Genomic DNA, 93,147 nt, shown 5'->3' with positions numbered 1-93,147 from the left:
TCACAGCTCACAGCTCACAGCTCACAGCTCACAGCTCACAGCTCACAGCTCACAGCTCACAGCTCACAGCTCACAGCTCACAGCTCACAGCTCACGCTGATTATGTAATCAAGCGTATTTTTTGTCAAGCCCTAAAACAGACTTTTTCACATTTTTGTGAGAAGGTCTTTTCTGTTGTGTATGAAAGTGAGGGACTTGTATGAATCAGGCATTCGAAACAGCGATTCAACAAGCCCTACGAGAGGTGGTAGAAAGCTTTGATGAACAGTATGTAGCTGAGGGACTATTAAAAAAAGATGCTATTATAGTAGATTTAGATAATTATAAACCTGAGTTGGTTGAAAAGATTTTGACAAATACAATTCTAAATGAAGCATTTACCGAGGATATTGCTGGTGCGACAATTTTGAAAATCAATGATATCATTCAAATGCTTGAAGTTGATGAATATTGGTCAAACTCTTACACGCGTTACACCAACAAAATCGGATTAGCAGCAGATAATCGCTATCTAGATGAAACAACAGATGTTGTCCTAAATTTCCCCTACAAAGATGGTATCTTAAAAGCTGGTATGACTAAAGATGATGTTTCAAGGGAAGATGCTGAAGAATCCTTTTTAAATGAGATAGTTGCTAGAGAAGAGATTGATGTCCTCCTTGATGAAAAGATTTTTAAAAATGCTAAGAAATATGACAAAAATGGCTCTTCTCCTGTATCAGAAATCAAGGATACGGATAACCTGATTATCAAGGGAAACAACCTGTTAGCACTCCACAGTTTGAAAAAACGATTTGCAGAGAAGGTGAAATTGATTTATATCGATCCACCGTATTATTTTGAGGGGACAAAAGACGCCGATACCTTTTCTTATAATTCGAATTTTAAGTTATCCACTTGGTTAACGTTTATGAAGAATAGACTAGAAGTTGCAAGAGACTTATTGGATGACGGTGGAGTGTTGCTTGTTTCTATGGCAGAAGATGGTCAAGCCTATTTAAAAGTGTTGATGGATGATGTTTTTGCGAAGAATGATTTTGTTGAAACTTTTATTTGGCGGAATACTGATAACGCTGACTCACTTGGGAAAAAAAGTCGTAGCGGTGTAGAATATATCCATGCTTATGAAAAGAAGAAAGACCCAAGTGTTCGTTGGATTGGTAAGGATGCAGAAAATGGAGACGCACCATTATTAAATTCAAGTAATTCTATTGGAACACTTAACTTCAGAGCAGGAGTTATTCGATTTAATATTCCAGATGGACATTATTTTGCCGGGCAAAAATCGTCAGTAGTTCTTGAGGACGATTTAATAATTGAAAATGGTAAAAATAAAAATGCTATTCGGTTGACGGGTAAGTTTAAATGGGGACAAGACTATCTTGATAACGAAGTTTCAAAAGGAGGAGACTTTGTTATTAAATCAGATAAGTTTTCTATTCGATATCAAAAAGCAGAAGCAGGCAATGTTGCCCCAGAAAAATTTATTGATGAACGCTATCTATCAAAAATTTTTGGAGTGGGCACAAATGAAGATGCTAAAACTCATTTGAAAGAATTAGGTTTTGACTTTTCATACTCTAAACCAGAAAGTCTGTTAGCATTTTTTATTAGAGCGGTAACTTCTGAAAACGATATTGTCCTTGACTTCTTTATGGGTTCGGGAACTACTGCAGCAGTTGCTCACAAGATGAATCGTCAGTACATCGGTATTGAACAAATGGATTATATTGAAACCGTAGCGGTAGAGAGATTAAAGAAAGTTATTGATGGAGAACAAGGTGGCATTTCTCAAGATGTTGCTTGGTCTGGCGGTGGTTCATTCATTTATGCTGAATTAATGGACAAAAATGCAACCTTTATTGATGCTGTTCTTAACTCTAAACATTCTGATGAATTAAAGGCTATCTTTGACGACATGAAAGCCACACTTGATTTTGATTTCAGAGTGGATTTACAAGAAGTTGACCAATCTATCTGGGATGAAGATTTTGAAATGCAGAAAAAAATTCTTGTGAAGATTATTGACAAAAACCAGCTCTATCACAACTACTCTGAAATTGATGATGAAACCATTAAATTGCAATTATCCCAATCAGATTATGATTTCAATAAGAGTTTTTATGGAGAGAACTGATGGTTAGAAAAGCAAAGAAAAAAGAACTGATCTTTGAACTCTTCGATGAATTGAAACAGCTGGATATGGATATTTTGAACGAACAGCATGGTTGGGAATTACCACAGTATATTGTAGAAAATCTCAAGCATGAAGCACGTTCTTATCAAAGTGAAGCTATTCGCTATTTTCATTACACTCAAGCATCAGATACTTTCAAGTTTCGAAAACCAAGACAGCTGATGTTCAATATGGCAACTGGTTCGGGAAAGACTGATTTGATGGCTGGTTTAATCCTCTATCTTTATAAAGAAAAAGGGTATCAAAATTTTCTGTTTACAGTGAATACAAATGGTGTTCTGAGTAAGACCATTGATAATCTAACGGGTGCTCAATCTACGAAGTTTCTTTTCAATTCCAACTTAGAAATTGATGGGGAACATATCTTTATCAACCAGATTTCAGGAAGATTTCCAGATTTTCCTAATAAAAATGTAATTAATATTAAGTTTGTTTCAATTCAAACATTGACAAATGACCTCTTCACACAGGCAGAAAATATCATGTCATTAAAAGATTACCAGAAGACAAAAATGGTTATTCTGGCGGATGAAGCCCATCACTATTCTGCTTCTACGAAAAAGAAAAATAAAGCAGAATTGGAAAAAATCTCATGGGAAAAATGCCTACTTTCTCTTCTTCACGCACATGCTGATAATCTCTTGCTAGAATTTACCGCAACACTTGATTTTGACGATGAGACCATTTATCAAAAATATCGAGATAAGATTATTTACCGTTATACCTTGGATTCATACATCAAAGAGCGATATTCAAAAAATGTAAGACGCATTCAGACGGGGAATTCCAACGAAGATAACATGCTTAGCACCGTTCTTCTGAGTGAATATCGTCGCAAATTTGCTCTAGAAAAATTTGGGATTGAGATAAAACCAGTCATTCTTTTCAAATCACATAAAATTGATGCTTCCTATGAAGCAAATAAGCTATTCAATGAGATGATTGATAGTCTGACTGTGGAAAGTTTAAGGTCGTTCCTTATTTCGCAACTGAGAAGTGTATCAGAAGAGCAAAGCCATACCCTACAGCTAGCTTATCAGTATTATCTCAAGAAGGATGACCTTTCAACTGTTGTTCGAGAAATTAAGCGTGGTTTTTCACCAGCTAGAATTCTAAATGCAAATGATTCAGATAGTGGCTCAAAAGGGTTGCTAGAAACAGGACAGTATCAAGCCCTCAATTCGCTTGAATCGCCCAATAATCTGTATCGTGTAGTCTTTGCCGTAGCAAAATTAACAGAAGGTTGGGATGTCCTCAATCTTTACGATATCGTTCGTATTAGCAACTTGGGAAAAATGAATGATAAAAGAGATGCTAAATCAACCAATTCTGAGGCTCAGTTGATCGGACGTGGGGCGCGATACAATCCTTTCTCCTTAAATCAAAAGATTTCTTACCAAAGACGATTTGATGAATCAGATGAAACAGCAAGTCTTTTGTTGGAAACACTACACTACCATACCCTTAATGAGCCACAATACATTAAGAATTTGATGGCATCACTTGACAAGATGAATCTTGCGACTGGGACTGATGAAAAAAATCCTCCAATTGAAATCAAACTGAAACCCTCTTTCAAGAAAACCCAAATCTTTAAAGCAGGTAAACTTTACTATAATGAAACTGAGGAAATTCCTGACAGTCACTATGTGAATTTACGTGCATATGGTATTGAAATTTCTAAGCTAGCCAATGTAACCTATTTTAAATCCACCTATGAGACAACTTACCTTTCAGCTGAAGCAATAGAGTTAAAAACGTCCCAATTGAGGGGAGTTGATATTCGTTATTTTAAAAAATCAATTAGCCGCTCTAACTTTTTCCGATTTGAAAATCTGAAAAGATATCTTCCAAATCTCAAGTCCATTGAAGATTTTTGGGGCGAAAATTGGCTAGATTTGCAAAATCTTACACTCTCTGTCACAACAGAAAAAGAAACCATTGTAGAAGATTTTTCCGCTATGGAAAAGCTGAAAATTGTTGATAACTTTTTTAACCTACTGGCTGCCAAAATAAAGGCAGGTTATCGCAAAGCAAGAGGTACGAACCGCTTTATCGGATATCCAATTACAGAATATCTCGTTGATTATCGCAAACGAATACCTAATTATGATACAGCTAAACATAGTGGCTCCTTCATCGAACAAAAAGTAGCTAATATTAGTTTTGAAAAATTTGACTTTTTTGCTTATCAATCAGCTATAATCAATAGAAATGAAGAAAATCTAGTTAATGCTATTGCCAACCATATTGATGAACTAAGAGAACAATACGGTGATGTTTTCCTCATTCGAATGGACGAAAACATGCTAAAGGGGACAGATAAAGTTGAACGATTGAAATTGCACCAATTTGAAGAGAATCCACGGGAAATCAATTTTTCAGGATTTCAACCAGACTTTATCCTACTTCTTCAAAATAAGGATTACTATCTTCAAATCTTCATTGAACCCAAAGGTGAACAATTGGCAGAAAAAGATAGATGGAAGGAGGAACTCCTTTCATACATCAACGACCATCAAGAAGATTTGATTTTCGAGGATGAAGTTGATGGAGTTATCATCAAAGGACTTAAATTCTATAATCAAGAAAATAGTAAGCAAACACTCAATCAATTAGCACAGATAGCTCTTGAAAAACCACATTTTGGTGGAAATATTAGGCTGGACTTATTCTAAATATCAAAAAGACGATTTCCGCTTGGATAATCGCCTTTTTGCTATTTTATCTTGTAGTTGGTATAAGCTGGTATATATTCCCTAGAAAGTATGCTCTATCCCTTGTACCAAAACTGTAGTCCCCATTAATCGGTGTGTAGCTGTCATAGTCTTTCATCTGAATGGAAGTTCTATCTGCACTATCAAAAATCGTTCTCTCTGTTCTTTTGATTCCCTCCGAGTTTGGGACTGATCCAGACTAGCATAGCAATAATACTTGATTTCTTTTCAGGATAAATAACTTAGTCATTAATACAGTGCCTCCTTACCCAAGGATACCAAGACAGAGCAAAAAAGCCTAGATCAACTAGACTTTCTTTGTTTATTCTACTGTTACTGACTTAGCAAGGTTACGTGGTTTGTCCACATCAAGGCCACGGTGAAGTGTTGCAAAGTAAGCGACTAATTGCGTTGGTACGACCATTGAGATTGGTGAGAGGTAAGGGTGAACGGTCGTAAGGACGATATCGTCTGTCTCTTTAGCAACATTTTCTTCTGCGATAGTGAGAACCTTAGCACCACGGGCTGCAACCTCTTGGATATTTCCACGAGTATGGTTGGCAAGGACTGGATCTGACAAGAGGGCCAAGACAGGCGTTCCCTCTTCAATCAAGGCAATGGTTCCATGCTTGAGTTCTCCTGCCGCAAAGCCTTCACACTGGATGTAAGAAATCTCTTTGAGTTTGAGACTTGCTTCCATGGCTACATAGTAGTCTTGACCACGTCCAATGTAAAAAGCATTACGAGTTGTTTCAAGAAGCTCTCGAACCTTGGCATCAATGGTTTCTTTCTCAGAAAGAGTTGATTCGATAGACTGAGCTACGATTGACAACTCATGAACCAGGTCAAAGGCTTGGGCTTTGGCATTGCCGTTTGCTTCTCCGACTGCTTTTGCAAGAAAGGCAAGAGCTGCAATTTGTGCGGTGTAGGCCTTGGTTGATGCCACGGCAATTTCAGGACCCGCGTGAAGAAGCATAGTATGGTTGGCTTCACGAGAAAGAGTTGAACCTGGCACGTTTGTCACTGTCAAGCTTGGAATGCCCATTTCATTAGCTTTAACCAAAACTTGACGGCTGTCAGCTGTTTCACCAGACTGGCTGATAAAGATAAAGAGTGGTTTCTTGCTGAGAAGTGGCATCCCATAGCCCCACTCAGATGAGATACCAAGTTCAACTGGTGTATCTGTCAATTCTTCTAGCATCTTTTTAGAAGCAAATCCTGCGTGGTAAGATGTCCCAGCTGCAAGGATGTAGATACGGTCTGCCTCTTGAACAGCCTTGATGATAGACGGGTCTACGACTACTTGACCAGCCTCATCTGTGTAAGCTTGGATCAACTTACGCATAACTGTCGGTTGCTCATCGATTTCCTTGAGCATGTAGTAAGGATAAGTTCCCTTACCGATATCAGACAAGTCAAGCTCAGCAGTATAGCTAGCACGCTCACGGCGATTGCCATCATAGTCTTGCACTTCAACGCTATTAGCCTTGACGATTACCAACTCTTGGTCATGGATTTCCATGTATTGGTTGGTTTCACGAATCATAGCCATGGCATCTGAGCAGACCATGTTATAGCCATCTCCAAGACCAATCAAAAGTGGTGATTTATTCTTAGCCACGTAGATGACTTCAGGATCTTGTGAATCAACCAAGGCAAAGGCATAAGAACCACAGATGATGTGAAGAGCTTTTTTGAAGGCTTCAAGAACTGAGAGACCATCTTCTTCAGCAAATTTTCCAATCAAGTGAACGGCGATTTCCGTATCTGTTTGCCCCTTGAAGTGGTGACCTGCAAGGTATTCTTCCTTTATTTCAAGGTAGTTCTCAATCACCCCATTGTGCACCAAGACAAAACGTCCAGTCTCAGAGCGGTGTGGGTGAGCATTGTACTCCGTTGGTTTTCCGTGAGTCGCCCAACGCGTATGTCCGATACCAGTTGTACCCTCAACACCAGCTGTTTTAGCAGACAATTCTGCGATACGACCAACAGCCTTGACTAGATGATTTTCAGCACCACCTAGGACAAAAATCCCCGCAGAATCATAACCACGGTATTCGAGCTTTTCAAGCCCCTGAATCAAAATATCAGTTGCATTTGTGTTTCCAACAACACCGACAATTCCACACATAGTATATACGACACAGACCAGCTGTGCTTTCTCCTTAAATTGGTATAGTCTGATTTCCCTTTTACAGAATCAGCAAAGACAGTATATACTTGTTTTTCTCACTTGTCAAGAATAAAAATTGGTATAGTTTTTCTATCTGATATTTTATCAAGATTTCACTTGATACCTGACAAGTCGGCATCAATTACTTATAATAAGGGGAGGAGGTATTTGCCATGTGGTTTTTCTTCGCACTTTTATCAGCTATCTTTGCAGCCTTAACGTCAATTTTAGCCAAGATTGGGATTGAGGGAGTTCCATCCAATCTAGCAACCGCTATTCGTACGGTCGTTGTCATTCTTATGGCTTGGGCCATGGTTTTCTTGACCAATAGTCAGACCGAAATTGTCAACATCAGTAGAAAAAGTTGGCTCTTTCTCATCTTATCTGGTTTAGCCACTGGCGCTTCTTGGCTCTGCTACTACAAGGCCCTACAGATGGGCAATGCGACTGAGGTATCTGCTGTCGATAAATTCAGTCTCGTCATTACCCTTGTTCTAGCCTTTTTCTTTCTACAGGATATCCTGACGTTTAAAACAATTATTGGCTGTATCCTGATTACGATCGGAACCTTGGTGATGATATTGTAATAAAAAGTGAGATGAACACCATCTCACTCTTTTTATTCTTAAAATCCATTATTTTCACTGAGCTCTTTGAACCAGTGACCTGATTTCTTCAGGCGACGTTCCTGCGTTTCCAAATCAAGCTCAACCAAACCATAGCGGTTCTTGTAGCTATTGAGCCATGACCAGCAATCGATAAAGGTCCAAATTAAGTAACCTTTACAGTTAGCACCGTCTTCAATGGCGCGATGAAGCTCAGCAAGATGCCCTTTGACAAAGTCGATACGATAGTCGTCCTGAATCATGCCATTCTCACGGAATTTATCTTCGCCTTCAACACCCATGCCGTTTTCGGTCAACATCCACTCGATATTGCCATAGTTTTCCTTGATATTTTGAGCGATATGGTAAATCCCTTGCTCATAAATTTCCCAACCACGGTGTGGATTAATTTTACGGCCTGGCATGACATAAGGCTCATAGAAATGTTCAGGCAAGAGCGGACTGTCTGGATGCTTGGCAAAACGAGGTGCCATAACACGCAAAGGTTGGTAATAGTTAACTCCAAGGAAGTCCACTGTATGCTCGCGAATGAGTTCTAACTCTTCAACAGTGTACTCCGGCAGCAAATCATGCTCAGACAAAATTTCTACCAACTCCTGTGGATAAGTCCCCAAAACAGATGGATCTAGGAAAGATTGAGCTTGGAAGAGGTCCGCAATGCGAGCAGCCTTGACATCCGCAGGATGCTGACTACGTGGATAGGCTGGTGTCAAGTTTAAGACAATCCCAATCTTAGAATCAGGCAAAATCTCATGACAGGCCTTAACCGCAAGACTACTAGCCAATTGTGTGTGATAGGCAACCTTAACCGCTGCTTGGGCATCTACCTTATGTGGATAATGAGCATCGTAAAAATAGCCAAATTCTACAGGAACGATAGGCTCATTAAAGGTAATCCATTGGTCCACCAAGTCACCGTAAGTCTCAAAACAAAAACGAGCATAGTCTTCATAAGCTGAGACGGTTGCCTTATTTTCCCAGCCATCACCAGCTTCTTGAAGAACAAAAGGCAAATCAAAGTGATAGAGATTGACTAAAAGACGAATCCCCTTGGCCTTAATAGCTTCAAAGACCTGACGGTAGAAAGCCACCCCTTGCGGATTGACCTCTCCACGCCCCTGTGGGAAAATACGAGACCACTGGATAGAAGTTCGGAAGGCTGTATGCCCAGTCTCTACCAAAAGCTCAATGTCCTTTTCCCAGTTTTCATAGAAAGTCGATGTTTTATCAGGTCCAATTCCATTGTAGTAGCGATTGGGTTCCACCTGATACCAATAATCCCAGAGATTATCTCCTTTACCATCACCAAGCACTCGTCCTTCTGTCTGTGGTCCAGAAGTAGAGGAACCCCAAACAAAATCCTTTGGAAATTTTAACATTATTATACCTCTTAACTTGATTATGTATTTATTCACTCCAATTATACAGAAAAAACAAGGTAAAAACTAGTTACATTTTTGCCTTGTTTTTCTTCTGATTATAGTTTTTATTTCTTGCTTAGGATTTCAAGGGTTTCGAGCAAGTTGTCTGCGTGAACTTCAATTGTGTCACCAGTTGCCTTGATCTTAACTTCTACGATACCATCAGCTGCTTTCTTCCCAACAGTGATGCGGATTGGAAGACCAATCAAGTCGCTATCGCTAAACTTCACTCCGACACGTTCGTTACGGTCATCTGTCAAGACTTCGTAACCAGCTTCCATCAAGCTTGCTTCAAGTTTTTCTGTTAAGGCTTGCGCTTCTTCATCTTTGACATTGACAGTGATCAAATGCACATCAAATGGTGCCAATTCTTTAGGGAAGTTAACTCCCCAAGCATAACGGTATTCACCTTTTGGCGTTTTGTTAACAAAGAGGCGAGCGTGTTGCTCTATAACGGCTGAGAGGAGGCGGCTAACACCGATACCATAACAGCCCATGATGATTGGCACAGCACGGCCATTCTCGTTCAAAACATCTGCACCCATGCTTGCTGAGTAGCGAGTTCCGAGTTTAAAGATGTGACCGATCTCGATACCACGCGCAAAGTTTAGGACACCTTGTCCGTCTGGAGAAATTTCACCCTCACGAACTTCGCGGATGTCCACATATTCTGCAGTGAAATCACGACCTGGGTTCACACCCGTCAAGTGGTAGCCATCTTCGTTAGCCCCTACAACAGCGTTGCGAACATCTTGCACCTTACGGTCTGCAATGATTTTCACATTTTCTGGTAAAGCAACTGGGCCAAGCGAACCAAAGCCTGCTGGGACGGCACTTGCGACTTCTTCCTCGCTAGCCACATCAAAGAAATCTGCTCCCAAATGGTTCTTCAACTTGACTTCGTTGAGTTGGTCATTTCCAACTAGAAGGGCTGCAACAAGCTCACCATCTGCCATGTAGAAGAGGGTTTTAATCGTTTGCTCTTCTGGCACGTTAAGAAAGGCTGCCACTTCATCGATGGATTTAACACCTGGAGTTTCCACTCGAGTCACTTCTTCTTCGGTAACAACACGGTTGCTTGGTTTGTACTCGTTTGTTGCCATTTCCAAGTTAGCTGCATAGCTAGACTCACTTGAGTAGGCAATGGTGTCTTCACCAGAAACCATCCATTTAAGCAATTCTACCTTGATTTCTTCTTGTACTTCTGCAGGAATTTCATCAAATGAGGCAACTGACTTGTCCAAGACAACCCAGCGGTCAAGGTCTGTACGAGCAGGAGTGATGGCCATAAATTCTTGGCTATCCTTACCACCCATGGCACCACCGTCACCGATGATAGCCTTGAAATCCAAACCACTACGAGTGAAAATTCGTTCGTAGGCCGCCTTGTACTCGTCATAAGTCACATCCAAACTATCGTAATTAGCATGGAAACTATAGCCGTCTTTCATGATAAATTCACGCGTACGGAGAAGTCCGTTACGTGGACGTTTTTCATCACGGTACTTAGGCTGAATTTGGTAAAGGTTAAGTGGCAATTGCTTGTAAGACTTGACAGAGTCACGAACAATGGCTGTGAAGGTTTCTTCGTGTGTTGGACCTAGGATAAAGTCCGACTTTTCACGGTTTTTCAGTTTATAAAGGTCTTCACCATAGGTTTCATAACGACCTGATTCACGCCAAAGATCGGCACTGAGAAGGGCAGGAGCCAACATCTCCACCGCACCAATCTTATCAAACTCTTGGCGCATAATGTTCTTAGCCTTTTCAATCACACGGTTAGCAAGTGGTAGGTAAGAATAAACACCGGCAGAAACTTGACGAACATAGCCAGCACGCAACATAAGGGCATGGCTGATAACTTGAGCATCACTTGGCATTTCGCGAAGCGTTGGGATTAGCATTTTACTTTGTTTCATAATATTCCTCGATTATCTAAAAGAAGAGTCGCATAATGTCATTCCAGGTCACAGCTAGCATCAAGGCAACCATGATAACTACACCAGCCATGGTGACATAGGTTTCAATTTCTTGTTTAAGGGGTTTCCGGCGGATAGCCTCTAGGATATTGAGCACAATCTTTCCACCATCCAAAGCTGGGATAGGGATCAAGTTAAAAATCCCGATATTGATGGAAATCATAGCTAAGAAGTAAAGGACATTCTCAATTCCATTTTTAGCAGCATCGCTACTTGCCTTAAAAATAGCAACGGGACCACCGAGTTTGTTCAAATCTGGATGGAAAATCAAGTTTTTCAGAGCCGAAAGGATACGGAGCCCTGAGTCAGCAGCAGTTGTAAATCCACCAACAAACATGGATAGAAAGTCTGACTTGACTTCCGGTTGAACCCCGAGAATATAACGTCCTTGATTCTCTTCTGAAGTCACCGTGACTTGTTTTTCGCTACCATTTTCAGAAATGGTCACATCTAAGGTCGGGGCGGTCTTGTCCTTGGTATCTGCTTCCACAGCCTGGGTCAAGTCTTGCCAATTCTTAACCTCATGCGAGCCGATCTTGGTAATTTGGGCGGTCTCAGCTACACCTACCTTAGCCAAAGCTCCCTCTGGCATGACATGAAAGAGATTGGTTTGAGTATCTCTAACACCGCCTTGCAAAAAGATCAGGATCCAAAAAACAACAACACCTAAGATAAAGTTATTCATAGGACCTGCAAAGTTGGTGATAAGCTTACCCCAGATAGAAGCATTTTGATACTGTACATCCAGAGGAGCGATGCGTACTTCGGTTCCGTCTTCTTCAACAACCGTCGCATCATGATCCACTGCAAAAGTCTTTTCTTCTTCCAAGACCAAACCCTTGATAAAGAGCTTGTCTTCAAAGTCAAACTGAGTTACCTGCATAGGAAGAGCCGTTTGATCCAGTTTCTTCCCTGAGAGGTTGATCCGTTTGACCTTACCATCGTCGGCAAGTGTTAAACTGACTGGAGTTCCTGTCTTGATTTCTGTCGCATCATCACCCCAGCCTGCCATACGAACATAGCCTCCTAGAGGAAGGATCCGAATGGTATAAGCAGTGCCATCCTTACCGATATGGGAAAAAATCTTGGGCCCCATACCAATAGCAAATTCACGAACTAGAATGCCTGATTTCTTGGCAAAGTAAAAATGTCCAAACTCATGCACCACCACTATAATCCCAAAAACGAAGATAAAGGTTAGCAATCCAATCATTCAATCTTCCTTTCTTTAAAACAGGCCAAATAAGTGCATCATTGGAAACACAACCAACATGCTGTCAAAACGATCCAACACTCCACCATGCCCCGGGATAAATTTCCCAGAATCCTTGACACCGAAATGGCGTTTCATGGCACTCTCAATCAAGTCACCAAACTGGCCTGCCACACTGAAGAAGGCAGCAAAAAGACTCATCCTATAAATTCCATAGGGAAGAGCAACTGTACTGTCCACTAGCATGAAGAGTACTGTTATCAGTACCGCACCTAGAATCCCCCCAACAAAGCCCTCAATACTCTTATTAGGAGAAACTCTCGGGGCTAACTTATGCTTGCCAAAATTCACCCCCGTCAGATAAGCTGCACTATCTGTCGCCCAAACGATAAAGAGAGCCAGAAGAACCTTATCAAATCCAGCTATACGAGCATCTAGTAAGGCATTGAAGCCAAAACCAACGTAAAAACTCACAGCAATCGGAAAGGAAGCATCTTCAATCGTATAGCTTTTACTGAAAACTGTCGTCCCTAACATAATTGTAATCAAAACACTGTAGGCAACTACATTGCCATCAACCGGCAAAAAAGTTAGGTAATTTTCTAAGGGGATTGTAAGCGCAAAGGTTGCAAGGAGGGTCAAGGTGCCCTCAATGGTCATGGTCTTTAGTCCCTTCATGTGAAGGAGCTCATGGACACCTAGCATTGCTAACAAGCCAATCCCTATCTGCAACAGGAGCCCGCCAACAAACAAGACGGGAAGGAAGATAAGCAGAGCCAGTCCAGCAAATAGTGTTCTCTCTTGTAAATCCTTGGTCATATTTTCTCCTAAACTCCTCCAAATCGGCGATGACGACGATTATAGGCAAGAATTGCTTCCTGTAAAGCTTCCTCGTCAAAATCAGGCCACAAGGTATCCGTAAAATAGAGCTCACTATACGCCCCCTGCCATGGAAGGAAATTGCTCAAGCGTAATTCTCCACTGGTACGAATAATCAAATCTGGATCTCGCACATCCTTAGGCAAATGTTGGGTGAAGAGATAGTTGCCAATCAATTCCTCTGTGATATCACCTGGATTGATTTTCGCATCTAATACATCCTGAGAAATCAGCTTAACAGCCTGTGTAATCTCAGCACGTCCACCATAGTTAAGGGCAAAATTAAGAATCAAACCCGTATTATTCTTAGTCAATTCCTCTGCTCTTGTCAAAGCTTCAAAAGTCGGCCTAGGCAAACGGTCCGTCTCCCCAATCATTTGAATTTTAACATTATTTGCATGCAATTCAGGAACATAGTTATCATAAAACTCGACTGGTAAGTTCATGATAAACTTGACTTCCTGATCTGGACGTGTCCAATTCTCCGTTGAAAAAGCATAGACCGTAATAACCTTAACGCCCAGTTTGTTGGCTGCCTTGGTCACCTTTTGAAGAGATTCCATCCCTGCCTTGTGTCCGAAAACCCGTGGTTGCATGCGTCTCTTAGCCCAGCGGCCATTCCCATCCATGATGATGCCAATATGATTAGGAACCTGTCTTGGAACCTCTACTTCTGCAGTTTTATCTTTCTTAAAAAATCCAAACATGATCTTATTCCTATTCAAAAATCTATCGTTTTATTATACCATACTTCCCTATTTTCTTCTATTGCTAAGTTACTATCATTACTTGTAAGTAACAAAAAATAAGCCGCCTGATTGGGCGACTTTATTTTATAGGGAGATTATTATGAAAAAGTTTTAGGAGTTTAAGTTAAGTTTCTCTTAACTTATGAACTTAGTATACCGCCCCTAACTTAAATTTTTCTTAAGTTTTTGAGAAAGTAAGATTTTTCCATTTTTCTTGCCAATTTTTCTTGAGCAACCGCTCTTGATAGAGCTTCATCCGGTCCTCATTCTCTAAGAAATGAGGAGTTTGGGAAACCTGAAAATTCAAAATATCCTCTAAACCATAGGGGGCAAAGAGCTCTAATGTGGAATCTTCATTCAAGCGAAGGCCTACCGCCGTACAGCGTTCGGGATATTTACTCATAGCATCACGAGAACTGGTATAGGGTGAAGTGTGAGGACTGTGCTGGTGCATATAGACCTGATTTTTCAACTCCCACTGATACTGGGGAAAGTCCTCTTTCAGCTTGCACTCTATACACAACGTATCTTCGTAAGAGATAGCTGGATTAAAGAAAATCACATCCACATCTGTTTCACGGTCAAAAGGCGATTGGTCTGACAAGAGATTCCAGATAAAATTTCTGACAGAACCCGCTGCCAACCAAGAGTCTTTCAATCCAAGGTTACGGATGATGATCAGAATAGCCATCATATCAGGATTTTTTCTAACACTATCTAGGATTTCTTGCTTATTTTTCATTGTATTCATACCCTAAATGTTCATATGCCTTAGCTGTTGCAACCCGTCCAGAACGAGTTCGCATGATAAAGCCTTTCTGGATGAGGTAGGGTTCGTACATATCTTCGACCGTCTCACGCTCCTCGGCAATATTAACAGAAAGAGTTCCTAATCCGACAGGACCACCACCGTACATCTCAATCATGGTACGAAGAATTTTTTGGTCCACATAGTCCAATCCTTCATGGTCTACGTCCAGCATCGTCAAGGCCTTATCCGTAATCACATCATCGATTAAACCATCTCCCATAATCTGGGCAAAGTCGCGCACGCGCTTAAGGAGACGATTGGCAATACGAGGAGTTCCACGACTACGTAAAGCCAACTCCGAAGCTGCCTCATGAGTGATTTCCATTTCAAAAATATCTGCCGTCCGCTCAACAATTTCCGTCAAGTCAGCGTGGGCATAGTATTCCATATGACCTGTAATACCAAAACGTGCTCGTAGAGGATTTGAGAGCATCCCCGCACGTGTCGTTGCACCAATCAAGGTAAAAGGTGGCAAGTCTAAATGGACACTGCGACTGCCCTCACCAGCCCCAATCATGATGTCAATGTAGAAGTCCTCCATGGCACTATAAAGCACCTCTTCCACCGACATGGGCAGACGATGAATCTCGTCAATAAAGAGAACGTCTCCAGGCTCCAAATCATTCAAAATCGCTACCAGATCACCCGCTTTTTCAATGACAGGACCAGACGTTTGCTTGAGATTGACTCCCAGTTCATTGGCAATAACAAAGGCCATGGTCGTTTTCCCCAAACCTGGAGGCCCAAATAAGAGTACATGGTCCAGTGCTTCATCCCGCATTTTGGCAGCTTCGATAAAGATTTGCAGCTGGTCCTTGACCTTGTCCTGCCCAATATATTCACGTAAATACTGAGGACGGAGGGTACGTTCTACCAACTCCTCATCCCCCATGATTTCATTATCTAAAATTCTACTCATGGCTCTATTATATCAAAAATCCAAACCACAAACAAAAAAGCCACCTGATTGGGTGGCTTCTTTAGGGAGATTATTATGAAAAAGAAAAGTTTAGGATTTCATTAAATAAAGGGTACTCAATGAAAATCGAAATCAGACTAGGCAGATAGACGCAAGCATAACTATGGTTAGCTAAGTCGACTCTAACGAAGGTTGATGAGATTTTCGAAGAGTATTAGGAGGTCTTTATTTAATGATTATATAATACACAAGGAGACTTAAAATTCCCTTAATTTTTAAATCCATTACTAACAATTTTCTTGAACAGCTGTTTGACCTGCAATACGTCCAAAAGTAAAGATATCCGTAAGCGAATTTCCTCCTAGACGGTTACCTGCATGGAGTCCACCTGCGACTTCTCCGGCAGCATACAAACCAGGAATAATCTGACCTTTTTCGTTCAAAACGTGTGTTGAAGTATCAATCTTGAGTCCACCCATTGTATGGTGAACGGCCGGTTTTCTCGGTGTTGCGTAAAATGGCGCAACCTCACACTTGAGATCAAAACTACCTTTATTAAATTCAGGATCAAAACCTGCATCTACATAAGAATTGTAATTCTTAATCGTTTCCACTAGAACTTGTGGATCCATACCAATCTGAACCGCCAACTCTTCTATCGTATCTGCACGATAGAGAGTTCCTGCCTTGACTTGGGCATCGATTTTTTCTTGGCTAGTGTTGTAGGCAGTTTCCTTGATGCGGTCATCCGCAATCAAGTAGAACAAGCCACCATTATCAATCGCCGCTTGAGATAGCTTGTCTCGGCTACCGTACTCATCTACAAATCGCTTCCCTTGAGTATTTACCATGATGAAGTTAGCTGGAGGAACTTGAAGTCCTGAGAAGAGAGCTCCTGTCACTGGATCGGATACTGGCATCATTTGACTAAAGCCCATACCCACCAAATCTGCACCTACACTTTGACCTAAAAGAATACCATCCCCTGTTACAGCTGGTGTATTAGATGTGGCAATATCATCTGCAATTTCAGTCCAGTAGGTATTGTATTTTTGTAGCATCTTGGTATTGGCACCAAATCCTCCAGAAGCTAGAACAACGGCATCTGCATTGACAATGATGGTTTGACCGTTTCGACCTTCTGCTCTGACACCCTTGACAGCCCCATCTTTTACAAGCAATTCTTTAACTGGAGAATCTGTCAAAATCTTGCCACCATGTTCTAGAACATATTTTTGTAGGACTGATATAAAGGCATACCCCATTGGTTGAACCGGCTTATGGCCACGACGCCAAAGGGCTCCAACTGGCATTGTCACTTCACTACGAACAAATTCAACACCGATGTCTTCCAACCAACGAACAGACTCTAGGGCTCGTTCGGTTAAAACAGATACTAAATCGTATTGACCATGAATTTCATTTCCTTGCAAATCTTTTCGTTTTCCACCGATATAGGTTTGGATACGATAGAGCAAGGTAGAGTCAAACAAATAGCTTGGGTCCTGCAAATACTGTTCAACCTCAACTTTCAAGGCTCTAAAGTCCTCTAAATATTCTGGGTCAATCGTTGATTCATCTGTCGCAATCAATTCTTGAAGCGTATGTGCCTCACCTGGATGAGCTGCGAAGGTTCCTTGCCATGCTGGATCTGGTGCATTCATTGGACCACCTGCACGAACAGTATTTCCTCCAATTGCTGGGAATTTCTCTATCACAATTGGTTTCTTACCCGCTTGTAAGACTGCAGCAGCCGCAGCTAAACCAGCTCCTCCACCTCCGACGATGACAACGTCTGCCTGATAGGTCTTATCTTCTTTATCTAAGGCGGATGGCGCTTTGGAACGTTTGCGTAAAACATCTGGATTTGCACCAGCTTGTTTGACTGCGCGAGCAACCCCGTCCAAGACACCATTTGAAGTCACAGAAGCTCCTGACACCGCATCAACGTTTAAGGTTTGTCCCTCAATGATTTCTGCTGGAATACGGGTAAAGACGACATCTGCGATTCCTGAAGATTCTCCAGAAGAATCGATTTCAATTTTTTCAATACGGTCCTCAGAAACCGTTACATCCATCGGCAATTTACCATTATGGCCTTCAGTTGTAACATGGTAAGTCCCCGGTTCAAAGCGGACTTCTTCAGGAAGGTTTAGTTGGTTTGCAACAGATACAAAGCGAAGGAAGCGATAAAAACAACTATCTAGGAAATCAACGGTTCGCTCCTCAATCAAATCTCCATTATCATCAAATGCTCGATGAGCTCGACCAAGTAAAAACTCACTACCTGGCATAACTGTTGCATTTACCCCAGGAGCATCCAAAATCTGGCGAAGATGAAGTTGGGCACGTGAAGAACCTTGAATATCGTAGGAAGCTCCTACAATCATTGTCGGCTTTCCGTCTAGTGGATGAATGTTAAAAGACAACCACTCGAGCAAGCTATTCAAACTTGATGGAATCGTATGATTGTGCTCGGGTGTCGAGATAATGACACCATCAGCTTCTGAAATAGCTTGATTAAATTTCTGAATAATAGGTGTATCTGTTTGATCATCTGTTTCATTGAACATTGGTACATCTGTTATCTCTAAAATCTCAATATCCGCTTTCTGAGCAAAATGTCTTTTCATAAATTGCAAGAGGTTGCGATTATAGGATTTTTTTGCATTAGTCCCAACAATAGCTACTAATTTCATGGATTGTTCTCCTTTCTTGAAATACTTATGCTTTCAACCATTCTTCCCAAATGAAAGATTTCTTACGATTTGTATCTTCTGGTTTTACTAAAGCTTTTGTTAGTTCAACAAAATTTTGAAACTCTGAAAAATGATCTTCTAGTTCTGCAACCTTTTCAGGATTGTTCAAATGACACTCATCATCTAGGACTTGCTCAGAATGACCTAGAAAGAACTCTGTACCAGGCATAACTCTTGCTTTAAGCTCCGGCGCATCTAAAATCTGACGTAAATGTGCCTGCGCTCTAGATGTTCCTAGCAAACCGAGAGAAGCACCGACAATCATCGTTGGTTTATTGATTAAGGCACGACTGGTATAAGCAATCCACTCCAAAGCAGAGGCCAAAGGTGCTGGTATCGTGTGGTCGTACTCAGGGGTTGAAATAATCACACCATCTGCGGCAAGAATTTTTTCTGAAAAAGCTTGAACTTCAGCTGGCGCTTGCTTGTCCTCAGGTTCGTTAAATGCTGGCAATTGTTTGATTTCCAATACCTCAATGTCGGCCTTATCCGAAAAGTGCTTTTGCATAAATTTCAAGAGTTTCCGATTGGTTGAGCGATCTGAATTGGTTCCAACGATAGCAACTAGTTTCATCTTGGTACCCCTTTCATTTATTTAATCTACTTTCATTATACTACTTTAGAAAATCTTGTAAATCCTTGATAATAAAGACCGTGTTATTCTATCAGATTATCGTACTTTAGTACAAGTTCGTGAAAAAATTAACAAAATATCTTCATAAACTATTGACCGGCTTCCTTAACTATGATATAGTCTTGGTGAAAAAATATACATTTAAGGAGGATGTTTTTATGAAAGAGACATTCAATCGTTGGAGGATTTTAGTCGCGTCTACAGCCATTCTTCTTTGCACAGGTGCCGTCTATTCCTTTTCTGTTTTTGCCGGACCACTTAGCAGTTCAACAGGCTGGTCCATGTCTGATATTATGTTAGCATTTGCTATCAACTCTGCAATCGGCCCTATCCCCATGATTCTTGGAGGTTATTTAGTTGACAAAGGTTATGTAAAATGGACCATCGCCCTCGGCGCTCTCCTATTTGCTAGCGGATTTTACTTAACCGGCTATGCCAATTCACCAGCCATGCTCTATTTGACCTATGGATTAATGGCCGGGCTTGGTCAAGGTTTTGCCTATTCAGGTGCCCTCTCCAATTCACTTCGTCTCTTCCCTGATAAACGTGGCTTAGCCTCTGGAATTCTGACAGGTGGCATGGGATTTGCCGCAGTCATCGCTTCTCCAGTCGCAAGCAATCTCATTCAAAAACAAGATGCCTTCTTTGCTTTTCGTACAATTGGGCTAGTCTATATTGTTGTTATCATCTGTGCAATTTTCTTTATCAAGGCAGCTCCAAGTGGCTACCAACCAGCAGGCTGGAAAGCTCCAGTACAAACTAAGCAAGGACCTACTAATAAAAACTGGAAACAAATGCTACAAAGTCCTCTGTTTTACATTATCATTAGCATGTTCTTTGTTGGCGCCTTTTCTGGTTTGATGATTGCCTCTCAAGCATCACCAATCGGTCAATCAATGTTTGGACTCTCTGCAGGCACTGCAGCTCTCTATGTCTCTCTTTATTCAATCGCAAACTCTAGTGGCCGTTTTATCTGGGGGTCACTTTCTGATAAAATTGGCCGTTCAAAGACCCTATTGATTATCTATTCTGTCATTGTCCTAGCTTTATTCTCCCTAACTATCGTTCCTGGTCAATTCGGGTTTACCTTAGGAATTATTGGGCTTGGTATCTGCTTTGGTGGTGTTATGGGGGTCTTCCCATCTATCGTCATGGAAAATTACGGTCCTGCAAATCAAGGAGTCAACTACGGTATCGTCTTCACTGGATATTCTTTAGCAGCATTTTTCGCTCCCAAAGTCGCTGTTCAAATGGCAATGGCTAATGATGGAAATTATAGTGTAGCTTTTTATGTGGCTATTGCTCTCTCAGCTGTTGGGCTTCTCCTGAACCTCCTCTATATGAAGAAAAAAGGCTAAAAAAAGAGAACTTCCTATATAAGGAAGTTTTTTTGGTATAATAAAAGTAGTAATAGTATATTGGGAGGATTTACCATGGCAGACCGTTCACATTTCTTACGAGATAACCCATCTGACTTCCCATATGATTTTGAAAAACAAATCCTGTCCAAGCAATCTTCTAATACAATTTACCATTGGCATCCTGAACTCGAGATAATCTATGTCAAAAAAGGAACTGCTACCTTCTATATCAACTCTGAGCGTTTTGAAAGTCATGAAGGTGATATTTTCCTAATTCAGCCAACGTCTCCTCACGCTATCTACCCTATTGAAAATCAAGAACAAATTTCAGCAGTTTTTCGTATCCATTTAGATTTCCTAGGTAGAAGTCAAATTGACAGCTTTAGCCAACGCTATATCCAACCCCTCCACTCTGGTCACTTTTGCCTCACTCCTCAAATATCACCAGGCGATAAAGCCTATGATCAAATTCAATCCTGCCTTCTTTCCCTCTTTTCTATACTTGAAGAAAAAGGCGTATACTACGACCTACTCATAAAATCTAAACTATACGAATTGCTTCATCTTCTCTTTAAGTATCGATATGTCAATCGACACTATACAGATGATACCTACCAAAAATACCAAAAACTAAAAGAAGTGATTTGCTACCTTGAACAGCACTACTCAGAACCCATTCATATCGAGCAACTAGCTGCAACATTTGGATATAGTAAAAATCACTTTATGAGTATTTTCAAGCAACATACTGGAGCCAGTTGTATGGACTACCTGCTCCAGTTACGTCTTGAAAAATCCTGTGAGAAACTCGTCCAAACCAACCTCAGCATTCAAGAAATTGCAAGCCAAGTCGGTTTCACCAACCTTTCAAACTTCAACCGTCAATTTAAGCAGCACTATCACTTAACACCTAGACAGTATCGAAATCAACAACTTAAAAAGAAAACATGATTCTTTCTCCTTAGTCTTTTCTAAGGAGTTTTTTCAAACAAAAAAGCCACCTGATTGGGTGGCCTCTTTAGGGAGATTATTATGAAAAAGGTAAAATAAAATCTTATTAAATCAATGCTTTTGGAGGGTGTCCCCTCCAACTCCCCGACCTCTGGACAAGGTCTATTTTTTTTGAAGAAATTTAAAAAAACTTCATCAAAACGCTTGACTTTCTCGGTGTACCGTGATATAATATAATCAAGATAAGGAAAGGAGGTGAGGGAGTTGAACAAAGAAGATTGGCTTAGGTTACTTGAAAAGGCGATAGATAATATCCCTGAAACGGTAACTGCTATAGCAAGTCTGGTGACTGCAATAACAGTCGCAAGGCAAAACAAAAAGCGTAAACCCGAATCCCGCAAAAGAAAAAGGTAAACGCTAAGAGGTGGGGGCGAAAGCCCCTCACACCTCTATTTTATCAAATGAAAAGAGGAAAAGCAATGGTTAGTGCAATAGCTATTTTTATAATTGTAGTCAATGTATATATTTATCTAAAAAATAAAAAGGACAAATAAGTATGAGAAAAATTATTCAAGAATTATTAGACAGCCCGATGTCTACATCTGCTATTTCGCAAGGCGCTGGAGTTCCTTGGACTACTGTTTCTGACCTCAGAAAAGGAAAAACAAGCATGGACAAAATGGCGCTTCTAACGGCAGAAAAGCTCTATGAATTTGCTATAGCTGATAAGCAGTGATTTCGGTCACTGCTTTTATTATTGCAAACAAAAAACCGCAAGCTATTGCCTGCGGTTGGTGTAATCTAATTTGAAAGTCCTTTCTGTTTTTATTTTTCTTCTTTTGGTTTATCAACTATAGTGATAAGCCCATCTGGTTCGGTTTTGAAGGCTGGGTCTGTGTGAAGTTCACCGTTCGCCTTCAAATAGTACCAGCCATCGCCTGACTTAATGAACTGTTTAGATAGCATATAACCATCTTTTTCTTCCATAAAATACCAAGTTTCTCGGTATTTTACCCAGCCAGTAGCCATACGCCCGTCCGACTTGAAGAAATACCAACGATTGTTAAGAAACATCCAGCCTGTAACCATTGCCCCACGTTTATCAAGATAGAACCAATCTTTTCCATCATTGAACCAACGGTTAATTAAGCAATAGCCGCGGTCATCAAAGTAGAACCATTCGTTGTTGATTTGTTTCCAGCGGTTTGTAGGATAAGAGCCATCTGACTCCTCCCACCACCAGCCAGTGCCATTTTGTTTCCAACCAGATTCAGAAAGACCGCCTTCAATGTCTTTCTTGAATTGCTCACGACTAATACCCCATTTGGCCAGATAAGGATACGGATCCACATGGTCAGAGTAGTTTCGAGGCTGGTTATAAGTACAGTATTGGTGCGTCTTAATCCCAGCTAGACTGTCAGAGTCAAGTGTTTTCGGAATTCCAGCTTCGTCTGCAAGGTTCCGCAGAAGCTCAACATAGAGCTTGTAATCACGCATGAATTCTTCCTTTGTTTCATGACTTTCAATAAGCTCAACTTGGCCGTATCCTTCAACGTTCCAGCCACCTCCTACGTCGTAAGCCCCCATACCTGTATACCAGGTCTGCATCACACGGCCGTTACCGACAACGTGCGAGAAAAAACCTGAATCTACAGGGCGGCGCATGTGGTAGTCTGCTTCATTTTGAGCAGTTGAACTTGGATTTCCTGTTGAATGTGCATGAATTTGTCTGTATGGTTGTTCTCCAACCTGTGGAAGGTCGGTTCTTAATCTACTTGTATCAATATCCATGATTAGTCCTCGCTTGGTTCGTAGTATTCAAGAGCACGTTTGCTATCAGAGATCCCTGAGGTTGTTGGGTCATTGATAACACCAATCAAGACAAGAATGTAAACGAATGTGTTCACACCGTCCTGGATATTTTTGGGGATTTCAAGGCCGAATTGTTGGGCCATAAGGAAGATTGCTCCAAGAAGAGCAATGAGTGTTGTTTTGTTTTGCAATCGCAATTTCCAGTTAATCATTTTATTTCTCCTTTTTATTGTTGTTTGTTTTGAATCAAGCTTTTAAGTTCTCTTACATCCTCACCAAGCGATTTTACCTGCTCGGCCAGGACCAAGATAGCCTTATTCTGTTCGTCGTGGTTATCGAGCCTTTTATTGGCCAATGTCTTGAATTCATGCAAATTCTCGATGTCTTTCTCCAAAATCGTGAGACGATTCTCCTGCTTCGTTGCTTTATCTTTCATCGAAAAATAAAGACCGATAACAGGAATTAGAGAGAGAAAGATTTGCAAGATTAGTCGTTCATATCCTGGCATAAGCACCCCTATTCTTTCCCTTCAAATTTCCAAGCGACACCAGTTCCGTTTTGTTCCAGGGTGCCGTTCGTCACAAATGCGCTGACAGGTTCGCCGTTGTATGTGAATTCTTTGTTAAGCTGCACTAGGATGCGCTTGCCTTCGCCGTTAACCTCCACATGTTCAGGATCTTCAATGGTAATCAGGTCATGTGGTAAGTAGGTCTTCCCAATCTCGGCCGGTTGAATTAACTCAACCAACTCTTTGTAGGTCGTTCCGTATTCGATGTTCTTGCTCATGACAGAGTTTAACACAAGAACATGAATGACCTTCTGGTTCACCTTGGCATTCTCTTCAGTTTGCTTGATGACTTGAGCAAGTCTGTCCTGTTCGCTCTTGTTGTGCGCAATCTGCTGTTCAGCTTGTTCAAGCTGCGCCTGTGTTTTGACAATGGCACTTCCTGGATCTAGCTCAGCTTTTAAGATATCCAGCACAGCTTGAATCAAGACGTCTTCTGGTTCGTTTGTACGATCTCCAGTGAATGATCGTGAGTTAGTGCTGTAGCGATTTCCTTCTGATAATTGAATTTCTACCACGGTCTCAACATTAGAACCAGAAATTCTTAAGTACGGTTTTGTTGATAGATTATACCCATTGATTGCCATGTTTATTCTCCTTCTGCTGGTTTAGTTTGTTCATCAATCAGAGCTTCCAGCTCATCCACTCGTTCTTGAAGTCTTTTATTCTCTGCCCTTTGCTCTTTCAACTGAATGCTCAAGAGATTACTTGTAATCATCGAATTTGTTGAAGCTGTTGACATTTCACTAATTGTCATTTGTAAAGCTTGGTTAAGCTGTTCTGCGTTCATTTTCTAAGTTCTCCAATCTTTGTGTAAGTTTTTTATTTTCAAGAGCAAGTTCCTGAATTGCTTTGAGTGCGATATTAGTTAATCTGAGATTGTCCAGATTCAACGTATCTCCGTTTTCGTAAACAAGTGTAGGATCTACCTCTTGAACTTCCTGCGCAATCAAACCAATCTTTGTGTGTGCTTGTTGTGGTCTATCCTCTTGCTTCTTCCAGTCATATTCCTTAAACTGGAATTGATGGATATAATCAAGAGCCTTATGCTTGCAATCAACGATATTGTCTTTCAGACGTCTGTCTGAGAAATGCTTATTAATAACTGACCACAGGCTATATGCTGTGCTGTTATAACTATAATAAATGTCATTACTTGAACCACCAAAACTCAAATATACATTGTCAGAGTTCCATAACCCAATAGTACCGGTTGTTCCACCGTCAATCCTTCCGTTTCCTGTCTTGAGCCAGCCGATTCCTTTTGCTTTAATGTATCCTCTCACTGTCAGTAGGAATTCATCACTATCACTTGCGTAACCGCCAGTAGTAAAATCGGAGTCCTTGTAAATGAAAAGGCCATAAGGAACATCTTCGCCGCGACCGTAAGAACCAATGAACTGCACTCCTAACCCATCTTTAGTATTATGGCTTCGTGGTACATTAATCTGTAAACCGCCATTTGTAGTATCGAATGAGCCATAAGAACCTAGTTGGATTTTAGTGTGTCCTGTTAAGGTTCCACCATAGATGTTTGAACCTGTAATGGTCCCACCGTAAATCCTATCACCACTCAAAACACCTGACTGAACCTGACTTGCATCTATCGTGATACTTTTAACTCTGTTAATGAAGGCTTGCTTGGCAAATAGCTGACTTAAGTAGGCTTCATTTGCCACCAGTTTGTTAAAGAAAGCCTGGTCAACTCTCAACTTGTCAGCGGTTACTGCTTCAGCATCTAAAATCGTAGTCGTGACTGATCCTGCTTCAAAATTAGCGGTTTTAAGCTTGTCTATCATAGCAGATTTAATGACTGCATTATCAATCAAGGTTTCTCCAGTGATATGAGTAGCTTTACCAGAGATACGATTTTGACCATTTGAACCAAGATTGATTCCAGAAATGATATCCCCAGCTGAATTGATGTTCTGAACGGCCCAGGAGCCAGCGAGCTGAGTCATTTTTGTTTGAGTCGCTTCAAGAGTCTTGTCTGTCTCTAGAGTCGCATCTTCGGGAGCCGGTTGCCAGCGACGGTCAGTCGTGCCTTCATAGAAATCAAGCTCTGTCATGAACAGACCGCCCCATTTATTAGGATTGTTGCGGTCGTATTCAAATTGCAGATAACATTCATCGAATTCACCGACATTAAATGTAATGGATTTTTTGACCGCTTTCATGTTGTCAAAAACTGGACCATCAACCCATTGAGGCTGACCATTGAATATCAGCAACCTCTGTTGAAAGTCTGAGACATAACCTTTTACGCGTTTACTAATATAAACCCTAAAATATTTTGAGTTATTATCGAACCCTAAAATATTTAGAGTATAATCAGTATTTCGCTTAACAATGAACCGTGGACTTTTAACGACAGCTCCAGGTCGCAATTCAAACATGCGTTTTTGACCATTGAAGTAGTAACTATGAGCCGTAAAACTCAAACGACCATTCGCTTCTGTCCAATATTTCAGACCGTCGTCCGCTCTCGAATTTCGGAGCATATTCGGACCGCCTACCGTCGAATACTTGGCCACCTCGACTTGAAAAAGTTGATTAGTCAGAGCCATGCGAGCAACCTTATTCGAAATGTCATTCTCGTTGCTACCGATAATCCTCTCATAGAGTTTGCTTGTTTCTTGTACACGCTGAAAATCTACAAGATTCGCTTTGCCATCAAGTTGAGAAGATAAGCTTGTGAATCGACCATCTACAGATTGTTTGTAGTCAGCGATTTGAGTAGCAATTTGGCCATTCGTTGATGTCTTCACTTCCTCAATCCGTCGCTCAATCCCACGAATTCCTTCTTGGTAAGTATTCTTGCCGACATATCCATCAACGACCTCGTTTTTTAATTTGGTTATATCAGCGGTTGCCTGCTCACTGATTTGTTTCGCTTCTTGAGCAAGAGATGAGCTCGCACCAGCATTTCGCAACGCTTCTTCAGATCTACGCTTGACTTCTTGTAATGGACCATTGTCAAAGTTACTGAAGCGCTGGTCGATTGTCTCTGTCAGGCTTTTCTTGACCTCTTCGGCTTTTGCTTTGGCCAGTTCAATACCGTCAGAAATTTCCTGTCTAAGTAGTCCTGCCTTATGATCAAAGTCTAAGTCAGCATTTTGAAGAGCTTTTTCAAGGGCAATTTCTTGTGCGGTTCCTGTAACACCAAGAATTGCATCCGCTGCGCTAGATAGGCCACCAGAAGCTCTAGAACCACCAGTTCTTGCCTTATTATCAAAAGTTAGAGAGATGTACTCTTCTTTCAAGGCATCAAACTCATAAGCAATAGCTTTCTTGAATGCATCGACATTGTGTTTCCAGCTCTTGAGATTGACTGTATCCCCCATGTGAACCACTTGCCCATCAAGTTCATAGGCTTCAATTTTGATAGCATCAGATACCTTATCAATGCCCTCATTTGAAAACTTAGCTTGTGCCCACTTCTGCAACTCTTCAACAGTTTTAGCATTGTTGTTCTCATACTCTTTTTCATTGATATAAGGGTATGAGTTGATAAGAGGACTATCAACAGTCGCTCTGATAGTCGTTTCTGTTTTAGCACCTTCAGGTTTAAAAGTCGACTTTGCATGAATTCTTGTGACAACATTCTGACTGTTCCTTGTGCGTTGGTAATCCTTCAGATTCTTGTGTGTCGTGATAACAACACCACGATTCTCACCACGGCTTTTCTTGACAGTCATTGCAAAGTTATCACGAACCAGCTCACCTTCCCATGTACCAACTATACTGTGCTTACCGTCCAGCAATACAGAGTACAGAGTTTCTGTTTCAGTCGTGTTGAAGGTCCTACGATCCTGGATATCGCTATTGAAAGAAAAATCCCCCAAAGCAGTTTTGGTGTTTTGAACCATGCGAGAAAGAGCCATACTACAGCTCTGATTAGTCACGCTCACTGGTGTGATAGAACGTTGCATCACATCGTCTGAGATGTGATAGGCTGTGATTTCCAGATGGTCATTGTGTTCAACGGGTTTCTTAATACGAAATAGCTGCGCACCAAGAACAGGAGTCGGAGCCTTTATCAGCATATCTTCTTTGATGAGCTGATAAAAACCTGAGTCAGAAATAGGATATTTCACAGTTAAGGTGAAATCGCCATTCATGGTCTCTTTGACAATCGCCGAAGTCGCTTCATGAAGTGGCTCCCCGTTCCATCGAACAGTCCTCACATCTTTATCAAGTAAATAAAGCAATTATGCCCACCCCCAAACTGTCTCGATTTCAAGTGATTGAATACCTGTACCTAGAACAACCCCAATATTCTTCACTTTTGCTGGATCGACTGTGATAAAATCCCCTGACCATTTCACTGGTTTTCCTGTTGTTGTCTTAAAACTAGGATTATCAGGATTGTTGACCATCACAAGCGACTCAGCAAGCCTTTCAAGCCTAATGACCTGGCCAGCAATTGTAAATGAAGTTTCAGAAGCGCTCTGGCCAACGATTGTGATTTTAGGAAATGCAAGAGCAGAACCTTGAACGGTCAAGGTCCCACTTCTTGTCAACCTCTGTGTGTCAGTGGTTTTGAAGTATTTGGTAGGGTGGCAAGTGAAGGTTGCCTTGGTCATGTAAAGACCAGGTTTCACTTCTTCAAGGTCACTTACATTGACCTTATAACACCAAAGACGAGTTGTTTTGACTCGCTCACTCTCTAGCCAAAACTTCTCACGGATGAACAGACTCATAAATTGGTTCATCTGTTCTTCAGTAGGTTTGACCAAGTAAATCGTATAAGTTTTCTTGATCGGTTCCCTATGCTTGTTTGTCTGAACAATTGCACCACTGATACCACCATGCTCCAAAAGAGCTGTCTTGCTGTCTCCTAGAGCGATTGAGGGAGAATCATGGACAATGACCTTAAAAGGAAAAGACGATGTCCTCACACCGTCAATCACAAGCTCATTATGTTTTATCATGCAAATCCTCCTCTCAATTGTGTCTTCCGTTGCAACTCGTCAGCAATGCGCTGAGCCACCTCATCAGCAATCCGACTGATGTCAGATTCTTCTCTTACAGTGTTACCAGTAATGGTAATGTTGATGGTGGGTGAAGTTTCACCCATTGTCTGAGCGATACCTCGACCAATGGCACCAAGTGTTTTGTCATTGAGTGGTAATACCGCTTCATTCCCAGCTTCACCACCAACCATTAAGCTATTGCCATTCATTCCAAAGATAGTTGGTTTCGTCATGATACCGCCTTTGGCATACCATTCGATGCTGACGCTTGGCACACCTTGACTTATCCAGTCTAGTGGATTTGCTGAACCACTAACAGAAAAGTGAGGTAGTGGGATATGTGGCCAACTAATGCTGAAGTTAAACAATCCTTTGATGGCGTTGATAGCCGTGCTGACAAGATCCTTCGCTCCATTGATAGCACTACCGATGGAATTTTTAATCCCATTCCAAACGCTCGAGACTGTGCTTGAAATGCCATTTAGTACGCTTGATACTGTTCCTGAAATACCATTCCATACACTTGAAATTGTGCTTGAAATAGCATTCAAAGTATTTGATATAAATGACTGTATCGCTGAAAAGATGGTTTGAGCCACGCTCTGTATTCCTTGCCATACACTTGAAAATACTCCCTTTATAGTTTCCCAAGCGCCTGACCAATCACCAGTGATGATCTGCATAACTGCTTGTATAATCCCAAGCACAACGTTTATTGCGGTTTCGACAACGGTCTTAATGATTTCCCAAGCTGTCGTGATGACAAGTTGAATATTATCCCAAGTGGCTTGAATGAGTGGGCCTAGATAGGTCATGACTGTATCTATAACTGCTGAAATAGCATTCCAAACAGTCTCGGCACTTGTCCTGATAAGTTCCTGGTTCTCCGTCCACCAAGTGACGACTGTCCCAAAGATGCTCATGACAAAACTAGAAATCTCTGATACGACTGCATTGATAACTTCAAGAATCGCATTCCAAACGATTGTAACGGCTTCACGGAAACCTTCGTTTGTATCCCAGAGATATTTTAAAGCAATTACTACTCCTGCAACAGCAGCAGCAATCGCTAAAGCTGTCCCAATAATTGGGAGAGCAGCTGTAATCATTGCACCAATCGAAATTTCCAAAGCAGTTGCAGCCGCTTGTAGTGTTAAAAATATAGGGGCAATTATACCTACAATAGTCACGACAGTACCCATAACCACTACAAACTCTTTAATTGGTCCAGGTAAACTGCTAAACCATTCAGCAAGCCCCTTTACGATATTTCCTAACATTTCAAAAACAGGAGCTAAGACTTCTGCAATTGCAGCACCTAGTTCAGACATGGCCAAAGTAGCTGAATTTTGAGCTGTCTTAAATTTGTCAATAGGATCAAGCGTAGATTCGTATGTTGAAGATACTAGCCCTGCTGATACTTGGGATGTATAGCCTAATTCTTCAAAACTTAGTGCTCCACGTTTGATTGCGTCAACCATTTGAGGAGCTTTTTTTGCTCCAAAAATTTCCATCGCAGTGCTAAGAGCTTCTGTCTCGCTCTTACTATTTTTGATAGAATCAATGGTTTCTTTCAACCCCTCTGTCATAGATTTGCCTTTTTTGGCATAAGCTCCCGCAGCCTTTGTCAAGCCTGATAATGCGGCAGATGAATCAACACCATGTTGTTCCAATTGGCCAATAAGAGTTACTGCTTCTTCAAAACTTAGACCTAGTAACTTAATTTGAGGTGCACCGTCAGTTGCCTTCTTCATCAGGTCATCTACCGAAACACCTGTAGCTTGAGCCACGAAGGTAGTCGAATCTAAAACAGCAGATAAATTTTCGACAGACAATCCATAAGCTTCCAATGCTTGTTTTGATTGTATGGTCGCATTAGTTACATCAGAACCATTTATTTCTGAAAATTTGATAATGTCCTCTGAAGCATTTTTCAATGCTTCCCCGGTCAATTGAAATTGTGTGTTGACTTCTCCCACGGCATTTCCGACAGTTGAGAAGTCCGTTGGTAACTCTGTCGCAATATCATTTGCGATTTTTTGCATGCCTTCAAGCGCTTCACCACCAGCACCAGTTTTTGTGACGATGGTATCCATACCTTCATCTACTTGACGAAAGGCTTCAAGGGCACTCTTACCGAAATCAACCAATTTTTGACTGATATCTGATAGTTTTTCAGAAAATTGATTGAGCAATTCAGCTTTTAAGAGATTGTTTGTTTCGCTTAAGGTTCCGCTCGCTTGTTTGCCAGCGTTCCCAAGGTTACTCATCTCTTGAGAAAGATTCGAGTAAGCTGTTTTAGCTTGATTCAACTGCGTTTCCATCTTATTGGCTTCAGCTGAATTTTCACCATACTCTTGCTTTGTAAGAGCCAATTGCTTTTCTAGATTTTCAATCTGCCGAGCAACAATATCAGATTGAGCTCCAATTCTTTTCTCAGCAAGCGCCAACTTGTCAGCTTCACTTGCATTAGCTCCTAGCTGACTTTCTTGCAATTTGAATGAACTGACTACTCTTTCATTCTCGCTAGCCAGTTGCTTCTGCTCATTTTGCAACTCTTTTAATTGGTTCTTATTGTTCTGAGTAGCACTCCCATTCTCAGCAATTGCCTGGTTCACACTTGCAAGCTTACCCTCATATCCTTTTAGGACATTTTGAGTAACTTCGACTTCACGTTGAAAAGCACGGTACTGATCAGCACCGATATTCCCATTTTTGAACTGCTGTTCTACCTGAGACTGAGCTTGTCTCAAAGTTTCTAGTTTCTCTTTTGTCGTCGAAACTTGCTTTTGCAAGACTTCTTGCTTCTGAGTCAGGAGCGTTACGTTACCAGTGTCAAACTTCAAGGCCTTGTCAATCTGTCTCAACTCCTGACTTGCATCAGTAGCAGCCTTATTGACATTTTTCAGGGCCTTTTGTAAGGGCTGCGTATCACCATCAATTTCAATTTTGATACCTTTGATATTTCCTGCCATATTTCCTCCTTTCATAAAAAATAGAAAAGCGCTGAGAGAATTTCTACGACTGATAATGCAGTCAGACCAATGAACTTGGTCTCAGAATCGCTCTCTCAGCACTCATTTTTTCTTTAAAAACTGTCAAAATCAGCTTGCGTGGCCTTCCGTTCGCCACCCTTATCCTCACTCCTTAAATTCACATAATCCGTCTGATAATCCAGAGCCATTCCGATTGAGATGTGCTTTAGATCATCAATAGACAGACCAGTTTCTTTACAGCAAGATAAGTATGACTCTACTGTGAAGATTTCTTCGCTAGCTGATTCTGAGTCATCTGGTGCTTTTTTGTCGTCATGCTCGCATTCAGCATTTCCATCAGAACGGGCCCAACTTCCTGAATCGGAAAGACTTCCATTTCCATGAAGAATTGTTCATAAGGCTTGATGTGAGGATTTGCAGATTTAGCAAAGGTCCAAAAAAGACGGTTGAAGAAGGTCATATCAAACTCTTCTAGCATTGAAATGTCAATGTCAGTCGCTGTCAATTCTTTTTCAGCTTCCAGCTTGTTCAATTCATTCATGAATGATTGATTTTTCAACATTGAGAACAAATCTTGGAAATAATCTTTCCCAAATTGTTGCTTGTAGGCGATAGGAGTATAGCCATTAGTGCCCAACTCATACTCCTGATCACCAACCAAAACGATTTTACGCATAGATCTTCTCCTTAAGCTGCAACGGCAGTAGGTTCATACACTTTCTTGAACCAGTTGTCATAAATTTCTTTATTATCAGCTGATGTGATAGAACGTTTAACAACTGAATCCAGAGGACGAGGACTTGCCTTAAAGCCAAGTTCACGCTCGTTGACGTTTGTACCATTTTTGGTTTTTGATCCATTGCCTGGACGGCTTGCTGAACAGTAGTAAAGGACGTGACGTGTTTTATTCTTGTCCCCTGAAAATTCAAACATCAAGGCAAATGATGTGAATTCTGCATCAGCTTTTTCAGTCAAAACACCCGTCTGAGCATCTTTGATTTCACCCAAAATCTTAGTCGCAAACATTTCAATAATGTGAGAGATTTTGAATTTCCCTTCATACCCTTCATTTGAGTTCATGAAGTGATAATCGATGTCATCTGCTTTGATTGGTGTTGATTCACCCTTTGGATCCAATGTCAATTCCATTGCCCCAGGGAAGCGGAAAATCTCATCGTAAGCAATCACTCCATCTGCACCAATTGATTTGATTGGCGCAACGTGAACATTTTTTAAACCAAAGGTTACTTTATTTTCTTGAGTCATGTCATTCCTCCTTAGTATAGATAGACTGTATAAGACTTGACATAGAGTCTTTCAGTCTCGATAAATGTTTCTTCTTGAACTTCAAAAAAGAGCTCGTGGGTTGCCCACAGCTCTTCCAGACGTTCTTCCAAATCTTCATCCTTATTCTCAAAAGCCAGCTCAACTGTCACGCTCTTAATCTGATGATTAACCGTGTTGTCAGCTGCATTGATGGCTGGACTCGATTCATAATAGATCAGGTAAGGTAAGTCAGGAGCGTTCCCAGTTTTAAACGCTCGATAAGTGACAGGCAAGTTTGTCTGTTCCAAAATAGCAGCAAAGTCTGATAGCTTCATTTCCCAATCTCCTTGATACGCTTCTCAAAGTTCTGAATTGCTTTTTCTTCAGCTGGCTTGATGTGGACGATACCAGCGACACGACCACCATTTCTTGAAAGGTGTCCGTTCTCAAGTATGTGAGTAAGACTTGCAACTGCGTTGAAAACGACAAAAGAGCCATTGGCCAGCTTCTTCTTTTTCCAACTTCTACGATACTTTCCGTACCGTTTCGGACTTGTATCTTTCAACTCATCCACAGTCTCATCAGCAACTTGTTCTGCAATCTTATCCACTTCTTCAGTAACCTCATCAGAGTAAGCTGCAAGCTCTTTCGCTATCAAATCAGCAAGGTCATTACTCATTTCAATACCTCTGATAAAGTCAACTCTAAAATTTCAGAATCGATAGGATAGGTTTTCAAGATACGATATTGCTTGCCTTCAAATTTCGCAAACTCCTGATTCTCATACTCAAAATTTCGAACCTCAACGACCAAGCTCGGTTTTAGACCTGCCTGATTTGCTTGATAAAATTCAGAGCGAGTAACCTTCTTTTTCCGACATAATAGAGTAACTTCAATTTCTTCAGAGATTGGTTGTAGTAGCTTATCCTTACCCGTAACTTTCTTAGAGATCAGCGTGATTTCATGATTCCACATTCTTGACCTCTTTCTTTGATGTTATCTGTAAATTATGCAGTCGCCACTGAAGGTGACGTGGCATATCCACCCCACCCTCATAGCGATAAGCAGCATAGTCAACGATAAACATTTCATGGTCAGCACGCTCACCGACAAGCTCAATACCGAGATTATCGGTCAATTCAGTGATGACACTTGAAATGATTTTTTTTAACGGCTTGTCTCTCAAGTCGGTTGAAATACCCAACTTAAGCTTCAGCAATTCTAAAAGCTGACCTTCGTCCATGCTTACTCCTCAACTTCCTTAGCAGGCTCTTCAGCAGCTTTCTCAACTGTTTCTTCCTGCTCAACTGCGGTCTCTTCCTTCACTTCTGTTGCTTCAGGAGCTGGTTTCTTAGGCACATCCTCTCCCGAAACCTCAAGGAAGATAGAACCAGCAGTGTTGGCACCAGTCAAAAGGCCGTTTGTAAAACTATCTGTTGGCTCATATCCCTCACGAGGAAAGATGTCGCCAACAGCGTAGTCATGTTTTTCAGGATCAGACAAGTCCTTGAAAGGACGAATTACTTTATAGCTCATACGCTACCTCCTTAAGCTACAACATCAGTGTATGTTCCGAAGAATCCAGCTTCTTCATTTACTTTCTTAATATCCAAACGGATAAAAAGCCCAAGCAATTGTCCGTAAATGTCATTGTTCACCCATTTAACGGATACTTGAGCACGGTCAAACTCTTTGACGAACTCGGTGACATCTCCGATGAAGAATTTCATGTCTCCTTCGTTTCCGAACACTGTGTCATCTACTTTGTAGATTGTTTTCCCGCCAAATGAATAGCCAGTAGGTGAAGCCACATCAGTTTGAAGCATGTAGCGCCCGTCTTTGTCCTTCACCTTGTCAAGCGCAGCAAACATTGACTTAGTTACAACGATACTTGCTTTATAAATTGATTTAAGCTTCTTGTTGTAGATATCTTTAATACCATCAAATCCAGATGCATCTGCTTGGGTAGCTGTTTTGAGGACAGCTGTAACTAATGACAATTCAGTGTTTTCACCTTGATTGAACACTTCGTCTTCAACAATGGACATGATGTCATAGTCTGCGTCGTCAATCATTTCTTGTGACACAGGGATATATCCACGGTAAGTCTTGATTGAATAATCAATCTCGCTGATTGCTGGTTTTCCGAGTTCTGGATTTGATTTCAATTCATCTGTTGAAACCATTACACCATCCGTTTTCTTGATAACTGGATATTTACCAGATCCACTGTTAACTTTCACACGTTCCACAAGATCCAAAAGTGGATTACGTGTTTTGTTAACAAAATGAGGTTTCAAAACTTCAGTAGGGATTAAAGCTGCGCTTCCTGAATCAGTAGTTTTCAAGCCTACGATGTCACGAGTTTGACCAGTACGAATATATTTAGCGATTGCATCACGTTGTTCCAATTTCTGTCCTCCACGTTTTTCTTGACTTGGGTAAGTCGGGGCTTTGCGATTCAATTCTTCAACTTGATTTTGCAAATCTTCGATTTCTTTTTCAAGTTGCTCTTTTTCTGCCAATTTTTCATCCAATTCTTTTTGGATGTTTTCCAGGCTCTTTTCAACTGCTGAAACTTCTTCATCATTTCCAGCTTGATCCAATTTCTTCGCTTCAAGTTCAGAACGCTTGTTCAATTCTTTGATTGATTCTTCAAGTTCTACCACTTTGTCTGCTTTGTTGCGCATACGAGCGCCTAAAATCAATGATTTGTGCATAGGTTAAATTTCTCCTTAATTTCTTTTTTGCGCTTATCTAGCGCTTCACGATTGGCACGCTGTTGACTTTCAAAGTCTTTCTGTCGTGCAGCAATTTCCGTTTGTGGATAGGCTGGGAAAGTACATGGACTGACTTCAAAGATTTCTAATTCTAAGATAGTGTCCAGGTACGAACCATCTGCTTGCTCTTCCGTATTGATTTTTATTGGGATGAAACCAAAGCTACATCCAATCACATCGCCACGCTGAACACGAGCATAGGCCCCAACAGCTTGCGGATCATCCTTGTTGATGATGATATCACCGTAAAGTCCGATTTCATCAACTCCTAAAATGACCGTCCCGTTACCAGTACGACCAAGCACTAAACTATCATCATGGTTAAATAATGCCCTGATGTCAGCTCCTTTGATAGCTTTTTCAACGCCCTCACGTTTGATTACCTCAAAGTAACCCGGCCATAATTCAGTAACTTCATCGAACTTGATAAAGTACCCGCTCAAAATCAAATCACCAGTGTCACTTTCTTCTCGTGTCTTGAACTGAGCAGTACGATAACTATTCCGTTTGTTCATTCTCTTCCTCACCTCCTTTCAACTTCTTCTGGTCCCCAAGTCTGTCTTGTGGTAGATAATTTTCAAGAGCGAGGAGCTCATCCATATCAGGATCAGGTGGCATCCCAAGCCAATCCCTCCACTCGTTTCGACGCATTGCCATACTTTTAGTCATCTGTTCAGCAACTGATGACAATTCTGTAATGTCATACGAATAAAGCGAGCGAGCATTAAATTTGAAATACCGATTATTTGAAACGAGTAAGTCTCTCGTTAAAGTTTGAGTGATTGTCGTGGCGATGCTCATGACTGTTGTATTGACAAAGTTGTTGTATTCTTCTTTGTCAAAATTACCAACTCCAAGAATAAAAGCTGGAACTCCCAAAAGCCCAGCAACTGTTTTCTTATCAATTTCAACAGATTCATTGATAGCAATATCTTTTAAACTTAGTGGCTTGACCTGTTCGACATTCAACAAAGCGTCTGGAATAATCCACGGCTCACCTGCCTGACTTGTTGCTAAGTATTTCTTAGCAACCTTGTCTCGTCCATCTTGCGTGGCCAATTCTGCACTCGAAGAATCAACTTTAACAATTAAGCTAGGAACGTTCTTGCCATTCATAAAGCCTTTTTTGGTCTGAGTAGCAAGGTTTAAATTCCTAACAATATCCCTCAGAGCCAACCTGTATCCAGTCCCTACAAATGGATTGTCTGGATCTGGGTTGATTACAAAGTGCACGATTTCGCTTGGGTTGTAGTCAATACCACGATAATTCACGATATAACCAACATCATCACTTTTGAAAGAGACCTCACTCATTGCGAATGGTCTCAAGTTCAAAATGTAATCATTCACAGGATCATACTCAACATGAAGAACTGAATTTCCGTCACCGAATAGCAATAGGTCACGCACAATCTTGAAAATCCAAGTTTTGCGAGTCATATTGTCGCATGGGTTTACATCAATCTTGCGAGCCAGTCCGTCTTTCATTCGAACATCGCCCTTGTCAGTATTCTCCATTAAATGAATGGTCATATTGGATACCATGTCAGCAATCTTATTGACCGCAGTAATCACATCAGGATTGCGAGCCAAAGGCACATAGCTGTCACCGTCGATATAAAGCCCAAAATCTGAATGAGTGATAACATTCGTTCCACCTCTACTCTTACCACGTTTCAAAAACCTATCTAAAAGCCCCATCTTTCCTCACCTCCTTTCTCTAATCAAAGAAGCTCATGACATTCTGATTCTTACCAAGATTAGCAAGAGCCTGAATGCAAGCAAAAACGCTGGCATCGAACAAGTCAATTCTTGCAGTACCACCGTCACCGTCTAATTTTTCATATTGCACAGCGTCATCCACCTTTTCAATCGCTCTAACGTTGCTCACACAGTATTCGTAAGCATCAGAATGAAGATAGTAAAACTCTTTATTCTTAACTTTGAACTCAATCCGTCTGAATCCCTCTGATTTCAGATAGAAAAGCTGAGGTTGGTCAATCATCTTGAACCGAGCTTGTTTCATCTTTGTCAGGAACTCACGACCAAACTTCCTATCCATTCCGACAGCAGCAATCTTGAACCCTTTCTCCCTCATCTTGATGAACCATTTAACAATATCATCATAGAGAACGGTTGGGGTGTTGCTCATCGTCAGCCAACCATCAGACTGCCACCCAAAAAGTGGAATACCGTCGTCATTGGCTTTCTTTTGAGCATTGACACGAGGAAAGAAAGCATGTGTGATACAAATATCAACGTCTTTCTCACCATCATGATAGACTCCATATAATGCAGCGGCGGTCAAGTCGTGCAATCTTGATAAGTCAGCACCACCATACCACTGGATAGGCAAGCGTGCCAACTCCTCTAAGGTCCAATCATAGCGACTGTCTGAAGCAATGAACTCATCAGGATTGAAATAAGCGTTCATTGAGTTTGTAAATACATTCAAAGTCTTGTTGAAAAACTCATTTCTTGTCTGTGGATCGTTCATAGCCTGCTCGGCTTCAGCTCTCAAAGCAGGCATGGACACCGTGACACCCCAAGACGGATTTGCCATCTTCAAAACATTATCATCAAGATAGTCACCAACATCGCCATCCGTTGTCTGATTGGCTTTGCAAATAAAAATAAATAAAGCCTCATCCTGTACCAACTGCTTGAGCACTTTCTGACAGTATTTCAAGCGATTAGCAAGAAAGCCTGTTGGAATATCCCCCGCCGTAGAGATAACAAAAAGCATACTGTTACGGTATGCTGACATTGTTTTCTTCATAAGACCATACTTTTTAGAATTTCGCATGGTGTGAGCTTCATCGATGACCGTGACATTGCCATTGAGAGAGTCCAAACGACTCTCATCGTTGGCCAAGGCCTGAATATAGAATGACCCATCATCTCCAAAATTAGCTGTGATAGAGTGTTCTTGGTTATTGTCCTTGATACGGATAGATTTGTCATTCCATCGTTCCACGTTAAACTTGATGAAATTAAAGGCTTCCAGTGCTTGCTTGACAGAGTTAGCCACGATATAGCATTTTGAACCACTGTCAGCATCCAAAATCTGATAAAGCAGAGCAATAGCAGCAGTAAAACTGGTCTTTCCGTTTTTCCGTGCCAGCATTATCAAGGCTTCCTTAAACCTACGCTCGTTCGTACCAGCGTGATAGAACCCAAAGAGATTGACAACCGTGAAATGTTGCCACGGTTGCAAAATCAAAGGCTTGTTACGGATAGACATGGCAAACATGTCATCTCCTTGCTGATGAACAATTGAGTTCTCGATGAAGTGAACAGCAAAATCCACTATATCCTCATCAAGCTCATATGCTGGATTTTCCAAATCCCTCAAAAAGCGTTCAGCAGCCAAAATCCGTTCTTCGTTATGTTCCTCTTGATAGCTCAGGACATAATCAACATAGGCTTTAGCTTTTCCAAGATTGGTTGTAGCATGGCGAAAATCAGCAAAACGTTTTTCAAAGTCTTTATCCATCTTTCACCCGCTTCTTTTTCAGTTCATTCTTGAACTTCATGACTTCTGTGAGTGGTGAGCCTTTATCCTGTTCCACCACCTCACCGAGTGACTTCGGATTCATCATCAACTGATTAGAGTAGCTAAGAATGTCTTTCCTCAAAATTTCCATCGCTGTCAAGATTGGAACTTTGCGCTCATTTTCAGCACCAGCCTTATTGACGTAAGTATCTGTTACTGGATAACCCATATCAGCATAATCTTGAGCAAATTTCTGATACTGATATAGCATTCCTACAAAAATATCAATGATCATCTCAAATTCTTTTCGATAAGTGCCTAAGTCTTTCATCTGCTTGACCACTTTTGACTTGATAGACTTTGCTGTAATTGGTTTAGCCAAAAACTACCTCCTTTCGTCAAAATCGCTTAGTTTTTACCCCCTTTTTGTTTGAAGGCCCCCGACTTGGAAAAAGTTCCCTTCACCGGTACCCTACTGGCCAAAATGAATTTTTAAAGAGGTGGGGGGTATCCATAAAATTCTTCAAATTCCTTTTTTCTCTTTCTTTGCCAAAATAATCCTTGATTGATAATCTTATCATTCTTTCTATCGTGAAATGTGTTGTGCTTCTTGTTTGTTAATGGCAAACAGTTCCACTCAATAAATTCAAGTTCAGGATATTCGGTTACAGGAAAGATATGATGTACCATTTCAGCTGCTACTGAAATTCCGTAGCGTAAACTTTCCTGGCAAAGATAATCGTACTTACGCATTATCTTGTCACGAAACCTAAGCCACTTTTTTGATTTCAAGGATGGCCGAATAAATTTATCGTACATACCAACCCTCCTTCTCAATGCAAAAAGGACAGGCCTTTGACCTATCCCCTCTCATACAAGAAATCTATGCTACCATAATAAACCTTTTTTTGTGAGACTTCAAGATGTCTTTTGTCTCATTTTACTTTTCTTGATTTTCTTTTTGAGTGACTGAAGATTGGTTTCCTTAATTCTAATTCTTTCTGTTTGTGGTAATCTTGATGTTTCCACATGACCCCGTCATGTTCATCAACCTCTCTGTATAAATTATATCGAATATCCATTTTTGACCTCGCCTGACTATACCAATTTTATCCCTCACTTTCACATATCTTATATTTTGTTAAACTCACTATAAATCTCAAACCCTTACTAAACATGGGTTTTAAAGCGTTTCATTTTTTCAGTTTATGCTTAACTCATTATGTGAAAGTAATATCTAAAAAATTAAATGACAAAGTTTCGTAGTGCATCATCAAGCTCTGCTTGCTCAATCCCTATGTATCTAAGAGTTATTGCAGGTGATGAGTGATTGAACATTTTCTGTAATGTCCCTACGTCCTTTGTCTTGTTGTAATATTTATAACCAAACGTTTTTCGCATTGTATGTGTTCCAACATTGTCAATGCCAAGTTCTTCAGCAGCCTCATGAATAATTTGATAAGCTCTCTCACGAGTGATCGCTTTATTCTGACCTTGTCTACTCTTGAATAAAAAATGATGAAATGGTTTGCCTTCAACGTATCTCCTCATTTCTTTCTTGAGTTCTTTTGTCATCCGTCTTGTTATCTGCTTGCCAGTCTTTCGTTCTCTCAGTTTGATGTGCCAGCCTTGAACATCTTTAACTTTCAAGGTAAGTATATCTCCGACTCGCAAACCAGTATTCAGGCCTGTAATGAATAGCATATAGTACATCTCATTCCACTCTTTGAGATAATCTTTCATTGCCTGAATATCATCATTATCTTTTATCGGTGATACAAATTCCATGTTCTACCTCCTTTCCCAAAACAAAAAGCCAGCATTTGCTGACTCTTGACGATACTTCTGTTGGACAACTTTTCTGACTAGAATTAAGGATGACTCCTAAAGTGTGATGTGTGTTTTGTTTCAGAAGTTCATGCTATCATAATAAACCTTTTTTTGTGAGACTTCAAGATGTCTTTTGTCTCATGTTTATTTATAGCTCACCTTTCAAAATAGCGTACTGCTCTAGGATAATCCTTCTACGTCGATAGATTGTAGCTTTGCTCATGAATTTCTGTTCTGCTATTTCTTCCCATCTCAGTTGAGGATATCTCCAGCGCAGATTAAAGATTTCCTTATCTTCATCAACTAGATTGATCAGGAGTTTGTTAATAATAGCTTTGAACCCTTCGAGAAATTTTAAGGTTGGATCATCTGCGATTCTGATTGCGATAGTTTCGGTAGGTTTGCTTATTCCTACACTGGGACCACTCTGAGCATCTGGGTTTCGAGTTTCTAATTCTAGCCTTCTCAAATCTATTGTACGTTGAATGTTTTGGAATTTGAAAAGTTCTCTGTCTAATGTTTTGAGGTCTTCGTCGCTCAATTTCTTCAAATTTTACCTCCAAATTTTCTAAATAATTAAATAAGCTATCGAATATTTTAGAAAAAGCCTTACTGATGTCAGAAACTATCTGCTTAATCATTCTAGATAAAACTTCAATTTCTTCCTGACTTAACTTTCTAAGCTTATTTTCTAATTCTATTTGTTTCTTCTGAGCAAGTTGTTTAGCTTTCTTCTTTTTAATCCTTCTATTCATCTTGCTCTCCATTTCCTGGTATTAGCTTTTATGAATGCAGCCTGCTCTTGCATCTGCTTCCATTCGTAATCCATGATGATTTCAAGCTGGTTGTTACAAAGAGTCCTCAAGAAATCATTTTGAACTTCTAATTTTTCAATATCCTTATAGGCTCTTTCATACAGTTCATCTTCCAGAAATCTAATTCGCTCTGCCATTGCTTCTTGAATGATGATGTAAGTTGGTTTCTTATACTTTGTCATTAAAATCTTACCTCATCTCCTATTTTTAGAGATTCATAGTTTGTTTTAGTAACTACGAACACTCCGTAATTTTGTACTGTGATAGTGTACATGTCGCCAATTTTCTCCTTGTGGACGACTCTGCCTTTGATTTCTGCGCCTGCGTTATCAGCCTTGTAAATAACCATTGGCTTCTTTTCTTCCAGATTCCGGATTTTATCCATCTGCCAGATGTTCAACCCAGCAGACAGAAGAATCCAGATTGCGATAAAGCGTTTCATGTCTCCTCCTCAAAATAAAATTTACCATTAAAAGGCTTGATTTCAATAATTCCATAATCTAAACCAAGTCTTGCTATGAATGGCTTGCTGATTCTTTCGTGCAAGGTAGACATCTGCTCTCTGAATTCTTCTAACAGAAGAGTAGATTTGTAGAAATTGCATTGATAGCAAGCAGGCATATAGTTTTCAAAGCTATCTTCTCCGCCTCGATAGTGAGGATGCAAATGATCTACTCTCAAAGTTTTCAAGTCCAAAACCTTGCCACAATAAGCACAGTGACCGCCGTATTTATCTAAAACTTTTTGTCTAGTGGTTTTAGATATGCTTTTTCGTTTCATTCTGTGACCTCATTTCTCAATTCAAAATGAATTCCATACAAGAGCAAATCATTTTGAAAGTCAACGAATGCTTCAATCATCTCAGCTTCTTGAAAATCGTATTCCTCGACTGTACCCAAGAAATCATCAATATCATCTCTTTGGACACTTCCATATTCTGTCTTAGTATGTTCCACGGCTAATTCATAGCCATCAACACCAATTGTGTAGTAGATTCTGCCAGCTGAATAATCATATTTGTAATTCTTGATAATCATCACTCAACCTCCTCAAAATAACTATGAAATTTACTTAAATTGATAATAGCAACCTCTTCAACAGAATGCTTCTTAATGTCAAAGTCTGGATCATTTTTCCCAAACTCTTTCTTTATCGCTTTTTCAGCAAGCGATGGTAAAGCGAATATACTTGCTCCATTTTTTAAGGCAAGCGCTTGACCGTGTTTATTTACTATTCTATAACCCACATCAAACGGTCTGATTTTCGCAGGGATTTTTATGCGTTTGTTTTCAGTTTTTATTGCTTGTTCAATGGTTTGTACCATCACTCCACCTCCTCGACTTCAAACAATGGACTATTAAACACTTCACTAAAACCAGCATCTTCTAATTCTTTTCGGGTGTGGTGTGTGCTATAAAGTGAGTTTTCTTCCCGGTCTGAGAAAAGCCATTTGTTTGAATGTTTTTCACGGTTCAAAGTTTCGTGATTTCCACAAATGCCTTTCACCTTTACCCGATATCTCTTCTCTTTCTCGACCTCGTAGCCATCCAGCCATGCACGAGCGGCTAAATCAAACGGTCGTTCTTGCATAAACCATTTACCAACTTCTTCATTTGTGAAATCAAAATCGAAGAAGTCTGCTAAGTCTTTGCAAGATTTTCTAGCTTCCTCAATCCAATCTGCCACAAACTGCGGTACTACGACTTTTTCTGGTTCGTCTAGTTGTTTCACTAAATCTAAAACATCGTCCAAAGCAACATAATACTTTTCTCCATACAATTTATCTAAACTTCCAATTTTCTCAATCAATTCCTGTTTATTCATCTTACTACCTCCCTAAAATGGCAAATCATCATCTGAAATATCCATTGGCTCACCTTGTCCGTAACTTGGTGGCATCTGATTTTCCATGCTCGACTGGTTTGCAGAGTTATCCTTCTTTTCAAGCGTTTGAAAGCTCTCAGCCACAACTTCCGTCACATAGACACGTTGTCCTTGCTGATTATCATAGTTACGAGTCTGGATGCGGCCTGTGATTCCTACAAGAGCACCTTTTTTAAGCCAATTTGCAAAGTTTTCAGCTTGCTGACGCCACATGATGCAACTGATAAAATCAGCTTCACGATCACCTGCCTGATTCTTAAAATTGCGATTCACTGCCAAATTGAAAGACGCGACAGCCACATTTGATGGTGTGTATCGCAACTCAGGGTCTTTTGTCAAGCGCCCCACTAATGTAACATTATTGATCATCTTTCTTTTCCTTTCCTGTCACACATTCAACAACTGAGTAACCGATAAAAAAGCACAGAAAAGTTATTCCAAATTCTTTAATAAATTCAATCATTTTCTTCCCCTCCTTCATTTTCTAAAACGGCATCTTGTGTAAAAGTATTGCCAATTTCATAATATTTGTATTCCTTAGCCGTCACTTCAAATGTTTCTTCGATCTGCTTATTTCCTGCATATCCTGAAATAACCAGAATGTATTTTCTTTTGGTTTTGGTTGGCACAAGTACAGAACTTTTACCTGTCGCAACAGGTATGAACGTTGTGTGAGGTTCATCGATGTACTTATCTACCACCGTTCCACTCGAAATCTCGTGACATGCTACGAGGAAGGATGCGAATAAAACAACACATAGGATTTTAAAATATCTCATTCCTTCTCCTTCAAAATTTCTGGGTTCTCGTAGATATTGCCGATGATTTCTCTATTGCCAGCCACGTTACACAATCGCTCAAAATTGTTGTAACTAATCAAACTATTCGTCCACATCCCTAAATCAGATCTGTATTCGACTACACCATTCAACAATCCATCTTTTGTGCCAAGAACATCCCCCTCAAAGATTTCTTGACCGTTCTTATCTTTGAATCCTGTTGATTGCATGAGGGTGACATCTTCTCCATTTCGCTTATCTTCAAATTTCAACGGAACTGATGTAGAGCCATCGCTAAACTTCCCTATGATTTCCTTTCTGACAAATGAAATCATCAGTATTTCATTAATCATTTCTTCTGCTAACACATACCATGCTCTATATTTCAGCATCATCCCAAATCCTCCTCCTTCACAAACACCCCGTCAATCATCTTTCCTTTGCGGTCCTTGATGACTTCATAAGCTTCTTCTAAACAATTCTCAGCTGTAGTTCCATTGCAAAATGAAACCGTACTAATCACACTGTCAAGAAACATTAAGTCTGCTTTGATTAAAGGAATTTTTGTTTCATTGTGACAGACATGAGCGTATAGCTTCTGAGCAATATTCCCTAGACTCGAAACCATCAGCAGCAATTCAAGTTCCTGTTGATTTGCTTGAATCTGAGCGCCGTTCTTGATTTGTTGCTCAAGTCCAATCAATACTACCTGGATGTCTCCAAGAGCATCATAGATCAGTTCAGATTTATCCTTGGCAATGCCTTCAAACAATTCTCCCGACTCTTCCATTAGCTTCAAGAATTGTTTGACAGGATTTGCTTCATGTAGATTTCTATCAACAAACCACTGTTGAACCTTTTCTTCCAAATTCATTTTTGTATTCATCTTATTTTTCCTCCATCTTCTTAGTAATCAAGTAGTAGCAATCAGCTGCTCCGTAGTCAATCCTGATATTTTCTCCACTCATGCTTTTCCGAAATTGTGGATGACTGATTGCTGAGTAACTAGCTTGATGTTTCTTTAATTCATTGATTGCGCTATGTATGTGGCCGAAACTCCCAATAAGTATCTTGCGGTGGCCGTTATAAATGAAATAGAGATTTAACATCAATACCTCCTAAAATTTCATAAAAGCCATCCAGTGAGTCGTCCCACGTTGCTGTCCAAAAAGTGGTTGATGCGGAACCAATTCCAAAATTTCCTTAACATTTACTTGAGCATCAGACCATTTAAAGATAAGTGTTCCACCTGTTTTCAAAACCCTAAAACATTCTTCAAAACCTTGCTGCAAGTCTAATCTCCAAGTCAACAAGTCTAGTTGACCATATTGCGCACGCATGAATGATTGCTGACCTGCCCAAAGAAGGTGTGGCGGATCAAATACAACAAGGTTAAATGTTTCGTCATCAAATGGCATATCTCGAAAATCTGCAACAATGTCTGGCTTAACATTGATTTTCTTTTTGTGAATTTCAAATTCTTCTTCACGTCTATCCATGTAAGTTGTGTGTGGTTCTTGTTTATCAAACCAAAACATTCTAGACCCACAGCACGCATCTAGTATTCGTATATCTTTCATCCCTTCACCTGAATCACATAGAAATTCCCAAATGATCTAAGTGCCTTGGCCACCTGCAATGCGACCGCACGAGAGACAAACCGAATCGCTCCCCTCTCTTCTGAAAAAGAGATATCAATCCCAGTCACGCCGATTTTAGCAGACATCAAGTACGGTTTTTCTTCTTTTGTTCCATGTTTCAAAATAAACATCACTTTTTCCCTTTCTCTAGTTTTTCTAGCATTTCTTGTTTCTTCTTCTCAAGGTCCTTTTTGGTCTCATCGCTAGTAGTATTCACATAGTTAGGTTGAGACCATTCAGGAACATTTGATTTTTGATTCCCTGACTGACCCTTTATTTTACTTTCTTTGTACGCTCGCTCACGTTCATCGACTGCTGCAATCGTCAAAACTCCATCGTTCTTCCAATTCGTCAAAATCGCTCTGATATAACTAAAATTCCTTTTACCATTGTCAGCAGCAAGACCAATTGCTTTCAGAACAACTTTCGCTTCCATACCATCCAAAGTGATGAACTCTTTTAAGATTTCAAATTGAGTTCCATCCAACTGAGCAATACGAGATTGATATTCTTCGATGATGAGTGCGACTGGATTTTCATCTACATCTTTCTCTATCTCTGTATCTATATCTTTCTCTTTATCTATATCTCCGTTGCAAGTTGTTGCAATGGTGTTGCAATGCAACCCCCTCAACTCTCTGTGTTTGCGACTTCTGCGAGTGCTCGCTGTCTCACTACCCACCATTTCAGGAACTTGTTCTAAGAAATAATCTCTGTCATTTATTTTAGTCAGCAAGCCTTTACTCTCTAAGAAAATCAGAGTGATTTTAATATCTTCAACATTCTCGTCAATGACAAGAGCGATTTCTTCAGCTAGATTGTCAGCAAGCCCATCATAGTAGATGTGCCCGCCATCCTCTAAACTAATCAACATCATTTTGAGATAGATGATAGTGTGCGTATCGCCACCTGCAATCTTACGAAGCAATTTCATTTCCTTAGACTTGAAAAAATCCTGAGCCAGTTGAATCCAGTAGTATCGCTTGTTTTTTACTACCATTGATACCCTCCGTTTTAATCCACAAATGTTTCTTTTCGTGTCACGGGATCAATGTCCACACGTCGCCCTGTTTTAAAGTCGATAAACCCTTTTTCAACTTGTGGCGCTTGAAATTGGACCTTCTTCGGTTTCGTGGCCATTTTAAGCTTGATATTCATCATCAGTGATTCAATCAAGACTACTGAAACTACTGTGCATACTGCGATAATTTGTAAATTGTTCATGTTTTTTATCCTCTTTTTGTGTTATAATAAATTCAAATAATTTTGCTAAGACCTTGTCCAGAAGCCTTTTAGTAAAGTTATTATAGTTGATTTGAGAGCCATTCCTTAATGGCTCTTTTTGACCATTTTTTGCCAGGTAATTCCTTTGGAAATCCCTTCATGTAACGATAATTATTTGAAAATGTGTCATAGTTGATGCCTAGAAAGTCGCAGGTAGTGCTCACATCCATCAGCTCTGGATAGTGATCACTATCTTTTTCTATTTCAACCAACCTTGTGATTGTGTCCTTGATAATGGATTTAATCCAGTCAGATAGTGAAAGTAGAACATTGTCCATCTTCTCCCCCTTCTACACTTCATCAAATGAGTTCAATTTCATGATTTTCATCTTGGTATTGGTGCTTGGTTCCCAAGTCATCCAATATTTCAACGCTGCTTCTGCGAATTTCTTTGGCAGTAAGTCATAGCGACTGATATTAAAATGATCCTTGAAATCAATCTCTGCTTGCCTGAAGACAGATTGAGCGAAGATTTTGTCAGCATAAGCTGGACTGTCAATACCACCCAAGCAAGCCACAACCCGAGCCTTACGCTTCTTCAGGAGTGATTGAGCATAGCTCGGATGAATCGGTTGCTCACTCTTGAGATAGTCAATGTCTTCCAGCATGGTCGCCTGTTGCTCACGCAATTTCTTTTGGCCAGTAAATAGAGCGATGAAGGCATCCTCGTCCAAGTCCTCACGGATAAATCCACCCTGCTTGCGAATAGCTGGCAAGACATCTGATGTCACCCAACGCTTAAACTCTCTGGCTTGTGGAAGCTTACTTGAAAGAATGAGAGAATAAAGACCAGATTCGTTAATAACGGTAACACCTCTATTTCCAAAAGTACCGTTTTGGTAGTTTTGGCGATCTTCTTCATCTACGTGACGGTTTATGTCTCGACTACCGTTTTGGTATCCTAGAATATCCGCAACATCCTTCCCAACAAACCAAGGCTCATCATCAATTGTCAAAGTACGGACTTCCTGCCCGTGAAAATTAAAAATTTCGTTCATAACATTCCTCTTCTTACTTTCCCCAGTGTTAAAATAGTTTCCCAAACATCTAGTCCCTCAAGACTATCGATCATCAACTGACTCAGTTGATGATTTTTCTTCTGCCAATTCAGTATTATTTTCGCTTGCATATATGGACCTCTCAGTGATTTCTCCAAGGATTCTCAATTCCTAAAACATCTGTGACTTTTTCTTTCACATAATCACTTCCTTTGCCATACTTCAGCAACTCTGAAATGACTGAAGGCGCTACAAATACTTGTTTTGCTAACTCAGCTTGAGTCATATCCAGCTCAATCAAGCGAGTTTTGATTTTAGCCTTGATTATCTTTAACTCTTTACTCATATTCTTCCTTTCTATTGTTCTACCCTTTCTGCTATAATAAAATCAGAAGGGAGGTGATCTAATGACACTGTCTGACAAAGAAATCGCTTTAGAACTTACAAAGATTACCGTCGAACACTTTAATATTAGAGTCGCACAAAGTATCCGACAATCTGGATTAACAGACGAAATCATTGAACAATTCTACAAGCGATTCTATGAAACTGTTACGAATTTAAAAGATAATCATCCAGAATCGTAACATCTATTTTGAGCACATCTTCTGGATGTGCTTCTTTAATGTAAGCTATTTTTTCAATAGCTTCATTTACAGACGTACTTCTTAGAGAGATACTCAGCTCTACCATTCCCTCTCTCCCTCCTTTTTAAAAAATTATCTAAAAAGTTAGCGAATTTCTTGACAAAAAACAATCTATAGTTTAGAATTTAATCATAGAGAAAAGACCTACTAAAAGTAAGGTTCTACCTGGAAAACGGACGCCAATCAGTTTTGTAAGGCTTTATTTTTTAGTTGTCTTGTTCGCTAACTCTTTAGCTTACAAATAATATTCTAAACTATAGATTGTATTTTGTCAATAGTTTTGCAATCAAAAGTTTAAATATTTTTTGTCATGCCTTAGAAAGGTTGATAAATCAATGTTTTCTTTGTTCGAAAAAATAAAAGAACTTTGCCAAAATCGTGGAATTTCTATAAATTCTCTTGAAGAAACATTAGGATATAGTAGAAATACAATCTATAGTATGAAAAACAAAAAACCAAATGCTGAACGTCTCCAAGAAATTGCTGACTACTTCAACGTTTCCACGGACTATCTGCTAGGACGTACAGATAATCCTGCCATCGCTGGTGATTCAAAAGAGTATATATGGCAAGGGAAAGTTCTAAATGTTGAAGAAATGGCATCTAATGTCATGATGTTTGGCGGTCGAGAATTAACAGATGAAAAGAAAAAAATCATCCAGTCTATCATTGAAGGTTATCTAAAAGAAGCTGGTGATTAGAGGTATTGCTTAGTGACTGAAAAAGAAATTATAAGTCATTTTCAGATTCGTATTATCGATTTTGATGGAGATTTGATGCCTGATGAACTTGGTTTTTACGAAAAAGAAACCAATACGGCTTTCTTATCGAGCAAGCTCAACAAAAAAGAGAGGGTTAAGGTCCTGTTGCATGAATTAGGGCACAAGGACCATACACGCTCAGAGTACCAGAACGCTCGTCTACGCTGTGAGAACGAAGCTGATAGGAATATGATCCATCATCTCGTGAAAGATGCGATAGAAAGTTTAGAAGACCCTACAGAGTTTGATTACCTCAAATTCATGTCCTATTACAATCTAACAACCGTGACAAATGAAATCATGGTAAAAGAGGAATATCATAATTTAGCAAATATAATTTAAGGAGATGTTATGAAAAAAGAAAAAGATTCTAAACCTTTTTATAAAAAAGTTTGGTTTTGGATATTGTTAGCTATCTTAGCTATCGGTGGTTCAAATGCTCTTACAAAACAAACGTCAAGCAAAGCAGACGAAGAAAAAGCAAGTGCGCTTAAAACAGCTCAAGAACTTGTCGAAAGTAAAGCGTCATTTTCTGAAAAAACACTTCTTTGGTATTTAACAGAAAGTGCGAGTCACAAATATTCAAAGAAAGCTGCTCAATATGCTGTTGAGAATGTTGGTGATGTTTGGGTTAATGAAGCGCTCGATATTGCAAAAGAAGAAAGAAGTGAAGGTAAGACTGACGCAGAAATACTTAAAAGTTTGACAGATAAAGATGCTCAGTTTACTGAAGAACAGGCCCGGAAAGCTATTGAAAAATTAAATGAATAAAAAAAGCCACACAATTGCCCTCGCCAAAGTTTGATTGTGAAGCTTATCCTTTATAAAAAATCAGCCATTAAAAAGGCCTCTTTTCTATACTCTATTTTACACCATGAAAGGGGTGATGTCAATATTCTCAATGTTTAGACCTTGTCCAGAAGCCAATAAACAAGGAGAATACAATGAAATACATTAAAACAAAATATCCAAACATCTACTACTATGAGACCGCCAAAGGCAAACGTTATTACATCAGACGCTCTTTCTATTTTCGTGGTAAAAAGAAAGAGATTACTAAAAGTGGTCTCACAACCCTTCCACAAGCTCGTGCAGCCTTGACAGAGATTGAGCAGCAAATCCAAGAACAAGAATTGGGTATCAATACGAATCTAACGCTTGATCAGTATTGGGATATCTACTCTGAAAAGAGATTGTCAACAGGGCGCTGGAATGACACTTCCTACTACCTCAATGATAATCTCTATAAGAATCATATCAAACCCAAATTTGGTTCTATCCAGCTTAAAAGTCTAGATAGAAATGAGTATGAGCTATTTATTTCTGAAAAACTAAAGAACCATGCCAGATACACTGTTCAAACCCTCAATTCTAGCTTCATGGCATTGCTAAACGATGCCGTGAAAAATGGAAATCTGCTCTCAAATCGCTTGAAAGGTGTTTTTATCGGACAGAGTGATATTCCTGCAGCTAACAAGAAAGTGACTCTCAAGGAGTTCAAGACTTGGATAGCAAAGGCAGAAGAGATTATGCCAAAACAATTCTACGCTCTGACTTATCTTACCATCTTTGGATTGAGAAGAGGAGAAGTCTTTGGATTGCGTCCAATGGACGTAACTCAAAACGACAGTGGACGGGCTATACTGCATCTTAGAGATAGTCGAAGTAACCAGACCTTAAAAGGTAAAGGAGGTCTTAAAACGAAGGAATCAGAGCGCTACATCTGCCTTGACGATATCGGAACAGACCTTATCTATTATCTGATAGATGAAGCTGCTAAGGTTAAAAGGAGATTAGGGATTATCAAAGATCAGCAAAAAGATTACATTACGATCAATGAAAAAGGAACGCTCATCAATCCTAATCAGCTAAATAGGAATTTTAATCTAGTTAATGAAGCTACAGGATTGCATGTAACACCTCACATGATGCGCCACTTCTTCACAACTCAGAGTATTATTGCAGGAGTTCCGCTTGAACAATTGAGCCAGGCGCTAGGTCATACAAAGGTTTATATGACAGATCGTTATAACCAAGTTGAGGACGAATTAGCCGAAGCGACAACAGACCTATTCTTGAGTCACATTCGCTAAAAATTCCCCGACAAACCCTCTAAAACTTCCCGATATTTCCCCGACAAAAATACCAAAACTACCGAAATTTATCGGAAAGTAATATCTAGGTAACTCTCTAAAAGTTTGAAATAAAGCAAAAAAACTCCACCTGATTGGGTGGAGTTAAGGGAGATTATTATGAAAAAGAAAAGTTTAGGATTTCATTAAATAAAGTTAGGAGGTCTTTATTTAATGGTTATATGATACAAGATGAATCTTAAAACTAACTTAACTTTTCTCCTGATTTATCATTTTTTTAAAAATTTTTTTCAAATGGATTTTTCCTCTCCAAGTCATAAAAAAGCCACCTGATTGGGTGACTTCTTTAGGAGATTATGATGAAAAAGAAAAGTTTAGGATCTCATTAAATAAAGGGTACTAAATGAAAATCGAAATCAGACTAGGCAGATAGACACAAGCATAACTATAGTTAGCTAAGTCGACTCTAACGAAGGCTGGTGGGATTTTCGAAGAGTATTAGGAGGTCTTTATCTAATAACTATATAATACACGAGGAGACTTAAACTTTACTTAATAAAAAATAATTTTTTTTTATCTTTTTCGATCCACCCAAATCATTCCTGTGCAATCATAAGTAGATAGGGTTTCAAAGCCCAGAGAACGGTAGAATTCCAAGGTTTTTTCTGTCTGTTCGGTCACTAGTTGGACTTGATAGGTATCTTTATAATCACCTAAAGCCTCTTTCATCAAGTCGCTACCAATCCCTTGGCGCTGATAGCTAGGCAAAACGATCAAATCCTGGACAAAAATCGATGAAAAACCATCTCCGACCAAACGGACCAAGCCTACCACGGCATCACCATCAAGTGCCAGATAAATCGCTAATGAGTGAGACAAGGCCTTCTCCAGCATCTGAGGTTGATGTGTATAATTTGTCCAACCGACTGCCTGATAGAGATGCAAAACATCCTCTAGCTTGACAATTTCTTGCTTTCTCACGCTAATCATGTCATCACCTCTTAGAGCTCTCTCAAGCTCTTGTACTGCCGTCCATCTTTATCAAAGTTTTCAGGAGCCAGCCATGCTTCCAAACGAGCTTTAACTTGAGGCCAGTCCTTATCAATCATAGAGAGCCAATCCGTATCCCTCATACGCCCCTTATAAACGACTGCCTGGCGGAAGGTTCCTTCATAGACAAAGCCCAAACGTTCCGCAGCTCGTCTTGATGGCAAATTTAGAGCATCGCATTTCCACTCATAGCGACGATAGTTAAGCTCCTCAAAAACATAGCGAGCTAGGAGATATTGAGCCTCTGTCCCTATACGTGTTCCCCTGAGTTCTGGAGAAAAAGTGACAGCTCCCACTTCTATTACTCGGTTATTCTGGTCAATGCGCATGAGAGAAAAAGTTCCCAAAGCCTTACCAGTTGCCTTGTCTATAATCACGTAGTAAAAACGGTCCTTACGAGCCAACATCTGATTTAAGACGGTAACCAGTTCCTCCATATCTGCCACTGGTTCCTGAAAGAGGTAGGTCCACATCTCCCGAGGAGTACCTGGACCATAAACAGCTAATAAATCCTCTTCATGCTTTTCCACCGAAAGAGCCTCTATCCGAGCGTAGCGCCCTTCTAAGAAATCAATGGAAGGCAATTCACCTGGTGTATAACTTTCCATAGACTCACCAATCATCTGACCATATTCATTTACTGGCATAGCTTTCTCCTTGTTTTACGCTGAAAATACTATATCATAATTTGCTCTATATGGAAACTAGCACTCTCCCCAAACTTCATCCTCAACACTACATTAGTGATCCATTTTCTTTCTTTTCTCTTCTAAGGCTTGATTAATTCGTTGGGTGAGTTTGTGAGTTTGCCAGATCTGGTACAACCATATCAGTCCATAAATTAATAAGAAAAAGAACCACAGCAAGGGACTCAACAATGCTGAACCCCAGCCAAAAAATAGGTAGGTCAATACTAAAATAGTAGCTGTCGCTAATAAATGAACTCCTACACGCATACTATAAGCAAGAAACTCTAGTCTTTCAAGGATTAAGGTCAATACCCCCATAATTCCACTCATCAAAAACAAAGCTAGAATATTTTTTGTCGTTGGTGCGGGATAGGTAATACCTGAATAAAACTGAGCCAATAACACCAAACTCAAATAAACAAAGGAGGCCGTCCGCATTCCCGATACAAAATAAGCAATCAATCGCTTCATGATTTTCTCCTATAAACCTAGATAATCCATTAAGGACTTAACGTATTTCCGACTCACACTAGATTTGATACCCCGAGTCATCTTAGCCATCATGTTTCCTGAAAAACTATCCGATAATGACTCTAGATGGTCAATATTTATAATTGAATGACGTGATATCTGTATAAAGTTACGCCGGTTAATCCGATTCTGAAAGTTTGTCAATGTTTCCTTAGTTTTATAAATCCCGTCTACCGTATAAATGGTCAACAAATTTTTATCGATATCTGCTAGAATAAGATCCTCAATTTTCACCATAACCAGATGATCATCCGTTCGAATAGGAACGACCACCTGATTGGTCGTTGAAAATTGTTCTAAATACTCCATGACTTCTCTTGCTTGGTCGGTTAACTGAGCTGCCTGAATTAAAATGTGTGGGTCTTTTTCTGAAAACTCTGTCTTCATTTCAAAACGAATCTTCATTTTCTCTCCAATACACCTTTATTTTCTCTTACTAAACACTTTAACAAATAAAATCCAAAGAAGAATAGCGACGAGACTGATAATAACCACTATAAAGTATGTTTCTTCCTTTGTCAATAGTTCTTGCCAGTTGATTTGGATTCCCATTTTTTCTTGAAATTCCTGTAACAGACCGCTATTTCCTGTAAATGTGGTCTCTAACCGCTCTTTCATTAAGACTTGTCGATAGAGAGAAGCAATATAAGTTGCAGGGGTACACTTCATGATAATCTGTGCAAAATCAGGTAATACTCCAATAGGGACATAAGTTCCTACTAAAAATCCAGAAGCAGTCCCCACTATAGTTGCCAGTTTGCCAAGGCTATCTACAGATTGAAAACGGTAAATCAAGAGAACATTTACCAAACTTGAAATCAGACTGCTTAATAACATAATCAAAGCGATTTCCGGTAAATGACTGATAACTGGACTTTCTTTAAAATAAAGGCTCATAACAGCAAACATAAACACCTGCATGACAAAAGAAATGATAATACTGCTGATTAGATAGGACGCCTGTAAGCCCCAGCTACCTAAATCTGTCAAGAAGAGATCTTGATCCACTTGATTTTCACGATCCTGTACCATTTGTGTAAGAGCCGTAAAACTGGTCGTAATCCCAGTCACAGCCAACGTCCCACCCATCAGCCAGTTATTTAAAAGGTTCGTACTATTAGGGAGTTGGGACCAAGAATCCGTCAAATTCTTCTGCAAAAAAATGATATAAAGGAGGAAGGAAATCAATGCCCCCAATAATGAGAAAAATACTCCCGAACGATTACGAAAATATAAGATAAAATTCCGTTTCAATAAAGCTAGCATTAGCGAACCTCTCTTCCTGTAAGTGCAATAAAGGCATCATCCATAGTGCCCGGACGAAACTCAAAAGAATCAATTTCTTCTCGAACTTTTGCCAAATATTCAATGGCTTCCTGTGACGTCCTTGGATAAAAAAGATATTCCAACTCATTTTCTTCCTCTACTGTCATTCCAGTCTGTAGCAATTTTTCTAGATCCTTCATTTCCTTAAAACGAATTTTTAGGATATTAGATGCATACTGACTTTTGATATCAGTCGCAGAACCTTGCGCAATCACTTTCCCATGATCAACGATATAGATCTGATCCGCTTCATCTGCTTCATCCAGATAATGAGTCGTTAAGATAATAGTCATCCCTTCATCCTTTTGTAGTCGATACAGTAGATCCCAGATGGATTTGCGAGTTTGAATATCAAGACCTGTCGTTGGTTCATCCAAGAAAAGAATATCTGGTCGCGAAAGAAGAGCACGCGCAATATCAACCCGACGTTTTTGCCCACCTGACAAAGTCCCATATAGTTGTTTCTGGAAAGCAGTCAAACCCAGTTGATGGATCAAATCATCCACACGACTTGCCGCAATCTCCTTATACTGTTGAGCACGAATCGTGAGATTTTCCCTAACCGTCAACATCTCATCCAGTACACTAGCTTGAAAAACAACTCCGATTTTCGTATTTGGCGCATATCGAATCTGACCTTGTGTCGGCTTTTTCAAACCGATTAACATAGAAATAGTGGTTGATTTCCCTGCACCATTGGGTCCCAAAATAGCATTGAAACTGCCTTTTTCAAACTCTAACTGAATATCGTCAACAGCCATATGATTGCCATACCGTTTAGTCAAATGTTTAGCTTGTAAAATCATATTTTCCCCTCCTCTTTACCTCACTAGTTTAACAAAAAGAATGAAAGAAAAATCGACTTTTGAGATAAGCAGTTAAAATGAAAGGCCAAGTGGTAAAATAATGGGGGTTAAATTAAAGTAGAGCAGGCTGCAACCGTTTTTCTCCTATCGAATCACTAGAGGATGTTGAAAAACACTTACAACCACACATTATATTTTTAAACATGCGCTATAAAAGAGGAGTTTTATAACATCCGGCAGAAAAATCCAAGAGTCAATAGTATTGTTCTCGCTAAACCAAACAATAAAAAATGAATCAGAAATCATGGCACACACTCCCTTCTAGTGAAATGAAAATGCTGAATGGGGCAGGATTGAATTTGAAGCAAGCAAGTATGGTCCTGAATTTGAAACTGCCATTAACGATAAGTCTATCTATTAGGAAAGAAATCTTCAATACAAGCAAAAACAGCTCTTGTTATCCAAGAAGAGCTGTTCTATTTTATGAAAGAGAATCACTAGTGCCCCTTGTGCTTCTCTTTACGTTTTTGCTGTTTGCGTTCAAATTTCTCTTGCTTGAGCAATTGCTTTTGGAGACTAGACTGTTGTTTTGAATGCTTTTTTCGTTCCTCGTACTGCAACTGTAAAAGCTCTTGTGACTTAGAAGAAACTTTCTGCTTCACCTGTTTCTTTACAGCTCGCTGCAGACGCTTCGGATTCTTAATCTTCACATGCTGTTTGACTGTTGCCTCTGGACTAAAAGATAACCGAACAAACTGAGTCTGTAAAAGTTTCAAAATTTCATCCTCTTTTGGTTCCTGACCAAATGTCACACGACAAACTTGATAAGTTCCCTCATACTCTTGTTCAAACAATCCATGCCAAAATCCATCTTCAAAATAAACTGTCAAGCCAATTGAAACTATTTCCACGACAGCACCTCCTTAAATCTATCCCTAAGAATGGACAACCAAGGAGGAAGGTTACTGATAGGCTTGCCTACGTCTGGACTACCAACCAGAACTGTGTTTTTATCTTAGTTGGGACTATTATAGCATAATCCAATTTAAAAATCCTCCAGATCCTACTCTGAAGGATTCCTATCTTATTTCACAACGATATTAACGAGTTTAGTTGGCTCAAACAGTTTGGGGAACTGTTTGAGGTTGCAAATGAGCAAATAAATTGGTTATTTCACCACAATATTCACAAGCTTGTTAGGGACACTAATCACTTTCACGATTTCCTTACCGTCAATTTCTGCTTTGACTTTTTCGTCAGCGAAAGCAATTTCTTGCAATTCTTCGCGTGACAGGTCTTTAGCGACCATGAGTTTGGCACGAACTTTACCTTTGATTTGGACGACGATTTCGATTTCGTCTTCAACCAATTTGCTTTCGTCCCATGTTGGCCAAGCTACGTAAGAGATGGACTCACCTGTTGCTGCAACAGTTTGCCAGAGCTCTTCTGCCAAGTGAGGCGCAAATGGTGCAATCAATTGGATAAAGCCTTTGGCGTAGTCCACATAAAGCTTGTCTTCTTTGTTAGCAGCGTTGACAAAGACCATCAGTTGGGCAATGGCTGTGTTGAACTTCATAGACTCGATTTGCTCTGTTACAGACTTAACAGTTTCGTTATAAACTTTGTCCAGAGCACCATTGTTTTCCGTAACGATTTCTTTACTTGTAATCAAACGGTAAACACGGTCGAGGAACTTACGGCTTCCTTCTAGACCTTCTTCTGACCAAGCGATAGAAGCATCAAGTGGTCCCATGAACATTTCATAGACACGAAGGGTATCGGCACCGTATTGTTCCACCACATCATCTGGGTTGACCACGTTCTTAAGTGATTTAGACATCTTGGCTGGTGCTTGCTCCAATTCTTCTCCTGTTTCCACATGGAAGAAGGAACCGTCACGTTTTTCAACCTTATCAGTTGCCACAAGAGCGCCACGGTGGTCACGGTAGCTTGTTCCCAAAATCATTCCTTGGTTAAAGAGTTTTTGGAATGGTTCCTTAGTCGGAACAACACCAATATCATAGAGAAATTTGTGCCAGAAACGAGCGTAAAGCAAGTGAAGTACAGCATGCTCTGCTCCACCCACGTAGATATCCACTGGCAACCATTGTTTGAGAAGGTCCTCATCAGCCAATTTCTCTGTGTTGTGTGGATCAATATAACGGAGATAGTACCAGCTTGAACCAGCCCATTGTGGCATGGTGTTGGTCTCACGACGGCCTTTGACACCATCTGCACGAGTCACTTCAAGCCAATCTGTCAAGTTAGCTAGTGGACTTTCCCCTGTACCTGAAGGGCGGATATCCTTGGTTACAGGCAAGACAAGCGGCAATTCATTTTCTGGAACAGCTGTTGAAGTCCCATCTTCCCAATGAATAATTGGGATTGGCTCACCCCAGTAACGTTGACGGCTAAACAGCCAGTCTCGGAGACGGTAGGTCACTTTTTCTTGACCACAGCCTTTTTCTTCCAGCCAAGCGACAATCTTAGCAATAGCATCTTCTTTGTTGAGCCCGTTCAAAAAGTCTGAATTGACATGAAGGCCATCTTCTGTGTAGGCAGCTTCTTCAACGTTTCCACCTTCAAGCACTGCTACGATTGGAAGGTCAAATTGTTTGGCAAATTCCCAGTCACGTTGGTCGTGGGCTGGCACAGCCATGACAGCACCGGTTCCATAGCTAGCAAGAACATAGTCTGCAATCCAGATTGGAATTTCCTTGCCATTGACAGGGTTGATGGCATAAGCACCAGTCCAAACACCGGTTTTTTCCTTGGCAAGGTCTGTACGAGCCAAGTCAGACTTGAGGCTGGCTTGGTGTTTATAGTCTGCTACTGCTTCGGCTTGTTCTGGACTGACGATAGCATCAACCAAGTCATGTTCAGGAGCCAGAACGGTAAAGGTCGCACCGAAAAGAGTATCCGGACGAGTAGTAAAGACAGTGAATTCCTTGTCTGTTCCTTTTACTTTAAAGGTTACATTGGCACCAGTTGATTTCCCAATCCAGTTGCGTTGCATATCCTTGATAGACTCTGGCCAATCAAGGTCATCCAAGTCATGGAGTAAGCGCTCCGCATAGGCAGTGATTTTGAGCATCCATTGGCGCATTGGTTTGCGGACAACTGGATAGCCTCCACGCTCAGAAGTTCCGTCAGGAAGGACTTCTTCGTTAGCGATAGCTGTTCCTAGTTCCTCAACCCAGTTTACTGGGACTTCCGCTTCATAAGCCAAGCCTTTCTCGTAAAGTTTGGTGAAGATCCACTGAGTCCACTTATAGTAGTTTGGATCCGTTGTATTGACTTCACGATCCCAGTCATAAGAGAAGCCAAGCGCATTGATTTGGCGTTTGAAGTTGGCAATATTTTCAGCTGTAAATTCTGCTGGGTCATTCCCCGTATCCATAGCGTATTGCTCTGCAGGCAAACCAAAGGCATCCCATCCCATTGGGTGAAGGACGTTGTATCCTTGCGCACGTTTGTAACGGCTGAGGATATCGGTTGCTGTATAACCTTCTGGGTGTCCTACGTGCAATCCAGCTCCTGATGGATATGGGAACATATCAAGAGCATAAAACTTCGGTTTTGATGCGTCTGTTCCTGTCTTAAATGTATGATGTTCTGCCCAGTAGCCCTGCCACTTAGGCTCAATTTCTTTATGATTGTAAAAACTCATGCTATTTCTCCAATTTTATGATGTTACTATTATACCATTTTCAAGAGATTTTTACAGATGAAATCATGAAGTTTCCATTGATACCTATTACAAAACATACTCTAACTATTTCCTTTTAATTGACCACCAAAATTGAAAGTTGTATAATGCTAGCTGGAGGAAATAATCATAGATTTACAAACGATTTTTGCATATGGGTTCATTCTCCTTTTCATCATCACAGAAACATGGATTAAAAGGAAAACAAAATCAAACAATGAAAATAACTCTGAAGACAAAGGAAGTCGTTACATCATTATTGGTAGTGTTGTTTGTTGTCTTCTATTAATGAATGAACAACTTCTACCTTCTATAGCTCAACTGCCACATTTTTTGATCTATATTGGAATTCTCCTTTCTCTAGCCGGCTTTATATTACGTATCTATGCAGTTAATTATCTTGGGAAGAATTTTACACTTGCTGTTCAAACAACAGATAGTCAACAGTTGGTAGAAGCAGGTCCCTACTCTATAGTAAGAAATCCTGCCTATACTGGTAGCATCGTATCCATACTTGGCTTGTCAATTGTTTCATTAAATCCTCTCACAATTATTATTTGTCTCATTCTATTGGTAGTTGGTTACAGTATTCGATTAAAGGTAGAAGAAAAAGCCTTACACAATCATTTTGGAAAAGCATTTGAAACATACTGTCAAAAGGTTCGCTATCGAATTTTCCCTTATATTTGGTAATTTCATTCAAATATAACATACCTTTCAACTAGATTTGACTGATTACTAAACATGATAAATATTTCTTTAATGAAGGATTGAGTTTTGCGTTATGCAAAATTCAATCCTTTTAGTTTGATTTCACTCTGTTTATATCGGATGCCACTATGTTGGACTTTAGGGTATTATTTCTCCAAAATAATTCTAGCCTTCCTTTCATAACATCTCCCAAAAATTTTTACTTTTTCGAAACTATTGATTTAAATCATATCCTTTAACTCAAAATTAGCTCCTAATCGGAGCTAACTTCTATTGATTATTTGTCTCTTCCATCTTCTCACGCCCTAGTTCTCGGTAACTACGGTCACCAACAACTTCTACGCTAAACTGACCGTCCTCATATTCAAGAATCGTCACGCTACCATTATCTAGACCATGCGGATGCATGCCATTAATGAGATAAACCATCGTACCAATGGTCATCCCGTGGCTAACAACCAAGGCATTCCCGCCACCTTGTTCTTCCATTTCCTTGGCAATCGTTTCAAAACCTTCTTTGATTCGGCCACTAAGTTTTTCCCAACCTTCAGCCCAACCAGCAGTATCAACCTCTACCAAACCTTCAGCTAGCTCCGCATAGGATAACTGATGAACATGATCCACCTTGAAAACACGAGGAATGACCCCCATAAAGAGATCCCCATCATAGGCCCCATCAAAACTACCAAAGCACCACTCACGGATTCGCTTATCCATGCGGTAAGGGATTTTCCCTTGTAAGCCCAGTTCTTCTAGGATAATTCCCATGGTTTGAATGGTACGCCCTGAATCGCTGGAATAAGCTCGGTCAAACTGCAAACCAGACTCTCTCAAGCCAATTCCCAACTCATGAATTCCCAACTCACCTTCTGCAGTTAGAGGCGTATCACTCCATCCTTGAGCACGTCCAATCGTGTTAAACATGGTTTTCCCATGACGGACTAAGTACAATCTTACTTTAGACATTTTCTATCCTCCATTTTCTTCTATTATATCATGGATCAAAGAAATATTTAGCTTTCAAAAGCAAAGCTCCTTCTCCTAATTTTGCCACAAGAAAAGCTACCCTCACGGTAGCTTCCCTAGGAGATTATTATGAAAAAGTTTAGGATTTCTATTAAATAAAGTTAGGAGGTCTTTATTTAATGATTATAGTATATACAGTCATCCTTAAACTCAACTTAAATCCTCTCTCTTTTTTATTAATTTTTAAAACTATGGATTGGAGCTGGGATTTGGCCACCACGAGAGATGAAATCAACAGACGAAGCACCGTTGACCTTCATAACTGGAGCTGTTCCTAGCAAACCACCGAACTCAATCATATCGCCTTCTTTGCCCTTTGGAATAATACGGACAGCCGTTGTTTTCATGTTAATGACACCGATTGCCGCCTCATCCGCAATCATCGCAGCAATAGTTTCAGCAGGCGTATCTTCTGGAATGGCAATCATGTCCAACCCAACAGAACAGATAGCCGTCATAGCTTCTAGCTTTTCTAGATTGAGAGAGCCATTTTGCACCGCAGCAATCATCCCCTCATCTTCAGAAACAGGGATAAAAGCCCCTGACAAGCCACCTACCTGGTTACAAGCCATCACTCCGCCCTTCTTAACTTGGTCGTTGAGCAGGGCGAGTGCAGCAGTTGTTCCATGGGTACCAACAGTTTCTAGACCCATCTCCTCCAGTACTCGAGCCACAGAATCTCCAACCGCAGGAGTTGGCGCCAAGCTTAGGTCGACAATTCCAAAGTCAACACCCAGTCTCTCGCTGGCCATTTGCCCAACCAATTGACCAATACGAGTAATCTTAAAGGCTGTTTTCTTGACCGTCTCAGCTACTACATCAAAGCTCTGTCCACGAACTTTTTCCAAGGCACGCTTGACAACACCAGGACCCGAAACTCCAACATTGATGATGACATCTGCTTCACCGACACCATGGAAGGCACCCGCCATAAAAGGATTGTCCTCAACAGCGTTAGCAAATACAACCAATTTGGCAGCTCCCATATCTGATAAATTTGCTGTTTCCTTGATGATACGTCCCATATCTGCAACTGCAGTCATGTTGATGCCTGACTTGGTTGAGCCAATATTGACAGACGAACAAACCTTGTCTGTTTCAGCTAGAGCACGCGGGATCGAATTGATGAGAATCTCATCTCCTTTTTGGTAGCCTTTTTGTACCAAGGCCGAAAAACCACCAATAAAGTCAACACCAATCTCCTTGGCAGCCTTATCAAGTGCCTTTGCCAAAACGACATAGTCCGTCGCATCAGTCGCTGCTCCAATCAAGGAAATCGGAGTCACCGATACTCGTTTATTGACAATAGGAATCCCTAGTTCTGTAGCAATTTCATCTCCTACAGCCACTAGATTTGCAGCTTTAGTGGTGATTTTTTGGTAAATTTTTTCAGCAGCACGTTCGATATCCGGATCAATACAGTCCAACAGGGAAATCCCCATGGTGATGGTTCTGATATCGAAGTTCTGCTCTTCAATCATGGCAATGGTTTCCGTAACTTGTCTAATATCCATGATAACCTCCTAGATATTGTACATAGCATCAAAAATCGCTGCACTTTGAATATTGATTTTGACATTCTGTGTTTGACCAAAGTTTTCAAACTCATTTCGAAGAGTAGTGAAATCCTGCTTTTCGTCGCTAGAAACGACTGCCATCATGGTAAAATATTCGTCCAACACCGTCTGAGAAATATCGTCAATATTTAAACCCAATTCTGCAATCTTAGTAGACACACCTGCAACAATCCCAGCCTTGTCCTTACCAACCACTGTAATAATAGCCTTCATCCTTATACCCCATTTCTACAATTTTTAGAAAACCTGAACGTTTTTGATTTTCTTTTTTCCTAGTATAGCATATTTCCATAGAAAATACTAAAAAACGCCTGCTTACGAAGTTGTTCTTAAGAAAAAAACAATTTCGTAAACAAGCGTCTACCCTATCAAATGATGATGAGTGTTCCCGCTAGGACCGAAGTCCCAGCGGTAGACCAGAGCTAGACTAAGAGCACAAGACTCCATCATCATAACACTCAACAAAATTGATGATTTTATACTAATTCGATGATCGCCATTGGCGCAGCATCACCACGACGTGGTTCAGTTTTAAGGATACGAGTGTATCCACCGTTACGTTCAGCATAACGAGGTGCGATTTCTGAGAACAATTTTTGAAGTGCTGTAGTAGAAGTGTACTTATCAGTTGCTTCATCATAGTTTTCAGATGCGATTTCATTACGTACGAAAGCAGCTGCTTGACGACGTGCATGCAAATCACCACGTTTACCTAGAGTAATCATTTTTTCAACAGTTTTATTCTTGCTATTGCGCCAGCATCTATTATTTTCCGAACGATTGAACTTATCTGCAAGCAAACAGAAATTGTCAGCTTTAAAGATTCTCTTCGTGGCTTTCAAAGTGATTTGATCGGAAAGATCTTTGTAACAGTTCTTGTTAAATCATTATTACTTTTTCTATGGGGTCTAATATGGGCGCTGTCCATTATGACTTTCACCTTCGGGGTATTAATCTATGTACTGATGTGGTACATCGTAGTAGCTAATGGAGGAATTGAACACTGGGGTAGAATAGTTAGTGAATCTTTTGAGCAGCTCCCTAATGCATTTAATAATGAGTACCTGCTAAACAACGGGTTGATCACCGTAGCAATCATTGCAATCATTGTTAGTATTCCCCTCGGTATCATTGGACTATCTATCTACCTGCCTAAATATTATGCTTATTCTCAAACAGAGTAGGTTCTTTACGATCAGATTACTGAGAGACGTTATGCAAGGCCGCTTGGAGTTATTCGCGAGAGTAAATCATTGATGAAAGGCTACAAGTGGAAACGTTTCTGTTAGAAAAATAGATAAGTTATCTGGTTCCACCTTTTCCTTTAGCATCTCACGCCGGACAAGATCCTGTGAAATCACAAGCATCCCACGACCAAAATGATTTTGTAATTTTTTAGCTAGGCTGGTTTTCCCAGAGTCGGAATTACCCCGAATGATGACTAGTTGCGCCATTAGTCAATCTCCTTCACCAAACGATTGTACTCGCGCTTGATACAACGGTTCATGACGATATGATTGCGACCTGCCACCCGCAAAATTTCTTCCGCTTCTTGACTTTGAAGTCCCAGCTGCGCCCAAAAAATCTTGGCATCCGTCTCAATAAAATCACGCGCCACATCCGGCAAAAATTCGCTTCGCCGAAAAACATTGACAATATCCACGGAAATAGGAATATCCTGCAAACGCGCATAAGCCGTCTCGCCCAAAATCTTTTGACCCGCTAACTTAGAATTGACCGGAATGATCTGATAACCCAGTCCCTGCATGATCTTTGAAATACGATTGCTAGTCGTTTCCTCACGGTCAGAAAGTCCGACAACTGCAATCACTTTGCTCATCTCCAAATAGGTCTGAATCATGTAATCACTAGGATTTTGAAATCGTACATAAAACACCTCACTTATTTCCTTATGACCAGTATAGCATTTTTTGAAAAAGGAGGTAAAGATTGGAGCCGGGTTTTTTTTAGTAACGAATCAGCAAATAGAACCGCCAATTATGTTATAATGGTTAGGTAAATAAAAATATAACCATTTTATTAATGACAGAAATATCGCTAACATCAAAGGATTATAATGAAAAAATTTTTTAATTTATTGACAAACTTAACGATTATAGCCGGTATCCTCATCATCAGTTACCCTGTTATTAGCCAAATTTATTACAATTACCAGACCAAACAAGAGGTTAAGGACTTTGACTCGTCTGCACAAAAATTAACTTCTGAAGATGTGACGGAACGGATAAAGCTAGCTACTGCCTACAATCGTTCTTTGCAAAATTTGACAGTAACGGATCCCTATACCAAAGAAGAAAATGCCAAAGGGCAGGCAGAATATGCTCGAATGCTAACTGTCCATGAAAAAATAGGCAGAATTTCCATTCCTAAAATTGATGTTGATTTACCAATATATGCCGGTTCAAGTGAAGAAGTCTTACAAAAAGGGGTGGGACATCTCGAAGGAACCAGTTTGCCGATTGGCGGGCAGAATACTCACACTGTTCTAACTGCCCACACGGGCTTGCCCAACAATCGTCTTTTTACCGACTTGGATAAAATGAAGGTGGGTGATAAGTTTTTCATTCAAAACATCGCTGAAACACTTGCTTACGAGGTTGATTCCATAACGGTGATCGAGCCGACCCAGTTTGACTCTCTAAATATTGTACCTGACAAAGACTACGTGACTTTGCTGACCTGTACTCCTTATATGATCAATTCGCACCGTTTACTTGTACGGGGCCACCGGATCCCTTACAAACCAAGTGAAGAAAAAGTAAAAAATCCGATTAGTCATATTTCTATTCCACCGCTTTATCTAGTCGTTTTCGCAATTCTATTTCTCATTTTCATTATTTTGGCTTGGAATAAGTGGAAATCGAAAAAAGCATAGAAAGAGCTATCATGTCAAGAAAAAAGAAAAACCAAAAACGGCTGCGACTAACCTATAAGATACTTACCATTCTGGGGTGCTTGATGATCTGTTATCCCTTTGTCAGTCAGATTTATTACCAATATGTGACTATGCAAGAGACAAAGCAATTTGATGACGAGAAAGGTAAATTAGTTGACCAAGATGTTGAAAATCGTATTGAACTCGCCAAAGCCTATAATAGCACCTTGTCCCCAGAAAAAATAGGAGACCCTTTCTCAAGCAGAAAAAAAGAGGAAGGTGTAGCTGAATATGCTCGCATGTTGCAACTGCAAGAAAAAATTGGTTATGTCACTATCCCTTCTATCAATCAAAAAATTCCCATCCGGGCAGGGTCATCTGAGAATGTCTTGCAAAACGGAGCAGGCCACTTAGAAGGAACCAGCCTACCCGTCGGTGGAGTTAGCACCCATACGGTCATCACCGCCCACAGAGGACTTCCCACAGCCAGACTTTTCACCGACTTGGATAAGGTAAAGGTCGGAGATGTCTTTTACATCACCAATATCAAGGAAACCTTGGCTTATCAGGTAGATAAGATTTTAACCGTTGAGCCTACCGATTTCAAACCAATACTGGTTAAAGAAGACGAAGATCGTGCCACTCTTTTGACTTGCACACCTTATATGATCAATTCTCATCGCCTACTCGTTCAAGGCAAACGCATACCTTTCCACGAAGCTGAAAAGGAGAAAAAAACAAAGATTGACTTTTTTGCCCAATACAAATGGTTTATCCTTCTTGCTACCGGACTCATCCTCCTACTCTTAGGCTATCTACTCTTTAAAATGTTAAGAAAGAAAGGAAAAGAAACATCACTTTCATGAAAAAGAAAAAACAATTACTTGGGCTGAGCCTCCTGTTAATTGGAATTGCGCTCTTCCTCTTTCCTTTTTTATCTATGATTAAAGAGGACATTTGGCAATCCAATGCTCAGCGCACCTATCAGCAGACCAGCGAGGAAACATTCCAAAAACTACGAACAGCCTTAGAACAAACCACTGTCACCGGAGCTATCCAAGATATTTTCCTAACAAAAAAAGAGACCGACGCCAAGCAAAAAACGCCCTACTCAGATCTGCTAGATACCAATCAAGTCGCTGGACGCATGACCATTCCTGCTTTAGGACAGCATTTCGACCTCTATCTTGACGCTGACTATGATAAGCTCCTAAAGGGCGTAGCGACTCTCGTCGGAACATCTGCTCCTCTGGGTATAAAAGGGCAGCGACCGATTATCGCAGGACATAGAATTAATTATAATGACGTGTCTTTCTACTTTCTCCCCTCTCTCAAAAAAGGAGATAAAATTTATTTCGATATTCTTGGAAAAAATCTAGAATACGAAGTGACCGATAGCGAGATCATTGATGAATACGAAGGCGAAAAACTTAAACCAATCGAAAATGAAGACATGGTTACGCTCATGACCTGTATGAACGAACCAAGATATGACAAACGGCTCCTTGTCAATGCAAAAAGAGTTGTTTCAGATAGTGAAAAAAAGCAAAATGTATCTACTAATCCCTTGATTCCCTTTGTTAGCAACCAACATATTAAACTTGGTTTCAAATTACAAAGGCTTGCCCCTTATTTGATTGTGATTGTCGGAACAGCGATCTTTCTCTTTTTCAGCAAGCGGCTATGGAATATCATAAAAAAACACTGATGAATCAGTGTTTTTTCTCGCTTTTATAAAGCTTATATCCTATCCCGATTAAGACAACGGCAATTCCTAAAAACCAATAAATGGCTAAGGTTCCCGTTTTGATAATCGGTGTTCTTGGCGTAGTCGGTGGCACCAGTGTATTGGTAATCACAGTGCCAGTTTTATCTACCATGTTTTGATAAGTTGCTGTATAGCCGTTAGGAACATCTTCTTCAGCTGTGTAGGTGTAATCTTTCCCTGCCGCATCTGTTTTTTCTAAATTCATAAAGGTATGTTCCCAGTTGTTGCTGTCATTCAGCTCAATTTCATCAATGACTTTCCCATTTTGTTTAAGATGAACAGTGATACTGTTTAACTTTTTACCTTTCCATTCCTTCCGAACTTTAAAGCTGGTCTTGTCTTCTCTCTGTTTTAAAACTTGCTTGGGATAGACATGAACGGCGTCATTTCCTACCGTGAAATAGCTGCCATCGGGTTTTGTCACAGGCAGTTCCACTTCTAATGGAACTGGTGTCGCATCACCCAACATCTGATTTCCTGATAACTTTGATTTTTCTTTATTGACAACAATATAGTACTTACCTGCCTTCAAAGCGCTAAAGATGAGACGACCACCATTTTCAGTTATCTTTGTTTGAACAAGCTCTCCGTCTGCCTTATCCTTGTGAATATCAAAGGCAACGCCATCAATGGTTGAGGCCTCACTACCAAAATAATTCTCAATGTCTAAAGGTTGTCCAGAATAACTATCTTTTCCTCCACCTTTGGGCCAACCATTCAAATCTTTTAACTTAACCAAGGTTAACACAATATCGTAGGTTGCATCTGACGAGGCTTGATTTTCCTGAGATGAGACGGTTGTAAATGGCCGCAAAGCTACCAAAATAACAATGGCCGTAAGTATGGATAGCAGACTGCTCAATATTCTTTTTCTTGTCATAGTATCCTCCTAAAACATAGCACTTGCACTCTTCACTAGGATATTCAACTCTTTTAAATACCCTAGTGAAGAGGTAAGGATTGTCCTTACTTCTTCATTTTATTACTTAGCTGAACGACGTTTCGCAATGAAACCTAAACCGACAACCAAGACACCCGCTGCAATCACGAGAGCAGAACCGATACCACCCGTTTGTGGAATTGTTACCTTGTTGTTGTTAACTTGGTTAATTCCACCTGTGTAAGTTGTTGATGAGATAGTGAACTCAACTGGTTGTTGCAACAAAGCGTAACCTGTTGGTGCTTCAACTTCGACCAATTTGTACTTAGTTTCACCAGTGGCGTTGTCATTTCCTTTTACACCATAAGGAAGCCCCTTAACTTCAAAAGTACCATCAGCTGCTGAAGTGAAGACAGTTGCATCTGCTTTATTAGCAACCCACTCATTTTTAGCAGGAGTTGTTCCTGATGCAGCTGTTTGTTTCAAATACTTGTCACCAGCTTCATTTGTAACAACAAACTTAGCCCCTGCAAGTTTAGCTGATGTCGCTTTGTCAATTTTTTCAAACTTAGCACCACCAGTGTGGAGTTCTGGAGTTTCATTAGGTTTAACTTCTTTTGTTGAATCTGGGTTAGTACCATAAGTCAACTTAACATCATTGGGGTTGGCTGCACCCATAACCGCTTCTTCATTGATGACTGCGTCATAAGTAATAGTGATAACATCTTTTGGATTTAATGTTTTGATGTAATCTTCATTGAAAGCAATGCTAATTGCTGCTCCTTTTGTACCAACTGTAGCTGTACCAGTAGTTGAATAGTTAGAAGGATTTACAACAGTGCCACCATTTTTAACAACAAGGTTGTCTGTGTAAGTCAGACCTGCTGAGAACTTATCGGTGAATTTTAAAACTTTATAGTCTTTAATACCTTCTGGCATTGTAGAAGTGACCTTGAAGGTCTTTGTTTCACCAACAAGAGCAGTATCGTGTTTAGCGTCTTCGCTAACTACTTTGTCAATACTTGGTTTGTCAACGGTATTTTTGGGATAAACATGAACAGCGTCAGTACCAGTTGTGTACCATCCACCTGTAGCCTTAAAGACTGGAAGATTGATTTCCACAGGAACAGCAGCTGAGTTAGCCAATTGTTCATCTGAAGTAAGTGTTGATTTTGCTTTGTTTTCAACGATATAGTATTTACCAGCTTTGAGACCAGTAAATGTAACAGTACCATCAGCTCCTGTTGCTGCTCCAGCTACAGGAGTACCTGTTGGAGTGTCTTTGTAGACATCAAACCAAACATTTGCCAATGTTTTAGCTCCAGAACCAAAATAGTCTGTCACATTCAATTTTTGACCAGTGTAATCTTCATTGTTTACACCAGTTTGTTTTGGCCAACCTGTCAAGTCTGACAGTTTAACCTTTGTCAAAACAACATCGTAGGTATCGTTTTCGCCAGGTGCGTTGTCTTGCGCAAAAGCTTTAACTGCTCCAAATGCTAAAAGCACGATACTAAGAGCTGCTAAGAACGAGAGGAAATATCGTTTTACGTTTTTCATTGTTTTCCCTCCTAAAAAGCCTTTCTATTTTTTTGCATATAATGTAAAATTACTGCCAATGTTAATGTTAAAGTTCCCATCAAAATATATGGTAGGATACCTGAGCCACCTGTGTTTGGATAAGTCGGGTTCACCTTGTTCTTCACCGTCAAGGTTGCTGTTTCTCCGATATTTGCATCCGTAAAGGTTACTTTCTTTTCAGACGCATCACTGATTTCCAAATAATACTTTGGAACAACCTCTTCGATATAGTAAGTGTAGTACTTACCGGTGGTCTTATCCTTAGGTGGATAGCGTTTTGTAGATTCCCAGAGATATGGAGCCGCTGCAGTTCGTTCCAACTGAATTGTCTCAACAAGCTCTCCATTTTGAGTTTGTCCGTCCGTTGTCCGGTACAACTTAACCTCTAGTTTCTTCGGTAGCTGGTCATTCGCAATCGGATTGCCGTCCTTGTCATACCAGAGTTTCTGGATCTTAATTGACGGATACCTCGTGTTGGTGATGACAAATCCACTTTGAGCGTCACCGCTATAATCGGCATCGTATTCAGGTGGAATCTCCTTTTCTCTGACCACGTACTTAAAGTCGGTGATTTTCTTCTCCGCTGCGGCTTTTTGTAATAGTTTCGCAGCAGATTCCTCATCTGGTATCGGACTAAAGGTGTCTTTCCAGTTATTGCTGTCAGAGAGCTCTTTTTCTTCCTTAAGCTCTTCTTTTGCAACACCGTCTTCCTTCCAAGTCGCGTAAAGCTGTGCCGTTATTTTAGAATGTGTTGTTTCAGAGTCACGCCACTTCTTCTCAACCGGAATGGTAATTCGCTTGTTGACTTTGTTGGTAACTACATTGGATTCACCAAAGCTTGGACCGGTATTGTATTTTACTTGGAAAGTATTAACAGCCGTCTTGCCACCAATATTATGATCCTTGTCATAAGCCGGAGCTTTCATATCGAGGATTGCATGCAAAATGGTGTACTTATGAATGACCGTTCCCGTTTTAGAAACAATCCTGATTGCTGTTACATCTTTATAGTCGCCTGGATTCTTTGTCCAATGTGAACTATTTACCTCTGTGTCAGCATTCATGGTCGGATATTTATCCGTTCGATAGTAAATATCAAAATCTGCCGTCTTATCTTCATCACCGACTTTCACAGTGATTGGACCTGTCAAGGTGTTTGAAAAGGCAGATTCGGCACCACCCGCAGTCGTCCGATCGCTGTCTCCAACATGAGGAAGAACATCGTAGATTTCTACTCTTGTCAGATCACTATCGTAGTAATTTCGCACTTGCAGGTCATATTGGAAATGTCCCGAAGTGGAAGTTAACCCACCGTACTCTGTTTCAATACCGTCTTTACTGAAGTCTCGACCATAATATTGAGGCCCACCTTCCACCAATGGCTCAGTGCTACGGATCGTTTTAACACTCTGCAGACTGTCTGTTACATTCCCTGTAACCTTTGAAGTTGCCTTTACGACCTTGTCCGTAGTGTCGCCGTTCATATTGATATCTCTTTCGTCATCCACAATCTGATTTGAATCGGAATGAATGGCGTCTGGGAACGGTTGACCATTGTCTTGGTAGAAATAAAGTTCATTCGTGTTATTGAAAGTTGGGGTCTCTGCCTTACTAGGGATAATGTCACTATTGATTTTTAATCCCTTTAGTTTGAAAGCATAACCTCTTCCATTATTTAAGTCTTTTACCAGACCTGATTTTAATTTGATTTTGATCGCTGTTCGACCACTACCATTGTAGTTTTCAATGACTGAAAATTTATCAATCATGTCCAGATTTGCTAGCCCAATTGCTTCGAGCATATCTTCCGCTTTTGTTTTGTCTACACCTGGTTCAATACTAACCCCTTTAGGAAGAAGATCAACAAGCGTTGGATTCTTTAGGTAGCGTGCTTTAGAAAGCTGTTCAAAATTCAATCCCAATAGGAAGAAGACTGATTCTCCCTCAATACCTGAAGTTTGTCCATCTGTATTCTTTGATAGACGAATCTTTTCTATAAATGGTACAAACTGTTTGTTCCATTCATCGGATATATTAATTGGAACATCTTGATTTTGAGAGTTTTTCACTTTAGCTTCAAGACCGACCACATTTTTTATATCCTTTGTAGCAGAATAAGGGACATGATAAGGGTCTTTGAAAGCCATATAGACGAAACCATCAATGTACTTTCCAACTGGTAATTCATATCCGTTAATAAAGTGGATAGTTATTTTAGTGTATTTTGGAGTGACAGCCGGTACTGCTGCTTCCGTTAACTCACCATTTCGGATCTTTTCAGCCGCAGTATTTAGTTCGTCTTGTGCATCCTTATTAATTTGATCCCCCGGAGCAAAAGTGTCATAAGTTCCATCGCTCTTATAGGCACGTATTTCCATCTTATCATTGATAGGTTTACTATTTGAGCCTTGTCTTTCAAAGAAAGAATCAACACTAGTGAAATACAGTCTTGAGTCAAACTTGCTGGCATCTTCAACTAGAGTAATCTCTCGCAAGGGTTTTGATAACTTATTTTCTACCTTAACTGTATAGTCTAGTCGCTGTGCATAAAGTCCAGCTACATCGTGTTGCACCGTCTGGTGTTCTGTCCTCTTGGAAAGAAGCCCCGTCCCACTGAAATCATCTGCAATGAGATTAAAAGTTATATCGTCACTATTTTTATATTCTTCATTTGGCGATGGATTGAAAGGAGTTGCTGTGATATCCGCCTTATTTGTAAAATTAGGTTTGTTGTTGCCGTCTTTGTACTTAGCATCTGGAAAAGATAGGTACAACATAGCCTTACTGACGTCAATATTGTGACGGAAGTCCGTATCAAATTCACTTTCTAAGAATTCCTTTGTATATGTCACTGTGCCAGTGCTACTATCGTAAGTCCAGCCAGGATTAAGGGCTTGGTCAAATTTAGCAGTAACTAACTGACCATGACTATTCGTATAAGTCGGTAGCGTATCCTTGATGACGACTTTTTTCATCATCCGCTGCTGACCTGAATTCGCCTGTACTTGATATGTGAAACTGAACGGTATAGGCTCTGCACCGGTTTCAGAAATTCTAGTCGGATCTTCTGTCTTAGCTGTTCCTCCGTAGAGAAGCTGACCATCTTCGCTACTAGTAGCCACTACCTTTGTTAGGTTCATATTTGGATAAGTTGGAGTATACTCCTTATCATCGCCTGTATATAAAACTGTGCCATCTTTACTCTTAAGAGTAACCTTTGGTTGTAGCTTATAGTCTTTTGGAACTAACCCGTTTGTAAAGCTAAAAACATAAGGTATGCTAATCTTGGTTGTTGATGTAATGGAATTGAAACGAATACGATAAATCGTCTTCCCGTTTTCCACTATTTTTTCTGCACTTTTGATTAGAGTGATACCTTCGGTCGGAACTGTAAAGTTATCTAGATAAGCATCTGTGTTTAGCACCTTACCGCCCGGATATAGAGTGGTTGGCATTTCAATATCTAGATAAGGTCCTTCTAAATCTGAGGTTAAACTAGTTCCATCAATATCCACATAAGTGGTAATCTGTTCATCTGTACGATAAGCTGTCCTTGCATTTGGCTTTATCGTGACAGTTGGAACTATTGCCGTCGGCGTAGGAGGAGGTCCCGGTGGCAATTTGTCATCATCTTCCTCTGATGTAGTCGCAGCTGGAGTTGTTTGACTCGTTGAATTGCTACTTTCTTGACCAGAAGAACTACTAGAACTGGTCTGTTTTTCACTATTCGTGCTGTCCGAGTTTTCTTTTTTGGCAGCTTCAGCAGAATTACTTACTAGAGCAGAAGACGGGCTGGTCTGTTCTTGTGCGAAGGCAAGAGAAGCACCACTCACTCCTTGTAAAATTGTGTTTATAAGCAGAATTAGAACTAAAAATATACTGCCTTTTTTCTTCATTGCCTCTCCTTTTCTAAATTTATTTCACATTCCGGATGAAATTTAATATATATTAAGACATTTCATAAAACAGCTTTTTATGAAATTTATTTCTGTATGGAAGTCATGCTATTCCCTTCAGGACCTTGATTTAACCAAGTCCAAAAGAAAATCCCAACAAACGAGAGTCCCTCATGGTGTTTGTTAGCTGAAACAAGCTAACGCTTTCTTACACACTGGACACTTTCAATCATTGGTTGTGTTACATACTTATACAAGTGTGAAATCTTGATAAATACAGCCCTGTCTACAGCATAGCACATTTATTTAATTAAGACAAGTCAAAAAGTTTAATTTTCAAATTATTTCTATATAATAAGAATAATAAAAAAACGCCTGCTTACGAAGTTGTTCTTAAACAAAAAAACAATTTCGTAAACAAGCGTCTACCCTATCAAATGATGATGAGTGTTCCCGCTAGGACCGAAGTCCCAGCGGTAGACCAGAGCTAGACTAAGAGCACAAGACTCCATCATCATAACACTCAACAAAATTGATGATTTTATACTAATTCGATGATCGCCATTGGCGCAGCATCCCCACGACGTGGTTCAGTTTTAAGGATACGAGTGTATCCACCGTTACGTTCAGCATAACGAGGTGCGATTTCTGAGAACAATTTTTGAAGTGCTGTAGTAGAAGTGTACTTGTCAGTTGCTTCATCATAGTTTTCAGATGCAATTTCATTACGTACGAAAGCAGCTGCTTGACGACGTGCATGCAAATCACCACGTTTACCTAGAGTAATCATTTTTTCAACAGTTTTACGGATTTCTTTAGCACGAGCTTCAGTTGTCACGATTGATTCGTTGATCAAAAGGTCAGTTGTCAAATCGCGAAGCATTGCTTTACGTTGTGAGCTAGTGCGTCCTAGTTTACGGTAAGCCATGTATTCCTCCTTTATTTATCTTTTAATCCAAGACCCAAGTCAATGAGTTTGAGTTTCACTTCTTCCAAACTCTTGCGTCCAAGATTTCGTACTTTCATCATCTCTGCTTCAGATTTTTCTGTCAAATCATGCACAGTGTTGATACCGGCACGTTTCAAACAGTTGTATGAACGCACAGACAAGTCCAGTTCCTCAATCGTACGATCCAAAATACGATCGTCAGATTCAGTATCAGCTTCTTTCATCACTTCAGTTGACTTAGCAATCTCAGTAAGATTTGTAAACAAATCAAGATGTTCTGTCAAGATACGTGCTGAAAGCCCTAAAGCATCTTCTGGAATAATTGTTCCATTAGTCAAGATTTCAAGGGTTAATTTGTCAAATCCATCATTGCTACCTACACGAGCAGGCTCTACTTGATAGTTGACTTTTGTAACTGGTGTATAAATAGAATCTACAGCAAGTGTTCCAACTGGTGCATTATCTTTTTTGTTTTCATCAGCAGGTACATATCCACGACCACTGTTAACAGTCATTGTCGCTTTTAGAGAAGAACCTTCACCGATTGTAAAGAGATAATGATCTGGATTTACAATCTCAATATCACTATCAGTCAAAATGTCTCCAGCTGTAATTTCAGCGGGACCTTCAACGTCAAGTTCAATGATTTTTTCGTCTTCAACGTATGATTTCACTGCAATCCCTTTAATGTTCAGAATGATTTGCATCACGTCTTCACGAACACCTGGAACTGTGTCGAACTCATGCAAGACACCTTCAATGTTGATAGATGTCACTGCTGCTCCTGGTAGAGAAGCTAGTAGTACACGACGAAGAGAGTTACCAAGAGTTGTACCGTAGCCACGTTCAAGTGGTTCGATTACAAACTTGCCATAATCTTTATTTTCATCAATTTTTGTTATATTTGGTTTTTCAAACTCAATCATTTAGTTACTCCCTCTTAAACGAAAAGCAGTGTAATGCGATGATTATACACGGCGACGTTTTGGAGGACGAGCACCATTGTGTGGCACTGGAGTCACATCACGAATTGCTGTTACTTCAAGACCAGCGGCAGCAAGCGCACGAATAGCTGACTCACGACCAGAACCTGGACCTTTTACAGTAACTTCAACTGATTTAAGACCGTGTTCTTGTGCAGATTTAGCAGCAGCTTCTGAAGCCATTTGAGCAGCGAATGGTGTAGATTTACGAGAACCTTTGAAACCAAGAGCACCAGCTGATGACCAAGCAATTGCATTACCATGCACATCAGTAATCATAACAATAGTGTTATTAAATGTAGCGTGAATATGAGCAATACCAGATTCGATATTCTTTTTCACACGACGTTTACGTGTTGGTTTAGCCAAGACTTTTACCTCCTATATTATTTTTTCTTACCAGCAATCGCAACAGCTTTACCTTTACGAGTGCGAGCGTTGTTTTTAGTGTTTTGTCCACGGACAGGAAGTCCACGACGGTGACGAATACCACGGTAAGAACCGATTTCCATCAAACGTTTGATGTTCAAGTTTACTTCACGACGAAGGTCACCTTCAACTTTGATTGCATCCACTTCACGACGGATAGCATCTTCTTGATCTGATGTAAGGTCACGTACACGAACATCTTCTGAGATTCCAGCAGCAGCCAAAATTTTCTTAGATGTTGCAAGTCCGATACCATAAACGTAAGTCAATGAGATTACTACGCGTTTGTCATTTGGAATGTCAACTCCAGCAATACGAGCCATGTTTTCTCCTTTCTATCTTATCCTTGACGTTGTTTGTGTTTTGGATTTGCTGGGCAAATTACCATAACACGACCATTACGACGAATTACTTTACAGTATTCGCAAATTGGTTTGACCGATGGTCTTACTTTCATTTCTTATCCCTCCAAGTTTTTCGATTATTTAAAGCGGTAAGTGATACGTCCACGTGTCAAGTCATATGGACTCATCTCGACAGTAACACGATCTCCCGCTAAAATACGAATATAGTTTTTACGAATTTTACCAGAAACTGTTGCTAAAATCTGATGTCCATTTTCAAGTTCAACCGTAAACATTGCGTTAGGCATTGTATCGACTACTTTGCCTTCAACTTCAATCACATCGTCTTTTGCCACGCAAAAGCACCTCCATAAATTTCGATTTGATGCCTCTAAACATAGAGACAACAATTATAAGTCAGACTATCTCAGTATAACATTTGTAGCGATTTTTTGCAAGTGTGAAAAACGCTTTATTTCAAATTTGTCAATACTTTTTTGATGTCTTTGAACACATCATTGATATCTTGATTTCCTTCGATATCGTGGACCAAACCTTTGGCACGGTAGTGAGCAATGATTGGTTCACCTTGTGCGATATTGACATCCAAACGACGCTTAACTGTCTCAGGTTTGTCATCTTCGCGTTGGTAGTAATCTTCTTCTTTGTAGTCAACTGGTGGGTTGAAAACTTTGTGGAAGGTTTCACCTGTTTCGCGGTGGATGATGCGGCCACTCAAACGTTCCAAGAGACAGTCTGGGTTCACTTCGATGTTGATTACACCTTCCAGCTCGATACCAAGTTCAGCCAATGTTTTGTCCAAGGCATGCGCTTGTTCAATCGTACGTGGGTAACCATCCAACAAGAAACCTGTTTCCTTGATGTCGTCCTGAGAAAGGCGTTCTTTAACAATTCCATTTGTAACTTCATCCGGAACCAACTCACCTTTGTCAATATATGACTTGGCAAGTACACCCATTTCAGTTTGATTAGCCATAGCAGCACGGAACATATCTCCAGTTGAAATATGTGCCACGTGGAATTGCTCCACAATTTTAGCTGCTTGCGTTCCCTTACCTGCTCCAGGTAAGCCCATAATCAAAAGATTCATGATAGGATCTCCTTATTTTGTATTTAAATAGAAGCAGAAATTTGTTTCAACCCCTATTTAAAAACAAAATAGAAGAGGGGAGACGAAAGTCTCTCTGATAGGTAGACCTTCATACTCCACTCTCTAAGCAAAAGTAATCTTGCTTTTATTCTGTTTTATCCATGAAACCAACATACTTACGTTTCAATAAGTAACCTTCTAACTGTTTGATTCCTTCGATACCGGTCGAGATAATGATCAAAAGACTAGTTCCCCCAAAAGCAACAGCTTCTGAAAGACCAAAGACATCTTTTGCCACAATCGGCAAGATTGAAATCACACCAAGGAAGATTGATCCGACAGTCGCAAGGCGACGAAGAAGTTTTGACATGAATTCTTCAGTACCCTTACCAGGACGGACACCATGAATGTAAGCTCCACTCTTTTGCAAGTTTTCTGCTGCTTTCTCTGGATTGATCTGTACAAATGTATAGAAGAATGTAAAGAGAATGATGAGCAAGGCATACATGGCAACACCTGTCGGAGATGTTGTAGATAGCATTTCCTGTGCTGTACGTACCCAAGCCCAATCGTGACCTGTAGCACTCAAAAATTGAAGAATGGCTGCAGGTGCAGCTGTAATAGAGCTTGCAAAGATAACTGGGATAACCCCCGCTGGGTTCACCTTCAATGGAAGGTATGAACTAGATGGGGCACCTTGAGCAACTTTTGTATATTGGATTGGAATTTTATACTCTGCCTGTTGAACATAGGTTGTAAAGTAAACAATCAACAAGACAGCGATAATCAAAATAACGACAAAGATAATAGATGAAGTCAAACGGCTACTTGGAATATTGACGAAGTAGTCAACATAGATGCCTTTAATCATCTCAGGGATTGAAGCAACAATACCTGCAAAGATAATCATAGACACACCATTTCCGTATCCTTTATCCGTAATTTGTTCTCCAAGCCAAGTTACAATCATACTACCTGCTGTGAGGATAATACCAATGGTAACAAAAACCTGTGGAGTTAAAGCTGTCGTTAATAATTTCGCTCCAGATAGGGTATTAAACCCTGCTGTAATCCCGATAGATTGAACGAATGCAAGCACAAGTGCAATATATCGAGTAGCTTGGTTTAGTTTTCTCCGTCCTACTTCTCCTTGTTTGCCCCATTCTACAAACTTCGGTAAAATATCCATTTGTAGCAATTGAACAACGATGGAAGCAGTGATATACGGACTTACTCCGAGTGCGAAAACGGAGAAGTTCTTCATGGCATTCCCTGAAACAAGACTAAGCATGTTCAAGAAAGATAATCCGCTGAGAGCTTCCAAACTTTTCGCATTCACACCTGGAACAGTAATACTTGTCCCAATACGGAAAACAAGAATGATAAAAATCGTAAAGAGAATTTTTGATCGAACTTGTTTAACCTTGAGCGCTTCTTTTAATAATTTAAAAAACATGGGTCACCTCTCTTAGATGACTTCTACAGAACCACCTTTAGCAGTGATAGCTTCCTCAGCTGATTTAGAGAATTTAGCTGCTTTCACAGTCAATTTCTTAGTCAACTCACCGTTACCAAGAATTTTAACTCCTGATTTTTCAGCTTTCACAATTCCTGCTTCGATTAGCACAACTGGAGTTACTTCTGCACCGTCTTCAAAGACGTTCAATTGGTCAAGGTTTACAATTGCGTATTCTTTAGCGTTGATGTTAGTGAATCCACGTTTTGGAAGACGACGGAACAATGGAGTTTGTCCACCTTCAAAACCAAGGCGAACTCCGCCACCGCTACGAGCTTTTTGACCTTTTTGACCGCGACCAGATGTTTTACCGTTACCTGATGAAGTACCACGACCAACACGGTTACGTACTTTACGAGAACCTTCTGCAGGTTTCAATTCATGAAGTTTCATTATTGTTTTCTCCTCTTTTGTAAAATGCTAGCGCCGATAAGAGAGAAAAGGTTGTCTCCCTTATCAACTCGCCTATACATTCGTCATCTTAGATGACTATATCTAGTTTTAGGGGATGAGTATTGCCACATCCCCTAAAAATCATTAGTTTACTTCTTCAACTGTTACCAAGTGAGATACTGCAGTGATCATACCACGGATAGCAGCATTATCTTCTTTAATAACAGAGCTGTTCAATTTGCCAAGTCCAAGTGCTACAACAGTTTTACGTTGTGATGGAATGCGTCCGATTGGAGACTTAGTCAAAGTAATTTTAATTTGAGCCATTTTATCCCCTTTCTTATGCCAAATCAGAAACTGAAATACCACGAAGGGCAGCAACTTCTTCAGCGCGTTTCAATTGTTTCAAACCTTCAACAGTTGCGCGAACAATGTTGATTGGAGTGTTAGAAGCAAGTGATTTAGATGTAATATCTGCCACACCTGCCAATTCCACAACGGCACGAACCGCACCACCAGCGGCAACTCCAGAACCTTCTACAGCAGGTTTCAACAATACTTTAGCTCCACCGAATTCTGAAAGAACTTCGTGTGGGATTGTTGTTCCAACCATAGGAACTTCAATCAAGTTTTTCTTAGCATCTTCTACTGCTTTGCGGATTGCTTCTGGAACTTCTTGAGCCTTACCAGTACCAAATCCTACACGACCGTTGTGGTCACCGACAACAACAAGAGCTGCGAAACGAAGACGACGTCCACCTTTAACAACTTTTGTAACACGGTTGACAGCAACTACGCGTTCTTCTAATTCAACTGCATTGTCTTTAAATGCCATTTTCTAGTGTCCTCCTATTAGAATTTCAATCCGTTTTCACGAGCTGCATCAGCCAAAGCTTTCACACGTCCGTGATATAGATATCCACCGCGGTCGAACACCACTTCTGAAATACCTTTAGCGTTTGCACGTTCTGCAACGAGTTTACCGACAGCAACGGCTTGTTCAGTTTTAGTTCCTTTTGAAACTTCTTTGTCAAGAGTTGAAGCACTTGCGAGCGTTACACCCGCTACGTCATCAATCACTTGAGCGTAGATGCCTGTATTAGAACGGAATACGTTCAAACGTGGGCGATCAGCAGTTCCAGAGAGTTTTCCGCGAACGCGACGGTGGCGTTTTTGACGGAGTTTGTTTTTATCTGGTTTAGAAATCACAGTTTTCACCTCTTTAGTTTTAAATCGCGTGCTATGCACAAAGTTGGAAAATAGGTTGGTGGTTGAAAATCAACCACTCAACATTATTTACCTGTTTTACCTTCTTTAAGACGAACGTACTCTCCAACGTAACGAATACCTTTACCTTTGTAAGGTTCTGGTGAACGAAGGCTACGTACGTAAGCAGCTGTTTGACCAACCACTTCTTTTGAAATTCCGCTAACAACGATTGTTGTTGGGTTTGGAAGTTCAAAAGTAATCCCTTCTGGAGCTTCAACTTCATCTGGATGAGATTTACCAACAGCCAAAACAAGTTTTGATCCTTGAAGTTGTGCACGGTAACCAACCCCACGCATTTCAAGTTCTTTCTTGAATCCTTCTGATACACCAATTACCATGTTGTTCAAAAGGGCACGAGTAGTTCCGTGGATAGTTTTCATTTCTTTTGAATCGTTTGGACGGTGAAGAGTTACTTCAGTACCTTCCACGCGAATTTCAATATCTTTTGAGAACTTACGAGTAAGTTCTCCTTTAGGTCCTTTTACAGTTACTACGTTGTCATTGTTAGTGACTTCAACACCAGCAGGCAACACGATAACTTTATTACCAATACGTGACATGTTTATTTTCTCCTGTTAAATTGTCAGGCCTAAATGGCCAGTTTTCACGGGGTTAAAGATACTCATTGAGTTCAATAGCTAAATTGAACTCGCTCTAAGAACTGTGCAAAATAAATAAGTTGGCTTGTTTGTAAACAAACTTCTCCGACTTCCTAATTTTGCTTTGTTCTTTACGAGCTTTGTATCTGATTTGAGTTCGAGCTAAGAATTTGGTGAAAAAGATAAGTTTGTCTTAGAGCATCACTCCTGCTACAAACTTTCTATTTCCACAGCATTCTTTTAACGCTCTCACATCATCAATTACCAAACGTAAGCGATAACTTCCCCACCAACATTCTTTTGGCGTGCTTCTTTATCAGTAAGCAAACCTTCAGAAGTTGAAAGGATAGCAATTCCAAGTCCGTTAAGTACTTTTGGAAGATCTTCACGTTTTTTGTAGACACGAAGTCCTGGTTTAGAAACACGTTTCAAGTTAGTGATAACTTTTTCACCGTTTGGTCCATATTTAAGGAATACACGGATGATGCCTTGTTTGTCATCTTCGATGATTTCAACGTTTTTTACAAAACCTTCGCGTTTAAGGATTTCAGCAATCCCTTTTTTGATATTTGATGCAGGTACTTCAAGTACTTCGTGTTTCGCTTGGTTAGCGTTACGAATACGAGTTAGGAAGTCTGCGATTGGGTCAGTCATAACCATTTTGTTTTTCTCCTCTTACTAGTAGTTTGCAAGTTGCACTTGCTAGTTAACACATGATACAAAGAGCGTAACAGCAAGAGCAAAAATAGGCAATTTGATGCAGGAGCGATGCTCCAAAGCAAATTGGTCTTTTTTGCCAAAGCTGTAGCTCGTGTTCAAATTGGCAAGCCCAACTGAACCCGGGCTAAACTCTGCGTGAAAAAGATAAACTTTCCTAGAAACTTCAGTTTCTTCGTCAAGTTTCCTATTTTCACCTGGAGTTTTGACGCCCTTGATATCTTAAATTACCAAGATGCTTTTGTTACACCAGGAATTTGTCCTTTGTAAGCTAATTCACGGAAGCAAACACGGCAAAGTTTAAATTTGCGGTAAACTGAATGTGGACGACCACATTTTTCACAACGAGTATAAGCTTGAGTAGAGAACTTCGCTGGACGTTTGTTCTTAGCAATCATTGATTTTTTAGCCATTAGATTTACCTCCTATATTATTTTGCAAAAGGCATTCCAAGGCCTGTAAGCAATGCACGTGACTCTTCGTCAGTGTTAGCAGTTGTTACGATAACGATGTCAAGACCACGAGTTTTGTCAACGTCATCAAAGTTGATTTCTGGGAAGATCAATTGTTCTTTCACACCAAGAGTGTAGTTTCCGCGTCCATCAAATGATTTTGTTGGAACACCGTGGAAGTCACGCACACGTGGAAGTGAAACTGAAACCAATTTATCCAAGAATTCGTACATACGTTCCCCACGAAGGGTAACTTTTGCACCGATCGCTACACCTTCACGAAGACGGAAGCCGGCGATTGATTTTTTAGCTTTAGTGATAAGTGGTTTTTGACCTGAGATAAGTGCCAATTCTTCAGCAGCTTTTTCAAGGCTTTTAGCGTTTGATACAGCTTCACCAACACCCATGTTCAAAACGATCTTATCTACTTTAGGCACAGCCATCACTGATGAGTAGTTGAATTGTTCTGTCAAAGCAGGAACTACTTCATTAAGATATTTTTCTTTTAAACGATTTGCCATTATACTTCTCCTTTCCTTCGTGATTAATCAAGCACTTCGCCTGATTTTTTGTTGTAGCGAACTTTTTTACCGTCTACAAATTTGTAACCAACACGACCAGCTACACCATTTTTGTCCAATACTTGAACGTTTGATACGTGGATAGCTGCTTCTTTCTCGATGACACCACCTTGAGGAAGCTCGTTAGTTGGACGTTGGTGTTTCTTAACGATGTTAACACCTTCAACGATAACTTTGTTTACTTTTGGAAGGGCAGTAAGGACAACAGCTTCTGTTCCCTTATCTTTACCAGCGATTACGCGAACTTTGTCGCCTTTTTTTACAAACATTAGGTTTCTCCTTGATTTTTCTTACGCCCACAAGGGCACCCTAGCTTGAAGCTAGGGGACTAGTTTGTTTCTAAAAATTAAAGTACTTCTGGAGCAAGTGACACGATCTTCATGAAGCCACCTTCACGTAATTCACGTGCAACCGGGCCAAAGATACGTGTTCCGCGAGGAGTTTTGTCATCACGGATGATAACAGCTGCATTTTCGTCAAACTTGATGTATGAACCATCAGCGCGACGAGCACCTGATTTAGTACGAACGATAACAGCTTTTACAACGTCACCTTTTTTAACCGCACCACCAGGAGTAGCTTGTTTTACAGATGCCACAATGACATCACCGATGTTCGCAAATTTACGTTTAGAACCACCAAGAACTTTGATAGTCAAGATTTCACGTGCACCGCTGTTGTCTGCGACTTTCAAACGAGTTTCTGTTTGAATCATTTCAGTTTTCTCCTTTCAGGCTTGATTAGATGATAACCGCTTCTTCAACAACTTCTACAAGACGGAAACGTTTTGTAGCTGAAAGCGGGCGAGTTTCCATGATACGTACGATATCGCCTTCTTTGGCAACATTGTTTTCATCATGTGCTTTGTATTTCTTAGAGTAGTTAATACGTTTACCATAGACTGGGTGGTTACGTTTTGTTTCAACTACAACTGTGATTGTCTTGTCCATTTTGTCAGATACAACACGTCCAACAAGAACTTTACGATTATTGCGTTCCATTGAAATTTCTCCTTCCCTAGTCTATTATTTCACTTCAGATTGAACTGTTTTGATACGAGCGATTTGTTTTTTAACTTCTTTCAAGCGAGCTGTTTGTTCCAATTGACCAGTAGCAGCTTGGAAACGAAGTTCAAACAATTCTTTTTTCAATTCGTTTTCGCGCTTCGCGAGTTCTTCTTGAGAAAGACCACGAAGTTCTTTAACAAATTCTTTTACTTCATTAAGTTTCATGCCTTCTCCTTATTCTGCTTCACGTTTTACGAATTTAGTTTTAACTGGCAATTTGTGGCTAGCAAGACGAAGCGCTTCACGTGCAATCTCTTCAGATACACCAGCGATTTCGAACATCACTTTACCGCGTTTAACTGGTGCAACCCAACCTTCAGGTGCCCCTTTACCAGATCCCATACGCACACCGATAGCTTTAGCAGTGTATGATTTGTGTGGGAAGATTTTAATCCAAACTTTACCACCACGTTTCATATAACGAGTCATGGCGATACGAGCAGCTTCGATTTGGCGGTTAGTAATCCAGTGGCTAGTTGTAGCTTGAAGACCGTATTCACCGAATGCTACTTCTTTTCCACCTTTTGCTTCACCGCGCATTTTTCCACGGAATTCACGACGGTGTTTAACACGTTTAGGTACTAACATTGGTTATTTACCTCCTTTAGTGTTTTTACGAGCTGGAAGAACTTCACCACGGTAGATCCATACTTTAACACCAAGTTTACCGTATGTAGTATCTGCTTCTTCCCAAGCGTAATCGATATCTGCACGAAGTGTGTGGAGTGGAACAGTTCCTTCTGAGTATCCTTCAGCACGGGCAATATCTGCACCGTTCAAACGACCTGATACTTGAGTTTTGATTCCTTTAGCCCCAGCACGCATTGCGCGTTGGATTGCTTGTTTTTGTGCACGACGGAAAGCGACACGTTGCTCCAATTGACGAGCAATTCCTTCACCTACAAGGTGAGCATCCAAATCAGGTTGTTTGATTTCGATGATGTTGATGTGTACTTGTTTTCCAGTCAATTTGTTAAGTTTTGCACGGAGTGCATCAACGTTAGCACCACCTTTACCGATAACCATACCTGGTTTAGCAGTGTGAAGTGAAACGTTAACTTTGTTTACTGCGCGCTCAATTTCGATTGTTGAAACTGCTGCGTCAGCAAGTTCTTTTTGAACGAATTTACGGATTGCAAGATCTTCATGAAGGTAATCCGCGTATTCTTTTTCAGCATACCATTTGGCATCCCAATCACGGATGATGCCGACACGCATACCAATTGGATGTACTTTTTGACCCACGATGTTACCTCCTTATTTTTCTGCAACAGCCACAGTGATGTGAGCTGTACGTTTGTTGATTGGTGAAGCTGAACCTTTCGCACGTGGACGAAAACGTTTCATAGTTGGTCCTTCGTTTGCGAATGCTTCAGATACTACCAAGTTAGCTTTGTCCAAACCAAAGTTGTTTTCAGCATTAGCTACAGCTGAGTTCAAAACTTTCAAGATGATTTCAGCAGCTTTGTTTGGTGTGAATGTCAAGATTGCAATAGCGTCGGCTACGCTTTTACCACGAATATTGTCAAGAACAAGACGTGATTTACGAGGTGAAACACGTACTGTACGAGCCATTGCTTTAGCTGAAGTAATTTCTGCCATTTATGTTCTCCTTATTTTCTACGTGTTTTCTTGTCGTCTGCAGCGTGACCTTTGTAAGTACGAGTCGGTGCGAATTCACCAAGTTTGTGACCTACCATGTCTTCTTGGATGTAAACAGGTACGTGTTTACGTCCGTCATAAACTGCAATAGTGTAACCAATGAAACTTGGGAAGATCGTTGAACGACGTGACCAAGTTTTGATAACTTTTTTCTTTTCGTCGTTAGCTTGAGCTTCAACTTTTTTCATCAAATGCTCATCGACGAAAGGTCCTTTTTTAAGACTGCGTCCCATTTTTATGTTTTCTCCTTTAAATGTTGTACCACAGCGGCTTGCGCTCACATGGAGCGCTACCGAGCTGGCGGATTATCTAGCGCTTATGCGACTAGTTTTAAATTATTTCTCGTTGCGACGACGAACGATAAGTTTGTCAGATTTCGCTTTCTTGTTACGAGTTTTAAGACCAAGAGCAGGTTTGCCCCATGGAGTAGATGGCGCTTTACGACCAACTGGTGCTTTACCTTCACCACCACCGTGTGGGTGATCGTTAGGGTTCATTACAGAACCACGAACTGTTGGGCGGATACCTTTCCAACGGCTACGTCCTGCTTTACCAAGGTTTACAAGTCCATGTTGTTCGTTTCCGACAACACCAACTGTTGCACGACAAGTTCCAAGAATCATACGAACTTCGCCAGATTGAAGACGAACAAGAACATACTTACCTTCTTGACCCAATACTTGAGCAGAAGCTCCAGCTGCACGGACCAATTCTCCACCACGACCTGGTTTCAACTCGATGTTGTGGATCAAAGTACCAACTGGGATGTTAGCAAGCGGAAGAGCGTTTCCGACTTTGATATCTGCTTCTGGACCTGAAACGATACGTTGACCAACTTCAAGACCTTTTGGAGCGATGATATATGCTTTCACACCGTCTGTGTAGTGTACAAGAGCGATGTTTGCAGAACGGTTTGGATCGTACTCGATAGTTTTAACAACTGCTTCAACGTTGTCTTTGCTACGTTTGAAGTCAACCAAACGGTAGAAACGTTTGTGCCCACCACCTTGGTGACGAACAGTGATACGACCGTTGTTGTTACGACCAGCCTTGTTCTTCAAAGCAACAAGCAACGATTTTTCAGGAGCGCTTGTTGTGATTTCAGCGAAATCCAAAGAAGTCATATTACGGCGACCGTTTGTTGTTGGTTTATAAACACGAATTCCCACGATATTTCCTCCTTAGATTATTCAGCTTCAGCAGCAAACAACTCGATTGCTTTTGAATCAGCTGTAAGTGTGATGATAGCTTTTTTAGTTTTGTTAGTAAAACCAGTGTAACGTCCAACACGTTTAGCTTTAGGTTTTACGTTGATTGTGTTGACATTTGCAACCTTAACACCTTCAAAAGCAGCTTCAACAGCTTGCTTAATCAAAAGTTTGTGCGCACGAGTGTCAACTTCAAATACATACTTTCCTGCTTCAAGTTGAGCCATTGAGCTTTCAGTGATAACAGGTTTTTTGATAACATCATACAAATTCATTATGCAAGAACCTCCTCGATTTTAGAGATAGCTGCTTGAGTAACAAGAAGTTTGTCACTATTTGCGATGTCAAGAACACTTGCAGTTGTAGCAGTCGCAACTTTCACGTTTGGAAGGTTACGAGCTGAAAGAGCTGCGAATTCGTTTCCTTCTTCAAGAATAACAAGGACTTTAGAATCGATGCTCAAAGCTGCAAGAACTTTTGCAAATTCAGCAGTTTTTGGAGCTGTAAATTCAAGAGAATCAACGGCTACAAATTTGTTTTCAGCAACTTTTTCTGAGTAAACAGATTTAAGCGCAAGGCGACGAACTTTTTGAGGAAGTTTGTACGCATAGCTACGTGGAGTTGGTCCGAAGACAGTTCCACCACCACGCCATTGTGGAGAGCGGATAGAACCTTGACGAGCACGTCCAGTTCCTTTTTGACGCCATGGTTTGCGTCCGCCACCTGAAACAGCTGAGCGATTTTTAACTGCGTGAGTTCCTTGACGAAGGCTAGCACGTTGGCTGATGATCACATCAAACACAACAGATTGGTTTGGTTCAATACCAAAGATTGCATCGTTAAGAACAACTTCGCCAGCTTGTTTACCAGTTTGGTCGAATAATGTTACATTTGCCATTTTGACTGTATTCCCCTTTCCTTATTATTTACCAGCTTTAACTGCTGACTTGATAGTGATAAGAGATTTCTTAGCACCTGGTACGTTACCTTTGATAAGGATAACGTTCTTTTCTGGAACAACTTGTACAACTTCAAGGTTTTGAATTGTTACACGGTCGCCACCCATACGTCCTGCAAGGTTTTTACCTTTAAATACGCGGTTAGGTGCAACAGGTCCCATAGAACCTGGACGACGGTGGTAACGAGAACCGTGAGCCATTGGTCCACGTGATTGTCCGTGGCGTTTGATAACACCTTGGAAACCTTTACCTTTAGAAGTACCAGTTACGTCAACAACGTCTCCAGCTGCGAATGTTTCAACTGTGATTTCAGCACCAACTTCCAAGCCTTCAACGTTTTTGAATTCACGAATGAAGCGCTTAGGAGCCGTGTTAGCTTTCGCTACATGTCCTTTAGCAGGTTTGTTGCTCAATACTTCGCGTTTGTCATCGAAACCAACTTGGATAGCGTTGTATCCGTCTGTTTCTACAGTTTTAACTTGAAGAACAACGTTTGGAGTTGCTTCAATAACTGTTACAGGGATCAATTCGCCAGCTTCAGTGAAGATTTGAGTCATTCCCACTTTTTTCCCTAAGATTCCTTTTGTCATGAGAAAATAGTTCCTTTTCTATATTTTTTATTCAAAAAGTTTTTAACGAGCGTTTTTCATGCTCAAGGTATCAAGCTTTAAATTAAAGTTTGATTTCTACGTTTACACCACTTGGAAGATCCAATTTCATCAACGCATCAACTGTTTTTTGAGTTGGGTTAACGATATCGATCAAACGTTTGTGTGTACGCATTTCAAATTGTTCGCGAGAGTCTTTGTATTTGTGAGTCGCACGAATGATTGTGTAGAGGCTACGTTCAGTCGGAAGTGGGATTGGACCCGCAACTTGTGCACCTGTACGAGTAGCTGATTCTACGATTTTAGCAGCCGCTGTGTCAAGCGTACGGTGTTCGTAAGCTTTTAAACGGATACGGATTTTTTTGTTTGCCATCTTTTTCTCCTTTTCGTCTATTTAAGATAATAGGCTAGCTCCACAAGAAAACCGACGCGCGTTGCGTGGCAATGCAACCGAGCGTGTCGCAACCTCTTGCATCAAAGCTAAGGCTGTATTTTACAGCACCATAATAGAATAACACAAAGCCCCTGCGATTGCAAGGGATTTGTGAGCTTTTTTTCGTTTTTTTGGGATGAAACTGTTTTCCTATTTCATCTTCATACAATTACTAATTTACGACTATTAAAACCAATCTTTTCTTCTATATAGTACGAGTCATTTTGACTTTGAATTTGTCTTGCGATTGATCCACTAAGATATCTGCTTTAGACTCGGTTTCTCTATAGTAACGCAGATACTGCTCCCGTCTCATCTGATGGCTAGCTAACACAAAGGAAGCATCTCGATTTCTCATCATCGTATCTCGAGCTAGACGCCTTTTTAATTCTGTTTCTTCGTCCGCGTAGAAGCAGATGGTTTTGTCAAAGAGTTCCTTGGGTAGAAAGCCCACAGACATCCCTTCAACAATCAGAATTGGTTTTGCTCCAGATAAGATTTCACTAGCCTTCCACGGTTCATCGATTGTTAAGACATCCATACCTGCCTGCAAAGCGAGAATATCTCTCTGTAAACTTGCCAGTTCATGCACCACTGGGAGACAAGCTGTCACCTTTTGATCTGGCGCTTTCTTTGGCACTACCAGGTGACGTTCTGAGGTGATATAGGGATCTGTTTCTAGTAAATTTACTGTAGTAGAATCTAGGACTTGAAACAATTCTTGAGCAAAGGTAGACTTACCTGATGCCCCGTGACCATAAATCCCCAGTGTTTTGACTTTCTCTGACTCTATCTCTGAAACCAGGCTGTCTATTAACTCTCTTTTGTTCACTCTCTTTTCACCTGTTCATAGCTTTCTTTTCCGTCATTGAGCTTATCCCAAATCACTACTTGCCCACTTTTGAGAGATTTTTGCACATCGATAATCCGTTGATTAGAGGAACCTCGAAACTGGAGCATGAGATTGCGCTTGCTTTTATCATACCGTCCATCGACAAGGATGTCAATCAGCGACAAGAGTTCCAGTTTATCTGGAGTTTCCAGCATCATTTCTTCCCACGTGTAGCCCGTCCAGGACCAGATGTCTTTGTCTGGCAATTCCTTTCGAATGCGTTTAACGAGTGGTAAGAGAATGCCCGTATTAAGAAAGGGCTCTCCTCCTAGCAAGGTCAAGCCTTGAACATAAGGTTGGGCAAGATCTTCCATAATCTGTTCTTCTAATTCTGCTGTATAGGGAATGCCTGCGTTGAAAGACCAAGTCGCAACATTATAGCACCCCTCGCAGTGAAACATACAGCCTGATACATAGAGAGAGTTGCGCACACCTTCTCCATCGACAAAGTTAAAGGCCTTATAATCAATGATCCGCCCTTTACTAAGTTCCTCACTTTTCCATTCACCCGGTTTTGGTGTATTCCATGTCATCCTTTTACTCCAAATCTATCCAGTAACGTTCTACGCCATTGCGAACATCTTCAAACACCCCACCATTTGCCACAATCACCGCCCTACTAGCTGGGTTTTCCACACTACAGGTCACAAGCGCTTTTTTGATGTTCTTTTCCTTGGCAACTTGCAGGCCTTGTCTGAGGGATTCTTTGGCATAACCTTTGCCTCTTTCAGATGGACGAATGGAGTAGCCAATATGGCCCCCATTTTCTAGTAAGTAGTCATTTAATCGGAGACGAAGGTTGAGAAAGCCAAGAGCCTGGCTTGCTACGTCAAAACTAACCAGCTGGATAGCAGGAACCCAGTTTTCAGGAATATTGAGTCCCGCTTCCGCTTGAAGATTATCTTCTAGCCACTCTTCATAAACAAAATTGTTGGCGTTCCAAAACCCACCATCGTGGGCTGATTGAGTCTGTTCAAACTCTGCCATCATCTCTAAAACTGTTTCTTTATCTGCCAATATCGGTCTACGTAGTTCCATCCTTACCTCCCACCTAAGAGAAAAGCGAGAGCGGACTCTCACTTTTCTTTTTTCTTGTTCTTGTTTAAAAACTGTTCTCTAAGGTTAAGCAAGCGTTCTTTTTTACCTGTTCCACCTTTAGAGTGTTTCTCGTGATAACGGGTCACTTGAGCGCGTCCCTTATCATCCAATTGGTATTTCCCCATTCCGTCTCTTTCTAGTTTGTTACTTTATGTCCAGGTGTCTTAATGGTTGAACCATTCATATGTTTCACACGCGCAGCGATTTCCTTATGGCGCCCATTGACCATCGGACGAGCCTGAGGGTTACCTAGATAGCCACAAGTTCGTTTGACTACATCTACTGTTTTAGGGTCGCTATTCCCACAGTTTGGACAAGTAAAGCCCCTCTCTGTCGGTTCAAAATCCCCTTCAAAGTCACACTTATAACAATGATCAATCGGAGTATTGGTCCCTAGATACCCTACACGATCATAGGCGTAGTCCCAGACAGCTTCCAAGGCTTTAGGATTTTGTTGGAGAACTGGATACTCACAGTAGTGGATGAAACCACCTGTTGCACCTGCTTCTGGATAAGCCTTCTCAAAGTCCAATTTTTCAAACGGCGTTGGATTTTTACGCACATCATAGTGGAACGAGTTGGTGTAGTATTCCTTGTCTGTAATATCAGGAATAGAACCGAACTTTTCTGTATCCAAGCGACAGAAGCGATCTGTTAGACTTTCAGACGGTGTCGAGTAGATAGAGAAATGGTAGCCATATTGGTCAGACCACTCTTCCACCCGACGTTTCATATCGCGAATGATATCCAGTGTGAATTCCTTGGCTTCTGGATTGTGTTCCCAGCTATTTCCAAAGAAGACTGTAGCCACTTCGTACAAACCGATGTAGCCCAATGAAACTGTCGCACGACGATTCTTAAAGAGCTGATCAACGCTCTCGTCTTTTCCAAGACGGCGTCCGAAGGCCCCGTACTGATAGAGAATAGGGGCGTTTGCTGGTGTTGCTTCCTTGGTCCGTTCAACACGGTAAACTAGAGCATCTTCTGCGATGTTCATCCGCTCGTTGAAGATTTCCCAGAACTTATTCATGTCGCCCTCAGACTCAAGGGCAATGCGAGGAAGGTTGACCGTCACAACACCTAGATTCATCCGACCAGAATTGACTTCTACGCCATTCTCATCCTTCCATCCTTGAAGGAAAGAACGGCATCCCATAGGTACCTTGAAAGAACCAGTCAACTCGATAATCTTATCATAGGATAAGACATCCGGGTACATCCGTTTGGTTGCACACTCGAGGGCCAACTGTTTGATGTCATAGTTTGGAGTCCCTTCTTCCAAGTTAAGGCCTCTTTTAAGCGTAAAGATGAGTTTAGGGAAGATGGCTGTGCGGTGTTCTGAGCCAAGCCCCTTGATACGAATGGTCAAGATAGCTTTTTGAATTTCCCGTTCAAAACGACTAGTTCCTAGACCAAAACC

116 protein-coding genes and 2 pseudogenes (1 of these 118 running past the window's edge) are annotated in these 93,147 nt (G+C 40.5%); 16 read left to right on the top strand and 102 right to left on the bottom strand.

Annotated features, from left to right (window positions below):
- Positions 1-199 precede the first annotated feature (199 nt).
- Positions 200-2,137: a site-specific DNA-methyltransferase gene (locus ATE34_RS05385; RefSeq protein WP_084911269.1), complete on the top strand. Its 1,938-nt coding sequence runs from the start codon at positions 200-202 to the stop codon at positions 2,135-2,137.
- On the top strand, positions 2,137-4,875 hold the full coding sequence (locus ATE34_RS05380; protein ID WP_084911268.1) for a DEAD/DEAH box helicase family protein: 2,739 nt from the start codon (positions 2,137-2,139) through the stop codon (positions 4,873-4,875). The genes ATE34_RS05385 and ATE34_RS05380 overlap by 1 nt, the downstream gene beginning before the upstream one ends.
- A 361-nt stretch (positions 4,876-5,236) precedes the next feature.
- Here the strand turns inward: ATE34_RS05380 and glmS are convergent, their stop codons facing one another.
- Positions 5,237-7,045, bottom strand: a complete 1,809-nt coding sequence (gene glmS, locus ATE34_RS05375; protein ID WP_084911267.1) for a glutamine--fructose-6-phosphate transaminase (isomerizing) — start codon at positions 7,043-7,045, stop codon at positions 5,237-5,239.
- A gap of 215 nt (positions 7,046-7,260) precedes the next feature.
- Between glmS and ATE34_RS05370 the strand changes: the two genes are divergently transcribed.
- The gene (locus tag ATE34_RS05370; protein WP_049500700.1) at positions 7,261-7,674 is read left to right on the top strand and encodes an EamA family transporter; all 414 of its coding nucleotides are present in this window, start codon (positions 7,261-7,263) and stop codon (positions 7,672-7,674) included.
- Positions 7,675-7,712: 38 nt separating this feature from the next.
- On the opposite strand, the gene ATE34_RS05365 is transcribed toward ATE34_RS05370, so the two are convergent.
- The 9 genes from ATE34_RS05365 to ATE34_RS05325 all read right to left on the bottom strand — a co-directional run bounded on the left by ATE34_RS05365 (position 7,713) and on the right by ATE34_RS05325 (position 19,017).
- Positions 7,713-9,092: a glycoside hydrolase family 1 protein gene (locus tag ATE34_RS05365; protein WP_061598827.1), complete on the bottom strand. Its 1,380-nt coding sequence runs from the start codon at positions 9,090-9,092 to the stop codon at positions 7,713-7,715.
- 107 nt (positions 9,093-9,199) lie between these two features.
- The gene (locus ATE34_RS05360; protein WP_061598829.1) at positions 9,200-11,053 is read right to left on the bottom strand and encodes a proline--tRNA ligase; all 1,854 of its coding nucleotides are present in this window, start codon (positions 11,051-11,053) and stop codon (positions 9,200-9,202) included.
- 16 nt (positions 11,054-11,069) lie between these two features.
- Positions 11,070-12,326 (bottom strand): RIP metalloprotease RseP, encoded by a 1,257-nt coding sequence (gene rseP, locus ATE34_RS05355; RefSeq protein ID WP_084911266.1) that lies wholly within the window; start codon positions 12,324-12,326, stop codon positions 11,070-11,072.
- A gap of 15 nt (positions 12,327-12,341) precedes the next feature.
- Positions 12,342-13,145, bottom strand: a complete 804-nt coding sequence (locus ATE34_RS05350) for a phosphatidate cytidylyltransferase (protein WP_084911265.1) — start codon at positions 13,143-13,145, stop codon at positions 12,342-12,344.
- A gap of 8 nt (positions 13,146-13,153) precedes the next feature.
- Positions 13,154-13,912 carry an isoprenyl transferase gene (locus ATE34_RS05345; RefSeq protein ID WP_084911264.1) on the bottom strand — a complete coding sequence of 253 codons (759 nt, stop codon included), beginning with the start codon at positions 13,910-13,912 and terminating at the stop codon, positions 13,154-13,156.
- A 220-nt stretch (positions 13,913-14,132) separates the two neighbouring features.
- Positions 14,133-14,705 (bottom strand): nucleotidyltransferase family protein, encoded by a 573-nt coding sequence (locus tag ATE34_RS05340; RefSeq protein WP_084911263.1) that lies wholly within the window; start codon positions 14,703-14,705, stop codon positions 14,133-14,135.
- Positions 14,686-15,684 (bottom strand): Holliday junction branch migration DNA helicase RuvB, encoded by a 999-nt coding sequence (gene ruvB, locus ATE34_RS05335; RefSeq protein WP_083321214.1) that lies wholly within the window; start codon positions 15,682-15,684, stop codon positions 14,686-14,688. The genes ATE34_RS05340 and ruvB overlap by 20 nt, the downstream gene beginning before the upstream one ends.
- 287 nt (positions 15,685-15,971) lie before the next feature.
- The gene (locus ATE34_RS05330; protein WP_084911262.1) at positions 15,972-18,383 is read right to left on the bottom strand and encodes a flavocytochrome c; all 2,412 of its coding nucleotides are present in this window, start codon (positions 18,381-18,383) and stop codon (positions 15,972-15,974) included.
- A gap of 25 nt (positions 18,384-18,408) precedes the next feature.
- Positions 18,409-19,017 (bottom strand): NADPH-dependent FMN reductase, encoded by a 609-nt coding sequence (locus ATE34_RS05325; protein ID WP_084911261.1) that lies wholly within the window; start codon positions 19,015-19,017, stop codon positions 18,409-18,411.
- Between the two features lie 218 nt (positions 19,018-19,235).
- On the opposite strand from ATE34_RS05325, the gene ATE34_RS05320 reads away from it, so the two are divergent.
- The 4 genes from ATE34_RS05320 (at position 19,236) to ATE34_RS05310 (ending at position 22,125) form a co-directional block, all read left to right on the top strand.
- On the top strand, positions 19,236-20,435 hold the full coding sequence (locus ATE34_RS05320; protein ID WP_084911260.1) for an L-lactate MFS transporter: 1,200 nt from the start codon (positions 19,236-19,238) through the stop codon (positions 20,433-20,435).
- 75 nt (positions 20,436-20,510) lie between these two features.
- A complete protein-coding gene (locus ATE34_RS05315) occupies positions 20,511-21,389 on the top strand; it encodes an AraC family transcriptional regulator (RefSeq protein ID WP_084911259.1) in 879 nt (292 codons plus the stop codon).
- 264 nt (positions 21,390-21,653) lie between these two features.
- Positions 21,654-21,803, top strand: coding sequence for a hypothetical protein (locus tag ATE34_RS11070; RefSeq protein ID WP_173390505.1), 150 nt, complete (start codon positions 21,654-21,656; stop codon positions 21,801-21,803).
- Positions 21,804-21,945: 142 nt separating this feature from the next.
- Positions 21,946-22,125 (top strand): helix-turn-helix domain-containing protein, encoded by a 180-nt coding sequence (locus ATE34_RS05310; protein WP_070479365.1) that lies wholly within the window; start codon positions 21,946-21,948, stop codon positions 22,123-22,125.
- A gap of 89 nt (positions 22,126-22,214) precedes the next feature.
- Here ATE34_RS05310 and ATE34_RS05305 read toward each other — a convergent pair whose 3' ends face one another.
- The 41 genes from ATE34_RS05305 to ATE34_RS05105 form a co-directional block, all read right to left on the bottom strand.
- Entirely contained in the window at positions 22,215-23,180 is a 966-nt protein-coding gene (locus ATE34_RS05305; RefSeq protein ID WP_084911258.1) for an N-acetylmuramoyl-L-alanine amidase family protein, read from the bottom strand.
- A 2-nt stretch (positions 23,181-23,182) separates the two neighbouring features.
- Positions 23,183-23,413, bottom strand: coding sequence for a phage holin (locus tag ATE34_RS05300; protein WP_084911257.1), 231 nt, complete (start codon positions 23,411-23,413; stop codon positions 23,183-23,185).
- A gap of 14 nt (positions 23,414-23,427) precedes the next feature.
- A complete protein-coding gene (locus tag ATE34_RS05295) occupies positions 23,428-23,709 on the bottom strand; it encodes a DUF7365 family protein (RefSeq protein ID WP_084911256.1) in 282 nt (93 codons plus the stop codon).
- 8 nt (positions 23,710-23,717) lie between these two features.
- Entirely contained in the window at positions 23,718-24,353 is a 636-nt protein-coding gene (locus ATE34_RS05290; RefSeq protein ID WP_084911255.1) for a hypothetical protein, read from the bottom strand.
- A 2-nt stretch (positions 24,354-24,355) separates the two neighbouring features.
- Positions 24,356-24,556 (bottom strand): hypothetical protein, encoded by a 201-nt coding sequence (locus ATE34_RS05285; protein ID WP_084911254.1) that lies wholly within the window; start codon positions 24,554-24,556, stop codon positions 24,356-24,358.
- The gene (locus ATE34_RS05280) at positions 24,537-27,977 is read right to left on the bottom strand and encodes a phage tail spike protein (RefSeq protein ID WP_084911253.1); all 3,441 of its coding nucleotides are present in this window, start codon (positions 27,975-27,977) and stop codon (positions 24,537-24,539) included. The genes ATE34_RS05285 and ATE34_RS05280 overlap by 20 nt, the downstream gene beginning before the upstream one ends.
- Positions 27,978-28,700: a phage tail protein gene (locus tag ATE34_RS05275; RefSeq protein ID WP_084911252.1), complete on the bottom strand. Its 723-nt coding sequence runs from the start codon at positions 28,698-28,700 to the stop codon at positions 27,978-27,980. It lies immediately after the preceding gene.
- Complete coding sequence (locus ATE34_RS05270; protein ID WP_084911251.1) at positions 28,697-31,717, bottom strand: phage tail tape measure protein; 3,021 nt, start codon at positions 31,715-31,717, stop codon at positions 28,697-28,699. The genes ATE34_RS05275 and ATE34_RS05270 overlap by 4 nt, the downstream gene beginning before the upstream one ends.
- 277 nt (positions 31,718-31,994) lie before the next feature.
- Positions 31,995-32,414 carry a hypothetical protein gene (locus ATE34_RS05265; RefSeq protein WP_015997065.1) on the bottom strand — a complete coding sequence of 140 codons (420 nt, stop codon included), beginning with the start codon at positions 32,412-32,414 and terminating at the stop codon, positions 31,995-31,997.
- An 11-nt stretch (positions 32,415-32,425) separates the two neighbouring features.
- Entirely contained in the window at positions 32,426-33,004 is a 579-nt protein-coding gene (locus tag ATE34_RS05260; protein WP_015997064.1) for a major tail protein, read from the bottom strand.
- Positions 33,005-33,015: 11 nt separating this feature from the next.
- Positions 33,016-33,339, bottom strand: coding sequence for a hypothetical protein (locus ATE34_RS05255; RefSeq protein ID WP_084911250.1), 324 nt, complete (start codon positions 33,337-33,339; stop codon positions 33,016-33,018).
- On the bottom strand, positions 33,336-33,683 hold the full coding sequence (locus ATE34_RS05250; protein ID WP_084911249.1) for an HK97 gp10 family phage protein: 348 nt from the start codon (positions 33,681-33,683) through the stop codon (positions 33,336-33,338). Before ATE34_RS05250 ends, ATE34_RS05255 begins: the two co-directional genes overlap by 4 nt.
- Entirely contained in the window at positions 33,680-33,979 is a 300-nt protein-coding gene (locus tag ATE34_RS05245) for a phage head closure protein (protein ID WP_084911248.1), read from the bottom strand. The genes ATE34_RS05250 and ATE34_RS05245 overlap by 4 nt, the downstream gene beginning before the upstream one ends.
- Positions 33,966-34,247 carry a phage head-tail connector protein gene (locus tag ATE34_RS05240; protein WP_084911247.1) on the bottom strand — a complete coding sequence of 94 codons (282 nt, stop codon included), beginning with the start codon at positions 34,245-34,247 and terminating at the stop codon, positions 33,966-33,968. The genes ATE34_RS05245 and ATE34_RS05240 overlap by 14 nt, the downstream gene beginning before the upstream one ends.
- 2 nt (positions 34,248-34,249) lie before the next feature.
- Positions 34,250-34,540, bottom strand: a complete 291-nt coding sequence (locus ATE34_RS05235; protein WP_084911246.1) for a hypothetical protein — start codon at positions 34,538-34,540, stop codon at positions 34,250-34,252.
- Between the two features lie 11 nt (positions 34,541-34,551).
- A complete protein-coding gene (locus tag ATE34_RS05230; protein ID WP_084911245.1) occupies positions 34,552-35,724 on the bottom strand; it encodes a phage major capsid protein in 1,173 nt (390 codons plus the stop codon).
- On the bottom strand, positions 35,709-36,299 hold the full coding sequence (locus ATE34_RS05225) for an HK97 family phage prohead protease (protein WP_084911244.1): 591 nt from the start codon (positions 36,297-36,299) through the stop codon (positions 35,709-35,711). The genes ATE34_RS05230 and ATE34_RS05225 overlap by 16 nt, the downstream gene beginning before the upstream one ends.
- Positions 36,283-37,485: a phage portal protein gene (locus ATE34_RS05220; RefSeq protein ID WP_084911243.1), complete on the bottom strand. Its 1,203-nt coding sequence runs from the start codon at positions 37,483-37,485 to the stop codon at positions 36,283-36,285. The genes ATE34_RS05225 and ATE34_RS05220 overlap by 17 nt, the downstream gene beginning before the upstream one ends.
- A gap of 19 nt (positions 37,486-37,504) precedes the next feature.
- Positions 37,505-39,280: a terminase large subunit gene (locus ATE34_RS05215; protein WP_084911242.1), complete on the bottom strand. Its 1,776-nt coding sequence runs from the start codon at positions 39,278-39,280 to the stop codon at positions 37,505-37,507.
- Positions 39,273-39,662, bottom strand: a complete 390-nt coding sequence (locus ATE34_RS05210; protein ID WP_084911241.1) for a P27 family phage terminase small subunit — start codon at positions 39,660-39,662, stop codon at positions 39,273-39,275. Before ATE34_RS05210 ends, ATE34_RS05215 begins: the two co-directional genes overlap by 8 nt.
- A gap of 110 nt (positions 39,663-39,772) precedes the next feature.
- Positions 39,773-40,099 (bottom strand): endonuclease, encoded by a 327-nt coding sequence (locus ATE34_RS05205; RefSeq protein WP_084911240.1) that lies wholly within the window; start codon positions 40,097-40,099, stop codon positions 39,773-39,775.
- A 426-nt stretch (positions 40,100-40,525) separates the two neighbouring features.
- Complete coding sequence (locus tag ATE34_RS05200) at positions 40,526-41,068, bottom strand: site-specific integrase (protein ID WP_033585091.1); 543 nt, start codon at positions 41,066-41,068, stop codon at positions 40,526-40,528.
- A 190-nt stretch (positions 41,069-41,258) separates the two neighbouring features.
- Positions 41,259-41,660, bottom strand: a complete 402-nt coding sequence (locus ATE34_RS05195) for a transcriptional regulator (protein ID WP_061864910.1) — start codon at positions 41,658-41,660, stop codon at positions 41,259-41,261.
- Positions 41,661-41,861: 201 nt separating this feature from the next.
- Positions 41,862-42,107 carry a hypothetical protein gene (locus ATE34_RS05190; protein WP_070837092.1) on the bottom strand — a complete coding sequence of 82 codons (246 nt, stop codon included), beginning with the start codon at positions 42,105-42,107 and terminating at the stop codon, positions 41,862-41,864.
- The gene (locus ATE34_RS05185; protein WP_084911239.1) at positions 42,107-42,367 is read right to left on the bottom strand and encodes a DUF1372 family protein; all 261 of its coding nucleotides are present in this window, start codon (positions 42,365-42,367) and stop codon (positions 42,107-42,109) included. The genes ATE34_RS05190 and ATE34_RS05185 overlap by 1 nt, the downstream gene beginning before the upstream one ends.
- Positions 42,364-42,705, bottom strand: coding sequence for an HNH endonuclease (locus ATE34_RS05180; protein WP_084911238.1), 342 nt, complete (start codon positions 42,703-42,705; stop codon positions 42,364-42,366). The genes ATE34_RS05185 and ATE34_RS05180 overlap by 4 nt, the downstream gene beginning before the upstream one ends.
- Positions 42,702-42,962: a hypothetical protein gene (locus ATE34_RS05175; protein WP_084911237.1), complete on the bottom strand. Its 261-nt coding sequence runs from the start codon at positions 42,960-42,962 to the stop codon at positions 42,702-42,704. The genes ATE34_RS05180 and ATE34_RS05175 overlap by 4 nt, the downstream gene beginning before the upstream one ends.
- Complete coding sequence (locus tag ATE34_RS05170; RefSeq protein WP_061665041.1) at positions 42,962-43,249, bottom strand: hypothetical protein; 288 nt, start codon at positions 43,247-43,249, stop codon at positions 42,962-42,964. Before ATE34_RS05170 ends, ATE34_RS05175 begins: the two co-directional genes overlap by 1 nt.
- The gene (locus ATE34_RS05165; RefSeq protein ID WP_084911236.1) at positions 43,249-43,749 is read right to left on the bottom strand and encodes a DUF1642 domain-containing protein; all 501 of its coding nucleotides are present in this window, start codon (positions 43,747-43,749) and stop codon (positions 43,249-43,251) included. The genes ATE34_RS05170 and ATE34_RS05165 overlap by 1 nt, the downstream gene beginning before the upstream one ends.
- Before the next feature lie 12 nt (positions 43,750-43,761).
- Entirely contained in the window at positions 43,762-44,178 is a 417-nt protein-coding gene (gene ssb, locus ATE34_RS05160) for a single-stranded DNA-binding protein (protein ID WP_054368735.1), read from the bottom strand.
- An 86-nt stretch (positions 44,179-44,264) separates the two neighbouring features.
- Positions 44,265-44,588 (bottom strand): 3-dehydroquinate synthase, encoded by a 324-nt coding sequence (locus ATE34_RS05155; RefSeq protein ID WP_084911235.1) that lies wholly within the window; start codon positions 44,586-44,588, stop codon positions 44,265-44,267.
- A complete protein-coding gene (locus tag ATE34_RS05150) occupies positions 44,585-44,983 on the bottom strand; it encodes a YopX family protein (RefSeq protein WP_084911234.1) in 399 nt (132 codons plus the stop codon). Before ATE34_RS05150 ends, ATE34_RS05155 begins: the two co-directional genes overlap by 4 nt.
- Positions 44,980-45,474, bottom strand: a complete 495-nt coding sequence (locus ATE34_RS05145; protein ID WP_084911233.1) for a MazG-like family protein — start codon at positions 45,472-45,474, stop codon at positions 44,980-44,982. The genes ATE34_RS05150 and ATE34_RS05145 overlap by 4 nt, the downstream gene beginning before the upstream one ends.
- A gap of 1 nt (position 45,475) precedes the next feature.
- Positions 45,476-45,697 carry a hypothetical protein gene (locus ATE34_RS05140; protein WP_084911232.1) on the bottom strand — a complete coding sequence of 74 codons (222 nt, stop codon included), beginning with the start codon at positions 45,695-45,697 and terminating at the stop codon, positions 45,476-45,478.
- 9 nt (positions 45,698-45,706) lie between these two features.
- Positions 45,707-46,168, bottom strand: coding sequence for a class I SAM-dependent methyltransferase (locus tag ATE34_RS05135; RefSeq protein ID WP_084911231.1), 462 nt, complete (start codon positions 46,166-46,168; stop codon positions 45,707-45,709).
- On the bottom strand, positions 46,165-46,359 hold the full coding sequence (locus tag ATE34_RS05130; RefSeq protein WP_000470297.1) for a hypothetical protein: 195 nt from the start codon (positions 46,357-46,359) through the stop codon (positions 46,165-46,167). The genes ATE34_RS05135 and ATE34_RS05130 overlap by 4 nt, the downstream gene beginning before the upstream one ends.
- On the bottom strand, positions 46,359-47,228 hold the full coding sequence (locus tag ATE34_RS05125; protein ID WP_084911230.1) for a phage replisome organizer N-terminal domain-containing protein: 870 nt from the start codon (positions 47,226-47,228) through the stop codon (positions 46,359-46,361). Before ATE34_RS05125 ends, ATE34_RS05130 begins: the two co-directional genes overlap by 1 nt.
- Before the next feature lie 14 nt (positions 47,229-47,242).
- The gene (locus tag ATE34_RS05120) at positions 47,243-47,452 is read right to left on the bottom strand and encodes a hypothetical protein (RefSeq protein ID WP_084911229.1); all 210 of its coding nucleotides are present in this window, start codon (positions 47,450-47,452) and stop codon (positions 47,243-47,245) included.
- 80 nt (positions 47,453-47,532) lie between these two features.
- On the bottom strand, positions 47,533-47,790 hold the full coding sequence (locus ATE34_RS05115; protein ID WP_033585562.1) for a hypothetical protein: 258 nt from the start codon (positions 47,788-47,790) through the stop codon (positions 47,533-47,535).
- A 12-nt stretch (positions 47,791-47,802) separates the two neighbouring features.
- Positions 47,803-48,510, bottom strand: a complete 708-nt coding sequence (locus ATE34_RS05110; RefSeq protein ID WP_084911228.1) for an ORF6C domain-containing protein — start codon at positions 48,508-48,510, stop codon at positions 47,803-47,805.
- Between the two features lie 142 nt (positions 48,511-48,652).
- The gene (locus ATE34_RS05105) at positions 48,653-48,856 is read right to left on the bottom strand and encodes a helix-turn-helix transcriptional regulator (RefSeq protein WP_084881539.1); all 204 of its coding nucleotides are present in this window, start codon (positions 48,854-48,856) and stop codon (positions 48,653-48,655) included.
- 61 nt (positions 48,857-48,917) lie between these two features.
- Between ATE34_RS05105 and ATE34_RS10965 the strand changes: the two genes are divergently transcribed.
- The 5 genes from ATE34_RS10965 (at position 48,918) to ATE34_RS05085 (ending at position 52,011) form a co-directional block, all read left to right on the top strand.
- Entirely contained in the window at positions 48,918-49,097 is a 180-nt protein-coding gene (locus ATE34_RS10965; RefSeq protein WP_002892909.1) for a hypothetical protein, read from the top strand.
- Positions 49,098-49,492: 395 nt separating this feature from the next.
- Positions 49,493-49,858: a helix-turn-helix domain-containing protein gene (locus ATE34_RS05100; RefSeq protein ID WP_084881540.1), complete on the top strand. Its 366-nt coding sequence runs from the start codon at positions 49,493-49,495 to the stop codon at positions 49,856-49,858.
- A gap of 12 nt (positions 49,859-49,870) precedes the next feature.
- Positions 49,871-50,260: an ImmA/IrrE family metallo-endopeptidase gene (locus ATE34_RS05095; protein WP_084911227.1), complete on the top strand. Its 390-nt coding sequence runs from the start codon at positions 49,871-49,873 to the stop codon at positions 50,258-50,260.
- A 9-nt stretch (positions 50,261-50,269) separates the two neighbouring features.
- Complete coding sequence (locus ATE34_RS05090; RefSeq protein WP_084911226.1) at positions 50,270-50,689, top strand: Ltp family lipoprotein; 420 nt, start codon at positions 50,270-50,272, stop codon at positions 50,687-50,689.
- A 173-nt stretch (positions 50,690-50,862) separates the two neighbouring features.
- On the top strand, positions 50,863-52,011 hold the full coding sequence (locus tag ATE34_RS05085; RefSeq protein ID WP_084911225.1) for a tyrosine-type recombinase/integrase: 1,149 nt from the start codon (positions 50,863-50,865) through the stop codon (positions 52,009-52,011).
- A gap of 573 nt (positions 52,012-52,584) precedes the next feature.
- Here ATE34_RS05085 and ATE34_RS05080 read toward each other — a convergent pair.
- The 8 genes from ATE34_RS05080 to leuS all read right to left on the bottom strand — a co-directional run bounded on the left by ATE34_RS05080 (position 52,585) and on the right by leuS (position 60,083).
- Positions 52,585-53,001 (bottom strand): GNAT family N-acetyltransferase, encoded by a 417-nt coding sequence (locus ATE34_RS05080; protein ID WP_084911224.1) that lies wholly within the window; start codon positions 52,999-53,001, stop codon positions 52,585-52,587.
- 11 nt (positions 53,002-53,012) lie between these two features.
- Positions 53,013-53,708: a GNAT family N-acetyltransferase gene (locus ATE34_RS05075; RefSeq protein ID WP_084911223.1), complete on the bottom strand. Its 696-nt coding sequence runs from the start codon at positions 53,706-53,708 to the stop codon at positions 53,013-53,015.
- Positions 53,709-53,801: 93 nt separating this feature from the next.
- Positions 53,802-54,221, bottom strand: coding sequence for a DUF3021 domain-containing protein (locus ATE34_RS05070; protein ID WP_000825487.1), 420 nt, complete (start codon positions 54,219-54,221; stop codon positions 53,802-53,804).
- Positions 54,222-54,230: 9 nt separating this feature from the next.
- Positions 54,231-54,686, bottom strand: a complete 456-nt coding sequence (locus ATE34_RS05065; RefSeq protein WP_023946769.1) for a LytTR family DNA-binding domain-containing protein — start codon at positions 54,684-54,686, stop codon at positions 54,231-54,233.
- 18 nt (positions 54,687-54,704) lie between these two features.
- Positions 54,705-55,547 carry an ABC transporter permease gene (locus ATE34_RS05060; protein ID WP_084911222.1) on the bottom strand — a complete coding sequence of 281 codons (843 nt, stop codon included), beginning with the start codon at positions 55,545-55,547 and terminating at the stop codon, positions 54,705-54,707.
- Positions 55,547-56,413 carry an ABC transporter ATP-binding protein gene (locus ATE34_RS05055; protein WP_084911221.1) on the bottom strand — a complete coding sequence of 289 codons (867 nt, stop codon included), beginning with the start codon at positions 56,411-56,413 and terminating at the stop codon, positions 55,547-55,549. The genes ATE34_RS05060 and ATE34_RS05055 overlap by 1 nt, the downstream gene beginning before the upstream one ends.
- Before the next feature lie 497 nt (positions 56,414-56,910).
- The gene (locus tag ATE34_RS05050) at positions 56,911-57,324 is read right to left on the bottom strand and encodes a YjdF family protein (protein ID WP_061416087.1); all 414 of its coding nucleotides are present in this window, start codon (positions 57,322-57,324) and stop codon (positions 56,911-56,913) included.
- 257 nt (positions 57,325-57,581) lie between these two features.
- Positions 57,582-60,083 (bottom strand): leucine--tRNA ligase, encoded by a 2,502-nt coding sequence (leuS, locus tag ATE34_RS05045; RefSeq protein WP_084911220.1) that lies wholly within the window; start codon positions 60,081-60,083, stop codon positions 57,582-57,584.
- 168 nt (positions 60,084-60,251) lie between these two features.
- Between leuS and ATE34_RS05040 the strand changes: the two genes are divergently transcribed.
- Positions 60,252-60,815: a methyltransferase family protein gene (locus tag ATE34_RS05040; RefSeq protein ID WP_000365732.1), complete on the top strand. Its 564-nt coding sequence runs from the start codon at positions 60,252-60,254 to the stop codon at positions 60,813-60,815.
- A 288-nt stretch (positions 60,816-61,103) separates the two neighbouring features.
- Here ATE34_RS05040 and ATE34_RS05035 read toward each other — a convergent pair whose 3' ends face one another.
- From ATE34_RS05035 to ATE34_RS05005, 6 genes and pseudogenes are all read right to left on the bottom strand, one after another.
- The gene (locus tag ATE34_RS05035) at positions 61,104-61,799 is read right to left on the bottom strand and encodes a histidine phosphatase family protein (RefSeq protein ID WP_084911219.1); all 696 of its coding nucleotides are present in this window, start codon (positions 61,797-61,799) and stop codon (positions 61,104-61,106) included.
- 236 nt (positions 61,800-62,035) lie between these two features.
- Positions 62,036-63,373, bottom strand: coding sequence for a PFL family protein (locus tag ATE34_RS05030; RefSeq protein ID WP_084911218.1), 1,338 nt, complete (start codon positions 63,371-63,373; stop codon positions 62,036-62,038).
- 9 nt (positions 63,374-63,382) lie between these two features.
- Entirely contained in the window at positions 63,383-63,649 is a 267-nt protein-coding gene (locus tag ATE34_RS05025) for an ACT domain-containing protein (protein WP_084911217.1), read from the bottom strand.
- 263 nt (positions 63,650-63,912) lie between these two features.
- Positions 63,913-64,176, bottom strand: a pseudogene (gene rplQ / locus ATE34_RS05020) (50S ribosomal protein L17); the annotation flags it as partial.
- Between the two features lie 537 nt (positions 64,177-64,713).
- Positions 64,714-64,890 (bottom strand): annotated as a pseudogene (locus tag ATE34_RS05010) (phosphotransferase-like protein); the annotation flags it as partial.
- On the bottom strand, positions 64,890-65,297 hold the full coding sequence (locus ATE34_RS05005) for a CoA-binding protein (RefSeq protein WP_029746018.1): 408 nt from the start codon (positions 65,295-65,297) through the stop codon (positions 64,890-64,892). The gene ATE34_RS05005 and the pseudogene ATE34_RS05010, both read right to left, overlap by 1 nt.
- Positions 65,298-65,513: 216 nt before the next feature.
- Between ATE34_RS05005 and ATE34_RS05000 the strand changes: the two genes are divergently transcribed.
- From ATE34_RS05000 to ATE34_RS04990, 3 genes are read left to right on the top strand one after another with little or no spacing between them, the layout of a single operon-like run.
- Positions 65,514-66,332 (top strand): class C sortase, encoded by an 819-nt coding sequence (locus tag ATE34_RS05000; RefSeq protein ID WP_000713119.1) that lies wholly within the window; start codon positions 65,514-65,516, stop codon positions 66,330-66,332.
- A gap of 11 nt (positions 66,333-66,343) precedes the next feature.
- Positions 66,344-67,198: a class C sortase gene (locus ATE34_RS04995; RefSeq protein ID WP_000087616.1), complete on the top strand. Its 855-nt coding sequence runs from the start codon at positions 66,344-66,346 to the stop codon at positions 67,196-67,198.
- Positions 67,195-68,040: a class C sortase gene (locus ATE34_RS04990; protein ID WP_000727545.1), complete on the top strand. Its 846-nt coding sequence runs from the start codon at positions 67,195-67,197 to the stop codon at positions 68,038-68,040. The genes ATE34_RS04995 and ATE34_RS04990 overlap by 4 nt, the downstream gene beginning before the upstream one ends.
- A 4-nt stretch (positions 68,041-68,044) precedes the next feature.
- On the opposite strand, the gene ATE34_RS04985 is transcribed toward ATE34_RS04990, so the two are convergent.
- From ATE34_RS04985 to nrdD, 37 genes are all read right to left on the bottom strand, one after another.
- Positions 68,045-68,980: a Cna B-type domain-containing protein gene (locus ATE34_RS04985; RefSeq protein WP_084911215.1), complete on the bottom strand. Its 936-nt coding sequence runs from the start codon at positions 68,978-68,980 to the stop codon at positions 68,045-68,047.
- Positions 68,981-69,082: 102 nt separating this feature from the next.
- Entirely contained in the window at positions 69,083-70,540 is a 1,458-nt protein-coding gene (locus ATE34_RS04980) for a SpaH/EbpB family LPXTG-anchored major pilin (RefSeq protein ID WP_084911214.1), read from the bottom strand.
- 11 nt (positions 70,541-70,551) lie between these two features.
- The gene (locus tag ATE34_RS04975; RefSeq protein WP_061598870.1) at positions 70,552-74,457 is read right to left on the bottom strand and encodes a Cna B-type domain-containing protein; all 3,906 of its coding nucleotides are present in this window, start codon (positions 74,455-74,457) and stop codon (positions 70,552-70,554) included.
- 541 nt (positions 74,458-74,998) lie between these two features.
- A complete protein-coding gene (rplQ, locus tag ATE34_RS04970; RefSeq protein WP_000331493.1) occupies positions 74,999-75,385 on the bottom strand; it encodes a 50S ribosomal protein L17 in 387 nt (128 codons plus the stop codon).
- Positions 75,386-75,396: 11 nt separating this feature from the next.
- Positions 75,397-76,332, bottom strand: a complete 936-nt coding sequence (locus ATE34_RS04965; protein WP_000568993.1) for a DNA-directed RNA polymerase subunit alpha — start codon at positions 76,330-76,332, stop codon at positions 75,397-75,399.
- A gap of 42 nt (positions 76,333-76,374) precedes the next feature.
- Positions 76,375-76,758 carry a 30S ribosomal protein S11 gene (gene rpsK, locus ATE34_RS04960; protein ID WP_001118385.1) on the bottom strand — a complete coding sequence of 128 codons (384 nt, stop codon included), beginning with the start codon at positions 76,756-76,758 and terminating at the stop codon, positions 76,375-76,377.
- 17 nt (positions 76,759-76,775) lie between these two features.
- Positions 76,776-77,141, bottom strand: a complete 366-nt coding sequence (rpsM, locus tag ATE34_RS04955; RefSeq protein ID WP_000090781.1) for a 30S ribosomal protein S13 — start codon at positions 77,139-77,141, stop codon at positions 76,776-76,778.
- 17 nt (positions 77,142-77,158) lie between these two features.
- Positions 77,159-77,275, bottom strand: a complete 117-nt coding sequence (gene rpmJ / locus ATE34_RS04950; RefSeq protein WP_001808836.1) for a 50S ribosomal protein L36 — start codon at positions 77,273-77,275, stop codon at positions 77,159-77,161.
- A gap of 24 nt (positions 77,276-77,299) precedes the next feature.
- Positions 77,300-77,518 carry a translation initiation factor IF-1 gene (gene infA, locus ATE34_RS04945; RefSeq protein ID WP_001029883.1) on the bottom strand — a complete coding sequence of 73 codons (219 nt, stop codon included), beginning with the start codon at positions 77,516-77,518 and terminating at the stop codon, positions 77,300-77,302.
- Positions 77,519-77,634: 116 nt separating this feature from the next.
- Positions 77,635-78,273, bottom strand: a complete 639-nt coding sequence (locus ATE34_RS04940; protein WP_001050434.1) for an adenylate kinase — start codon at positions 78,271-78,273, stop codon at positions 77,635-77,637.
- 145 nt (positions 78,274-78,418) lie between these two features.
- Positions 78,419-79,729: a preprotein translocase subunit SecY gene (gene secY, locus ATE34_RS04935; protein WP_000465387.1), complete on the bottom strand. Its 1,311-nt coding sequence runs from the start codon at positions 79,727-79,729 to the stop codon at positions 78,419-78,421.
- Between the two features lie 12 nt (positions 79,730-79,741).
- On the bottom strand, positions 79,742-80,182 hold the full coding sequence (gene rplO / locus ATE34_RS04930) for a 50S ribosomal protein L15 (RefSeq protein ID WP_000766089.1): 441 nt from the start codon (positions 80,180-80,182) through the stop codon (positions 79,742-79,744).
- A gap of 144 nt (positions 80,183-80,326) precedes the next feature.
- Positions 80,327-80,509: a 50S ribosomal protein L30 gene (gene rpmD / locus ATE34_RS04925; protein ID WP_000057241.1), complete on the bottom strand. Its 183-nt coding sequence runs from the start codon at positions 80,507-80,509 to the stop codon at positions 80,327-80,329.
- A gap of 13 nt (positions 80,510-80,522) precedes the next feature.
- Positions 80,523-81,017: a 30S ribosomal protein S5 gene (rpsE, locus tag ATE34_RS04920; protein WP_084911213.1), complete on the bottom strand. Its 495-nt coding sequence runs from the start codon at positions 81,015-81,017 to the stop codon at positions 80,523-80,525.
- A gap of 17 nt (positions 81,018-81,034) precedes the next feature.
- Positions 81,035-81,391, bottom strand: coding sequence for a 50S ribosomal protein L18 (rplR, locus tag ATE34_RS04915; RefSeq protein WP_000624044.1), 357 nt, complete (start codon positions 81,389-81,391; stop codon positions 81,035-81,037).
- A gap of 83 nt (positions 81,392-81,474) precedes the next feature.
- A complete protein-coding gene (rplF, locus tag ATE34_RS04910; RefSeq protein WP_000086642.1) occupies positions 81,475-82,011 on the bottom strand; it encodes a 50S ribosomal protein L6 in 537 nt (178 codons plus the stop codon).
- 300 nt (positions 82,012-82,311) lie between these two features.
- Complete coding sequence (gene rpsH, locus ATE34_RS04905; RefSeq protein WP_000245504.1) at positions 82,312-82,710, bottom strand: 30S ribosomal protein S8; 399 nt, start codon at positions 82,708-82,710, stop codon at positions 82,312-82,314.
- 284 nt (positions 82,711-82,994) lie between these two features.
- Complete coding sequence (locus ATE34_RS04900) at positions 82,995-83,180, bottom strand: type Z 30S ribosomal protein S14 (protein ID WP_001085697.1); 186 nt, start codon at positions 83,178-83,180, stop codon at positions 82,995-82,997.
- A 17-nt stretch (positions 83,181-83,197) separates the two neighbouring features.
- The gene (gene rplE, locus ATE34_RS04895) at positions 83,198-83,740 is read right to left on the bottom strand and encodes a 50S ribosomal protein L5 (protein ID WP_000013542.1); all 543 of its coding nucleotides are present in this window, start codon (positions 83,738-83,740) and stop codon (positions 83,198-83,200) included.
- 23 nt (positions 83,741-83,763) lie between these two features.
- The gene (gene rplX, locus ATE34_RS04890) at positions 83,764-84,069 is read right to left on the bottom strand and encodes a 50S ribosomal protein L24 (protein ID WP_084911212.1); all 306 of its coding nucleotides are present in this window, start codon (positions 84,067-84,069) and stop codon (positions 83,764-83,766) included.
- A gap of 77 nt (positions 84,070-84,146) precedes the next feature.
- On the bottom strand, positions 84,147-84,515 hold the full coding sequence (gene rplN / locus ATE34_RS04885; RefSeq protein ID WP_000616547.1) for a 50S ribosomal protein L14: 369 nt from the start codon (positions 84,513-84,515) through the stop codon (positions 84,147-84,149).
- Positions 84,516-84,540: 25 nt separating this feature from the next.
- A complete protein-coding gene (rpsQ, locus tag ATE34_RS04880) occupies positions 84,541-84,801 on the bottom strand; it encodes a 30S ribosomal protein S17 (RefSeq protein ID WP_000440801.1) in 261 nt (86 codons plus the stop codon).
- Between the two features lie 24 nt (positions 84,802-84,825).
- Positions 84,826-85,032: a 50S ribosomal protein L29 gene (gene rpmC / locus ATE34_RS04875; RefSeq protein ID WP_049522447.1), complete on the bottom strand. Its 207-nt coding sequence runs from the start codon at positions 85,030-85,032 to the stop codon at positions 84,826-84,828.
- Positions 85,033-85,041: 9 nt separating this feature from the next.
- The gene (gene rplP, locus ATE34_RS04870; RefSeq protein WP_000960947.1) at positions 85,042-85,455 is read right to left on the bottom strand and encodes a 50S ribosomal protein L16; all 414 of its coding nucleotides are present in this window, start codon (positions 85,453-85,455) and stop codon (positions 85,042-85,044) included.
- A gap of 3 nt (positions 85,456-85,458) precedes the next feature.
- Positions 85,459-86,112, bottom strand: a complete 654-nt coding sequence (gene rpsC, locus ATE34_RS04865; RefSeq protein WP_000529936.1) for a 30S ribosomal protein S3 — start codon at positions 86,110-86,112, stop codon at positions 85,459-85,461.
- 12 nt (positions 86,113-86,124) lie between these two features.
- On the bottom strand, positions 86,125-86,469 hold the full coding sequence (gene rplV, locus ATE34_RS04860) for a 50S ribosomal protein L22 (RefSeq protein WP_000818137.1): 345 nt from the start codon (positions 86,467-86,469) through the stop codon (positions 86,125-86,127).
- An 11-nt stretch (positions 86,470-86,480) separates the two neighbouring features.
- Positions 86,481-86,762, bottom strand: coding sequence for a 30S ribosomal protein S19 (rpsS, locus tag ATE34_RS04855; RefSeq protein ID WP_000533766.1), 282 nt, complete (start codon positions 86,760-86,762; stop codon positions 86,481-86,483).
- 102 nt (positions 86,763-86,864) lie between these two features.
- Positions 86,865-87,698 (bottom strand): 50S ribosomal protein L2, encoded by an 834-nt coding sequence (rplB, locus tag ATE34_RS04850; protein ID WP_061598873.1) that lies wholly within the window; start codon positions 87,696-87,698, stop codon positions 86,865-86,867.
- Between the two features lie 17 nt (positions 87,699-87,715).
- Positions 87,716-88,012 (bottom strand): 50S ribosomal protein L23, encoded by a 297-nt coding sequence (locus ATE34_RS04845; RefSeq protein ID WP_001055347.1) that lies wholly within the window; start codon positions 88,010-88,012, stop codon positions 87,716-87,718.
- Positions 88,012-88,635 carry a 50S ribosomal protein L4 gene (gene rplD / locus ATE34_RS04840; RefSeq protein WP_000024550.1) on the bottom strand — a complete coding sequence of 208 codons (624 nt, stop codon included), beginning with the start codon at positions 88,633-88,635 and terminating at the stop codon, positions 88,012-88,014. Before rplD ends, ATE34_RS04845 begins: the two co-directional genes overlap by 1 nt.
- A gap of 24 nt (positions 88,636-88,659) precedes the next feature.
- Positions 88,660-89,286 carry a 50S ribosomal protein L3 gene (rplC, locus tag ATE34_RS04835; protein ID WP_000160197.1) on the bottom strand — a complete coding sequence of 209 codons (627 nt, stop codon included), beginning with the start codon at positions 89,284-89,286 and terminating at the stop codon, positions 88,660-88,662.
- A gap of 82 nt (positions 89,287-89,368) precedes the next feature.
- On the bottom strand, positions 89,369-89,677 hold the full coding sequence (rpsJ, locus tag ATE34_RS04830; RefSeq protein ID WP_001284513.1) for a 30S ribosomal protein S10: 309 nt from the start codon (positions 89,675-89,677) through the stop codon (positions 89,369-89,371).
- 265 nt (positions 89,678-89,942) lie between these two features.
- Positions 89,943-90,569, bottom strand: a complete 627-nt coding sequence (locus ATE34_RS04825) for a uridine kinase family protein (protein WP_061598875.1) — start codon at positions 90,567-90,569, stop codon at positions 89,943-89,945.
- Positions 90,566-91,162, bottom strand: a complete 597-nt coding sequence (nrdG, locus tag ATE34_RS04820) for an anaerobic ribonucleoside-triphosphate reductase activating protein (RefSeq protein ID WP_000220159.1) — start codon at positions 91,160-91,162, stop codon at positions 90,566-90,568. The genes ATE34_RS04825 and nrdG overlap by 4 nt, the downstream gene beginning before the upstream one ends.
- Positions 91,163-91,166: 4 nt before the next feature.
- The gene (locus ATE34_RS04815) at positions 91,167-91,667 is read right to left on the bottom strand and encodes a GNAT family N-acetyltransferase (protein WP_061598877.1); all 501 of its coding nucleotides are present in this window, start codon (positions 91,665-91,667) and stop codon (positions 91,167-91,169) included.
- A gap of 38 nt (positions 91,668-91,705) precedes the next feature.
- The gene (locus ATE34_RS04810; RefSeq protein ID WP_061598879.1) at positions 91,706-91,852 is read right to left on the bottom strand and encodes a hypothetical protein; all 147 of its coding nucleotides are present in this window, start codon (positions 91,850-91,852) and stop codon (positions 91,706-91,708) included.
- Between the two features lie 11 nt (positions 91,853-91,863).
- Positions 91,864-93,147: the 3' portion of an anaerobic ribonucleoside-triphosphate reductase gene (gene nrdD, locus ATE34_RS04805; RefSeq protein WP_061598988.1), read on the bottom strand. It continues 924 nt past the right edge of the window; only the last 1,284 of its 2,208 coding nucleotides appear in the window; its start codon lies off the right edge, out of view — the gene reads right to left on this strand; its stop codon occupies positions 91,864-91,866.

Origin of the sequence: Streptococcus oralis subsp. tigurinus (assembly GCF_002093545.1) — a bacterium.
Classification (GTDB): domain Bacteria; phylum Bacillota; class Bacilli; order Lactobacillales; family Streptococcaceae; genus Streptococcus; species Streptococcus oralis_C.
Note: the sequence above shows the minus strand (reverse complement) of the source record. Positions and strands in the feature narration are given on the sequence as shown.

Coding starts and splice junctions, on each gene's coding strand:
- ATE34_RS05385 (WP_084911269.1), top strand. CDS start 200: ATGAATCAGGCATTCGAAACAGCGATTCAACAAGCCCTACGAGAGGTG.
- ATE34_RS05380 (WP_084911268.1), top strand. CDS start 2,137: ATGGTTAGAAAAGCAAAGAAAAAAGAACTGATCTTTGAACTCTTCGAT.
- glmS (WP_084911267.1), bottom strand. CDS start 7,045: ATGTGTGGAATTGTCGGTGTTGTTGGAAACACAAATGCAACTGATATT.
- ATE34_RS05370 (WP_049500700.1), top strand. CDS start 7,261: ATGTGGTTTTTCTTCGCACTTTTATCAGCTATCTTTGCAGCCTTAACG.
- ATE34_RS05365 (WP_061598827.1), bottom strand. CDS start 9,092: ATGTTAAAATTTCCAAAGGATTTTGTTTGGGGTTCCTCTACTTCTGGA.
- ATE34_RS05360 (WP_061598829.1), bottom strand. CDS start 11,053: ATGAAACAAAGTAAAATGCTAATCCCAACGCTTCGCGAAATGCCAAGT.
- rseP (WP_084911266.1), bottom strand. CDS start 12,326: ATGATTGGATTGCTAACCTTTATCTTCGTTTTTGGGATTATAGTGGTG.
- ATE34_RS05350 (WP_084911265.1), bottom strand. CDS start 13,145: ATGACCAAGGATTTACAAGAGAGAACACTATTTGCTGGACTGGCTCTG.
- ATE34_RS05345 (WP_084911264.1), bottom strand. CDS start 13,912: ATGTTTGGATTTTTTAAGAAAGATAAAACTGCAGAAGTAGAGGTTCCA.
- ATE34_RS05340 (WP_084911263.1), bottom strand. CDS start 14,705: ATGAATACAATGAAAAATAAGCAAGAAATCCTAGATAGTGTTAGAAAA.
- ruvB (WP_083321214.1), bottom strand. CDS start 15,684: ATGAGTAGAATTTTAGATAATGAAATCATGGGGGATGAGGAGTTGGTA.
- ATE34_RS05330 (WP_084911262.1), bottom strand. CDS start 18,383: ATGAAATTAGTAGCTATTGTTGGGACTAATGCAAAAAAATCCTATAAT.
- ATE34_RS05325 (WP_084911261.1), bottom strand. CDS start 19,017: ATGAAACTAGTTGCTATCGTTGGAACCAATTCAGATCGCTCAACCAAT.
- ATE34_RS05320 (WP_084911260.1), top strand. CDS start 19,236: ATGAAAGAGACATTCAATCGTTGGAGGATTTTAGTCGCGTCTACAGCC.
- ATE34_RS05315 (WP_084911259.1), top strand. CDS start 20,511: ATGGCAGACCGTTCACATTTCTTACGAGATAACCCATCTGACTTCCCA.
- ATE34_RS05310 (WP_070479365.1), top strand. CDS start 21,946: ATGAGAAAAATTATTCAAGAATTATTAGACAGCCCGATGTCTACATCT.
- ATE34_RS05305 (WP_084911258.1), bottom strand. CDS start 23,180: ATGGATATTGATACAAGTAGATTAAGAACCGACCTTCCACAGGTTGGA.
- ATE34_RS05300 (WP_084911257.1), bottom strand. CDS start 23,413: ATGATTAACTGGAAATTGCGATTGCAAAACAAAACAACACTCATTGCT.
- ATE34_RS05295 (WP_084911256.1), bottom strand. CDS start 23,709: ATGCCAGGATATGAACGACTAATCTTGCAAATCTTTCTCTCTCTAATT.
- ATE34_RS05290 (WP_084911255.1), bottom strand. CDS start 24,353: ATGGCAATCAATGGGTATAATCTATCAACAAAACCGTACTTAAGAATT.
- ATE34_RS05285 (WP_084911254.1), bottom strand. CDS start 24,556: ATGAACGCAGAACAGCTTAACCAAGCTTTACAAATGACAATTAGTGAA.
- ATE34_RS05275 (WP_084911252.1), bottom strand. CDS start 28,700: ATGATAAAACATAATGAGCTTGTGATTGACGGTGTGAGGACATCGTCT.
- ATE34_RS05270 (WP_084911251.1), bottom strand. CDS start 31,717: ATGGCAGGAAATATCAAAGGTATCAAAATTGAAATTGATGGTGATACG.
- ATE34_RS05265 (WP_015997065.1), bottom strand. CDS start 32,414: ATGCGTAAAATCGTTTTGGTTGGTGATCAGGAGTATGAGTTGGGCACT.
- ATE34_RS05260 (WP_015997064.1), bottom strand. CDS start 33,004: ATGACTCAAGAAAATAAAGTAACCTTTGGTTTAAAAAATGTTCACGTT.
- ATE34_RS05255 (WP_084911250.1), bottom strand. CDS start 33,339: ATGAAGCTATCAGACTTTGCTGCTATTTTGGAACAGACAAACTTGCCT.
- ATE34_RS05250 (WP_084911249.1), bottom strand. CDS start 33,683: ATGAGTAATGACCTTGCTGATTTGATAGCGAAAGAGCTTGCAGCTTAC.
- ATE34_RS05245 (WP_084911248.1), bottom strand. CDS start 33,979: ATGTGGAATCATGAAATCACGCTGATCTCTAAGAAAGTTACGGGTAAG.
- ATE34_RS05240 (WP_084911247.1), bottom strand. CDS start 34,247: ATGGACGAAGGTCAGCTTTTAGAATTGCTGAAGCTTAAGTTGGGTATT.
- ATE34_RS05235 (WP_084911246.1), bottom strand. CDS start 34,540: ATGAGCTATAAAGTAATTCGTCCTTTCAAGGACTTGTCTGATCCTGAA.
- ATE34_RS05230 (WP_084911245.1), bottom strand. CDS start 35,724: ATGCACAAATCATTGATTTTAGGCGCTCGTATGCGCAACAAAGCAGAC.
- ATE34_RS05225 (WP_084911244.1), bottom strand. CDS start 36,299: ATGAACAAACGGAATAGTTATCGTACTGCTCAGTTCAAGACACGAGAA.
- ATE34_RS05220 (WP_084911243.1), bottom strand. CDS start 37,485: ATGGGGCTTTTAGATAGGTTTTTGAAACGTGGTAAGAGTAGAGGTGGA.
- ATE34_RS05215 (WP_084911242.1), bottom strand. CDS start 39,280: ATGGATAAAGACTTTGAAAAACGTTTTGCTGATTTTCGCCATGCTACA.
- ATE34_RS05205 (WP_084911240.1), bottom strand. CDS start 40,099: ATGTACGATAAATTTATTCGGCCATCCTTGAAATCAAAAAAGTGGCTT.
- ATE34_RS05200 (WP_033585091.1), bottom strand. CDS start 41,068: ATGGAATTTGTATCACCGATAAAAGATAATGATGATATTCAGGCAATG.
- ATE34_RS05190 (WP_070837092.1), bottom strand. CDS start 42,107: ATGACAAAGTATAAGAAACCAACTTACATCATCATTCAAGAAGCAATG.
- ATE34_RS05185 (WP_084911239.1), bottom strand. CDS start 42,367: ATGAAACGCTTTATCGCAATCTGGATTCTTCTGTCTGCTGGGTTGAAC.
- ATE34_RS05180 (WP_084911238.1), bottom strand. CDS start 42,705: ATGAAACGAAAAAGCATATCTAAAACCACTAGACAAAAAGTTTTAGAT.
- ATE34_RS05175 (WP_084911237.1), bottom strand. CDS start 42,962: ATGATTATCAAGAATTACAAATATGATTATTCAGCTGGCAGAATCTAC.
- ATE34_RS05170 (WP_061665041.1), bottom strand. CDS start 43,249: ATGGTACAAACCATTGAACAAGCAATAAAAACTGAAAACAAACGCATA.
- ATE34_RS05165 (WP_084911236.1), bottom strand. CDS start 43,749: ATGAATAAACAGGAATTGATTGAGAAAATTGGAAGTTTAGATAAATTG.
- ssb (WP_054368735.1), bottom strand. CDS start 44,178: ATGATCAATAATGTTACATTAGTGGGGCGCTTGACAAAAGACCCTGAG.
- ATE34_RS05155 (WP_084911235.1), bottom strand. CDS start 44,588: ATGAGATATTTTAAAATCCTATGTGTTGTTTTATTCGCATCCTTCCTC.
- ATE34_RS05150 (WP_084911234.1), bottom strand. CDS start 44,983: ATGATGCTGAAATATAGAGCATGGTATGTGTTAGCAGAAGAAATGATT.
- ATE34_RS05145 (WP_084911233.1), bottom strand. CDS start 45,474: ATGAATACAAAAATGAATTTGGAAGAAAAGGTTCAACAGTGGTTTGTT.
- ATE34_RS05140 (WP_084911232.1), bottom strand. CDS start 45,697: ATGTTAAATCTCTATTTCATTTATAACGGCCACCGCAAGATACTTATT.
- ATE34_RS05135 (WP_084911231.1), bottom strand. CDS start 46,168: ATGAAAGATATACGAATACTAGATGCGTGCTGTGGGTCTAGAATGTTT.
- ATE34_RS05130 (WP_000470297.1), bottom strand. CDS start 46,359: ATGTTTATTTTGAAACATGGAACAAAAGAAGAAAAACCGTACTTGATG.
- ATE34_RS05125 (WP_084911230.1), bottom strand. CDS start 47,228: ATGGTAGTAAAAAACAAGCGATACTACTGGATTCAACTGGCTCAGGAT.
- ATE34_RS05120 (WP_084911229.1), bottom strand. CDS start 47,452: ATGAACAATTTACAAATTATCGCAGTATGCACAGTAGTTTCAGTAGTC.
- ATE34_RS05115 (WP_033585562.1), bottom strand. CDS start 47,790: ATGGACAATGTTCTACTTTCACTATCTGACTGGATTAAATCCATTATC.
- ATE34_RS05110 (WP_084911228.1), bottom strand. CDS start 48,510: ATGAACGAAATTTTTAATTTTCACGGGCAGGAAGTCCGTACTTTGACA.
- ATE34_RS05105 (WP_084881539.1), bottom strand. CDS start 48,856: ATGAGTAAAGAGTTAAAGATAATCAAGGCTAAAATCAAAACTCGCTTG.
- ATE34_RS10965 (WP_002892909.1), top strand. CDS start 48,918: ATGACACTGTCTGACAAAGAAATCGCTTTAGAACTTACAAAGATTACC.
- ATE34_RS05100 (WP_084881540.1), top strand. CDS start 49,493: ATGTTTTCTTTGTTCGAAAAAATAAAAGAACTTTGCCAAAATCGTGGA.
- ATE34_RS05090 (WP_084911226.1), top strand. CDS start 50,270: ATGAAAAAAGAAAAAGATTCTAAACCTTTTTATAAAAAAGTTTGGTTT.
- ATE34_RS05085 (WP_084911225.1), top strand. CDS start 50,863: ATGAAATACATTAAAACAAAATATCCAAACATCTACTACTATGAGACC.
- ATE34_RS05080 (WP_084911224.1), bottom strand. CDS start 53,001: ATGATTAGCGTGAGAAAGCAAGAAATTGTCAAGCTAGAGGATGTTTTG.
- ATE34_RS05075 (WP_084911223.1), bottom strand. CDS start 53,708: ATGCCAGTAAATGAATATGGTCAGATGATTGGTGAGTCTATGGAAAGT.
- ATE34_RS05070 (WP_000825487.1), bottom strand. CDS start 54,221: ATGAAGCGATTGATTGCTTATTTTGTATCGGGAATGCGGACGGCCTCC.
- ATE34_RS05065 (WP_023946769.1), bottom strand. CDS start 54,686: ATGAAGATTCGTTTTGAAATGAAGACAGAGTTTTCAGAAAAAGACCCA.
- ATE34_RS05060 (WP_084911222.1), bottom strand. CDS start 55,547: ATGCTAGCTTTATTGAAACGGAATTTTATCTTATATTTTCGTAATCGT.
- ATE34_RS05055 (WP_084911221.1), bottom strand. CDS start 56,413: ATGATTTTACAAGCTAAACATTTGACTAAACGGTATGGCAATCATATG.
- leuS (WP_084911220.1), bottom strand. CDS start 60,083: ATGAGTTTTTACAATCATAAAGAAATTGAGCCTAAGTGGCAGGGCTAC.
- ATE34_RS05035 (WP_084911219.1), bottom strand. CDS start 61,799: ATGTCTAAAGTAAGATTGTACTTAGTCCGTCATGGGAAAACCATGTTT.
- ATE34_RS05030 (WP_084911218.1), bottom strand. CDS start 63,373: ATGGATATTAGACAAGTTACGGAAACCATTGCCATGATTGAAGAGCAG.
- ATE34_RS05025 (WP_084911217.1), bottom strand. CDS start 63,649: ATGAAGGCTATTATTACAGTGGTTGGTAAGGACAAGGCTGGGATTGTT.
- ATE34_RS05005 (WP_029746018.1), bottom strand. CDS start 65,297: ATGATTCAGACCTATTTGGAGATGAGCAAAGTGATTGCAGTTGTCGGA.
- ATE34_RS05000 (WP_000713119.1), top strand. CDS start 65,514: ATGAAAAAATTTTTTAATTTATTGACAAACTTAACGATTATAGCCGGT.
- ATE34_RS04995 (WP_000087616.1), top strand. CDS start 66,344: ATGTCAAGAAAAAAGAAAAACCAAAAACGGCTGCGACTAACCTATAAG.
- ATE34_RS04990 (WP_000727545.1), top strand. CDS start 67,195: ATGAAAAAGAAAAAACAATTACTTGGGCTGAGCCTCCTGTTAATTGGA.
- ATE34_RS04985 (WP_084911215.1), bottom strand. CDS start 68,980: ATGACAAGAAAAAGAATATTGAGCAGTCTGCTATCCATACTTACGGCC.
- ATE34_RS04980 (WP_084911214.1), bottom strand. CDS start 70,540: ATGAAAAACGTAAAACGATATTTCCTCTCGTTCTTAGCAGCTCTTAGT.
- ATE34_RS04975 (WP_061598870.1), bottom strand. CDS start 74,457: ATGAAGAAAAAAGGCAGTATATTTTTAGTTCTAATTCTGCTTATAAAC.
- rplQ (WP_000331493.1), bottom strand. CDS start 75,385: ATGGCTTACCGTAAACTAGGACGCACTAGCTCACAACGTAAAGCAATG.
- ATE34_RS04965 (WP_000568993.1), bottom strand. CDS start 76,332: ATGATTGAGTTTGAAAAACCAAATATAACAAAAATTGATGAAAATAAA.
- rpsM (WP_000090781.1), bottom strand. CDS start 77,141: ATGGCTCGTATTGCTGGAGTTGACATTCCAAATGACAAACGCGTAGTA.
- rpmJ (WP_001808836.1), bottom strand. CDS start 77,275: ATGAAAGTAAGACCATCGGTCAAACCAATTTGCGAATACTGTAAAGTA.
- ATE34_RS04940 (WP_001050434.1), bottom strand. CDS start 78,273: ATGAATCTTTTGATTATGGGCTTACCTGGAGCAGGTAAGGGAACGCAA.
- secY (WP_000465387.1), bottom strand. CDS start 79,729: ATGTTTTTTAAATTATTAAAAGAAGCGCTCAAGGTTAAACAAGTTCGA.
- rplO (WP_000766089.1), bottom strand. CDS start 80,182: ATGAAACTTCATGAATTGAAACCTGCAGAAGGTTCTCGTAAAGTACGT.
- rpmD (WP_000057241.1), bottom strand. CDS start 80,509: ATGGCTCAAATTAAAATTACTTTGACTAAGTCTCCAATCGGACGCATT.
- rpsE (WP_084911213.1), bottom strand. CDS start 81,017: ATGGCATTTAAAGACAATGCAGTTGAATTAGAAGAACGCGTAGTTGCT.
- rplF (WP_000086642.1), bottom strand. CDS start 82,011: ATGTCACGTATTGGTAATAAAGTTATCGTGTTGCCTGCTGGTGTTGAA.
- rpsH (WP_000245504.1), bottom strand. CDS start 82,710: ATGGTTATGACTGACCCAATCGCAGACTTCCTAACTCGTATTCGTAAC.
- ATE34_RS04900 (WP_001085697.1), bottom strand. CDS start 83,180: ATGGCTAAAAAATCAATGATTGCTAAGAACAAACGTCCAGCGAAGTTC.
- rplE (WP_000013542.1), bottom strand. CDS start 83,740: ATGGCAAATCGTTTAAAAGAAAAATATCTTAATGAAGTAGTTCCTGCT.
- rplX (WP_084911212.1), bottom strand. CDS start 84,069: ATGTTTGTAAAAAAAGGCGACAAAGTTCGCGTAATCGCTGGTAAAGAT.
- rplN (WP_000616547.1), bottom strand. CDS start 84,515: ATGATTCAAACAGAAACTCGTTTGAAAGTCGCAGACAACAGCGGTGCA.
- rpsQ (WP_000440801.1), bottom strand. CDS start 84,801: ATGGAACGCAATAATCGTAAAGTTCTTGTTGGACGTGTTGTATCTGAC.
- rpmC (WP_049522447.1), bottom strand. CDS start 85,032: ATGAAACTTAATGAAGTAAAAGAATTTGTTAAAGAACTTCGTGGTCTT.
- rplP (WP_000960947.1), bottom strand. CDS start 85,455: ATGTTAGTACCTAAACGTGTTAAACACCGTCGTGAATTCCGTGGAAAA.
- rplV (WP_000818137.1), bottom strand. CDS start 86,469: ATGGCAGAAATTACTTCAGCTAAAGCAATGGCTCGTACAGTACGTGTT.
- rpsS (WP_000533766.1), bottom strand. CDS start 86,762: ATGGGACGCAGTCTTAAAAAAGGACCTTTCGTCGATGAGCATTTGATG.
- ATE34_RS04845 (WP_001055347.1), bottom strand. CDS start 88,012: ATGAATTTGTATGATGTTATCAAAAAACCTGTTATCACTGAAAGCTCA.
- rplD (WP_000024550.1), bottom strand. CDS start 88,635: ATGGCAAATGTAACATTATTCGACCAAACTGGTAAACAAGCTGGCGAA.
- rplC (WP_000160197.1), bottom strand. CDS start 89,286: ATGACAAAAGGAATCTTAGGGAAAAAAGTGGGAATGACTCAAATCTTC.
- rpsJ (WP_001284513.1), bottom strand. CDS start 89,677: ATGGCAAACAAAAAAATCCGTATCCGTTTAAAAGCTTACGAACACCGT.
- nrdG (WP_000220159.1), bottom strand. CDS start 91,162: ATGACATGGAATACACCAAAACCGGGTGAATGGAAAAGTGAGGAACTT.
- ATE34_RS04815 (WP_061598877.1), bottom strand. CDS start 91,667: ATGGAACTACGTAGACCGATATTGGCAGATAAAGAAACAGTTTTAGAG.
- ATE34_RS04810 (WP_061598879.1), bottom strand. CDS start 91,852: ATGGGGAAATACCAATTGGATGATAAGGGACGCGCTCAAGTGACCCGT.